The sequence below is a fragment of the Planococcus beigongshangi genome (genome assembly GCF_016820495.1).
Taxonomy (GTDB): Bacteria; Bacillota; Bacilli; order Bacillales_A; family Planococcaceae; genus Planococcus; species Planococcus beigongshangi.
In genome coordinates this window covers 1-112,056 of record NZ_JADHDU010000005.1, presented here as the reverse complement: position 1 = coordinate 112,056, position 112,056 = coordinate 1, and the positions used below count along the sequence as shown (strand labels likewise).

Sequence of the window (112,056 nt, the reverse complement as noted above, 5' to 3'; positions counted from 1 at the left end):
TGCCGTTTTAACGGAATTCGCCGTAGCTGCCTGCGTGGTGCTTGTGGATGTGACTGTATTATTCAACGTAACTGCCGCAGGAATCACCGGCTTATTCGACAAATCTGCATACGAACCACTAAAATCAGACTTCCCATTCCAGGCAGCCTTTTCAACATCCGTCACAAACCGATTCGTCGCATTCTGTGTAATCATACTCGCCGGATGACTGGCAGGATGTGCATAATTATTCGCGTTCGGCGCTACCCCGGCTAGTTTTTCTTTCTCGGCGGTCGTGTAATCATTTGCAGACAAGCCTTTTCCTGTTACTTTCAAAACTTTACCGTCCAGTTCCTCCTGCAGACCGTCTACATCAGCGATATGATGGCGGTGGTCGTCGAAATAGGGGTCAGCTGGGTAGGTTTCGAGTAAGGCTGTAACGTCCGCTCGCAGATGCTGTGGCACCCGTTCGATTGTCCAGTCCGTACCGTAATAAATAAAATCCGCATAGATTTTCACCAGCGGATTGGGTTTGGTTTCTTCTAATAATGGATTGACCAATTTGTTTCCTCCTCTCGGGAATAGAAAAAGAGCGCCCAAAAGGACACTCTTCAAACTTCTTCATATGTTCTTCCGTTATCTCTTGAAATCAGATGAAAACGTGGGCCAAGCTCCAAGAATATTCGTCCTTGTGGGTCAATGGCAAAATCGTAGCTCTTGTAATAATTCAACTGACGCTTGTCTTGTTCTGGCGTAAGAAATTTCCTTTTGCCGTACACCTTTGTAATCCCGCGATGATAACATTCGTTAATTGCCGTGCGCATGAGGGCTGAGCCGTAGCCTTTGCCGTATGGCGGTTTGCCTTTCGGAGCATACCCTTCGCCTTCCAGTACACCGACATCCCCGATCAGCAACGCGTCTTTTTCAAATACGCCTTTCAGGTAAGCATGATAAATGCCGGTGCCGTCCATGTAATACATTTTAATATGCAGTACATCGCCTTCTGTGCGTTTCTTGTCCACCAAAATCCATTCGGCAAACTTTGTGGAAGCCAACTCCAAGCTCGTTCCTTCTGCAAATTTCAGGAGCCGTTTTCTTTTAGTGTAAGCGGTCAAACGCGAATCAAATTTCGGTCGTCTCATTCCCATCCCCCTTTTTGGTCTAAATAATAATTCGACAGGTGGAAGGGAATTCCTCTTTTGGGAATGAAAAAAGCACCTCAATAGAGATGCTCTATTTCTTTTAGCGAGAATGGAATTCCTTCTCACAATTTGTGCATTTGTAAATACCGCTGATTGTGCTAACCCTCTTGATTAGTACCCCCAAACAGCCGCACTTCTTGCATTTTGCGTATTTTGCATGCATTGTAATCACCCCCTTATTTTCAGTCTTACTTTATATATACTGTTCAAAAGGAGTGATTTGATACATTGAATAGCAAAAAAATAAAATTAATCAGTTTTAGCGTTTTCCAGGATGGGTCTTAAATGTTCGGTAACCTTAGCTAATAAATCTATCGACTCGTTTATATTTTTATAAAACTCTTCTGTAGTCACATATTCATTTCTTTCTAGCTTTTTTACTTTGACTCCGTCAGACCTGATACTTTGAACATAGTTTAATTTACTCTGATTGACTCGATGGTTATGGGTGATAGCATTACGATAATTTTGAGCTACATTATACACTGGGTCCTTTTTAACTTTTATTAAAAAACTAAGAATATCCTTTTCAGGGATTCTAGAACTAACATTTTTAATAAAGTTAGGGCCTGGCTCCACGTCACAGTCATAAAATATATTGAGTAAATGAAAAATATTATCGACAAGCCCAAAAAAACGATGGTAATAACTCTCTGTATAAAAATTAAACATGTGTTGCATACTATGATGTTTCATTTCGAAATTTGGATAAAGTGATCTTAGACTAGTTACATTTCTTTCATTAGCCCATATATCATCCGCAAGTCCAAGATTATAATAATATTTTAGCAATGAATAAGTAAGAGCCAGATCTACCTTACGAGAGTTGAAATCCATTTGCCAAAAAAGATATTCTTGTTCTTTCATGTGAGACCTCTCAAGTATTTTAAAGCTTGTCGGTATATTGTCTATATAAATCTTCTGAAATTCAACAAGCTTACTTTCAATCAAATCATCAAACTCTTTTTCTGACGGATATTTTGCAATATCAAAAATATGCATAATCTCATCCCCTTTTACGAAAACACTACCAATAAATAAAAGGGGAGGCAACAATTACTCGTCTTCCACCTCCTCCGTAAACTCATCCTCAATCACCCGCTGAAACGCCTCCGAATCAATATCAAACGTCTCCACATTCGGATTTTTGTCAATATCCACGAGCGTCTGAGCGAATTTATCATGGCACATGGCTTTGGTTCCGTCTGTGGATGTGCGCCAGTATTCCGTGTCGAATCCGACGGCTTGCCAGAATGCGATTGTTGCGATGCAAAATCTCATAGGTTCCAGCGCTCCTTTTCCATTGCGTAATTGTGTGCGATTTCTTCAGGCGTTAGGGCTCGGTTGTAGACTTTGGCGCTATAGACGAAACCGTTGAAAAAGTCATATTTATTTCCATTTTGCCCTATTGACACCTTTCCGTTTACTATATTTATTGGTACATTAGCGGTTTGCTGTGTTTTCTTTCCATCTACATAGCAATGCATTACTCTTGATTCCCTTTTCACAAGTACGTGATGTATTTTGTCTATAACTAAAGCGTTAAGACCAATTAGAATACGTCCTCCATTATATATATAAAGAGAATTTTCGTTTTTAGCAATGTATAGCAGTGGAGTAAAATTCCCAAAAGCAACCAAACTTAAACCACTCGTATCTGTACTTTGAAAACTCTTAACTTTAAATAATATATCGCAAGTAAAATTATCCGCTCCTATTCCGTGATTAATAACATCTTTTTGAACATAGTCGTCGGCATGGTCAAACACTAATCCATTTTCATACCCACTACCCTCAGTATAAGCAAAATTCATCAATGTCCCATCATTCCCATTCCCACTCAAATCCTCCGCAACTGTACGCTGGGCATCGCTATTCTTCCTGCCCATAAAGTCATACCAAAGCACAAGGCCATCCATAACTGGCGACGGATGCACAATTTTATCCCCCGTATAAATCCGTGCCACTTTCTCTTCACCGATATATGCATCTCTCAACATGCCATCACTTCCTTACCATATAAACTACAGCTGGATTTTTCGTATCCAGCGCATTGTATTCAGCGAGCGTGCCTGTCCAAAGAGCCAGCTGATTTCCTGTGTTTTGGTCGCTCATGGCTTGACGGACGAACAGACCCGTTTCAGCTACCGATTCCGCAATCCCCGGCAGGAAATCATCCTGGACATATTCCAAAACACCAGCCACATCCGTCATTTGCTCCGCCTGCAAATCCCCTTGCAGTTTGGCGTATTTCCCTTGCTCCTGTGCAAATTCTCCGGCTGCATTAGATTCATCCCGCACCTTCACTGTGGACTGACGGATAGCATCCGTTTCCTGCCGTACTAATTCGGTATTCTCCCGGACTTCCGCAGTTGCTAATCGTTCCGCTTCCGTATTTTCCCGGACAAGCTCCGTCGCGTCCTGCACATCCTGTGTGGCATCTTTAACGTCCACAGTTGATAAACGGACGGCTTCGACTTCGGCAATCTTAGACGTTACATCCGTCGTCAATTGCTGACGTTCGTCGTCCGCATTATCCGCAGCCGTATTCGCTTTCAGGGTAGCGTCTGCCATTTCTTTGAGCGCTGCTGCTTTATCTGCCTGCAAGTTTTCCAGCGCTCCACTGACAGCACCGGTTAAATCATTCATCGCCTTGATCGCATCAGCCGTCGCTTTTTCGGCAGCCGCCATAATTTCAGGACCGCGGATGAGCACCGTTTCGATCAGCGAGCCTTCACGCTCGGATGGCACATATTCACCGGATAAATCTTTTTTGACGGTATAGCGAAACAGCGACGATGTTATGCGTCCTTCTGGGTTATCTGCATCTGGAGGACTGTAAAATTGAATAGATGCCTGCACATTCCCGGTCAGTGTAGTTTCATCGGTACCAAGATGAAATAAGATTTCATTTTCCTTACCTTCTACCGGCTTGCCTAAAATATAAAAACTTTTGCGGTCCGGCCGTTCGCTGGTCATCGTAATCGTTGAGAAATAATCGAGCAGTCCCGGAACCATACGCCCGTCATCCGTTATCCGGACAATAAAAAAAGTCGCCGTGTCCATTTGCGTGACAGACGGGACTTCGTATTGCGTATTCTTTTTTAAATCCACATCAATGTAAAACGGTTCTGGCTTTGCCATGGTATCCCTCCTTTATGCTGCTGGCGTTCCGAGCGCAGTGGTCTCGATGATGAAATCAAAATTCTGTGCCGGGATGATAACCGCTGATTCTGCGTCTCCAACTTTTATGAACTCCCGCTTGTGGTCATTGATACGTCCGACCACTTTGCTGACGGAATCATTTTCCTCTAACTTGACCAGGTATTCCGAGCCGTCGACCGTGTTTAATTTGTAAATGCCGGCTCCCGTTTTTGTAAATGGAACCTTTGGCGCGACAGCTATTATATTCCGTTTATTCATGCCAATATTTGAGAGGGAGACAGCCGTCAACTGCATGTTGTTAAACTGTTCTATAAATGCGTCAAGGTTTGCGTTTTCAGGACTGAGGGTAAAATCAATCCCCTGCTGCGTTTTGATTACATATTCCATTATTAATTCCTCCTAAAATTTTATGTTAGTACAACCGAACCTTTTCTAACTCCTTCGATATCAAAATAAATTCGATTGGATGATGGACTGTATGCGAGTTCGATTTTGGTTGCGACAGGTCCGACAGACTGTACAAGTTTCGGTGCGTTTACATAGCTAATTGACGGTGCTTCGAGTCGGAATCCAGCAAGTTTAAATTCATCCGCGTTAAAGTTAATGGCGGTGGCTGCCCCGTAGTTATAAGCGGTAATGTTTGCCGTATTGAAGAAATACAAGCTCTTCGCCTGTGTTGAAGCTTGATTCCCCAAATAAATACCGTTACCTACTCGGATATCATTCGAAATATTGATATTCCCGGCCCGGATAGTACCCAAGTCATCGGAAAGCTCCGACAGCACGGTGACAGCTCCCCGGAATTCAATGTTTTTCGCCTGAATTTTATAAAGCGACGACGTTTGACTGACGAGAGATATAATTTCACGGCCGTTGTAATCGGTTGAGCTGACTTTCGTGCTGACGACTCCTTCCACGGCATTCAAATCCCACTCGACATTATTGACGCGTGTGCCGAGGGCAGTGAATTGTGTGTAATCAGCTTTTGCGTTGATCCGACCAGCGAGCTGATTAAAATTCGAAGAGGCTTCTTCTCGCACTTTTCCGAGCTCCGCATCCGTGTAGGTGCGAATATGCGAAACCTCACCGCGAATGGCTGTGGCTTCCACCGACCATTCCGCGCGGGCTTGATCCACTTCACCGCCGATCTGTTCGGCGACCAGGCTGATTTTTTCGTTGGTCTGTTCGAAACGAGTGTTGTTCTGTTTGGCGTTTTCATCGATTTTCACATTTTGCTCAGTCAAGATATCTTGTAGTTTTTTGGGTTTCGAGTTTCCGAGCGTCACTGATTTTGTTATCCATTTGCCGTTACGAATAGTGGATTTTTTAGCGATTACACGCGTTTGAAATTTCATCTTCATAATCTCGTAAATTAACCACACGCGTTCGCCAAGTTCTTTGTCGCTTAATTCGATGGCGTCAAGCTCAAATGAAATATCGGGATAATCTTGCAGCTCTCGCATGATTCGCTTTGTTAGATTCTCAGGAATCGTAAATCTTTCATCACGAACAGGCTCTGCTTCTCTGTTCTTTGTTCCGTAAACATCAGCAAGAGGCGAAACATAAGTAACTTTCAATCCATTTGCGCCATATCCAGTGATCCACGTCCGGAGATTGCTGGCATCCACATTTTTTGATAGCGCTTTGACATTGTGGCCGTACCGGTACTGAGCATCATTGTCCCCACCAATTTGTTTGGAAAAATGCACACGATTACCCGGTAGTATTTTGAATTCGCATTCAAACGCAGCGCACAAATTCTGGACTAACTTAATTACATTGCCATCACCGTAATTTGGAATTAACACCGATTCATTAATATCGCTCGTGTATGTCCAATCAGTTCCGCTGAAAACGAAATTCGCAAACTGATCAAATCTTCGAGTGCCTCCGTAAATTTCTTCTTGCCGGTGGCCGATTAAATCGTAAAACGTGGACAAGGCAGTAACGCGTTTTTTCTTGGGCGACTCCGTAAGCTGCATCACCCGGAAATCATAACCATTGGCGGTAATGATGGCCTCTTCTTCTATTAAGTCGTGGCCCGGATTGTTTTCATGAAAAAAAGAAGTAAATGAAACTGTAAAAGTCCCGTTCACTTCTTCGTCCATTTCTAGGATATTATAAGTGTTTATTGCTTCTGTTTGGTTTTTATAAGTGACTGTTAACACATGTCTTCACCCTCTATCTCATGTGAAATAAAAACGGCTTGATATCAAAATTTCAAATCCCTCATCGGCTCCACTTATTTCGAATTCATTGTTTCCGGGAATGAAACTGATTAACTCCTTGTTCGTATTTCTGAATATTGATTGCTTATTTTTAAATGAACGTACGCCGATTAGCTTGATTTCATCTTTGGCCAATGTGGATCCGTTATATTTCCACACTTCACCAGTAGAAAGGTTGGTGATTGCCAGATTGTTGGACGTGCCGCGAAAGATGATTTCGGTTTCGGTTTGCGAGCGCATATTTATTTCTTCAGTGCCCAAATTATTGAATACGAATGATGCTGTATTGAATTTCCGCGAAACTTTAGTGACGGTTTCAGAATATGGGGAAAAAGCAACCAAATGAACTTCTGTTGTTCCAAACCGGGAAACTCGTTGAAGATCGAATGCCCCGTCACATTTCACCTTCCAACGCAAGCTTTCAGCATTTTTGTCCGTCAGATAAAAAGGTTCTTTACTCCGAAATATTCTAAAGATCAAGTCTCTTTTTTTTATCAATTCTGCAATGCTATCACCTTGAACCTTAATTAAACATTTCAGGATTCGAGGGAGTACAGTGGTTTCTAATACAAGCAAGCCGGATAGCCCATCCACTTGAGCTGTCTCATATACATATTCGGGTGATGAAATTGAAAAATCCGAAATTCTTAAACCCATACTTTCTAAATCATAGAATTCTCCATTCATCCTTTCTATCGTAAGCATGACTAAACCCCCTTTACGATGGACTGAATGGACATTTTCCCCGCTTGATCCAAACCAATAGCGTCACTTAATAAGCGTCCCAGCTCTTGACCGTCCATCATCAATATATTTTCGATCGTTATTTTATCAATAGCATTCGACGCAGCATTTGAGTTCTCTTTTGTTCGAGCGCCGTTGTCTCTTAAGGCTCCCGCCGATACGGCGTTTCTAACCATTCCGCCTGTTCCTAAAGCAACTTCAGGCGTTGATGTTAGAATCATTCCTGCAGAAAGCTGGTCTAAAGCATTGTAAACAGAATCTGCGTTGACCTTAATCCCTTCTGCGATACCTGCAGGAATCATTCTGCCGATATCATCTCTCATCAGTCGTGACGGCGAGTGGATCTGAAGAGCTGCCCGCATTGTGCTTGCCACGCTGTTAGCCAAAGCCCTCGCAGTGCTCATGACCTGCGACCGACCGGCATTGAGTCCGGAATTCAGGCCTGCCATAGCGTTCCGCCCAACTGAATTAAATTGCGATGTCGAGCTGTTGAACGGACTGACTAAATCTCTGGATAGATTTCGCATCACGTTAACCTGCTGGGACGCACCCTCTTTCAGCCTGCTTAACATATTACTCATCGCTTTCTGGGCAATGCCCGGCAGCCGGTTCAAAGATCTCTCTATGGCCCGGACCTCTGTATCATAGTCCTGCGCCAGTTTTTTCATATCGACAATTTGCGAACGAGCGCTTGACTTCAGCTGTTCAAGTGCGCTTCTCATGGCTTTTTGTGTAGCAACCGGCAATTTATCAAGCGTTCGTTCGATATCCTTGACTGCCGACTCATAATCTTTCGACATCGTTTTCATGGCATCGACTTGCGTCCGTGCGCTCTCTTTCAATTTGTCGATCGCGTTACGCATGGCTTTTTGTGTAGCAATTGGGAGTTTATCGAGCGCTCTCTCGATCTGTTTAATCGCATCCTCATAGCTCTGGGTTATATCGCCAAAGCTTTTCCGGGATTCGGCTTGAACAGCAGAAAACATTTTCTGAATAGCTTGGAGCACTTTTGCCGTACCGCCGTTGATGCCAAGTGCAAGCCCGTCTGTAACGTCTCCACCGATTCCTTTGAATACTCTGGACGGACTGTGACTGTCGAGCGCTGCCTTTGCAGCTTTTGTGGTATCGTCGGCCATTTTTATGGATGCGTTCGTTGCATCTTTGATGCCTGCATCGATGCCGCCCGCAAAGCCTTTGGTCACGTCTCCGCCGATGCCTGGGAAATCCGCTGCTGCCACATCTGATTTTAAGGAGGTTTCCATTCCAACTACTAAATGCCCGACAGCATCCAGTACGCCGGAGTTTTCAATACCGAGCGATTTGCTAAGGGCATCCGTAGCAACGTCACCGCCCTCAGAAAATGCAGTGCTGAGACGTTCCAATTCAGTATCTGATGCGTTTACAAGCGCATTGACGTGACCGGCAGATTCAGGACCCGCCGCCCGTAAGGTTTCAAGCAAACCTTCATCCACACCGCGTTCTGCAAGTGTGGCGATGTTTTCTGACCATTTCGTGATAATTCGTTGATTTTCTTCGAGGTTCTTCGCCATTTCTCCAACAGACATCTCAGATTTCTCGGTCATTCGATTAAACATATCGGTCGCCGCAGCCGCATAATCTTCCCAGGAAGATTTCATCGAATCTACGGTGGTTTTTTGCGTTTCTGACAATTCATCAAACATCAACTTTTGCCGTCCGACGTCTTGCTCGGCTGCCGCTGCAACCGCTGCAGAAGATTCGACGATTTGCTGATCAATTGCCAGACGCTCTTCGCCAGCCAATTTATTTGTTTCCTTGAGAGAATCTTCTTGCAGCTGCAGTTCTTCGAGGGCCGTCTTGTGCTCTTTGCTTTTCACGGTGCCGTCCGCTAACCTCTGGCCCCACTCTTCTCTTAGCAGATTGATTTCTTCGAGCTGTTTCTGGACTTCAATCTGTTCTTTCATGACCTCGGTCAGCCGTTCTTGTGCAGCGTGCAGTTTTTCTTCTTCTTTCATCAGGTTAATCCGGTTTAATATTTGATCAGAAGAAGCGCTCAATGCATTTGCCTCTTCGCCATAAGCCAGATTCAGCCCGTCAACATTTTGATTCAGTTGATCGATATAGCCGGTCAACTCTTTCTTTTCTTCACCTGACAGCTTTTCCTTCGCCGCTAATTCTTCCGCCTTCGCTGCGAGTTCTGCATAAGCTTCTGCGTTTGTTTCGATACTGGACTGGTTCTTTTCATAGACGGCGGCGTTATCCTCGACGGACGTTTTCAGGGTATCCGTGGATGCGGCCAGTTTTTCAGTTTCCGCACCTAATCGTTCGCCTTCTTCCGTCGCTGCGTTGAACCATTTGATAATGCCGACAACTCCAGCTACCAAAAGGCCGATTCCCGCAACGACCCAGCCGATCGGGCCCATTAAAAATTTAATGGCTGCACCCCAGGCATAAGTCACGGTTGTCGCAATGACAGTAGCTGCGGATTTTAATGAAATCGTTCCTGTCAGCACGCCGATGGCAAAGGTACTTAGCGTGATAGCGCTTGTCTGCGCAACCGTAGCAGCAGCACCAGCTCTGTCGACTGTTGTGGCCGTAATTTGTGCCGCAACTCGGGCATTTGTAGCAATCGTCAGCGCCATTGTTGTTGCTTGCGCCGCAGCAATAGCCGCATTGGCAGCGGTAATCGCTGCGCTAGCTTTGGATATAACGGTATATGCGGCATAGGCTGCCACCAGTCCGATAATTGCTGGAGCCAGCGCTTCGACAACCGGCAAAGCCATTTTTACAGCCGACACAAAAACAAGAACGACCGGTGCGGCAGCTTCAATTGCAGTTCCCATCATCTTAAAGGCGGATCTGACAATTCCTTTTAAAGCATCCAAGTTCTCCGCGATATTTTTTCCTGTTGTTTCTTTCGTCAACTTATCAAAGGAAGTAATGATATTCGCTACACCGACCGTAACCGCGTTTCTCAGGTTTCCGAATGATGTGGCAATCCCGGCACTACCGGACGCTGCCATGTCTGCAAAACCGCCGACGCCGCCGTTCAGTTCGATCAGTTTCGCGTTGAAATCACTGAAAACGATATCTCCATTTTTTAATGCATCATACAAATCATTCTGTGCCGATTGTCCGGTAAAACCGAACTGTGCTGCTGTCTCTTTAAGTGCATAGCCCATCGTCTCCTGCAGGGTGCGCCAAGACATGATATCGACTGTGCCTTTTGAAAGCATCTGGACATATTGCGTCAGACCGCGTTCGGCGTCTCCAGCACTTGCACCAGACGCCAGAAAAGCGTTATTCAACGCTAACGCGGTATCTGTAGCTAAATCCAGGTCACCGGTCAATACTGCTATTCTTTGCGTACTGGAAACGATGCCATCGAGCGTTGTCGGCAAGCCTTGAATGCCATCTGATAATTTATTGATGGATTTCTCTGCTGATTCACTGCTGAACCCCATCCGTTCCATCACAACAGGAAACGCGTTTAGCGTATCGAAACGTGAGATTGCGCCACCTATTGCCGATTTCAGCACGTCCATCGCCTTGGCCGCTATTGCCACCAGCCCAAGTGATGTCGCTAAATCTTTGAAACCTGACGACGTTCTTCCGGCGCCTTGACCTGCTTGAGTGGCCGAAGACTCCAGGCGATTTAAATCACTGCTGGCCCTCCCGACAGTCCGGGAATCCACTTCTACATCAATCCGTATTTGTCCATCTGAAGCCATTTACTCTTCCACCTCCTCTTCCAATGCGTAGGTTCTTTGCAGGTCACGAATCGCTTGTTTCATCTCCTCTGTATCGCCTTTGCTCGGCTCCCATAATCGGATCTGGATGATGCGCTGCATCACCGTGTCACTTGGCAAACCGTTCAGCAAAGCCTTGAACTCGTGCCAGTGGAGTTTGCCTTGCTCTTTATAAAGATTCATATTGTAAGCCTGCCGAAACGATGCAAAGATGTAATCTGCGTCCTTTTCAAAGTCAAGGACCTGCTTTTGTTCTTTTTGGACAGGCAGGGGGTTTCCTTTGCGGTCAAATTCAATCGATTGTTTTTCTTTGGTGTGGATAAACGCTTCATAAATATGATTCCAGAGGCTGAAAATCATTTCTTTGCCACAAGGCTCCTCAAGTAACAGAGAGAGGCAGATTTCTGCTCGCTCATATTCCCGTAGCGATTCGTCAGCCAAGACATCAAATACATCCAAAACGTTGTCGAAGGAAAGATCAACGGAATACATTGCGCCTTCATATTCAAAATCAGTAACTAGCGGGTCATTTAAACGCATGCCCACCACCTACTTCTTTTTAGCTTTTTTGCTTAGGTATTCCGTTTTCTTGGATTGGGCTAATTCGGAGCGTTCGGCTTCCAGTTCAACGATCTTCTCACTGATTGCCTGACCTGCTATTTCCAGTGCGTTTTCAAGAGCTAATACGTCTGGATATGCTTTGTAAAGCTTTTTGAACGTGCCATCCCCAAAAATGATGTCGAACTGAGCCGCAATGAATTCTTTGTTGACATCAAAGGCTGCGTCCACCGATTCCATGTCCACATCTTCCGGATCTATCACTTCAGGAAAATGGATATGCCGTGCTTTTTCCTGCGCTTCTTTTAATTTCTCCTGCGCAATGGCATCTAAGTCGAAAAAGCGGCGTAAATTCTCTAGGGAGCTGTCAAACCACAGTTCAATCGTGCCTATCTTTACCGGAAACCCTGTCCGTTTTATGTCAATGATCAAATCTTTTCCCATGTTCATCCTCCTCAATACAAATAAAAAGATGCCCTGAACGAATCCAAGACATCTTTTTTCATTAATTTATTTTGTGAAATCGTTCACCCTTCAGGTAAAACGGTTTCTTTCGGAATGGTATCGAAGCGGATATTGCAGCTGAATGTTTCGTATGCGCTCGCATCTCCTGCACCAGCCACAATAGCTGTTACCGTTGCGCGGCCGACCCACTCTTTTCTCCCGTCAGCAGAGACAATGCGGTGCCAAATCTTACGACCTTCACCGACTTTGTATTTCAATCCCGCAATCAGCTCCTGCGCCGGGTCTGCCGGGTCGTAATAACCTTCTGGAGTATAGGCGCCTGCAACCGACGTAACAGTTGTTTCCGGCGTTCCATCCCCATCATAGAAAGCCTCGTCTTCCGTCGCTTCCTGTGTATCGTCACCGATTGTTGAAATTTGGTGAGCCAGTTCCAACCATTCTTCTGTTGGCTCCGTTACTCCTGGGACATAAGCTTGCACAAAATGCCCCCGTAATGCGTTCTTTGATTTAGCCATTTATTTTTCCTCCTTGAATACTGTAATTTTTGCTTGCACGTCCAATAAAAAAACGTACCAGCCTTGATCGTCAGCTTGATTGATGAAAGGCATGTTCGTTATAATCAATTCCTCAAATTCAAAGCTGTTGTTCTGGCTTTCGATTTCAGCCAAGTTCGCCAATTCGTTTTGAATCATCCACAGCGTGCCGTTGATTTTGCTTTGCAGCTTCGACCTCATGGCGATTTCATAATTCAGCTGCTGATCTTTTGTGCCGTCCATGTATTCTGTTACTGTTTTGGATCCTGGCAATGGGTACAGCACAAGCGAGTCGCCGGCACCGAGGTAACCGAGCGCACAAGCAATGGGCAGCAGAGGAATTTCATTTATTTTGTCTTTCAGCCGTTCCATAAAATCCATTACCAGTCCGCCCCTCTCACAAATGCGTCAATCCAGTTACTCATAAACATATTCTTTGCCTTTAGGTCCCACCGCGGCCCAGTTCCTGGAGTCGTGTAGTTCCGCTTTGCCATATAAAAAAGATTAGAAGCGTACGGCGCAGTGTAATTGATGCCGGAGCCATCCGAATCAATGTGGGCTTCCATTCTCAGGATGCCCTCTTTCATCGGAACAAGTGGATTCATATCACCTATAGCCTGATTGGCAAGTGCATATCTGCCGCGCCTGATCCGCGCTTCGCTCAATTTCGCTTTTGCCGGCTCCAGATTTATCGTTACCCGAGTCATCAGACCACTTCCAATTCATAGGAATAGAGTACCGGTCGATAGGCTTCGTAAATCGGAATCACTTTCGTGACAGTGTGATCATTTCCGTCGAACCGGATGATGGACTGCGGCTTGAATTTAGGAAGCGGCGACGTAATCCCTTCATAACAGAAAAGCACAGCGTTATAGAGCAACTGCTTTCCCGATGTCGTAGAGGTATAGGAAGCACCGCGGTCTATGCGGCAGTGTTCAATGACAAACGGTCGTGCATATTCAGGTTCTGACCATTCATTTGTGCCGGTATATTCTTTGTATTCAAAGGAATCGACACAAAATTCAGCGGGTGGTTTAGGCATCATGACGGGTTCACCCCACTGTACAAAAGGCCAGTGCCTGATAAATGCATGTAAACTTCTTCGGCCGCAAGCGACTTGCTTTCATTTTTACCCCTCGGATTGAATCGGCTGGCATTTGATACACTGGTGCGACCTGCTTGGAAAGATTGCGGCGTTTTATTGATTTCTTCGAACGTCGTGGATCCTAACACTGCGAAATATTCCATTTGACTGCACAGGGCCTGTTTAAACTGGCGCACTCGCCACGAATTATCTTCTGTAATGTCATGGTGATGATAATAGTAATTGGTGATGTTATCCAGGATAGCCGATGCTTTTGTATACAATTTTTTAAATGAATATTTATCAATATCTAAATGCGTAGCCTCGATAAATTCTTCATACGTAAGATAAGGCATGATATCCCTCCCCCAAAAGGAAAGGCTATTCGCCTTCCCCCTGTTTTTCCTTCTTGCCTTTTACATCATCAATCGGAGGATCTTTCGGCGGATCTTTATCAAGACGCTCATAGCCAAAATCTTCGTATTCTTTATAAACGCCACTTTGGCTTCTGATATTTTTAACGACTTCATCAGCACGCTTGATGGTCATTTCCACTTCTTCACCAGCTTTAACCTCTTGCTTTAATTCTTTGTCCCGGTAGTTCCGGTTAAATTTGAATACTGCCATATTTATCAACCTCACCCTTCTGGCGTGTCATTAAGAACAACCTTAATGACCGCTTTTTTGTTAGCCGGCAAGATGAATTCTCCAGCTTTACCAGCGCCCTGGAACGCTACGCCGTCAAAGTCCTCAGATGGGATTGTACGAGCCGTATTGATACCAGTGAACTGTTTACCAACGCCAGCAATGGACGTGTACGCCACTTCACCTTCTTGGAATTTCGCATCAGGCACCTCTTTGATGCGGAAGCCTTTGAACGTGATGATATTGTTTGCATCAATGTTCGCACCAGAGTGTTTTGCAGACGTCGTGATCGGGTGGTCAACGATAGCGTTATAAAGTTCAGGCTTAACCCACGCCACTTTTTGACCGACAGCTTCCATGTTCACGTAAGCATTGGACAGGTCATTGAACAGCTTCAAGACTGCTGCGCTTGAAAGGTCAGCCAATGTTTCTGTACGATCCGCATTCGCAGAAATGAATGCTCCACCTTTGTTATCGAACATTTGAACTTTTGCTTGTGCATGCAGTTCTGAACGATCTGCGACAGTTGCATCAAAGTTATTGTTCACCGTGTGTCGGTCGATACCTTCATGGAAAGCCCATTCCCAGTCATAAGGAACGTCAGTGTCCGTGTAAATGATCTCAGTACGCGGACCGAAGCGAGTTGAATTTGCTGTGCCCGTGCCAAATGCCACGTTCGGATCTTTATTGTATTCCGTGCCGATAACAACCGGAATATCGCTCGTTTTGATGGAAAATGCCGTTTTATTATGCGTGACGCCGTCCAGTGCTTCGATTCCACCGCCGAAGAACTCCGAGAAATAAGCTTGCTTCTGATAAACAGCCTGCAAAAGCTCCTTGAATTGTTTTTGGTAGCTGCGAACTGCTAGATTGTTGTTTTCTCCTGCCATTTGTACATTACCTCTTTCTGATTTTTATTGGTTTTTTAATTGTATTTCGCCACTTTAGCAGCGAATGGATCTGTTTCAGCAGAACTGCTGCCGCCCTGCGGATTGCCGGGATTCACGAAACTTGGTGTATTCTGGTCCGGATCCGCTTCTTTTTCCGGCTCGAATAAATAAGCATCGCTTTCTTTCAGGTTTTTCAGCTGGTCGTCCAAGCCTTTCAGCGTGTCCCCGTCCAGTTTGATCGTGTCCATGTCCAACAGAGCTTTTAATGCTTTGCTGTTCTTGACCTTGGCACCGGACAACGTGTTTTCGAGCTTATGATCAAATGCCTGCTGCTGCAGTTTCTGCTCATAATCAGACTTTGTAGCTTCATTCTGTTGCTTCAGGTCATCGATTTGAGCAGTTAAGTCTTCATTTCCTTTGGCTTTTTCTCCAAGCTCCTGCAGCTGCGTGTCGCGATCAGCGAGCTGCTGCTTGTAGTCAGCGATTTGGCTTTCAAGGCTATCTGCTTTGTCCGCCTTTTCTTTCGTCTCGTTCAGTGTTTTGCCATGTTCCGCCATGACCTTATCGATTGCGGCATCATCAAGACCCAACCCTTTTAGAAATTCTCTGTTCATCTTTCATTCCTCCTACATTTGGTGACGCGGTATTGTCCGCGATGGATTAGCTATTTGACGCATAACTGCGATTTTATGCAAACAAAAAAAGACGACACCTCGCCGCCTTCATGATTGACCCCAATACGCTTTTGCAAGCGACAGCACCCATTGTCAATCTTCCCTTTGCTCGTAAGCCTGAGCTGGCAGATGATGGATCACGCTCCTATTCTCGAATTTGACATCCAGAATGCACGTTCCATCACCCCTTTCAATCGTAATATTTGAAGTTCTCCAGCAAGGATTTCAGCGGCGTATATACTTTTTCCCGCTTATAATTCCGGCCGAGGTACTTATCATTGGCAGCCAAATGTTCCCGCATGGCTCCCTGGCGCTTTCGGACCATCGACCGCCAGTAATCAGCGCGTGCTGCGGTGCCCAATTGCTCGGAAACCATCAAATTCTTTTTGTATTTCACAATCTCACGCTCGATTCGGCGCTGCTTATCCATCGCTTTGGCGACTTCTGCATTCGTCTCTGAATCAATCTGCGGCTGATTATTCGTATTGACTCCGGGAATGAAGGGAATATGCAAATGCCGGCAATTGACACCCCTATGCCCTCCTGGCGTCCCGTATTCAGCACGCCAATGAGCGTCGTATATAGAACGGTATTCACTGCCAGGTGGAATGTCTGCTGGCTCTCGCAGATCGACTACTTTACCCTGAATTTTAGAGCAAGCCTGACGGGCACCGACGTGACTGGTGACCAGCACCGTATAGATGCCGTATTCGCCCATGCGCTCTTTTCTGACAGCATCATAGGTATTGCCAAGCGTAGACTTTAGAACCGTCCGAGTATAGCGCTCAAGGCTCCAGGTGTGTCCACCTCTATCTGTCAGCACCGTCTGGATTCCTCTTTGTGCCAAGTCCATAACCGATTTCTCGACAGCTTCTTCAAACGTAAACAAGCCAGTATTGAACATGGCGGAGGTTTGATTGAGAACCGTTTGATAAGCCCGCTGAGCCGAGCCCATGCCGTACTGGGTCGTCAGCAAGGTCTGATTCACATAGTTATCAATCTCTGTCCATACCTGACGGTGATAGCCCCGCATAATCATGTCGAGGTTTTCTGGCTGCGGCTTCGTCGGGTAAGGCATCACTTTGTCAATATCATGAATGACGCCGCGTCCCATATCCTGAAACATCTGCAGCAATTCAGGTTCAGCCACCTCGGTCAATTCCGCAATCAATCTCGCCACTTCTTTATTGAACAGCCGCAGTTCACCCATCTTCTGCACTTGCCACTGGGTAATGTCTGAATGGCCATTATTCAGCCGCTTAATGATGATACGGATGATTTCGCCTTCAAGGGCGTTGTACAGATCGGACATGTTGCCGGACCATAAATCTAATTGGGTGGGCGTGATTCTTGGGCGATCCATTTAATCACTCCTCATCACCGAACAAGGACTTTGCCTTTCGCTCACTGATATTCACCGGATCCATATCATTCTGCTCAGACTGGATTTCCTTCAGCCATTCCTCTGCCGTCTCTTTCGGCACCTTGAACACCCGCTGAATAATCTCGGCAGTCGGGATCAGACCGAACATCTTGGCCTGTCCATAAAACTTCAGCAGCGCCGAACGATCTTGGAACACGCCGTCATCAAAATCAACGCCGATATGCTCAAACGTGGGGATTTCTCCATCAAATAGCTTTTTACCGTTCCATGAGATAGCCTTTGCAAGCTCCAGCACCGAGACGATCAAGCCCTTAATGAAATTCTCCACCTCGTAAACGTGGCTGTTCCGGGTCCGGTAGGTCATATCGTTTTCGCTGACAATCTCAGTAGCGGTTTTCATGGATTTCCCATCGAAAGAAAAAGTCCCGACAGAAAGCTTCAGCTCCATTTCTAATGTGCGAAGCGTATTATTGATGGCCGAGATGTATTGCTCTGTCCGAATATCGCTGGTAACATCCTTGACCATTTCTTCGTCCTGCGCCATCTTCATCGCCTTGTAAACGTTTGTGTCCGGGTCGAATACCTGGCGCGGCGGCTTTCCGTCCTCTGTCGGCAGCGTGTTCAACATGAAATCACTGACAAACACGGTACGCTGCCCCATCTTGACCTCCCACCAGAACTGATCGTAAGCGTCGTTAATCTTTCGGAGAGAATCCTTGGCATTATCCGCAATCCCTAAACCTAGAGGGCTGTGTGGATTGATGTTGTTGAAGCCGGCAGGCGTTACATAGTTGAAGATTGGCCGGGTCAAGCCTTTAATCTGTGTCCGTTCTTCCAAGTCTTCGTACAGCTCTTTCAGCGGCACCCGGCTGCCGACTTCTGCCCGGTCATCTGATTTGTACAGCTCATTGGTGATGGTGTAGAGTCCTTCTTCCCAGCCATGAAATTCCAAAAGTGTATAGAAGATTTCCTTACCCTTCTCCATCTTCATCGTGACCGACTTGATCACGCCCTCCGAAATGCCGTTTGGTTTACTTCTGAGGGGATAGAATGCGTTGGCCAGTGCCCAGGAGAATTCAATCTTACCTGTCGTCATATCGACATAAGGCCGAACAGCCAAGCCGCCTGTTGCGAACATTGGCTCTAAATAACGGGAAAGATTCTTGATGAAATCATTGTGTTCAAATACATGACGGATGAAGTCATCAGCTGATTTATAAGTATTTGGCTTTTTCTTTTTTTTATCAGCATCTGATACGACCGTTTTGCACTGCTCGTTGAACACAAGACCCGAAAGCAGATCAGCGCTCAGCTTCATCATGTTGATGCTGACGTAATCACGTTTCCGTATATCTCCTGCAGAGTTGACGTATTCGATTTGCGGATACTTGCCCTTGTAGATGTCGAAACTATTGTCAATCCGTTTTAATTCCGCTGGATCGATATTGATTTTCGGATGATCATTGATGGTTTTCAGTTTTTGCCCGGTCACTGCATATCCTCCCCTCTTGAATAGATTTTTGATGCTTTCGATAATGCCCACTGGCTCACCTCCTAGACTTTCAATCTGAAGTCTCTGGCATTGCTCACACATAGATAAATGAATTGGTCGACGGTATGATCGTCTTCCTTGACGACACGAGGATCATCGGAATCAATCGTTTTCGGGTCCCAGGAGAACTTCTTGTGCTCTTCGATGAAGATTTCATTGCTGTCAGCATGGGGCATCCCGATAGGATATGGATTTTTAAGATAATAAAAACGACCCTGCGCTAAAAGGTCGTGGACGTAATCGATCATATCGACTTTCTTTCCTTTGCTGACGCCGACCAGGTGCTGGCCATAGTCTTTGTAATACTGGTTCTTGATGGCTGCCTCTGCGCTGTCAATAGTTCGTTTTATGATGACCGCCCCCTTCCACATTGCCTGTGTCGCTGTTTTAGTGATGAAATCATTTAAGTCTTTCGACAGCTGGCTCGGCGCTTTCTTCACCGCTTTGCCGGCCGGGCTGTAGTAATAAGTGTTGAGCAGAATCACTTTGCCCTTTGCTGTCAGCCCGTAGCAGCCGAATGTCGTTGCAGAGACGGCATGCCCTCCGTCAATGGAATAAAAGAGGCCGATAACCCTGTCGTCACTCGGCAGCTCGTCTAGCGGCTTGAACAGGTTCATGTTGTAGACGTTCGTTCCAAGTCCGACCGGCTCGCCGAGATAGATATAGCGGTAATAATCAAAATCATTGGTCTTGATCCGATTAATATCCTTCAGCATCTGATCCGTCACAAAGCCAAGCTGATCATCTAAGTAACTCGATTCATGGACCAGGTAATCTTCCTCGCTCTTCATCGTGTCCGCCCATTCATTAATCCAGTGGTAAGGATTGCGAGGTGGGTTATATGACCAAAAGAACTGAACAAATGGGGCAAGTGCATGTTTCTGCCGCATAAACGTAACGTTCGTTTGGTCAAATTCCTCTTCGCTGGCAAACTCTGCAGATTCCTCATACCAGACGGCAATAATGTCCTCAATATCATTCGATTTCAGTTTCTGGAAGTCATCCTGTCCGTAGAAATAAAACGTGCTGCCTGTTTTCTTATGGACGATTTTAAACGGCGACACGGTGGCTTTAAATCGCCCGGACATGCCGAACAGCTTAATGGCCCACTGAATTTTGTTGAAGACGGAATCCCGAATGGTATTGCCTACCTTGCGGATTACGACAACATTCGCTTTTTGGTCCATCGTGATATAGAGAATCATCATGTAGACCAGCTTCAATGCGATGACCGATGATTTAAAAGAGTTCCGGCCGCCTTTCAGGATGTTGTAGGGCTTCCTGGAGCTCCAGACATCCTGAAAGTGCGGATTGACGTTCTTTTGTACATTGAAGACGACTTTCTTTTTCTTTTTAAGCATGGCCGTCACTCCAAGCATCGACGATAACGATTTCTTCTACATCTTCGTTATGATCCTTGCTGATGCGTTCGGCTTCTGCTTTAGCTTTGGCAGTATCAACCTTTATCTTCTCTTCTTGCAAGCGTTTCTTATCGTTATCAGATAAGAGGTCAGTATATTTAGCGAGCATTTCTAACGCTTTCATTTTGTCAGCAAGTTTCACTTTGAACATTCCATCCTTACCTCTTGCAATCTCAGAAATTAGCGTGCCATCAACTTTATCCGAGTGATGCATCGTAAACTTCGTATAGGTATAGGGTACAGTTTCTGTTTTCTCTGATTTCCTAGTACCGTCATCATGGAATTCGGTTGTTTTCTCTGTTACTTCTCCTGTTACCTGAGTGAAGTCAATAAAATCGGTTATATCTGCAAAAGCAATATCTTTATATTTCTGGAGCACATCGTACTTATCGAAATATGCTTCACTCAGTCGCTGTTCTTTCAGCCGTCGAATTTCCGATTTTACTCCATCATTCCCCATCAATCGATAAGCAATAGACTCAGCAGTATTGCGATCTACTTCGTAAGCCTTTTGGTAAGCCTTGGTCGCATTGAAATACTTAATGTAGTAAATGCAAAAAAGCCTCTGCTTGTCGTTTAATTTATCCGACTCCACAAAGACTTCTTTCTTCTTTTTCTCTTTCGGAGTACTCCGTATTTTTGATTGGAGTACTCCATTCGATTCTCCGTTCCATTTATCTTTGGATTTCCATCCGCCGATTGTTTTCTCAGGAACATCTAATTGCTCAGCGATTGCCCGATTAGTAACCTTGCCCTCATGTTGTTTCCAAATCTGAAAAGCTTCATCTCTGCGTGGGTCTCTTTTTCTGGCCATCTACATCAACTCCGCCCCCTAACATTACTCCCATAAATATCATCACTCTCGCGCTATTTGCTTAATCTGACATGTAAATCATTCATCTTTCCTGAATCCCTTCAACCAAAACTGCCTTCAACACCTCTAATTGACCAATCAATTCCGCATCATTGTCTCCAGAGAATCCGAAATCCAATCCACCGTCACGGGTTTTGCCGATGATGATGATCGTTTCGTAATCATCTGCTTTGCTGTTTAAATCAGCAACAGCTTGCTTAACGGAGAATCCGCGTTCCTTGCGTTGTTTGGCATCCACGAAGTTCATTCCATTGCCTCCTTTTTTAAGACATAATAAAAAAGCACCTTCAAAAGGCGCTCCTGGCAATTAATATTTACTTTCACCTGGTTTAAACCAATTGTCTCTTTCGGGCATTTTATTAGCCATATCACTAGCGTTATACCATTCTTCGAAAATAGCGCGACATTCATCATTCTCGCAGATGTATAGAGTTGAGAACCCTCCTGGCTCTGGATCAGTGCCCTCTTGTTTCATATGAGATTGACAGTATTTGCATTCCATAAATTCACCCCCTGCAATCATTCTACTACATAGGGCATTTTATTTTGTGAAAAAACGAGGCTCAATGAGGGATTTGCGTTCTCGAACGCATCCCCTCTCTTTCTCCCCTTCATTTATTAATAATTTGTACGTCAATTGTACGTCAGAACAAATTCATTGTTGAAAATGGACCAATTGTATACAAAGCAACAAACCCAAGTAATGCTCCAAAACGAGAAGCATCTCTACTCCTAAAAATTATATTAGATATAATTGCCGGAAGCCCAATCCATAATATTAGCGGTAGAGCCATCATTGCCACAGTGAAAAAGCCTTCAATAATGCCAGGAACTATCAATTCATTAAAATCAAGGTTCATACCAATTCATCCTCCTTTCCCTATTCTTATAAATTATTACGTTCTTTTAACCTACAAGTTTCATCCTACTTTAACTTTAATTTTCTCACGTGCCCTTTCAATATATTGTTGGACAGTACGCCTTTTTAGACCGATTTCATCTGCTATTTTCCCCATGCTCAACCCGCTGGCTTCATGCAGGATATAGCACTGTCTTTCCCTCAAAGATAATGCTGCAAAGATATCAGCCAGAATAATCTTTTCTTCAGCAGTCATGTAAAGCTGCTTTGGGCCTTCCTCCAATTGCTCGGTAATATCGGGGATAAAATCCATGCTGGCGAATGATTGATGCTGATAGATATTCTTTTTATCAATCCCCTTATAGATACCAGGCTGTCTCCCGGTCTCCATCCATTCCATGGCAAAAGCCATGCTCTCAATCATGCTGTTAATTTGAGTGAGATCCTGCTTATCGTGAAAGTCATTTCTGTTCAATCGGTCACGACGGCGTTCTAAATCCTTTTTTCCAATTTCATATTCATGCAATAATTCATCAGCCCAGATCTTCATGGAGTTGCTCCTCTCGAAATGAAATAAAAAAGAGGACACCAAAACAGCGGTTAAGCTGTAATGATGTCCTCCAGTTTGCTGGTGCGGACTTATTAGATATTATTTAATTCCATTTTCAAATTTTCTAGACCCTCTTCAAAACCTAATATAGAATCAAAAAACGATTCTTTTTCTGTAAAGTAAATATCTGTAGCGTCTTCTGCAACAAACCTTGCCATTAACTTGGTGGAGCTAAGTATAAAGTCTAATAAAGACTTTACTAAAGTAATTCTTAAAAATGGTTTTTCATAAACTTCAGTAAGCTCGATACTTTTTAAATAACTAATTTCTATTTCTAAATGTTCTTGAATTTCAAGAAGAATAGACGTGTCTTTTGAGCTTAAAAAATAATCCTCATTTTCTTCGAAAATTAGTTCCATATCATTCAAAAAAGCGCTCAAACCAGCGCATCGCGTTATAATTTCTTGCATTTTTTTCTTTAAAATTCTTTTTTCTTTTATAATCTCAGAATTTTTTTGATGATCAATTTGTTTTTCAACCGACTTCACTGCGTATTGACCCGCTGTTTTAGCGCCGAAATATGCACCGAAAATAGTACCTAAAACGGTCAAAATTGTTTTCAAGTCGATTATTTCTTTAAAGTTATATTGATATTGATACATATAGAAAATTAAAAGGAACAAACATCCTAAAAGAATCCATGATGACCAAAAATAAAAGTCATGCTTCAATTTCAAAACTCTTCCCCCTCATCAAAATTCACCCGTTTCACTTTCCCTTTGTACGTGACGATGCTGGTCTCCGCATGTACGGGCAGCTCAGCAACTTTCGCCTTGCCATCTGAAATGACGAGAACACAACTTCTAGGTAATTCCATTATATCCAATTCCAGCATACCTGTCTCCGAAATCTTCACTTCTTTCATACGCAAAAAAATGACCCCCACTCTCTCTTTAATGCCCAAAAGGATAGCGAATGCTACCCCTAAGTTAATATGTGATATGCACGACGATCCTCGGCGTCATGCTATAGAATTTCCGTATGTTCATACTGACAACCTGGCTATCATCTTGCCAGATCACTTTATTAAGTCCATCCTTTACACCCTTGATGTAATTATCGACATCCGGCTTTGTGGTTGGGAGCAACAGTCCTTTTTCAATAAGCTCGAGCTTTGGCTTGGTCTGGTATTTCTTCGGAATGGACCGATAAAAGTCAACGTTTAAATGAATTGGCCCTTCAATCAATTCTTTCGGCGCGTGCTGCGCTGCTACCAGTCGGACATAGTGCTTGAAGTTTCTGGATTTTGCTGGATCATAGAGAACCGTTTTGCCGGAAAAAGACTTTCCGGCTCTCGGTCTTCCCTGGGCGACTGGATCTCCCATAATTTCGAATAACAGTTGCATTAACGTTTCACCTTTTCCTGATAAGCTAATTCTTCGTCAATGGTAATCTGGATCCTTAGAAACTCGGCATCGGCTTCTTCCTGCTTTTTCTTACAGGTGGGACCATACCCGTTATCGATGCTCTTTTGAGTCTTCAGTTGCCGATTACATCGTTTGCACTCCATTGCCATCACTCCTTTATGTGCGAAATTTTTTATAGTTTCACACCTCTAAAAACCCTGTCTTTATTATCAAAGTGACACTTATAATATATCTCGCACGCCCGACATTTTAATCTGTCTGAAGGTATATGTTCCGAGCGAATAAACGGTCTATATGCACTTAACCTTCCATCTGTTTTTACATTTAAAATTGCAAATGGATTGCCGATAAATTGTAGGTTATTGCCGCAATCGCAAACAGGTTTTTTATAAGCCATTTTACTTCTCCTTTAATTTAAGGTTCTAAAGTATGGGCGTATTACTCTCTATCCCAACCACCGTCAAGCTGTTCGTCACGCCAATCTAAGTACATTTCCTGTACCTCTTCATCGGTTAAATTGTCCTCTAACTCAATGGTGTCTTCGATATGGCAACCGTTTAATCCAATTGCTACTGAGAAATTAAATTTAGCCATTATATTTTCACTCCTTAAAAGTTCCCCTCAACTGCCAAACATCCGCCATGTCCGATACACCCATACTCCTTCTACAATTCCTAAAGTGATAAATGCAGCTAAAAGGTACGTCATCAGGAATCCACCTCGTTGCCTCTATGGGCCGATACAACAAAATCTCTGAGCTCTGTGTAAGATACCCCCTGCTTTTCTTCCTCCGATGTCCACTGAACAAAAGCAGTACGGAATCCGCAGTGGTATTTCACTGCACGATGGGAAACGAGATGCGAAAGACTTTGCAAAAAAGCTGTTTCATTTTTTACTGGCATTATTTTTCCTCCTTCAATTGTTTTCCATTCGTTCAGGTTTCATTGAACAAGTTAAAAGAAAATATTGACAATGAGACTTTAAATTAAAACGGAAGCGTCGGATCTTCCGTCTCTCGGTAAAATTGATATCCGCAAACATCACCGTATTGAATCGCTTGCCTGGGTATTCTTTGAATTCAACGGTAGAGCTTGAACGCCCGACGTATATTTCTTTGACTGTTAGAACTTTATTTACCGGAATGATGCTCATAGCGTGCTCCAGTTCGGAGGGATATCCATTGTGAGCCAAGAAATAAACTAACCGGCCAGCTGGACTTTCCTCTGACTTGAATCTTTTGTTGAGCTGGTATTCATCGATGCCGCCGATTAATGACATGGGTTTCACGCCGCAACCTCCCCGGCAATATGCATCTGCAACGCCAGTAGCGCCGTTTCTCGTTTCGGATGAATCTCGCCAAGTAAATGAATGAACTTCGCTTCCAGTGCCTCGTCCTTGCATCCTGCTGCCTGCCAGCTTCCGGCTGTAACGACCAACATGTCCAAAATATATGTGCGGTAGTCTTGCGGTGTTTTGTTTAAGATGTATTCCATTGCCCTTCCTCCTAATCTTTCAGTAAGTGATCAAACTTGGATAAACGGTTCTTCGCTACCTCTCGCCGGTAACTGGACGCTTTATTCTCGATTGATTGCGAAATTTCTACGATGCGGTCATAAGAGCGCTTACCAATCTGCCCAGCTAATTCCTTTGGTTCCAAATTAGATGTGGCCATTACCGGTTTATTGCGACGGTAGCGATTGTCGATGATCAGAAAAATGATTTCCTGCACCCATTCGCTCGTCTTCTCTGCGCCGATATCATCGATGATTAACAGGTCGCAGATGTTCAAAGCCTTCAAGATTTTTTCTTCACTTTCCGTATTGCCTTTGCCAAATGTATTTTTAATTTTCTTTAACAGGTCCGGCATCGATACAAAAACCACGACTTTTCCTTCTCTGTGAAGTTGATTGTGGATAGCTGCGGCTAAGTGTGATTTCCCATTGCCGGGGATGCCCCAGAGTAAAATGGATTCAAGTCCGAATTCTTCAAAGTTATTTGCATAGTACCGCGAAATCTTCTCCGCATTTTCAGCGCCGGGACGAGAATCGAAATTTTCGAAATTGGCTTCCTCAAACCGTTTGCCCAAGTCGCTAATGGCGAACAACTCTCGAACTTCGCGTTCACGCTGCGCATTTTTCATCGTCTCAAGTTCGGCTTTCTGGATATCGGCTTCACATTTGCAGATTGGCTGCACCCAACGATTCTTTCCCAAGACTTCGATTTCAAGTGGTGGCACAACTTCTTTGCAATGCGGACATTCCAAGCCTTTAGATTGAGAGTCCGTCATATTCTTCGTCGTGAGGTCCTCCATGATTTTTCGGAGTGGTTCCATTCGAGTTCCCTCGCTTTCGTCTTTCGAATTCTTTGTCTGCAGCAGCGACATCGGCTAAGGTTTTGATTCGCTGGGCACCCCAATCTTTCAGGATCGTGTCAGCAAAATTCATTTTGTTCCGCGCATTTGCTTCCACAGAACGTTTCAATGCCTCATGAACCAACTCCTCAGATGATTCATCAATCATGATAGAAATTCGTTCTGAAATATGTGGGACCAGTGGACCCATGTTTTTTTCGTAGAATCGGAATGCTTTTCCAGCGCTATCATCTACAACAACATCTTTTTCTAGTTCTAGTTCTAAATCTAGTTCTAGTTCTGTTGCGTGATTCGGCGTGACTGTCACGTGACGGTCACGTGACGGGGCAGGGAGTTTCTTTTTTTCGCGTTCTTTTTGCTTACGGATACGGTTCTGTTCACGAATCTTATCGAGCCCGGCAACGTTCTGATGTTTCTCCCAATTCGATATGCTAATAAAATGATTTGAATCTACATCAATCATTCCAAAGTTGCGGAATACCTCTAAAGCCATTCGGACTGTAGATAGCGGACGGTTAAAGATGGTTGCCAGCATTTCATCCGTGTATGGAATATCTTCAGATAAATAAATGTAGCCATTATTGTTTGACCTGCCTGCTTGCGAAAGTAATTTGACCCACACAATAAGAATCGTGTCCGCTTCCGGCATACTTTCTATCAACCGTATTTTTTCATCCTCAAACATTTGTGTGCTTAGCTTGATCCACTTCACTTCGCTCATTGCCAATCCCTCAAATCTTTTTATATTTCTATAATTTTTAAGGGGAGCCCTCACTCCCCTTTTTTAACACTTAGACCAACGACCCTTGTTCGTGCACACTCGGTTTTTTATCCTTTGCAGCATCCGCTGTTTCTTCCACTACTTCTACTTGATCGTCCAGGACTGTGTAGTCTGTTACATCGATAATCTCGCTCATATCACGGCTGATTTCATTTTTGATAGTAGAGTCTGCCTCCACTGTCTTCTGCAGCTCAATCGACTTAGGAGCGTATTTCAGTACTTCTTTCAGGACCGTCTTCTTGGCCATTGCGTCGTAATTGGTTTTCCATGGGCTCGTCCAGCCTTTTTGAACGGCTTGCGAGAACTTGTGAGCGTGGTGATCAATGCGTTCTCTCGTCCAGTAAACGAAATCATAACCACCGTTTTGCAAGTGGTAGACAGCATAATAGCCGATTGGCTCGCCTTGCGGAATGGAAGCAGGTTTATGGACCAAGTCTTTCGTTAAGCCGTATGTGAATTCGAATTCGTCTTCGGCGTATACTTCATGGGCATAAATCGATTTGTACTGCCCACTACGGACTGCTAAGTCAATCAGGCCCTTGTAACCCAACTGGAACTGAACTTGCTTGCCGTAAGGAATTAGGTAAGCCTGACCAAGACCTGTATTCGGTTCAACACCTAGTTGTGCTGACTGCATGATAGCTGCAAGGAAAGAGGTTTGATCACATTCCAGTAATTTCGGTGTGGTACGAACAGCCGTCAGAGCGATCCGAGCAATCCGGTCGGCGTCCATGTGTTTCGGAAGGGCGCGTTGAATTTCTGGGCCCATGCGTTTCAAGAGCGCGTTCAGTGTCTGTTCCGGTGCCGGCGCTTTCTTTTGCACCTGCGTGTTTTTCTGTGCCAATTGGTTTTTGACTGCTTCATTTGTTGCCATGAATGAATTCCTCCTAGTTTTTAATGGATATTGTTGTATTGGAATTAGCCGCCGAGATTTGGCATGATGCAATCCCACTTGTAATTTTCAAATTGAATGACGTCCGATTTGACAAGCTCGCCTTTATGAATCTCGACGTCGTGGTTAAATTCCATGCCTTTCTCGAATACATAAATTTTTTTTTGTCTACTTTAAATTTTTTCGAAAGATGAATGAATGGTTCTGGATCAATGCCCCATGCTTGCTTGAAATCATCAATCACAAGTACAACGATTTCATCATCTTCATAGTCGAGATAGAACTCAATCTCACCATCAACAAACGCCCTTCTTGTGCCATTGACATGCAACCCATGCTTCGATTTAACGGTTATAGAATAATCATTCTCTTCAACTTCGACTTCTTCTTGTTGGGAAAAAAACGCCGACACTCCTCCGAACGCACCTTTTAGAAATGTAACGATTTCTTTTTGCGTACCTCTAACTTTCAAATTACCTTCAGCCCAGTTCGGCATATGTTTTCCTCCTATTTCACGGTGAACCGGCGCGCGGTTGTCGTGTTAATGTATTTTTTGTAAAGATCCGGCTGTTCAGCTTTCAAGCGCTTGGAATCAAGCCGGTTGGTTTCGTAGTTCTTCCAGGTAACCACTCGATTAAGCGTGAAGCCCTTTTCATTCTCGGCCATCAGCGCCTTGATCTGGTTTTCGTATTCCTTCTTTTTGGTTTCGAATTCTTTGATATCTGCAGCTAGCTGATCCATGGCATCCAGCATTTGCTCAACATCACTGCCGAGCTTAATTTCGCTGGTAGGCTCAGCTTCCGGATAAAGAGCTTTCAATAAATCCGTGGAAGCATCAGAGCCATCAAAGGCCGGGGGTACTTCTGCCTGAACGTGATTGACCCAGAAGTCAGTTTCGATATCGATTAAGTACTGAATCAATTCTTCATCCCGTTCAATGCGTTTATGGATGAATTTATTTCCGCCGATCAGTACAGCGATGTGCCAAGCTTGATAACCAGTTACAGCCATATAGTGCTGACACTGCAGCAGATACGATGCCGGAATTTCTTCGTCCTCCCAATCCCCTTTCAGGTATTCAGAAGCTGTCTTGCATTCGAGTCCTTCCTTCTTGCCGACAATCAACCGGTCCACGTTCGCCAGCATGAAATCGTGCTCTGGGTGCCGAAGAATCGCATTACGTTTCCGGACCCTAATGCCGGTTCTAATGGTGAATTCCTGCGCCACGATATCTTCCATGACGTTGCCCCAATAAGCAGCTTCACCAGCTTTATCTTCTTCAGGTGACTGACCTGTTTTGTCCAGGTAAACTCCGATTGGTGATTTCCATTTATTCAAGCCAGCGATGGCAGATACGTCACTGCCACCAATTCCTTTTCTGCGGGCTTCCAGCCAATCTTCACGGCTTAATTCATGAGTCGATACGAGTGATTCTGCACGCATTGCGTTCCCTCCATTTTTTATGCTAAGATAGCTTTAAGATTATTAATTTAGTCGCCCCACGCCACATGGGACGGTGAGTCACTGCCTTTGCAGTGGCTTTTTTTATTGCCATTCAACAAATTCCGGTTCCTTGTATTTGTGCTGGATCATCGTCCAGTCCGCGAACCGGATTCCGTCAGGGCAATACCCTTCTTCTGCCGCCCGGTGCAATTCATCTTCATGGCAGTCATAGCAGCGTTCTTCATATTTCGAAGGTTCAGCAGCAAGAAAAATGCCGCAGTCTTCACAGAATGTTCCTTCCACTTGTCCCACCCCCTCTCACCATTTAACGATGATGACGCCATCGTCCTTTTTGCCATAATTCACGGTATAGCCATGATTCCGCAACAACGTAATGATGAATATCGCTTCCCTCGAATTTCCGAGATTTTCAAAAGAGATGACGCTTGAAGAATTTCCTTCGTTTGCTGAAATCCGCAAAAAGCTCCGGATCTCCATCATTTTTTCGGACTTGTCGAAGGTGTCGAGGTCCGTAGCTGCTTGTCCTTGTGCTTGCATGTGTTCACTTCCTTTCTATAATGGTTGACCGCATATTTTGCATTCGGTACGATCCGGTTGCATGGCGTAATATTCACCTGGAATAAGCGAATAGACTTCTTCTTCAATTGGATGATGGCATTTGCCTAAAAATTCACTGAACCGATGCATATGGCGTTCAGATTGATATTTGCATTTCGGACAAACTAGATGTTCAAAAGCTTCGATACTGCTAAACGAACTAAACACAAAACGTCTTTTGTAATAGACATTTCCTTTTTTAAAATTACATTGGCAATAAACGCATTTTCTTTTCAGCTTCCGAGAAGCCACCAACCTTTTCATATTCTTCACTTCCTTTCTGATGGTTGAATCCCATCAATAAGCCCAGGCATTCTATGGCTAGTAGAGGCGAATACACTTAAGGAGGAGTGATTCATCCTGGGCTTATTGACGGGAGCCAAGGCTCCCAAATAACAGGTATATAATTCTCTTTTGTGGTATAATGAACTAGCTAACATATTTGATTTTCGGCCGACTGACTGGACCTCAGTTCGGTCTATTTTTTTGCGCTTTTTTCGGTTTGTGCAGCATGAGATAAAACAAGAATCCGATGAAGATGATGAAGCAGCAGGACAGATAAATGTGAAGCGGTTCGCCGTATTCGATCATCACTGGACATATCCTTTCGATTTAAGTTCTAAATAATGCCGGCTCCAGGCTTCGTTATAGCTAAGCCCAGCTTCATCGCATAACACAGCCAACGTGTGCTCAAGGGCGGTGATGGCTTCAACGATATGCTCGGCCAGTAAATCCACTTTCGGTCGTTCCCAGTCCGATATGTTCTGAAGCGGTTTAGCGAAGCTGAAATCTTCGAGGGTGCCGAGGACTTCCTTCACTTCTTCGATAGTCTTTTCACGGATCGCCGAGCGATGACCGTCGAAGTTCGGACCATTCAAGCGGATCGGACCGGTTTTGGTGTATTCGTTTCGTAAGGCGATGGCAAACCACGGGTTTTGCTTTTTCTCCATCATTTTCTGTGCAATGTCTGGCGGCAATTTAGCTCTCCCGTTTTCGTAAGCGGAGACAGATTCGCGGGTCACGTTCAGATTCATCGCTACTTGCTGCTGCGTTTCCCCCTCTCTCATTTCCTTCATGACTTGTTTCAGATTCGATTTCACATTAATTCATCCTTTCTCCATTTTTAGTACCGTTTCACCGGCGGGTTTACTTGGGTTTTGCCATCCGTTATGGATGTACGCTTTATACTTAACTTATGGAACGGAAGTATTGGGTATTCTCCTCCACCCAATCAGAGTTTTTACGGATCCATTCAAACAGAAACTCGGTTTCAATCAGCAGCTTCCCTCGGCGAAAGACTCTGAAATCGGGTCGGTCAAAAATCTTTGTGGCGGTTGTCGAACTGACGCGCATAACTTTCATGAACTCCTCACGCGTCAGCATCGGCGGCAACTGTTCAATTCTCCCCTGCAGCTCCAGCTGTTCCGCAATTGCTTTTTGCACTTCTTTGTTTACAACCTCGCTGACGACGTTCCGTAATTCTCCGACGGTTAATGTCACAAGCATGTTTTCGTCCACGGTTTTTCACTCCTCTCTGAGGGCGTCCCTCACGCCCTTTTTCTCTCGTTTTATGTGCGTACTACTCATTGATTGATGCTCTAATTCTTTCCTTTAAATCACTCATATCTCTAAGTTTTTCATAAGATATGTCGGCTTTGGGGTTGTTTAAATGCCCTTGAATAGCTTCAACAATTAGTTTCTTTTCTTTATTAGTTAATTCAAATTCCATTTTCATAACCTCCATTTATGGTTCGACTATTCTACTGCAACGCCAATTAGCTCCCTCTCACATTCATCGCAAAATACAGGATTTGTAGGAAGTCCATAACAGCCACATTCGTAGCCACTACAACAATATTCAGGTTTATAATCTTCGGTCACTTCGATTTCTTTGTGACAAGCATTGCAATTTTCTTCCCTCATCCTCTTCACTCCTGTTCTTTATTGTTCAACTCCTAGATAGCCTTACTTCCTGTTAGCAACTTGTTGATAAAGTAAAACTGGCCTTTGCCTGTCACTTTCGGCGTGTACTTCAAATATGTGCTGCCGTCGCTGGAAGTGTGCAGTCGGGTCGTAACCTCAAACAACTTCATTTCCATTGCTTTCTGCGAAGGCTTATTCCAGTAAGCATTGCTGCTAAGCAAGTAACCCTTCTCTCTTAAAACCTCGAACAATCGATTTTGACCTATATCTAATCCCCTTTGACAAAGGATGGTTGCCAGGTCCTTGATCAACACCGCGTTCTCGCTGACTTGAATGGCTTCTGCGAGGAAGACTTTCTTTTCGTCGGCTTTGACTTTCGCTTCCAATGAAATGATTTTCTGTTGCTGGAAGTCCATTGCTCTTTTAATGACCATTTCGGGACTGTTCCAGAGCTTTTCAATTTGCAGGAAATACTGACGCGCTTCTTTCCCTTTTTCAGAGCGTTGGATCATGGCAATTTCTTTAGCCATGTCGAGTTTGATTTGGTGGTCCATCATTTCGTGTTCTCGGCCATGTGATGTTGTTCTTTTTTGAACGACTTCAACAAAATCAATTTCTTTTTCGAAACCATATTCCGTCATGCGGTTAAACCAAATATCGTATCGAGTACCTACCTCTAAGAATTCATGAAGATCTCGACCGCTTAATGTAATTTCTCCAGTGGCACTTTGCGAAGTTGGAATAAGTTCATTCATTAAAATTCCTCCTTAGTTTTAAATAATTTACAGATGAAGAAATATTCTGATACTTTAAGTTGTTTAATATTTCCTTCCTGAGTCATGGAAGCTCATTAGTTGAGCTTGCCGGGTGGTTATTCGCCACCTTTCTCAGACTGCTGATCGCTTTTCGTTACGCGTTTCGTGTACTTTGTTGTCAAAAAAAATAGTCCACTTGAATTTTAGTGCTCCGGCGATTTTAGCAGCTACTGAAACGCTTGGATCTCTCTCGCCTTGTTCTATCATGGCGTATGTCGTCCGTGCGATGCCAGCTTTTTTAGCTGCTTCCTCTTGAGTAAGTCCAGCTTCTAAACGCTTGGTTTTCAACCATTCTCTCATTCTTACACCTCCTAATTACACGTTTCGTGTACTTCTTATACATAGAATACTACACGTTATGTGACAAGTCAACTATTAATTACGCATTTTGCGTAAACAATTTCATTACACGCTTTGTGTAGGTATAATTTAACTAATTAGGAGGGATTCTATGCTATCCGACCGTCTGAAAAATTTAAGAACCCGTAGAAATATTACTCAATCTGATTTAGCGAAACGGATTGGAGTGGCTAGAACTACATACGCTATGTACGAACAGGGACAACGTGAACCCGATTACGAAACGTTGCAGAGGCTAGCTGACTTTTATGAAGTGAGTGTCGATTATCTTCTAGGCCGTACAGAAACACCGAATGCAACTAATGTTGATGATCAAGCAGATAAGTCTCATTTCATTTCTAAAATTGCTTCAGAATTTCCGGACATTGATTTAATGTTCAAGGACATGGAATCTTTATCTGCAGAGGATATGAAAGAAGTATATGATTATATTAAGTTTAAGAAGAGTCAGAAAAAGGAGGAATGAGATGAGAAAGATATTTATCGTATTTTACATGTTCTTATTGTTGGTTTTAACAGCGTGTACTAATGAAACTGATCAGGTAGTTGAATCAGCTGTAACACAAGAGGAAATGTCTAAAGAAGATGCATTGAAGTACCTTGAAGATATGACTTTTAGACTTGTGGAAGCTACCTTTGAAGAAGACGGATCCTTTGAACAAAAGAGCGTGCTTCATGCAACCACGGCGAAAGTCGAAAGCACAACTGCAGAAATTAAAGAAAAACATGAAACATCTCCCTTGGCAGAAGAAATCATCGAAATCGGATGGAGTGTTGAGTTGGGTGTAGAAAAAGGTTTAGCTGGAGATTTTGGGCTTATGGAGATACATTTGTCGCAAGTTACTGAAGAGGTTAAGGAAATTTCCGCTAAATATCTTGATGAAGAATTGCCGATTTCCATAGGAGTTCTTGAAAATAATAATTAGGTGCACCTATAGCGTGCGCCTAAATTTATACCCATAAACAGAACATATGTTCCAAAAAAGGAGGTCAATTCTTGTACACGCACCTGGAGGACTACATAAGCGAACTGTATAAATCGATTGGCATCACAAAACCCGAAGACTTGAACATGCTACAAATAGCGAAAAAGCTTGGCGTTGAGGTTACATACAGTAACAGAGTGTTTAGGTTCGATAATGAAATCGTTATCCAGAGAGGTACCATCAGTGAAGAATGGATGATGTTCGGCCATGAGCTCTGCCATTACCTCCGGCACAGCGGAAATCAATTAAAGATGGGTAAATGGTTTGTCGAGCTTCAGGAATGGCAAGCGGATAATTTTATGTACCAGTTCTGCGTCCCCTCTTTCATACTGCAGGCTTTGAAGTTGCCGGCACACGAACGAGAAGCCGTCTGGCTGATCATGGAGACGTTTCATGTTGGGCAGGAATTCGCAGAAAAGCGCCTGCAGCATTACATGCAGAATCAAATTTACCGCAGAGGACTGGAGGACTTTAAAACCCTACCGCCAGAAAGTCAGCGCAACAAAAAAATTACCGGCACACCTATCCGCCGGATGCTACGGTGAACCGGAGGAGTGTATGCCATGAAATGCAGAAAATTAAAGAACGGTAAATGGGAATGTTACGCCGAAGGTCCACGGGATCCAGTAACGAATAAGCGCAACCCGGTTCGCCGACAGTCCGAGAAAAAGAACGTGGCCCAACAGAGAGTCAAAGATGCGATGAAGGAATTGGAATCCGGTGTCGACAACAAGGCCGGCATGAATATCGCATTTGAGGAAGTCGCCTGGCAATGGTATGAGATATACAGTGTATCCGGCGTGAAGAACAGCACGATCCGCAGCCGGCGCTCTTCCATCCGGACGCTTTGCAAATACATCGGTGGTGTGGCCATCGGACGGATCACCCACGGAGTTACGCAAAACATACTGGTGGATTTGGATAAACGAGGCCTGTCTCGGTCCTTGTTGGACGGTGTGAAGGTCACAGCCAACTTCATCTTTAAGCACGCCATACGGCACAAGCTGCGGAGCGATAACCCAGCGGCTGAAATTGTAATTCCAAAAAGAAGGTTGACGGTGGAGGAAATCGAGCAGACCGAGATCAATGAGAAGTATTTCGAAGAGGACGAGCTGCAAGCATTTCTGCATGCATCGGTTGCCCGAGGTCTGGAGAACGATATGGAGTGGTTTTATTTAATGGCCTTTACTGGCATGCGTGTCGGCGAAGTTTGTGCCCTGAAGTGGACGGACATAAGTTTCGAGGAGAAAACCATCCGGGTCACGAAGACGATGGACATGCCGAATCATAACATGCGGGAATATGAACTGACGCCGCCGAAGACAAGGAAGGCCATTCGGACTTTTGATGTGGATGATGAGCTTTTGAACATGCTCAAACGACTCAGACTCCGCCAGGCGAAAATCCGGCTGAAGTTCCGGAAGGCTATAACGGACTATCACGATGAAAACTTTGTCTTCTGCCGCGAAAACGGATACCCGTACGCCAGCCGCTTTGTCTATGACCGGACCATCCGGCTGTGCAAGAAATCTGGCGTCTCCAAGGTTGAAGGTCCGCACATTCTCCGGCACACCTATATCACGATGGCGACCGTTGCTGGAATGGATCTCGACACCATCATGAACCGGGTCGGTCATGAGGATTCCAAGACCACCAAAAACATCTACACCCATGTCACGAAGAAAAAGAAAAAAGAGGCCACCGAGCGAGTGCATACTCACTTCGGCGACCTCTATCAGATGACTTTCGAGAAATAATGTGCGAGTTCTGTGCGAGTGGGGTAAAATTCCTCCCTCTTTCCTCGCGTAAACCCTGTCATATCAACGTTTCTGTCGGTTTTTAACCATTATGCCATTTATACATCCACAGCACGCCGGATTTCATCAGGCGGGCAATTCGTCCGGTCACTGTCCGGTCTGCCAGATAAGCGAAGCCTTGCTTTTTACCGAGTGATCCGAGGAAGCCTTTCAGCTTGATCTCGGGCATCGTTTCAGGCAATTCTTCACCTTTCCAGTTCATCTTCAACACTTTGACGATCTGTTCAGCCTGTTCTTCGGCAAGCTGGGCAGAAGGCGCCATCGGTAAAGCCGCGCAGTCCCCAACAACATAGACGTTCGTGTATTCCGGAAGCTGGTGGTATTTATTGATGACCACCCGTCCGCTCGAATCACTTTCAAGACCCAGGTCGCGCACCGGTTTCACAGGCTGGATGCCTGCTGTCCAAACTACAGCATCGACCGGAATCGTTTCTTCGTGATTATATAGAAGACTCGGCTCCACTTTAGTGATATTGGAATTCGAAACCACTTCAACATTATGCGTGTCGAACCACTTCTTCACAAAATTACTTAAACGTTCCGGAAAATCGCGTAAAATACGCGGGCTGCGGTCAAACAGCTTGATCTGCAGATCGTCGCGGCTTTCACGCAATTCACTCGCAAGTTCGATACCGCTGAGCCCCGCTCCGACGATGCCGACCACCGCATTTGACGGCAAGCCGAGCAAAGTCTGATAGGTCTGACGTGATTGTCCGATTGTCTGGATGCTGTAGGTATACTGATCAGCACCCGGAACGTTATGGTATTTATCCTCACAGCCAAGGCCGATCACCAATTCATCGAATGCGATGCGCTGGCCGTTATCCATGAAGATGCATTTTTCTTCCAAGCCAATTTCCAGAATTTCGCCATTAACGACTTTCAGGCGTTCATGCACAGGAAAATCCACTCTGACATCCTGATCCGATTCGGTACCGGCTGCAAGTGCATAGAATTCCGTTTTCATACTATGGAATGGAGTTCGGTCGATCAATGTAATTTCAACATCCTGAGGTAAACTGTTAGGCAATAAACGGAGCAATATCCTCATATTGCCGTAACCGCCGCCCAATAAGACTAATTTTCGCATAAAAATCTCCTTTAACTATCATCTGTCTGCTTCTATCCCATGTAAAGTATATCGGATTGTGATAAGTTTCACAATATGGAAATGCGGCGTTGCCCGCTTAGTCCTGGTTGGCCTAAGATGGATTAATGGAACAATCCCCCATACACACAGGGCTGAATCGGCTTATTACCGAAGAGCCCCGCCCCAGGATTCCGATACCCAGGAAGAGAGCCAAATAATTGACTTTGACACTGAAAAAAGGTAGGATTTCCAAGTAGCGAGGTGACCTTAATGAATCCAATTGTTGAATTTTGCGTCAGCAATATCGTAAATGGAGCTCAGGAATCGTTTGAAAAACTGGAACGGGACCCGAATCTGGATGTATTGGAATATGGCTGTTTAAGTTATTGCACATTGTGCTCCCAAACACTTTTTGCCCTGGTCAATGGGGAAATCGTGGAAGCGGACACCCCTGAAGAACTGACACGCAAGGTGTATGAGTTTATAGAAGAAAATCCGTTATTCTGAGCCATCTTTTTGATGGCTTTTTATAATTCCCAAAAACTGAGGTTTTCAATCGCATGGGTGGGCTGGATGTCTTTTGAAGCCACTTCTTCTGTCGGCGTCACTCCCGTATTTACATGGACCGTATCAATGCCAAAGCGGATACCGGCCAGAATATCCGTATCGTAATTATCGCCGATCATCACCATATCCTCTAATCCAAAGCCAAATTCATATTGGATCGCTTCCAGCATATGCCCTTCCGGTTTGCCGATAAACACCGGCTCTATGCCAGTCGATTCAGACACCACTTTTGTAAATGCCCCGTTGCCGGGTATGAGGCCTCTCTCCGAAGGAAAAGCCAAGTCGCCGTTTGTCGACAAGAAAGCTGCGCCTTTTCTGACTTCCAGACAAGCTGTCGCCAGTTTCTCGAAATTGATATTGCGGTCGATCCCCATCACTACCACATCTGCATTTTCACTGACTCTCTCGATTCCTTCATCATGCAAAGCCTGTTCCACGCCTTCGGAACCGATCATGAAAACCGTCTTTCCCGGATACCAGCGTTTGATGTATTTTGCTGCCGCTATAGAAGAAGCCATGATCCTGCCGTCTGATGCAGCTATTCCGAAAGCCTTCAGTTTTTCCTTAAACTGTATGGCCGTCATGGAGGCATTATTGGTCACATAAAAAGGTTCAATGCCTTTGCCTTGAAGTCTCTTGATGAAATCAGCAGCTTCAGGGATCAATTCGCTGCCTCTGAACACTGTTCCGTCCAGATCCAGACAATACGCTTTATAGGCCTTCATTTTTTACCTCAGGGATAAAAGCGGAGACCGGCCCCAGTTCGTGGACAAGATAATGTTCGACTTTAGGTCCGAAAGCCTTCAGTTCTTCCAGTGCACCATCCAAGACTGTCAAAATATTTTCATGATCCGTTTTCATGAAGTCCCGCACCAATGCTTTACGCAGTCCGATGACACGTTTCAATGGTGCATCCATTTCCGGGGTGATCACTTTTTCGTCCGTCATGATATCAATGATGTCATCATAACTTCCCGGGTCCCGCATGATGAATCCATCGATCATGCTGTTGCCGACATCGATGATCGATTCTACGATATTATGGCTCAGCCGTTCCAGCGCCAATTGATCTTCCAGTGTAACCCAGCTCGTTTTTCCCTCGTATAGATCCAATAAGGAATTCATATAATTGATTGTTTCAGTAATCTTGCTGCGGTCAATAAAATACATGTATAACCCTCCAACAGGTATAGTTTAAACTTTATATATCACTAACTATAATAGCATATCGCCATGAAAAAACCCCGCTGCATCATGATTCTGCAACCGGGGCATCGCCTGTATTTTCCTGTATCGCCATTTCAGCTGGTGCTTCTGCAACCTCTTTTTCGGCAACTGGCGCTTTGCCGACTTTCTTAATGACAAAATATGCACAGCCGAAATTACAGTATTCGTATAAATAATCCTGCAAGGTGCTGATTTTGGTATCATAGCTTGCCTTATGGTTGGTATCTTCGAAGAAACCCTTTAATCTCAGCTGGCCATAGCCCCAGTCTCCAAGGATATAATCATACTTGCCCAGAATTTCACTGTACCGGTTATTCAACGCCTCTTCTTGAAATCCATCACGATAATCCGTTACGATCTCGTAATTCCACTGGTCTATTGTAATCAATACTTTCACCATCCATTTACTGTAACCTGCATTATTCATATTGATCTTACTGTCAGATTCTCTTTTCCAAATGTACCATAAAGACAACCAGCTCACAAGGCGCCGGCATCTCTAAACAGAAGCCAAAATAAAAAATCCGGGAGCATCCGCCCCCGGATTTTTCTGTTACGCCGCTTTTCGTTCTTTGCCTTTTTTTACAGCATGCAGAATACTGGCAGCCAAGCCGCCCCAAATGATCACCATACCGATGATCATAACGATGATTGCTTCGATTGACATAGTATGTCCCCCTTATTTATCTTCCTCGAAAGTGGCGTGATCTTTGTGCCATTTGCCGAGGGAGAGCAGAATTCCAAGAATCAGTGCGGCAGCAGCTACAGCTACACCGCCTGTAAGTGTGAACATATCCGAATATCCTTCGTAGTTCCCTATGATATTGCCTTCACTATCCGTGTGCTCTTTAAGAATATTCAGCTTCAATAATCCGAACATCATATAACCGAGTACGATCGGTGTGATGACGCCAAGGCTGAGTTTCCACCAGCCGCCAAGTTGAATATCGGAAATGTCGTTTGCATGGCCTTTAAGATTATCCGCTTTACGAAGAACCCAAACGACCATAACCACTTCGACAAGGCCAAGAGCCGCAACACCGAATTGGTTGATGTAATAATCTGCAAGATCCAGGAAGAACAAACCGCCCTGAGTCGCAAAAAGAATTGAAACTAAAGCCGCTAAGCCTCCACCGAACGCGACAGCCTTATTGCGTGTAATACCGAATTTCTCAGAAATACCCGCAACATATGTTTCAACAATCGACATCAATGATGTTAATCCGGCCAATGTCAATGACAGGAAGAACAGGACTCCGAATAAGCCATTCATCCCCGGGAACTGATTGATGATCTGCGGGAAGACTACGAATGCCAGCCCTACCCCTGCTGAAGCAACGTTAGCTACAGGCTCACCCACTTGAGTTGCCATGAAACCTAACGCCGCAAAAACACCGATGCCTGCCAGCAACTCGAAACCGGAGTTTGCAAATCCGGTGATAAATGCATTATTTGTAATATCCGATTTTTTCGGCAGATAACTGGAATACGTTATCATGATGGCGAATGCGACCGATAAACTAAAGAATATGTGTCCATATGCCGCTACCCAAACCTGAGGATTCATAATGGCATCAAAATCCGGTTTGAAAAATGCATCAAGACCAAGCATTGCCCCGTCCAAAGTCACAGCACGTATTACAATAATAAGGAAAATGACAACTAGTGCAGGGATGAAAATGCGGTTTGCCATTTCAATACCGCGTTTGACACCGGCGAATAGAATCCCTAAAGTAATGATCCATACGAGCGCCAGCGGGATAAATACACCCCAGACTATACTTCCTGTCTGCCCCGGTTCTACTGTCAGCTGGAGAAAATCATTAAACAGGAAACCTTCCGTGTCTTCTCCCCAAGCCTGATTGAATGAAAAGATTGTGTAGCGCATCGCCCAGGCGATAATCACTGCATAATAGACCGATATGACAAAGGACACTAATACTGCCCACCATCCGATCCATTCTGCCTTTTTTCCTGCCATCCTGAAGAATGACAGTGGAGCTGATCCGCGGTATTTGTGCCCAATGGTGAATTCCAAAATAAGAATTGGTATCCCTGCGGTTAACAGAGCGAATAAGTACGGTATAAAGAATGCTCCTCCACCATTTTCATAGGCTACATACGGAAAGCGCCATATGTTCCCCAAACCTACGGCTGACCCGACAGCGGCCATGATAAAACCGGCTCTTGTCCCCCATGTCGAACGTTCCATAATTTCTCCCCCTCTTTACATCCTTTCCATTCTATTACAGAAAAATGGGAAGAATGTATATTTTCAGATTATTATCTAATCTAAAATCAGTATACCGAGCGGGCAGTTTAATGTAAAGATGATTTCTAAGATTTTTTCGAAAAACTATTCAAACGATAATAAAAAAGCGGAGAATCGAATTCTCCGCTTACGCATTTTCAAGCTTTATTAGTTTTTTCAAGGATAGTTGTCCGTTGAGACCAAACTATGAATAATATTGCCAGAATAGCAATTACAGCCAATAAGGACCATAAGAGCGACCCCGTAAACCCTATGACCAAATACCCGACAGATGCAATACCGGCCGCAGTAAATGCATATGGCAACTGTGTTACGACATGATCCATATGATTACTCCCTGCTCCGGTTGAAGACAGGATCGTCGTATCGGATATCGGTGAACAATGATCCCCAAAAACCGCACCTGCAAGAACAGCTGACAAAGCAGGAAGCAATAATTCAGGAGCCGCTTCTATCATGATCGTTCCGGCAATCGGCAGGAGTATACCGAATGACCCCCACGAGGTTCCCGTTGAAAACGCCATGATTCCGGCAAGAAGGAAAAGCAGTACTGGAAGAACCGTAACCGGCACATTCCCTTCAGTCACTACTGTCGATAAATAAGTACCCGTTCCAAGTCCATCTATTAAGTATGTCAATGACCAGGCGAAGATCAAAATAAGTACAGCACCGATCATCGATTTGAATCCAGCCCAGATCCCTTTTCCGACCCAGCCGGCATTTGCTGTTTTATTTGTCTTCATCTGCATCATATAGAGAACGATCGAAGCCCCTGCACCCAATAATCCACCTGCGAGAAGTGATGCCGGAACATCGGTGTTTTCGAAAATCAGCCAGATATCAAAAACCTGTTCGGCGTTTTGGTAACCTGTCCAAATCATGGTCAACACTGTACCAATCACCAATAGCAGGATCGGCAGCAGTAAATCGATCACGCGTCCATGTGAATGGGCAGGAAATTCCTCTTTCATTTCACCTGGAATCGGCTTTTCCGGATCGAACAATTGCCCATCTTTGATCGCCAGCGTTTCATGTTTTTTCATCTCGCCGAAATCCACATCACGTATCGCCACAAAAAATACGATCGCCAGCGCAGCAAGAACATAGAAGTTCATCGGTGCCATCCAGAGGAAAGCTTCCAGAGCTGAATACTCAACAAAAGTCTGCCCTGCCAGAATCGTCCCGATAATTCCAATGATGGCTGCCCCCCAGCTTGATACCGGTGACACTACACACACCGGTGCAGCAGTAGAATCGATGAAATAAGCCAATTTCGCACGGGAAACCCTATAGCGGTCAGTGATCGGACGCGCCACCTGACCAACAGCCAGTGCATTGAAATAATCATCGATGAAAATGACGATACCCAGTATGACAGTAAGCACTTTCGCCCCTCTTCTGGATTTCACCCGTGTTGAAGCCCAGTCGGCAAAAGCACGGCTGCCTCCAGACAAGCTGACAAACGCTGTTATGACACCCAGCAATAGTAAAAACAGAAGTATGAAGACGTTATATGCGTTAAACCCTTCGTCCCAAAAAATGACAGCAAATGACGTAAATAATTGCTCGAGCGACTCAAGCGGAGCAAAAGATGCCACCAGCAAAGCGGCGGAAATGATTCCGGCTCCAAGTGACAATAGCACTCTGCGCGTCAATAAAACCATGACAATGGCAATAATCGGCGGCAGGATTGAAAAAAGTGTATTTTCCATTGATGATACCCTCCTGTTTTTGATGGGATAGATCAATATGAAGAAAAAAAGCCGGCTCAATCCATAGGGGACGAGCCGGCTTTCTACAATGCTTCTGCATGATGAAACATCAAACAAAACTGTAGCCCTCCATTTATGCTTGCATAAATGACAGTGACATTCTTATTCAGAATGCCCCCAGCCCCATTTTCCGGTGACAACGGAAAATGGACTTCGGCAAAACCACCTTTCACTTATGCTCATCGCTGTCACGCTCACATAGGTTACTGATTAGTTTCGCAGCCTCTACCCATCAATATTTAATTCTTAGTAAGCTTATCCTAAAATTGTTCGAAAATCAAGTACAATTTAATCAGTCTGTACAGAAACATCATCACTTCACAGCATAGCGTGAAAAATATCCGCTGAATACATCACGGATAAACTCAGGCATGAAGTAAGTTTTGGGGGAGCGTTTAAATTCGGGGAAGAAATAACCGAAAGTAAACATGTCGAGGGTGATCAGTTTATAAGTCGTCCCGCTGTCTGCCAATTTCCCATTGATATACAATTGATGATTCTCCATATCCATTCCGGTGCGGATCATTTTACCGAATACCGCTCCTCGGAACCCCAAACCTTTCAATTCCAATTGTGGCCAATCGGAATTCATCGACTGCAGATAAATTTCCTTCAGTTCGGCGCCTGTAAGTTCGATCATGCACGGATTGATCGGATGCGGGAGCATCTGATGAAAATCAAATCGGGTGATTTCACCGAGCGGCAGGTCTTTCATGAACAATCCCGCATTAAAAAGGGCGCAATCCGCATTGGAAAATTCGATCATCGCACGGCCGAACAACTGAGCCATGTCGGATTCCTTGAACCATTCCGCTGTCAGCAGCTTTTCGTTACGGAATACGACCTCGTGCAGTAAACCCTTCCCTTGCTGCCTCAAACTGTCATCGTACCGTTCATCCGGATTGCCAAGTTTTTCAGCCTCGATCAAGTACGCCGACTTCTTTTTCAAATCGTCTTCAATCATGACATGGCCAAGATAGGCTCCGAATTTACCGGCGGCACCGAGCAGTACATCACCAATCAGTTTACCCTCGTGAAAAATATGGTGTGTATGTGCCCCCAGGATGATATCAATATCCGGACAGGTTTCGGCCAGCAATTCATCTTCCCTGACACCAAGGTGCGATAGGCAGATTATCAGATCCGTTTGTCCTTTGATCGATTCCACTGCTTGCAGAATGGATTCCCTTGCTCCGGTCACTTTCCAGCCAAGCCTTTCATAAAAAGGTGTGAATTCTGCCGTAGCGCCGACAAGACCTATCCGCACCCCTTTTCGCGTCTGTATAATGCTGTAAGGTTTCGCCCAATGCGGCCTTGTTCCAGCTTGATCTACAAGATTGGACACAATCACTTCGAAATCCGCTTCCTCATAGAGCGAATCCAGCTCCTCTTTCGACAATGTGATTCCTTCGTTATTGCCGATCGTCACAGCATCATAGGCCGCCCTGTTCAAGAGCTCCACATTACCTTTACCTGCAGTTCCTTCTGTATAGGGATGGGATCTGTCGACATGATCTCCGATGTCCAGAATGAGACAAAAATCCCCTTCTTCTTCATGCCAGCGTTTCCGTTCAGTCAGAAAAGCCTGGATCGCCGACCAATTTTCAAAATGGCTGTGCAGATCGTTAGTATGATAGATATGAATGGTTTCAGCCATTTAAAACACCTCTTTACTGCTTTCCGTTAAAATTCTCCGTCAAATAAATCCATTTGTTTTGGTGCGAGGTCTTCATAGGTCAATTCGTTCATCTTCTGGAACTGCTTGGCATCCCCCGCAGCATGGCCGCCGGAGTTATTATTGAAAATGACGTAGACTTGATCTGCCTGTTCAGCCAGTTTATTCGCGGCACCGCTGATTTCTTTCAGCTCCGCGTCATTGTAATCATATAGATAACGCACTTCCCGCCATTTTTTCGCATTGCCGATATTGACCCAACCGTGGACATTGCGCCCATGCAGGCGGAACAGCACCTTGTCTTTCCGTGTCGAAATCGGCACAAGCGGAATGGAGCCGTCGCCTGCCTGCGGTTCATCGCAGACGGAATGGATCAGATTATTCTCACGCAGAAATTCAATCGTTTTCTCCCGGAATCCTTCGGCATACCAGGATTGGTGGCGAAACTCGATCGCCAAATCGAATTCGCTGAGTTTCGAAGTAATGCGCCTGATTTCATCTACGTTTTCTTTTACACAATCAAACCAAGGAGGAAACTGCAGCAGCACCATCGCTAATTTCCCTGCCTCTTTCAACGGGCGGACCGACTTGATATAAGCCTCGTACATCTCCTCTTCCGTCTCAAATGGATTTTCACCGCGAAGATGCCCGGTCATTGCCTGATACGCTTTGACGATGAATTGAAAAGAATCCGGTGTTTCAGCAATCCATTTACGGATATTTCTTTCCGGCTGCACAGCATAAAAAGAAGAATCCAATTCCACAATCGGGAAATGTCCCGTGTAATCGGTGAGCCTGTCTTTTTGCTTTGAGCCCGGACCATAAACATCGGGGTGGTCTCCCCATCCTGTCAATCCTGCTAAAATCATCGTTCCACCTCCGAAATACTGTTAGTTAAATGATAGCATAGAAAAAATTGAACGTCCTACCTCAACATTACCCAAAAAGTGCATTAAAAAATCTCCGCTGCAAAAAATGCAGCGGAGATTTCCAGTGGGGATCGATTAACCGATCGACCCCTCCATTTCGAATTTGATCAAACGGTTCATTTCAACCGCATATTCCATCGGAAGTTCTTTAGTGAATGGCTCGATGAAGCCCATAACGATCATTTCTGTCGCTTCCTGCTCAGAAACACCACGGCTCATCAAGTAGAACAATTGCTCTTCAGATACTTTCGAAACTTTCGCTTCGTGCTCCAAAGATACGTTGTCATTCAGAATTTCGTTGTATGGAATCGTGTCTGAAGTAGACTCGTTATCCATGATCAACGTATCGCACTCGATGTTTGAACGTGCGCCGTCTGCTTTACGGCCGAAACGGACGATTCCGCGATACGATACTTTACCGCCTTGTTTCGAAATTGATTTCGAAACGATTGAAGATGAAGTATTTGGTGCCAGGTGAATCATTTTAGCCCCAGCATCCTGGTGCTGTCCTTTACCAGCAATCGCGATTGACAAAGTCATGCCGCGAGCGCCTTCACCGCGCAGGTAGACTGCAGGGTATTTCATCGTCAATTTAGAACCGATGTTGCCGTCGATCCATTCCATTGTTCCGTTAGCGTCAACGAATGCACGCTTCGTTACAAGGTTGTAGACGTTGTTTGCCCAGTTCTGGATTGTAGTATAACGGCAATATGCGTCTTTCTTAACGATGATTTCAACTACTGCAGAGTGCAGTGAGTTTGTTGTATATACCGGAGCTGTACAGCCCTCAACATAGTGGACGCTTGCGCCTTCATCGACAATGATCAATGTGCGTTCAAACTGCCCCATGTTTTCCGAGTTGATACGGAAATATGCCTGCAGCGGCGATTCCACTTTAATGCCAGGCGGCACATAGATGAAAGATCCACCTGACCATACAGCCGTATTGAGTGCAGCAAATTTATTGTCAGCTGCCGGAATGACTGTCTGGAAGTATTCTTTGAACAGGTCTTCGTTTTCGCGAAGCGCAGCATCCGTATCTTTAAAGATGATGCCCATGTCCTCAAGTTCCACTTTCATGTTGTGGTAAACAACTTCGGATTCATACTGTGCAGAAACACCCGCAAGGTATTTTTGTTCCGCTTCAGGAATACCAAGTTTATCAAACGTGCGTTTGATCTCTTCCGGTACTTCGTCCCATGAAGTCTGGCTTGCTTCCGAAGGCTTGACGTAATACGTGATTTCGTCAAAGTTCAGCGGTGCAAGATCGCCACCCCATTGCGGCATTGGCATAGAGTAGAACATTTTAAGAGCTTTTAAGCGGGATTCAAGCATCCACTCAGGCTCACTTTTGATATTGGAAATTTCTCTGACGATATCTTCCGTCAATCCGCGTTTCGAGCGGAAAATCGAGACGTCCTTGTCAGAGAACCCATATTTATAATCATCGATTTCGGGCATTTTTTTCGCCATCATCGTTCCTCCATTCTTGTGTTACGATTTTTGTTGCTCGTGCACACCTTTTTCCATGGCTTTCCAGGCGAGTGTCGCACATTTGATGCGCGCCGGGAATTGTGAAACTCCCTGCAGCGCTTCAATATCGCCCAGATCCAGTGAATCATCATAATCTTTGCCAAGCATCATGTCAGAGAAAGTCTGAGAAAGCCCAAGAGCCGTTTCTACCTCTTTCCCTTTGACCGCCTGGGTCATCATGGATGCTGAAGCCATTGAAATGGAGCAGCCTTCCCCGTCGAACTTGGCATCTTTGACAATGCCGTCTTCTACTTGAAGAGTCAAATGAATGCGGTCTCCGCAAGTCGGGTTGTTCATCTCGATATTGATGCTGTCATTTTCAATGGTCCCTTTATTCCGCGGCGTTTTATAATGGTCCATGATCACGGACCGATACAATTGATCTAAGTTTTTAAAAGACATCGTTGAAATACTCCTTTGCAGAGCGCAATCCTTCTACAAGACGGTCGATATCCGATTCGTCATTATAAAGATAGAAGCTCGCCCGGGCTGTTGCCGATACTTCCAGCCATTTCATCAACGGTTGTGCGCAGTGATGTCCTGCTCGGACAGCAATGCCGCTCATATCTAGCACTGTTGCTACGTCATGCGGATGGACATCATTCAGGTTGAATGTGACGATGCCCGCCCGCTTCGAAGGATCTTTCGGCCCGTAAATTTGAAGGCCGTCAATACCATTCATCTTTTCCATGGCGATTGCCGCCATTTCATGTTCATGCTTCTCAATTTCATCCAAGCCGATTTCACTTAAGAAGTCTATAGCAGCGCCAAGACCAACAGCACCGGCGATAATAGGTGTGCCGCCTTCGAATTTCCATGGAAGTTCTTTCCATGTCGAATCGTAAAGTCCGACGAAATCGATCATTTCGCCGCCGAATTCAACCGGCTCCATGTCATTTAAAAGTGCTTTCTTTCCATATAATACACCGATTCCGGTCGGACCGGCCATTTTATGGCCTGAAAACGCAAAGAAATCACAATCCAATTGCTGGACATCAATCTTCAGATGAGGTGCAGCCTGTGCACCATCAACTACCATCACTGCGCCATGGTCATGTGCGATGCGGGCAACTTCCTTCACAGGGTTCATCGTTCCGAGGACGTTTGATACATAGACCATCGAAACGATTTTTGTCCGTTCAGTAATTGCCGCTTTCACTTGCTCCAGTGAAATGGTGCCGTCTTCTTCAAGTTCGATATATTTCAAAATCGCTCCACGCTCTTTGGCCAATTGCTGCCAAGGAATGATATTCGAATGATGCTCCATATAAGTGATGACAATCTCATCGCCTTCACCCACATTAGCCCGCCCGTAGCTTTGCGCTACGAGGTTGATGGCCGTTGTGGTGCCGCGAAGGAAAATGACTTCCTCCGTGGAATTCGCATTGATGAATTTCTGCACTTTTTCACGGGCGCCTTCGTATTTTTCCGTTGCGCGGTTGCCGAGTGTGTGAACGCCGCGGTGCACATTCGAATTATCGAATTTATAATAATTCTCCAATGCCTCAATCACCTGTACCGGTTTTTGAGAAGTCGCCGCGCTGTCCAGGTAGACTAGCGGATGTCCATTGATCTCTTGATCCAATATAGGAAAATAACTTTTTATCTCTTTATTGATCATTAGCGGACTTTCCTTTCGATAACCTCCGTCAATTGCTTTTTAACGCCTTCAATTGGCAGCACATTTACAACTGGTGCCAAGAAACCGTGAATAACAAGACGTTCAGCTTCCTGTTTTGTAATCCCCCGGCTCATCAGATAATACAATTGAAGAGGATCTACACGGCCGACGGATGCTGCGTGACCTGCAGTAACATCATCTTCATCGATCAATAGAATCGGGTTCGCATCACCACGGGCTGTCGGGCTGAGCATCAATACACGCGATTCCTGCTCAGCATTCGATTTAGTCGCACCGTGTTCGATTTTACCGATGCCGTTGAAGATAGATGAAGCGGAATCTTTCATTACTCCGTGCTTCAAGATCTGGCCATCGGAATTCTTGCCCCAGTGGACAACTTTCGTTGTGAAGTTCTGTTTTTGGCTGCCTCGTCCGACTACCACAGTTTTCGTGTCACCGATCGAGTTGTCGCCAACCAGATGTGTCACGTTTTCCGAGATGGTATCGCCGTCATTCATCAGGCCAAGTGCCCATTCGATTTTCGCATCTCTTCCGGCAACGCCGCGGCGGTTGACGTAAGTCGTAAAGCCTTCAGCCAGAACATCCACTGCGCCGTAGATGACCTGTGCATTGTCTTCTGCGAAGACTTCAGAAACGATATTCGCCAAACCATTCGATTTCGCGACAGTCGAGTAATAGTTTTCCACATAAGTTACTTTACTGCTTGTTTCAGCCACAACGATTACGTGGTTGAATAGCGATGCATCTGCATCATCATGATAGAACACGACTTGAACCGGTTCTTCGATCACGACGTTTCTAGGAACGTAAAGGAAAGCTCCTCCGTTCATCAATGCCGCATGAAGTGCAGTCAATTTATGTTCATCCGCTTTTACACCGTTCGTCATGAAATATTTTTTCACCAGGTCGCCGTGTTCACGAAGCGCTGTAAAGATGTCAGTCAAGATGACGCCTTTAGCAGCAAGATCTTCCGAAACGCGTGAGAATGCTGGTGTATTATTGTGCTGAATATAAAGGTTCTTCTGTTCAAGGTCGACAATCGTACGGATATCCTCTGTCAGATCCTCAATCGAATTAAAAGCGGAACTTGTCACTGTGTGGACCGGATAGTCCGTAAAGTTCCAGTTCAGAATTTTTGTTTTATCTGGTTTAGGAAGCGGCAAAGTTTCCGCTTCTGCAAACGAGCGAAGACGCAGCTCAGTAAACCATGAAGGTTCACCATTCATTTCCGAAAAGGAGCGCAGCTCTTGCTCGGTCATTTTTAAATTTGTTTCAACCGTCATGCCAGTCTCTCCCTTCAATTATGCTTGTCCTACTGTCTCGTCTTCGATGCCCAGTTCCTGTTTGATCCAGTCATAGCCTTCCGCTTCCAGTTTGTGCGCAAGTTCAGCACCACCGGATTTAACAACGCGGCCCTGCATCATAACGTGAACGTGGTCTGGTGTGATGTAGTTCAGCAAACGCTGATAGTGAGTGATGATCAGGCAGCCGAATTCTTCGCCCTTCATCTGGTTGATGCCTTCAGAAACGACTTTCAATGCATCGATATCAAGACCGGAGTCGATTTCGTCCAATACAGCGATTGTCGGTTTGATCATCATCATCTGAAGAATCTCGTTGCGTTTCTTTTCCCCGCCCGAGAATCCTTCGTTCAGGTAACGTTGAGCCATGTCCTGATCCATATCAAGGACTTCCATTTTGCTGTCCAGTTCACGGATGAATTTCATCAATGAAATTTCATCGCCTTCTTCACGGCGTGCATTCATCGCGGAGCGCATGAAGTCAGCATTTGTTACGCCTGAGATTTCACTCGGGTACTGCATTGCAAGGAATAGGCCGGCACGAGCGCGCTCGTCCACTTCCATAGCAAGAACATCTTCGCCGTCCAATGTGATGGAACCGGAAGTCACTTCATATTTAGGGTGGCCCATGATGGCTGATGCCAATGTGGATTTACCCGTACCGTTCGGACCCATGATTGCATGGATCTCGCTTGTATTAATAGTTAAGTTTACACCTTTTAAAATCTCTTTACCTTCGATTTCAACGTGTAAATCCTTGATGACCAAAGTTGACATGTAAATACCTCCATATAGTTAATGTTGAATGGTTAACCATTCTAAATTAGTATCATTCTAATCTTAACCGATATCGACTGCTCTGGCAAATCATAAAACCGCTTCTAAATTAAGTCGGAAAACAATTAAAAAGTCTGGATTTCCTAAGTGGTGAGCTTAACATTCAGCTAAAATCCAGCAAAAAATTCATTTTCAATGAAAAGCATATAAATGAGAATAGATTTCATTGAGTAAAGTGCCTATGCCTGTTCTGCCTTGAATACTATAAGGCAGAACAGCGAACCGATCAATACCAGGAACCATAGATCCCCCTTGCCCTTCATCCACCATAAAAAGCCGGTGCACCAGGCACCGGCTTTCAGCATTTCATATTCATCGATTTTATTAATCACGATGTACTTGGCGCTCCATATGAGACACGATCCGTTGACTATTGTTGTAATCACGTTCTCTGCGCTGTTCCACTTCTACAATCTTTTCCGGGTCATTCTGATACTCGTCAATTCCGTATCCATGTGCACTCCTGAATGCCTGTTCCATCTTTTCAGTATGCTCGATACCGTGTGAATCGATAATAAATCATCCCTTTCAGATTTCGTTTCATTATCAATTATACCCCACTCATACCGGCATAAACGTTGATCGGCACATTCTTTCTAAAATGGACCTATTGTCCCAGTTAATGGAAAATATAAGAAAAAGCCCGGCAATTGCATGCCGGGCTTCCTAATCTATTAATTCACTTCATTCTGGAGGCTGGAAGGAATCAATTCATTTTCAACCAAAAGCGCATTGAAAATTTCATCAGCTTCGCTGAACTTCTCATTGGCAGGTTCAAAAGATGTTTCCTCTTCTGCAAGAGCCCCTGCTTTCAGCTTGTATGATTCCGCGATCAAATCCAAAGCGGATTGAATCTTTTCTTCATTGCCGCTGAGCGATTCCGGAATTTCAATTGTTTCTACAACTGCCACAGTTTCTTCAGCAGAAATCCCTGCCGATTCTTTCAGCTCCGCCAGTTCACTGCCTTCAGGAAGCAAATCTTTTTCCTGTTGCTGCTCGAACATATTCAGCTCGCCGTCCACTTCGTTGATCGCGTTCGGCACAGCCATATAGAATCTCATTAACTCTCTTTTCGCTTCAGTTTTATCTGCAGCCGAAGATTCTCCACCATTGCCGGCGTCTTCCGGTGCCTTTGTTTCATCCGACCCGCAGGCGCTCAAGAATAGTAAGGATGATAAGCCGATGGCCAATAATTTCTTCATGGTATTTCCCCCTCTGTCTAAAGTACTTCGATATATTACCATAGCATTAACGAAGCGTATAGAGAGTTGGAAATAACCGGAATGCAATGAATTCAATCAGTATTCTAAACTTTCCGTCCGTTCGTAAAGCGGTCGACAATGTTAGCCAAAGCTCCGTCGCCGGTTACGTTTGCGGCTGTGCCGAAACTGTCCTGAGCCATATAAAGGGCGATCATCAAAGCAACCATCGTCGGATCGAAATCAAGCATTGAAGTCAGCAATCCAATCGCTGCGACTACAGCCCCTCCCGGTACGCCAGGGGCTGCGATCATCGTAACTCCGAGCATCAGGATGAACGGGAAGAAAGATCCGAAGTCAGGAGTCTGGCCTGTCAAAAGCAAGACACCGATGGAGCATGAAACGAGCGTGATTGTACTTCCTGACAGATGAATCGTTGCGAACAATGGTATGGAAAAATCGGTTATCCGTTCGTCCGCCCCTGTCTTTCGTGCCTGGCGAAGTGTGACAGGAATTGTGGCGGCTGAAGATTGGGTCCCAAGTGCCGTGAAATAAGCCGGCAACATCGTTTTAATCATCTGGAATGGGTTCCGTTTCATCAGAGAACCTGCTGCGCTGTATTGCAGCAGCAGCATCAGCCAGTGGAGGACGATGATCAGAACGAACACCACTCCGAATAGTGAAAGGATTTCCATTACTGCGCCGCCATATGCCATATTCGCAAAGATGCCGAATATATAGAAAGGCAATAACGGAATAATCACCACTGAAATCGTCTTTTCAATGATCGCCTGGAATTCATCGAAGAACGAAGCCATCACTTTACTGCCGGTAGCCGCCATGCCGATTCCCAGCAAGAAAGCAAGGATCAATGCTGACATGACGCCAAATAAGGGAGCCATCTCCAGTTCAATGAAGGTTTTGGCCAAAGCATGCTCCGGATCATCCAGGTTCGCAAGCGTGCGCCCTTCCATGAATCCTGGAAGTATGATCATCGCTGCTGCAAAAGCAAAGACACCAGCCAATACAGTAGAACCATAAGCCACCATTGTTGAAACGCCCAGAAGCCTGCCTGAACCTTTTCCAAGTTTCGCTATTCCGGGTGCGATAAAACCCAGGATGATCAGAGGTACGACAAAATTCAGGAAGTTTCCGAATATCGCCGTGAATGTAGCAAAAACCCTCACCAGATTTTCTGGTGCAAACGAACCGATAAGAACTCCCAATGCAATCGCCACTATGATTCTTGGCAATAAACCAAATTTGATTTTCATGTCCTGTCCTCCCTGGATGTACATATGTTTTTCGTAATAGCTATTAAATTACCACAGATAGGACAATAAGATAAGCCTTTCATCAATACACGAAATATTCCGTTTTTTATATTATTGCAGAAAACCTTTTCCTTCCATAACTAAATATGGCTTATCTTTAAAAATAAAAAAGGCACCCCGGAGGATGCCTTTCAGAGCTGAACGGGTGCCGTCGCTTTTCTTTATTCTCCAGACTCCGGCGACCCAGCTCTTCGGGTCAGAAGTCATTCCAGCTGCTCGGCTGTTGCCGCTCCGCCGTTCCGCCTTATGCCTTTCAGAGCTGAACGGGTGCCGTCGCTTTTCTTTATTGTCCAGACTCCGGCGACCCAGCTCCTCGGGTCATAAATCATTCCAGCTGCTCGGCTGTTGCCGCTCCGCTGTTCCGCCTTATGCCTTTCAGAGCTGAACGGGTGCCGTCGCTTTTCTTTATTCCACAGGAACGACAGAGCCGCCCCATTCTTCCATGATGAAATCTTGAATTTCCTGGGAAGTCAATGCTTCCACTAGTGCTTGAACCGCTTCGCTGTCTTCATCGCCAGAACGGACAGCGATGATGTTGACATACGGTGAATCTGAATCTTCAAGTGCGATTGAATCTTCCTGCGGGCTGATGCCGGCATCAATTGCGTAGTTGGAGTTGATCAGAACTGCATCACCTTCACCTTGCTCGTACATTTGCACCAATAGAGCCGCTTCGTAATCTGTTTCAAATTGCAGGTTTTTCGGGTTATCCGTAATATCACTTACTTCAGCTTTTGTTTTGTCGATGCCTTCTGCCAGTGTGATCAAGCCTTGCGCTTCCAGCATGGACAAGATGCGGCCATGATCTGCTACTGAACTGCTCATCAGGATCGTGCCGTTTTCCGGAAGTTCATCCAATGAATCATATTCCTGTGAATAAACCCCGATCGGCTCGATGTGGATCCCTCCAGCATTTGCGAAATCATAGCCGTTTTCCTCAATTTGTGATTCGAAATACGGGATATGCTGGAAGTAGTTTGCATCTATTTCGCCGGATTCAAGATCCTGGTTCGGGAAAATATAATCCTGGTACGTTTCAATTTCAAGTTCGATGCCCTGCTCTTCAAGAATCGGTTGAACCTGTTCCAAAATTTCTGCGTGCGGCACGTTTGATGCACCCACTTTAATGGACGTCGATTCCGTTTCCCCTGAACTGCCCGAAGTCGTATCAGTTCCTGTTTCGTTGCTGTCGGTACCGCATCCTGCCAATGCCAATACTGCGAATAATGTTCCTGCTGCTAATTTCTTCATGTGTGTAATCTCCTTTTTCTCTAGTGATATTTTTTTATGTTAACGGAAGTTCCGTTATCAGCGTTTGTCAGCTTTTCTTGTTACTGCGTCCCCGATGAATTGGATGATGAATACGATGATCAGGATTAATATGGTGGCCATCAATACAACGTCCGGACGGCTGCGCTGGAAACCGTCCAGAAAGGCCAGTGTTCCGAGACCGCCCGCTCCGATTACACCCGCCATCGCCGTATAGCCAACAAGTGCGATTGAGGTCACAGTGATGCCGGAGATCAATGCGGGTTTTGATTCAGGCAACAGAACTTTCCAAATGATCGTCCATGTCGTTGCCCCCATTGAACGGGCTGCTTCAATCACGCCTTTATCGATTTCCTGGAATGCGATCAATACCAAGCGCGCGTAAAATGGAGCCGCTCCGATGATCAATGCCGGCAATGCCGCATTCGGTCCGCGGATCGTTCCGATCAGGAAGCTCGTAAATGGAATCAGCAAAATGATCAGAATGATGAACGGGATGGACCGGAACACGTTGACGAAAACGCCCGTCAGCCAGTTGACGATTCTATTGGCCCATAATTGCTTCGGCGCTGTCAAAAATAGAATGATGCCGAGGACGATGCCGATCACAAAAGTGAAGAGAGTCGACATCGCTGTCATATACAAAGTTTCTACTGTGGCTTCCCACATTTTTTCCCAGTCGACGTTCGGAAATAATGACTCAATCATTTGCCATCACCTCCGTCTGTACTTTCTCTTGTTCCAGGAACAGGAGGGCATCCGAGATTTCCTGTTTCGAACCTTTCAACTGAAGAACGAGCGTGCCGTATGCACCGCGCTGCGTGTGGGAAATATCGCCCTGCACGATGTTGACTTCAACCGGATAGTGACGGATCAATTTCGTCAGGATCGGCTGTTCCGCCTGCTCTCCGACAAAAATCAGTTTCACCAGTTCACCACTCGGGTAAAGTTCACGCAGATTCTTGATCGTTGCCGCGGAATCTTCAGTTTCCGTGACCTGTGCCACAAAACGTTTCGTGATCTGCTCTTTGGGTGCCTGGAAAATGCTGAGTACATCATCAAGTTCCACAACCCGGCCGCCTTCCATGACAGCGACCCGGTGACAGATTTTCCGGATGACATGCATTTCATGCGTAATCAGGACAATCGTCAATCCCAAGCGTTTATTGATATCAACCAATAGATCCAGGATGGCATCTGTCGTTTCCGGATCGAGTGCCGAAGTCGCTTCATCACAAAGCAGTACTTCAGGGTCATTGGCAAGCGCCCGGGCAATTCCTACGCGCTGCTTCTGTCCTCCGGAGAGCTGCGAAGGATACGCATTCTCCCTGCCGTCAAGGCCGACCAGTTCAACAAGCTCCTTCACTTTTGCCGTCCTTTTCTCTTTGGGCACGCCGGCAATTTCAAGCGGAAATTCAATATTCTCCCGCACTGTACGGGACCAGAGCAGATTGAAATGCTGAAAAATCATGCTCACTTTTTGTCTGGCTTTTCGCAGCTCAGCCCCTTTGATCGCAGTGATCACCTGTCCGTTAATATCCACGCTGCCTGAACTTGGTTTTTCAAGTCCATTCAATAGACGGATCAATGTACTTTTTCCGGCCCCGCTATACCCGATGATGCCGAAGATCTCTCCGTCAGCAATTGATAAATTCACATCATCCACTGCCGTTAAGCTGGCTTTACCGGTATCGAATATTTTCGTTAATTGCTTCAACTCAATCATGGATACACACTCCTGTTTCAAAATAAAAAACCCTTCTGCTCAAAAATGAGCAGAAGGGCATGCGTAAAAATATATACGGAAACCGTTCTCTCATCTTCCAAAGCATTTGCTTTGTGTGACTTGGCACCATTTCACTCGCGTGACGGTTGCCGGGCTTCATCGGGTACTCCCCTCCACCTCTCTGCATAAGAGTTACGTTATTAAGTTCGCTGTTCAGGAATTAAATTTAACACGCCTTCTTTTATTCGTCAACTGTTTTCAACTTTTCATATAAATAAGGCACAGAATGGAAAGCGTAAATCTTTTCTTTCAATTTGCCGTCCTCCGTTATCAATAGGCACGGGACACTTTCCACTTCATACAACGAAGCGATTTCCTGCACATAATTCAAATTGGCTTTCCCGATCTTCAAGCCGGGCATTGCCGCCATCACGACATCGAGCATTTTCGATGCCAGCTGGCACGTTCCGCACATGGGAGTATATAAATAATAGGCGGATACCTTATTTGTATTTTTGGCTTTGGTCCAGTCTTTGTGATTCCATTCTTCCATTATTGTTCATCCTTCGGTTAACAGGTTATTGACCCGGACATTGGCTGCAATCAGAACATCCACAAGAATACGGAGAGGTGTAGTCGCTACTTCCTTATAAGTCCGGTCTATATAATAATGCCGTGCTTCAGGAAACTCGCGTTTAACCAGTTTCCTGAGTTTTTCCCCGGATTTATCCGCATCCACCAGGATGATGATGTCCTGCCCTTCGAACGGCAGCAGCAATTCTTCGAGCCTGGTTGCACTTACTGTACCATTTGTGCAGATAATCGTCACGGATTCTGCAATGAGCGGCGCAATTCTATTCTTATCTGAAATCCCTTCCACCACAATCACTTTTCCCATAAACCAACACCCCGCTGATTCTATAGAATGATATAAGCAGGCAAGATCCCAAATGATCCCAGCCAACTTTCAGGAATGAAAAAAGCGCCGAATTGCAGGCGCTTTCCAGGTATTATTCGTTCGTCATTTCTTTATATTGGTCAGCGTCCATCAATTCATTGATCTCATCTTCAGAAGGTGCTTCGATCACAACCATCCAAGCTTGTTCGTATGGAGATTCATTGACGAATTCAGGGCTGTCTTCCAGTTCAGAGTTGACTTCGACAACTTTACCGCTGATAGGCGCATAAAGTTCTGACACTGTTTTAACTGATTCTACACTGCCGAATGGTTCATTTTTTTTCAGTTCATCACCGACCTGCGGCAATTCAACGAAAACGATATCCCCAAGTTCAGCCTGCGCAAAATGCGTGATGCCGATACGTGCTTTACCGTCTTCAACTTTAACCCATTCATGTTCTTTTGAATAACGAAGTTCTTGTGGTGTGCTCATCCAAACGCCTCCAAAATATGTAGTAGCTTCAACTTCAGTTTGACATAATAGTGGCGCAATTACAAGATTCCAAATCCATTAGGACCAAGTGTTTTTATAATCCTCTTCCTTGAATCCGAGTGTCGCCTTTTTCCCGTCCCATGCAAGCGGCCTTTTGATCAGCATGCCGTTCGAAGAGAGCAATTCCAGCTTTTCATCTTCCGACATTTCGGGCAGCTTGTCTTTCAGCTGCAGCTCACGGTACTGCTGGCCGCTGGTATTGAAGAATTTCTTAATATCAATGCCGCTGCCCTCCACAATCTCCTTCAGTTCATCTTTGGACGGTGGGGTATCGACGATATGAATCGCCTCGAAGTCCACTTCGTTCGCTGTCAGCCATTTCTTCGCCTTCTGGCATGTGCTGCATTTCGGGTACCAATAAAAATCAATCATCATCATAGCCTCCTTCATGTCTCCATCTTATCAAAGCCGGTGATTATGGTCGAAGAAAAAGCGCAGCCTTATTGGCTGCGCTCCATATTGTCCATTTATCAAACGACATATTTTTCAGCTTCGACCAACTTCACAGCTGCTTCGCGTTTTTTCGCGATCACATTGTAAGGCGTTGAACGGGTCAATTTGCGTAATGCTGAAAGCATCATGCGCTGATTGTCTCCCTCGATTGCTGCAATCAATGTTTCTTTCGCATCTTTTTCGATTTTGTCGAAAGCTTCCTGGCAATAAATTTGCGTATAAAGAAGTTTTTGTTTCGCTTTTTCCTCACCTGAAGCGGCAATCGCTTTTTCAGTGCGGAGAACTGCAGATTCCATTGCGAACACATTGCTCACGATATCAGCAATATTCACAAGAACTTCCTGCTCCTGCTCCAATTTCGTGCCGTAAGTTTGCGCCGCAAGGCCAGCCGCCAGAATCGCGATTTTCTTCGCGTTAGTGACCAGGTATTTTTCCTGAGCCAAAGCTTCTGTACCGATTTCTTCAGGCATCATCATCAATAATTCTTCCTGAAGTTTCATTGCGTGCTGCAATAGCGGCAATTCGCCTTTCATCGCTTTTCGCAATAGCGTTCCAGGAACAAGCAGACGGTTGATTTCGTTAGTTCCTTCGAAAATACGGTTGATGCGCGAGTCGCGGTAGATGCGCTCGATTTCGTATTCCTGCATGAAGCCGTAACCACCGTGCAATTGAACGCCTTCATCGACGATATAATCCAATGTTTCAGTTCCGAAGAATTTATTCATCGAGCATTCGATTGCGAATTCAGCGATTGAATCAGCTACCAGCTTCCCGTTTGCATGCTCTTCGTCCGTGAATCCGCTCATACGGTCTTCGAACAAACCGACAGTACGGTAAACAGAGCTTTCAAGTGCATACAATTGAGATGCCATCGTCGCCAGTTTTTCACGTGTCAAGTTGAAAGATGAAATTGGCGTCTTGAACTGCTGGCGCTGGTTTGTGTAAGGAATCGTGATCTCCATCGCGCGTTTTGAAGCTCCGATTGTGCCAACTCCCAATTTATAGCGGCCGATATTCAGGATGTTGAAGGCGATGATGTGTCCGCGTCCCGCTTCACCCAACAGGTTTTCAACAGGCACTTCTGCATCTTCAAGGATCAATGTGCGAGTCGAAGATGATTTGATCCCCATTTTCTTCTCTTCCGGTCCAACGGAAACGCCAGCGAATTCGCGCTCAACGATGAATGCAGAGAACTGCTCTCCGTCGATTTTCGCGTAAACAACGAATACGTCAGCGAAACCAGCGTTTGTAATCCATTGTTTTTCACCGTTCAGGATGTAATGAGTTCCTGCTTCGTTCAATTTAGCAGTTGTTTTTGCTCCAAGTGCATCAGAACCGGAACTTGGCTCAGTCAATGCGTAGGCAGCGATCATTTCACCCGTTGCAAGGCGCGGCAGGTAACTTTGTTTCTGCTCTTCGTTACCGAAAAGGACGATCGGCAATGAACCGATACCGACATGTGCTCCGTGAGTGATCGAGAATCCGCCCGCTTTGGACATTTTTTCCGCAATCAAAGCGGAAGCGATTTTATCAAGCCCCAAACCGCCGTATTGTTCAGGAACATCAGCGCCTAATAATCCAAGGTCGCCTGCTGTTTTCAAAAGGCGTACGGAGTGTTCGAATTCGTGGTTTTCAAGGTTTTCGACAACCGGCATCACTTCTGTGTTTACGTAATCCTCAGTTGTCTTAGCAATCATCTTATGTTCTTCCGTGAAATCCTCCGGTGTAAATACGCGTGACAAATCTGCGTCTCCTAGTAAAAAGCTTCCGCCTTTGATCAATGTTTTTGATTCTGACATTTTATATTCCTCCTATTTTTAATCTGCTCGGAAGATTTCGCTGCAGGCGGACGCTTTCCGCGGGGAGCTGCCTGAGCCTCCTCAGTCGCGTTGCTCCTTGCGGGGTCTCAGGACTCGCTCTTGCTCCCGCAGGAGTCGCCGTCTTTCGCTTCATCTTCTTGCAAATCTGCGTTCTGTTATTCAGGTATTGTTATTTGAAAATGTCCTACAGCATTTCAAAGACGCCTGCCGCGCCCATTCCTCCGCCGATACACATTGTGACTACGCCGAATTGTTTGCCCTGGCGCTTCAGTTCACTCATCATGCGGATTGTCAGGATTGAACCGGTTGCACCCAGTGGATGGCCAAGCGCGATCGCTCCGCCGTTCAGGTTCACTTTATCGATATCGAGGTTCAGTTTTCTGATGACCGCAAGTGACTGGGAAGCAAATGCTTCATTCAATTCCCATACATCGATGTCTTCAATTGTGAGTCCCGCAAGCTTCAACGCTTTTGGAATCGCTTCGATCGGCCCGATCCCCATTACTTCCGGCGGTACGCCGCCAGTAGCGAATGAACGGAATTTTGCAATCGGTTTTAATCCCAATGCTTCCGCTTTTTCACGGTCCATGACAAGCAGCGCGCCTGCGCCGTCGGATGTCTGGGAGGAGTTGCCCGCTGTAACAGACCCGCGGGCTGAGAATGCTGAACGTAATTTGTTCAAAGTCTGGATGGAGGTGCCATGACGGACGCCTTCGTCCATTTCGAACATTGTAGTTTTTTCCTGATATTTATTGTTCTCATCGACAAAACGCTTTGTCACTTCAACTGGCACAATCTCGTCCACGAAATGGCCTTTTTCAATGGCCGCTGCCGCTTTCTCATGTGAGCGGACAGAAAAAGCATCCTGGTCTTCACGGCTGACGCCGTATTGGGTCGCGACCTGTTCCGCTGTATGTCCCATGCTCATATAGTATTGAGGAGCCGTTTCCGCCAATTTCGCGTTCGGGCGGATGACATTCCCCATCATCGGCACCATGCTCATCGATTCCACACCGCCGGCGATGATCGCTTCCGCATGGCCCACCATGATGCGTTCCGCTGCGTAGGCGATTGTCTGAAGGCCTGAGGAACAGAAACGGTTGACTGTGACAGCCGGCGTCGTATCTGGCAAGCCTGCCAACGCTCCGATGTTGCGGGCGATATTCATGCCCTGTTCCGCTTCCGGCATGGCACAGCCCATGATCAAATCATCTATCGGGCCGTCGTATCCGCCTGCCCGTTTTAATGTTTCCCGTACAGCGAGTGCACCGAAATCATCCGGCCGCACTGATGCAAGAGAACCTTTTTTCGCTTTTCCGACCGGTGTTCTGGCACTGGCCACGATTACTGCTTCGCGCATATTATTTCCTCCTTTAATATCTTTCCATCAATTGCGCAGCGGTTTGCCTTTTACGAGCATATGCTGCATGCGCTGCTGCGTTTTCGGCTGAGCCACTAAGCTCAGGAATGCCTGGCGCTCAAGGTCCAGCAAATATTGCTCATCCACTTTCGTGCCATAAGGGACCTTTCCTCCTGCCAGTACAAATGCCAGTTTCTGCGCAATTTTCAGATCATATTCGCTGATGTAGCCCGACAGGAACATCCCTTCGGCCCCCAGCAATAAAGTCGCGTATCCCGGTTCACCGGTAACAGGCACTTTTTCACGTTTCGGCGCCTGGTAGCCGTTTTCATATAATGATAAGGCAGCCTGTTTTGCATCATAGATCAGATGGTCGCTGTTGACGCTGATGCCATCCACAAAGTTCAGGAAGTTGTTTTCACGCGCTTCTTCCGCAGAAGTCGAAACTTTTGCCATGGCAATCGATTCGAAAACTTTGCTTGCGACATTCTGCAAATCGAAGTCGATGCCATTCGGCATGCCTTTCAAATGCTTCATATAGAGTTCCTTGTTTCCGCCGCCGCCCGGGATCAGCCCGACGCCTGCTTCCACTAAGCCCATATAAGTTTCCATCGAAGCCTGGATGTGTGCTGCCGGCAACGCCACTTCCGCTCCTCCGCCGAGAGACATGCCGAATGGTGCTGCCACTACCGGCTTAGAGCTGTATTTGATTTTCATCATCGCGTTCTGGAACGTTTTGATCGTGAAGTCGAGTTCAAAAATATTATCATCCTGAGCTTCCATCAGAATCATGCCGAGGTTTGCGCCGACACAGAAATTCTTGCCTTGGTTGCCGATGACAAGCCCTTTATAATTCGCTTCCACTTCATCAATCGCGAAGTTGATCATCTGCATGATATCCAGGCCAATCGCATTTGACTGCGAGTGGAATTCCAGTAATGCGATGCCGTCTCCAAGGTCGATCAGGCTTGCACCTGCATTCGATTTGATGACGCCGTGTTTTTTCTTATAGCGCTTCAGGTCAATCACTTTTTCATTGACCGGCACAGCTGTGTACGCTGAACCGTTGAAGAAATGAAGATCGCCGTCCACTTCTTTATAGAAGGTTTCGTTTCCGCTGTCGATCAAACTCTGGGCGAACGCCGGAATTTCAAGTCCTTCTTCCTTCATTTTTTCAATGGATTTCTTCACTCCGATTGCGTCCCAGATTTCAAAAGGTCCCTGGTTCCAGCCGAAGCCCCATTTCATTGCGTTGTCGATCGCGACGATATCGTCTGCGATTTCACCGTTTAATTGTGCAGAATAACGAAGAACCGGTGCGAGGATATTCCACAATAATTCACCCGTGCGGTCATCAGCATAAACAAGTGTTTTCATCTTCGCTGAAAAGCCTTTTTGGGCTTTCGCCATTTCCTGTGAAGGCGTTTTCAATTTACCGGCAGCGCGGTACTCCAGAGTTGCCGGATCCAGTTCAAGGATTTCCTTATCTTTCTTCAGGAAGAATCCTTGTCCTGACTTAGCTCCCAGCCAGCCATTCTCGACCATCTTCTTCATGAATTCAGGAGCTTCGAAGACCTTTTGCTCTTCGCCTTCCGTTTGGTCGTAGACGTTTTTCGCCACATGCATGAACGTGTCCAGGCCTACCACATCAAGTGTACGGAAAGTCGCTGATTTCGGACGCCCAATCAATGGTCCGGTTACGGAATCCACTTCACCGATCGAATAGCCCCGGTTCTGCATTTCACGTAAAGTCACAAGCAAACCATATGTTCCGATGCGGTTGGCAATGAAGTTCGGCGTGTCTTTTGCGATAACTACACCTTTCCCCAGTACATCTTCGCCGAAAGCCGTCATGAACTCGACCACTTCAGGAGCTGTCGTTGCCGCAGGAATCACTTCCAGAAGCTTCAAATAGCGTGGCGGATTGAAGAAATGAGTGCCGAGGAAATGTCTGCTGAAATCATCTGAACGGCCTTCTGCCATCGCGTCGATCGAAATGCCCGATGTGTTGGAAGATACGATCGTTCCCGGCTTTCTTACAGCATCTATCTTTTCATATAATGATTTTTTCACATCAAGATTTTCGACAACCACTTCAACAATCCAGTCGACATCTGCCAGTTTTTCCATGTCGTCTTCAAGGTTGCCCGCTGTGATAAGATCTAAATTCTTTTTGGCTGTCAGAGGAGCCGGTTTCTGTTTCAGTAATTTTTGGATGGATGTTGAAGCAATTCGGTTGCGAACCGCACGGTCTTCCAATGTCAGACCTTTAGCTTGTTCCGCTTCTGTCATTTCACGTGGAATAATATCCAGTAATAATACCGGAATCCCTATATTTGCAAGATGCGCTGCAATGCCTGAACCCATGACACCGGACCCGATTACAGCTGCTTTTCTAATTTGGTATGCCACTAGCAAACCCTCCTCATATTTTTTGAATGAATCCTCATTCATTTTTATGATAAAAAAAATAGAACGTTCTCTATATCCTTTAGTGTAAGTTATTTTCCTTTTTTTCGCAATATTTAATCGTTATATTTTTTGCCCGCCAGGATTCTTTTCTTTGCGAAATAAGCGATGACAGGTACACTATATATGTTGAGCCTGGTCGCTCATTCACTACTATTATAGAAACAGCAGGGGGAAAATTTATGAAACCGATCCATACAACTGAAGATTTCCAGACAATCATTTCCGGAGATAAACCGGTTATCGTCAAGTTCCAAGCTGGCTGGTGCCCGGATTGCACCCGCATGGATATGTTCATCGATCCGATCATCGAAGAATATAATAATTATCAATGGTTCGATGTGAACCGCGACGAACTTCCTGAAATTGCAGACCAATATGAAGTTATTGGCATCCCGAGCTTGCTGATCTTCAAAAACGGCGAAAAAACGGCGCATCTCCACAGCGCAAATGCAAAATCTCCTGAAGATGTAACGGGCTTTTTAGCAGCACAACCGGAATAGGCTTCTGCCTATTCTTTTTTTATTGTCTAAACCAGGTACCTGTCCGAAACCTCTGATGCTCTTATTCCTCTTCTCTTTTACTTCCCCTGCACGGGCACTTCCGCTCCTCTTATTGTATAATAAAAATATTAAATAGAATGAGGTGTCACCATGGACCATCAGAAAGAAATCAGTGAATTGAAAGACCTTGTAAAATATTATGAGATGGTTATAAAAAATATGTCCGCTCCTATCATTCCTTCGATCGTGCCGAAGACGATCCTGATGCCGATTGCCGGAATCATTTCATCCGAGCGTTTTGAACTGATCCGCAATAAAGCACTTCAGCATGCCGGGGAACACCGGGAAACGGAATGTGTCGTTTTTGACTTTACCGGCGTCCAGTCCGAAGATGTTCAGACTTTCGATTACAATGAGCTGGCGAACGAATTGACAGCGCTGAACAATTCCCTGAAGCTGATGGGCCTTCGCCCGATCTATGTCGGATTCAATCCGCGCTTCGTCCGTGAAATCGTTCACGCCGGCATCCAGGTGGACCTGGAAGTCTATCAGTCCTTCCGTGCCGCTTTGAAAGAATTATTGAATGAAAAAGACGAAAGCCTGTCTTCAAAATAACGCTGACCATGAACGGAGGCGAACGCGTTGAAAGTCCTGCTGCCATTTGAAGGCATGTCCCAGTATGACCTTGCGATTGATGATAAATTACAAGGTTCCGCATGCGGGCCGGTGACGGCGGCAGCCATTCACCGCTTCCATGAAAAGTCCGAACTCGCGGTCAACGCCGTATATAAATTGCTTGGTGCAACTTCGATCGGCCTGTTCACCTGGAGGCTGATGCGTAATTTCCGGAAGCTCGCCGGCAACGATTACCGGCTGGAAAAAACCCGTTCGATTTCCGAAGTGAAACAGGAACTGGTGGAAGGCCGGCCACTGGCAATGAAATTCGACCGCTATTTCACATTCCGCTGGTTTTCCAAACCAATGTTCAACTACCACTGGGTTCCGGTCATCGGCTTTGAAGAAAAGGACGGGGACGTCATCCTGTACTTCCATGACAACGGAAAAAGAAACCGCCCGAGTGAAATCCGGACAGTTTCCTATATGTCTCACCGCTCTTATCTGAGCTTCGTCAAAATCATTCCGGTAAATCCGGATTGATTTTTTTATATGCTTTTTTCCAGCTGGCGTGCCAGCAGATTCAATTGCAGGTCTTCGCACAGGCGGATATGGTCCGGCGTGTATTTTGGAACGGCAATTTGATCCAACGGAATATCAAGTTCGATATCACATTTGATCTCTGCCAATTCTTTGGACAGGAGAAGCATCTGTTTATTCTCTTCGATTTTTTTCCTTTGCGCCGGCTTGAGTTCTTCGATAGCCACAAGCACACCCTCCGTCGAACCGTATTTCTGGATCAGCTGCAATGCCGTCTTCGGCCCGATCCCTTTGACACCCGGGTATCCGTCACTTGCGTCCCCCATAAATGCTTTGACATCTGCAAACTGGGCAGGTGCTATGCCGTATTCTTCGCGGAAACGCGCTTCGGTATACTCATCGTATATATGGAATCCTTTTTTCATGAACGCGATTTTGACGGAAGGCTTCAGCAATTGCAGCATATCCTTATCACCTGTGATGATGGTGAAGTCGACTTCATCTTCCCACTGCTTCGTGAACGAGCCGATGAAATCATCCGCTTCGATCCCTTTCTCCCCGAAGTTTTGCCACCCCAATTGTTCAGATACTGTTTTCGCCAGATCGAATTGGTGGAGCATATCTTCAGGCGGCGCCGGCCGGTTCGCTTTATAGCCATCGAACATATCCGTCCGGAACGTATGCGCACCCATATCCCAGCACACGGCCATATGCGTCGGCTTCATCATGGTTTTCGCAGCGAGCACGTGGCGTGTAAATCCCTGTACCCCATTTGTCGCGAGCCCTTCGCTTGTTCTGAAATACTGGCCGACAGCTGAAGTCGCAAAAAATGACCGGAACAATAAAGCCATGCCATCCACCAATAGTACATGCGGTCTTTCATTCATCTAAATCCTCACCCTTCAATAGACACTCTCTCCATTATACCTCTTTGGAAGCAAAAAAACCGCCGAAGCGGCGGTTTTAGCGTTTGCGTTTTATGGTTTTATATTCCTGATTCAAGGCTTTATAGAACGATCCCATCATCATCAGCATTATGAATGAAAACGGAAACGCAGCAATTATCAGCGCAGTTTGAAGGGCATCGAGTCCGCCGACTGACAGCAGGATCACTGCAATAGTGGACTGTGAAATCCCCCAGACCAGTTTGATCGAGTTGGACGGATGCAGAGAGCCGTTTGTCGACTGCATCCCCAGCACAAATGTTGCTGAGTCGGCTGAAGTGATAAAGAAAATAGCGACCAGCAGGATAGCGATCACCGACAGTATGATACCAAATGGCAACGTTTCAAAGACACCAAATAATGTCTCTGAAGTGAGCAGCCCTGTCAGGTCGACTCCACTGTTTTGTGTATCCATCGCCGTTGTGCCGAAAGCTGAAAACCAGATAAACGAAATGATGGTCGGAATCAACAATACACCAAAAAGGAATTGGCGGATAGTTCTCCCTCTTGAGATACGCGCGATGAAAATACCGACAAATGGTGCCCAGGAAATCCACCATGCCCAGTAGAAAATCGTCCAGCCATCGATCCATGCACGGTTTTCTCCATTAATCGGAGCCGAACGGAAACTCATTCCAACCAGGTTCTGGAAATAACTGCCGAGTGTTTCCGTAAACATATTCAAGATTAGCAATGTCGGCCCAAGGATGAGAACGAGGAAGAACAGGATAACGGCCAACACCATATTCGTATTCGAAAGATACTTTATCCCTTTGCTGAGTCCACTCCATGCAGAAATCAGGAACAGGACGGTTACCACAATGACAATGATGATCTGTACTGTGAAATTGTCACTCGGCACACCAGGGATTAAAAAAGCCAGTCCTTCGTTAATTTGAATGGTACCAAAGCCGAGTGTTGTTGCGACTCCGACTGCTGTGGCGAACACAGCGATCACGTCCACAAGTATCCCCCACGGACCTTTCATGCTGTCGCCGAAAAGCGGTTTTAATGTAGCTGATATCAAGCCGGGTTCACCTTTTCGGAACTGGAAATAAGCGAGAGGCAAGGCCACAACTGCGTATATCGCCCAAGCGTGTATCCCCCAGTGGAAAAATGTATACCGGAGAGATTCTTTAAAAGCTTCTGCAGAGCCCGGTTCTGCAGTGGCAGGATCAATCGCAAAATGGGACAGCGGTTCGGCAGCTCCCCAGAATACAAGGCCGATCCCCATCCCTGCGGAGAATAGCATGGCAACCCATGAGCCGAAAGAAAATTCCGGTTTATCGCTGTCTTTCCCCAATTTCACTTGCCCCATCGGACTGACAAGGAAAAATATACAAAACAATACCATGATGGAAACGATCAATAAATAATACCAGCCGAAGGAAGATGTCAGAGTTTCCACGATATTGCCTGTGACTTTTTCAAAATTGGTCGGTGCCAGCGCACCATAGGCTGACGCCAAAAGGACGAGAACCAGCGCAATCCAAAATACATTGGTAACTTTCTTCATCAAGTTGTCCCCCTTTCGTTTATGTATAAGAACAGTTTACCTCTATCAATACCCTAACCAAATTTCATCAAAACAAAATTTATCACCTGCCGAAGGTGCCCAAGTTTCTTATTAAAACAAAAAAACACAGCAGCGTCAAAGTTCTGAGGCTGCTGTGCTCTTTTTCGGGAAATTCAGTCATCGATCCCCATCGATTTCCTGTATTTTTTCAAGTAATTAATTTCAGATGGGGTCCCCATCTCCGGTGAATTCATCGCACGGTGCCAGTTTGGATAAAGAGGGGCAGGACGCGCAACGGATTCGATCCGGTCATGCTCTTCTTGAGTGAGCTGAATATCGAAAGAGGCGATATTTTCTTTCAGCTGCCCCTCATTTCTTGCAGCAATGACGACCGGGCCGACGTTCGGACGGTCCCGGACCCAGGCGTAAGCAATTTGAGGAACGGAGGCATCATGATTCGCCGCGACTTCTTCCAGCGCCTCGATCACATCATAGAGGCGCTCCTGATCCTGCACCCACGGTTCGCCCCAGCCCGCACCCTGGCGTGTATTTTCCGGCGCCTCTTTTCCTCTGCCGATCTTGCCGTTCAGCAGACCTTCGCCGAGCGGACTCCAGATCATCGAACTGACGCCAAGCTCTGTGCCGGCAGGAAGTAGCTCATATTCCGCTTCCCGCGCTTCCGGCGTATAGTAGATCTGTTGGGTGATGGGCGGAATAAAACCGGCCATCTTCGCGTACGTGTGCGTTTTCGCCAGCGCCCATCCACTGTAATTGGAGACACCCCAATGGCGTATTTTCCCTGATTTGATGAGATTGTCCATCGTTTCCACCGTTTCTTCAACCGGCGTCTGACCGTCCCATAAATGCACAAAATACAGATCCAGGTAATCCGTACCCAGCCGCTCCAGCGATTCATCGATCGACCTCAGGATATTATTGCGCGAAGCTCCCCGGGCGTTCGGGTTGTCACCGATCGGAAACCCAGTCTTCGACGTCAACAGCACCTGATCGCGGCGCCCTTTGATCGCCGCTCCGAGGACTTTTTCCGCATCCCCTTCCGAATAAAGATTTGCGGTATCGAACATATTGATGCCTGCATCAAGCGCCATATCCACCATTCGGCGTGCTTCGTCTTCCTTCACATCACCGGCAGCTTCAAAACCGTTTGTCCCGCTGAACGGGATCGTTCCCAGAATATATTTCGGCACACGCAGGCCTGAATTTCCCAGATAAATAGTATCCATGGAATCCTCCTCAAAAAAATTTTGAAAGTTAGTGTCAACAATGGCTATTTACCCGTCCCGCCCTTCAGTAAAACGAAATAGTTTTTTAGCGGTTCCATGGCTGAATAATGCCTTCAGTGAAAAACTTTGTACCAGATTTCCACTTGTTTCGCAGTTTCGATTGCGCGTATTTTCTCCAATTCGATTTCCAGTTCTTCGAGATGGTCAAAAAAGCGCAGACCCTGCCCCAAAATAACCGGGGCAATCCCAATTTGCAATTCATCCACAAGCCCGGCTTTTACGGCTTGCTGCCCTGTGCCGGCACCCAACACTACCACATTCTTTTCTCCGGCAGCCGCTTTCGCCTGGCGGATGGCGTTTTCGATGCCGTCCGTAATGAAAGTGATTGTAAGATTTTCATTTTCCTTCGGATGCCTGGACGGAGGCACGTGCGTCAGGATAAACAGCGGCACCTGAATTCATAATCGTCAGCATAGCTATCTGTGTCTTCCGCCATCTCAAAGCTATTACGTCCCATGACAACTGCCCCGGTCTTGGCCATCTCTGCATTGATTTCATCGTTCGGTTCAAAACTGGGATAGAGTTTCGAGAGACTTCCTTCCCGGTCACTGATGAATCCATCGACAGACATGACCATGCCCCATACGGTTTTCGCCATCCATTCCACTCCTCTTCACTTTGGTTACGGCCAGCCGATCAAAGCACTCGCAGGAGGCTGCCGCCGCAATCCGCCACCACCGACATTGAATTGCATATTATTTGTAACCAGGCGCATTTCAGCCCGGAGAACATCATTGAAGTCGGCCAGCATGCGCCTGAATTGATCCGGCATCTGTCTCTCCACATCACTTGAAGCGAATAAGGCGACCTGGTCAGCACGGTCACTGACGTATGCTCCGTAATCCTGCAAAGCACGGCCAAGCATCATGCCTTCCGGACTCAGGCCCATCTTATTCAAGTCGATTTCCGGCGGGATGGCGAACAGCGATCCCATTGCAATCGATCCTGTATAATCATCATTCTCCCCGTCCTCGGCAGCTGCTGGCCAGACCCAGCCTTTTTTCAGAGCTGACCCCGGCAGCGCCATGGCCAGAACATGAGGAATGTGCAAGTTCTCCACTTCATATTGGCGGATCAATCCGGCATTCGTACTGAATCGTGCCGCTCGTATCCCGCCTCCAATCCCTGAGCCCAGCAAATCTGTGCGCTCTCCGAAACGGGCACTGTAATTGCCGTCGCCCATTCTTTTCACCACCCAATATTCATAGACATATCTTCCGTCTATGACATTCAGATTTGCATCAGTTCCTTCTGCAATCATGGCGTTTTCTGGGATCCGGTGAACATATAGCCCTTTCCCCTCCGAATGGCTGACTCTGCGAAGAGGATCAGAAGGCTGCGCCACGTTCATCTCTATACCGTATCCGTTGGCACTGTTGATATATGAAGGTCCGGTGCGGAAATCAATATTTCGCCTGCCGGAATATTCCTCAAAACTCGCTCCCGTTCCAAGTGCAGTGTTCCAGACCGAATCCGCACTGAAAGGATGCAAATGAGCCGAGCGTATATTCACTGTTGAGCTTGAAGCATTCCATTGTCCATTAGATACATACGCCTGTATAGGCGAATAAAATAATTTATCCCAGTCAGTATAGGAAATAATGTTGGAATCTCCTTTGTTAAAGAACGCCATATGTAACCCGCCCATCAAGATCAATGATATTGCAGTAAGCCAGAAGAGTTTTATCAAAAGGTCCTGTTTGGAATCTATGGGCGGCATTTATGGCAGCTCCTTTCCTGAATCAATCGGCTTTAATTATCTTAATATTCAGTATAAATTAAGCAGCTCTATTTCACAAAAAAAATTGCATAAAAAAACGCCAAAACCTCCGAAAAGGTCTTGGCGTTCCTATGTAGCTCCATAAAATCTATGGAGACGGCGGGAGTCGAACCCGCGTCCAGAAATTCAGCTACTTGAGCATCTACGCGTGTAGCTTATCCATTTGAATTTCGCGCAGCACTATGCCGATAAGCAGGCGTCATGTGCGCTAACTTGAAAATCTCCTGCCGACAGCTCAAGTTGCACTGCCGACCGTATCCCACTAAAGTTGAGCTCTACACAGCCACATGGGCGATGGATACATAGAGCAGATCCGAGCTTACGCTGCGAATGCTAGGTTTTGGTTTGTTTTGCCTGTTGTTATAAGTGCGTTTATGACGGAGCCGACCCTCCGACGCGCAACCCAAGCCCTGGCCATCCCTGTCGAATCCGTAACGTCCCCTCATTATAAGAAGACACGGAGAGAGTGTGACTCAATCGTGCTTTGGTTCTAAACCTATTATAAGACAAAGATAGTCAGACTTCAAGCTTAACGGCTGCGTTCTTTCATCGCACGGTCAATTTCCCGTTTGGCGTCTTTCCGTTTCAGATCTTCCCGCTTGTCATAGTTTTTCTTCCCTTTACCCACACCGATCAGAATTTTTGCGAAACCGTCCTTCAAGTACATTCTGAGCGGAACGATTGTGACCCCCTGTTCTTTCGAATGGGATTCGAGTTCACGAATCTGTTTTTTATGCAGCAGCAATTTCCGTGATCGGGTCGGGTCGTGGTTAAAGATATTCCCTTGTTCATACGGACTGATGTGCATATTTGAAATCCACGCTTCTCCGCCGCGTATGCGGACGAAAGCATCCTTCAACTGCACTTTGCCGTTTCGTGCAGATTTTATCTCCGTGCCTTGCAGCACAATACCGGCTTCCATCGTTTCTTCGATAAAATAATCAAAGCCGGCTTTTTTGTTCTGGGCAATTACATTGCCTGATCCTTTTGCCATTGCTTCCACCTCAAATTAGTCCAAAAGAGCGGCCCGTGAGCCGCTCCCTGCTCATTTCTTTTTGCGCTTATTCTTCTTCGCTGCGCCTTCATAGAATTTCTTTTTCGGATTCTTGCCCTTGCGGGTCGGTCCTCCGTCTGTTTTCTTGCCGTCACGCCCGACTTTCCCAGCGCCTTCTTTTTTCGATGCGCGGATCACTTTCGGCGCGTCTTTTCTTGTACGGCGGACATTTTGCACCATACCGACAATTTCAAAGTCAATGGCTGATTCTTCCGGTTTGACGCCGATCACTTTGATCTCCACTTCGTCACCGATGCGGAACTGGCGGTTGCTGCGCTCGCCGATCATCATCATCTGGCGGTCGTCGAAACGGTAGAAGTCATCCGTCATATTGGAAACATGGACCAGCCCTTCGATTGTATTCGGCAACTCAATGAATAGGCCGAAGTTCGTCACAGAAGAAACGATCCCTGTAAATTCCTCACCGATCTTATCGGCCATGAACTGGGTTTTCTTGAGAGCATCCGTATCGCGCTCAGCTTCCACCGCACGTCTTTCACGTTCAGAAGTATGCGTCGCGATATCATCCATATTCGCTTCCCAGTGCATAATTGTCGATTTCGAAAGGTCTTTCTCTATCAGATACGTGCGGATCAGCCTATGGATGATCAAATCCGGATAACGGCGGATCGGCGATGTGAAGTGCGTATAGAATTCAGTCGAAAGACCGAAATGCCCCAGGCTTTCCGCTGAATACTTCGCCTGTTGCATGGAACGGAGCATCATCGTTGAAACAACCGGTTCTTCCGGCTTCCCAGCGACAGATTCCACGATTTCCTGTAATGCACGCGGATGGACCTGGTTACCAGTACCTTTTACAACGATACCAAAATTAGTGACGAATTCAAAGAAACGCTGCAGTTTTTCAGGCTTCGGATCTTCGTGGATGCGGTAAAGTGCCGGCACTTCCATACGATGGAAATGTTCAGCCACAGTTTCATTGGCCGCAAGCATGAATTCTTCGATGAGGCGTTCAGAAACTGTACGTTCCCGGACGACCACATCAATCGGATTGCCGTCTTCGTCCACCAGTACTTTCGATTCTTTAAAGTCAAAATCGATGGCACCGCGGCGCATACGTTTCGTACGGAGAATTTCCGCCAATTCCTTCATCTTTTCAAACATCGGCACCAGTGCACTGTATTTCTCTTTCAGCTCCTGATTATCCTGTTCAAGAATTTCATAAACGTCCGTATATGTCATTCTTGCCGAAGTACGGATCACACTCTGGAAAATTTCATGGGACAGGACTTCTCCCTGGTCATTGAAAATCATTTCACAAGATAATGTCAGGCGGTCAACGTTCGGATTCAGTGAACAGATGCCGTTCGACAGGCGGTGAGGAATCATCGGAATAACACGGTCCGTCAAATACACGCTTGTCGCACGGTCATATGCTTCCCGGTCCATTTCCGACCCTTCCTTGATGTAATGGCTGACATCTGCAATATGGACGCCGAGTTTATATGTGCCATCTTCCAGTTTAAGCACCTGCACGGCATCATCCAGGTCTTTCGCGTCGGCACCGTCAATCGTGACGATCGCTTCTTCGCGAAGATCTCTTCTGCCTTCGACGTCCTGCGGATCGATTTCATCCGGCACGGCATTTGCTTCATCAAGCACCGTCTGTGGAAATTCAATTTCAATTCCGTGTTTATGGATGATGGAAAGGATATCCACACCCGGATCATTTTTATGGCCGAGAATCTGTTTGACCATTCCGGTGGCTGATTTTCTGCCTTCTGGCCAGCCTGTGATTTCCACGACCACTTTATGGCCGTCTATCGCGCCGAGCGTATCATCTTTGGCAATAAAAATATCCATATTCATTTTTTTATCATCTGAAACGACAAAACCAAAGCCGCGGTTGTCCTGGAAAGTTCCGACCACCTGCGTCGTGCCGCGTTCCAAAATACGGATGATTGCACCTTCACGGCGGTCACCGCCCGAAGATTCCGCAATTCTTACCATAACCCGGTCACCGTTGATGGCGCCGTTCACTTCTGTCGGCGGAATAAAGATATCATCCTGGCCAGCTTCATCATATGCGACAAAACCGAAGCCGCGTGGATGTCCGATGAACTTGCCGCTCATCAGGTTCATCCGTTCTGGAACCCCATATCGATTCGCACGTGAACGCACCAATAGTCCTTTTTCTTCCAATTTAACCAGTGTTTTTACCAATTCCTTAAATTCGTCTGCATCTTCAAATCCGAACTGTTCTTCAATTTCCTGAACAGTCAGCGGTTTATATGCATCTTCCCGCATAAATGACAGCAGGCGCTGATCCAGCGATATTTCATTGTTTCCCATATCAATTCCTCCTTCTGGCAATCTCACACGCTCCAATCGAGCGATTCGAGAAATTCCAATACATCTTCATGCAATTGTTCTTTTTCCTTATCCAAGGTAATAACATGCCCCGATTTCTCGTACCATTTAATCTTCTTATCGAATGATTCCACTGTATCGTAAATAATATTGGCGGAATCAGTATCAATCACATTATCCAAAGACCCCTGCACTACAAACACCGGTGCATATACGTGGTCGGCATGTGTCCGGACATCCTGCACCAATTCCCGCAGATCCGCCAGTGAAGCCATGCCGTGTTCACGAAGGGCGTTTATCTCTTCTTCGATAACAGCGTCGTCTTTTCCTTCAAGCTTTTTGTAATTCCGGGCGTATTGGATGACTCCTTCAAACAATAAATCCGTCGTTTTCATAATCATCGGAGAGCACATCGTAAACACACCCTTTACAGGGAATGTATACCCGGCTTTCAATGATAATACGCCGCCAAGCGACAATCCGCCGACAGCAATTTCCGAATAGCCTTCGTCTTTCAATGTCTGATAAGCCTTTTCAACTTCGCGCCACCAGCCTTCAGGTCCGCTTTTCACTAATTGTTCCGGTTCCACTCCATGCCCTTCCAGATGAGGGGCAAGCGATGTATAACCTTTTTTTTCCAGAAAACGCCCTAGCATCCGCACATCAGCGGAATTGCCGGTAAAGCCATGCAATAAAAGAACCGCACGTGGTCCCGCTTTGAAGAAAAATGGTTTCGGCGGTGTAATCCTCATACAAATCCCTCCAGTTGTTATTATCCATGTATTGATTTCCGTTTCAGGCGGACGCTTTCTGCGGGAGTCGCCGCCTTCCACTACAATCAATAATCAATATATTTATCCTAACTAGAAATATATATTTTTTATATAGCTGAGATATGGAGCAAAATAGCGAAGACTCCCAAGGGAAAAGAAACGGAGTTGGCTTTCCAACTCTGTTTCGAGCGAAGTGCTGAGATCCACTTGGGTGAAGTGGAACGAGCCCGAGTTAGCTCAGTGCAAGCCCCTAGGAAAGCGAAGCTGTTTTGCGGAATATCGATTATAAAAGAAAACGCCCAACCAGTTTATTGGTCAGGCGATTTAGTCATCTACATTATACTTTCGTTACGGCGATAGCCAAAATAAAGAATAAGGCAGCAAGTACAATCGTTACACGGTGGAGGACAAGATCAAGTCCACGTGCTTTTTGCTTGCCGAAAAGTTGCTCAGCTCCACCGGAGATGGCTCCTGAAAGACCTGCACTTTTCCCTGATTGCAATAGTACGACAACGATTAATGCGAGCGATACGATGACGAGTAACGTCATTAACAACGTATGCATAAATTCCACCTCCTGATTAAAACCTTCACAACAAGAATAAGTTTACCAAAAATTGCGACCTATGACAATAGCAATAGAAAAAAGAGGAAAAATCCTCTTTTCTCTATTATTTATTCAAGTTGTAGAAAGTTTTGACGCCGAGGTATTTAGCCGTGTCATGTAATTGATCTTCGATGCGAAGCAATTGGTTGTATTTCGCAACACGGTCCGTACGCGAAGGAGCCCCTGTTTTGATCTGTCCAGCATTTGTCGCAACTGCGATGTCCGCAATCGTTACATCTTCCGATTCGCCTGAACGGTGGCTGATGACAGCTGTGTAGCCGGCACGTTTCGCCATTTCGATGGCATCGAATGTTTCTGTCAATGTACCGATTTGGTTCACTTTTATCAGGATTGAGTTGCTGATGCCCTGCTCAATTCCCTGTGCCAATTTCTTCGTATTCGTTACGAACAGATCGTCTCCGACTAATTGTACACGGTCGCCGATGCGCTCTGTCAGCAATTTATGGCCGTCCCAGTCGTTTTCATCCAAGCCGTCCTCAATTGAAATGATCGGGTATTTGTTTACAAGCTCTTCGTACCAGTCGACCATCTCGGCAGAAGTTTTCACAAGGTTATCTCCTGCAAGATTGTAAACGCCTTTTTCTTTATCGTAGATTTCAGATGAAGCGACGTCCATTGCAAGCAATACATCTTCCCCTGCTTTGAAACCGGCTTTTTCGATTGCTGTCATGATGGTTTCAAGCGCTTCTTCGTTAGAACCGAGGTTTGGCGCAAAACCGCCTTCGTCACCGACAGAAGTGTTATAGCCTTTTTCTTTCAGAACGCTTTTCAGCTGATGGAAGATTTCAGCGCCCATGCGAAGTGCATGGCGGAAAGTTTCTGCACCAACCGGCATAACCATGAATTCCTGGATATCAACGTTGTTATCGGCATGTTCGCCGCCGTTCAGGATATTCATCATCGGAACAGGCAATTGCTTGGCATTGAAACCGCCCAGGTATTGATAAAGCGGAACGTCCAAATAATCCGCCGCAGCATGAGCTGCTGCCATTGAAACGCCAAGAATCGCATTTGCACCAAGACGGCCTTTGTTTTCCGTGCCGTCAAGTTCGATCAACGCCTGATCGATTGACACCTGATCCAAAACGGAATAGTTTTCTTCAAGTTCTTCAGCGATTTCATTGTTTACAAAATCAACTGCTTTCAAAACGCCTTTGCCCATGTAACGGCCTTTGTCGCCGTCACGCAGCTCGACTGCTTCGTGTTCCCCCGTGGATGCACCAGACGGTACGATTGCGCGGCCGAATGCGCCGCTGTCCGTGAATACTTCCACTTCTACTGTCGGGTTCCCCCGTGAATCAAGAACTTCGCGTGCTAAAATTTGAGTGATAATTGGCAATCTAAACAGCTCCCTTTAATATAGTGGTTTTCCGGTCATTTCTGCCGGTTGTTCGATATCCATCAATTTCAATAGCGTCGGGGCCAAATCTGCAAGAATTCCACCCGGTCTCAGAACGGCGCCTGATTTCGTAACGATCACCGGTACCTGGTTTGTCGTATGCGCCGTCATCGGCAAGCCTTCGGGCGTCAGCACTTCATCCGAATTTCCGTGATCCGCAGTGATGATGGCTGTACCGCCTTTAGCATGCAGAGCATCGACAATTCTGCCGAGGCATTCATCGACTGTCTCAATCGCTTTGATCGTCGGCTCCAGCATGCCGCTGTGGCCGACCATATCCGGATTTGCGAAATTCAGGATGATGGCGTCATGCGCTTCCGCTTCAATCTTTTCAATCAGCCGGTCAGTGACTTCGTAAGCACTCATTTCCGGCTGCAGATCGTAAGTCGCCACTTTCGGTGAATTGACGAGGATCCGTTCTTCACCCTGGAAGACATTTTCACGTCCGCCGCTCATAAAGAAAGTGACATGCGGATATTTTTCTGTCTCTGCAATTCTTAATTGGGTTAAACCATTCGAAGAAATCACTTCACCGACTGTATTTTCGAGATTTAATGTCTCAAAAGCGATACGTGTCGGCAACACATCACTATATGCTGTGAAAGATACAAAAGTGAGTCGGAACGGATGATTCGGGCTTAACGGAAAACTGTCGAAATCCGTCGTCAATAAAGCCGAAGTCAGCTGAATCGCCCGGTCCGGCCGGAAGTTGAAGAAGATGAGTGAATCCTCGGACTTGATCGTCGCCACCGGCTCCCCGTTTTCTTCGATATAAAACGGAACAACGAACTCATCCATGATCCCCTGGTCGTAGGACCTGATGACGCCCTCACTTGGATCTGATGCATGAAGGCCGGTGCCATCAACCAGAACGCGGTAAGCCGTTTCAGCACGGTCCCAGCGTTTATCTCGGTCCATGGCATAATAGCGGCCTGAAATCGAAGCAAATTTACCGATACCGATTTCCGCCATTTTCGCTTCTGTTTCTTCTATATACTGTAAAGCAGTTTGCGGTCCAACATCCCGGCCATCCAAAAAGCCGTGGACATAAACCTGTTCAAGGTCATGCTGTTTCGCCAATTCCAATAGAGCGAATAAATGCTCATAATGGCTGTGCACTCCGCCATCTGATAATAACCCCATCAAATGAAGAGCCGAGTTATTAGCTTTCGCTTTTGAAATTGCTTCCAAAAAAGCTGGATTCTGAAAGAATTCGCGTTCACGGATCGCTTTGTTGATGCGCGTTAAATTCTGATAGACAATCCGGCCCGCACCGATATTCAAATGGCCGACTTCCGAATTCCCCATTTGGCCATCCGGCAGCCCGACAGCTTCTCCTGATGCCGTCAGGAGTTCATGGGGATAATGGTTCCATAAGCGGTCAAAATTCGGTTTGTTGGCCTGGGCAACGGCATTGCCGAATGTTTCTTCGCGGCAGCCGAAACCATCCAAAATGATCAAAGCCACCGGATTTTGCGTATTACGCATTTGCACCAGCCTCCAATAGTTTAAGGAACGACTCCGCTTCCAGACTTGCGCCGCCCACTAGAGCGCCGTCAATGTGCTCCATGCCCAGAAGTTCTTCAATATTGGCCGGTTTGACACTGCCGCCGTATTGGATGCGTACTGCCTGAGCTGTTTCACCAGAAAACAGGGATGCGACTTTGTTACGGATGATGCCGCATACTTCGTTGGCATCTTCTGCCGTCGCCGTTTTACCCGTACCGATAGCCCAGATCGGCTCATAGGCGATGACAAGAGATGCCGCCTGATCCGCTGATAGATTTGCCATTCCTTTTTCAATCTGTGCTTCGACCACTTGACCGGTTTCGCCGCTTTCACGCTGTTCCAAAGATTCACCCACACAAAGAATGGGTGCCAGGCCGTGCTCAAATGCAGACTGGACTTTTCTATTTGCAGACTCGTCTGTTTCATTGAAATACTGACGGCGTTCGGAATGGCCGATAATGACATATTCCACACCCAGATCTTTTAATTGGACTGGACTGGTTTCACCCGTAAAGGCCCCTTCTTTTTCCTCGTGCATCGTCTGCGCCCCGATCTTCAAACCGGTTTGCTCAACGGATGCCGACAGGTTTTGAAGGAATACGGCTGGAGCACAAATAACTGCATCCACTTTTCCCGTGTCAGGCAAAGCCGTCTTCACTTCTTCGATAAAAGCCGATGCCTCCGAAGCGGTTTTATACATTTTCCAGTTTCCGGCAATAATCGGTTTTCTCAAGAAAACACTCCCTTTCCATGATTTGGACAACTCGTTTATTTCTTATCAGTCAGTGCGCTTACACCAGGTAAATCCTTGCCTTCCATGAACTCAAGTGAAGCACCGCCGCCTGTTGAAATATGATCCATCTTGTCCGCTACTTCGAATTTTTCGACCGCAGCTGCAGAATCTCCGCCACCGATGATCGTATATCCTTCAGTTTCAGCCATCGCCTTGGCTATGGAACGCGTGCCGTTCGCAAACGGCTCCATTTCGAAGACGCCCATCGGCCCATTCCAGATGATCAACTTCGAATTTTTGATGACGTCTCTGTATATATCAGCCGTTTCAGGTCCGATGTCAAGACCCATCCAGTCGGAAGGGATTTCTTCGATTTTCACGCTCTTCGTTTCTGCATCAGCTGAAAACTCACTCGCTACTACAGCATCGATCGGCAGGAAGAATTTAACCCCTTTTTCTTCGGCTTTTTCAAGGAAGGTTTTCGCCAGATCCAATTTATCTTCCTCTAACAGAGATTGGCCGATTTCGTGGCCTTGCGCCTTGATAAAGGTATAGGACAAACCGCCGCCGATGATCAGGTTATCGACTTTATCAAGCAAATGATCGATTACGCCGATTTTATCCTTCACTTTCGCACCGCCGATGATGGCTGTAAACGGACGTTCCGGTTCAGACAGCGCTTTACCTAGAACATCCAGCTCTTTTTCAAGAAGCAGTCCGGATACAGCCGGAAGATATGCCGCAATACCGGCTGTCGAAGCGTGTGCACGGTGTGCCGCCCCGAACGCATCATTGACGAAGACATCAGCAAGGCCCGCAAAAGCTTTTGCCAATTCTTCATCATTCTTTTCTTCTCCAGCGTGGAAGCGGACGTTCTCGAGCAGCACGATGCCGCCTTCCTGCATCTCCGCGATTTCATTTTCAACCGTTTCACCGATTGATTCTTTTAGACTTTTTACGTCTTTATGTAACAATTCACTTAAACGGGCTCCTGCCGCAGCAAGCCTCATCTCTTCGTTGACCTCACCCTTAGGGCGGCCCAAATGGCTTGCCAAAATCACTTTTGCGCCTTCGCCGATTAAATACTCAATAGTCGGAACAGCTGCGCGGATCCGTGTATCATCCGTCACTTCCCCGTCTTTCATCGGTACGTTGAAATCGACTCGGCAAAATACGCGCTTTCCTTTCAAATCCAAATCTTTCATGGTCATTTTCTGCAGCATGAAAATACCTCCTATTTGTATTCAAAAAAATAAGGGGTGGGGTAAATCCCCACCCCTTTTACCCTCTTTTATTATAGAGGTTCATCGGTAATTAAGCTATGATTTTGGGATTAAAGCCCCTTGTTGTACATGTAGACAGCCAAGTCTACGCAGCGTGCAGAATAGCCTGATTCGTTGTCGTACCATGCAAGGACTTTGACCATATTTCCGCCAAGAGCCATTGTAGACAATGCGTCAACTGTCGCTGAAGCTGTGTTGCCGTTATAATCGCGTGAAACAAGTGGAAGCTCGCTGTAAGCCAAGTAGCCTTTCAGCTCGTTTTCAGTCGCTTCTTTAAGCGCTTGGTTCACTTCTTCAACAGACGCATCCGTCTCAAGTTCTGCAACCAGGTCGATCAATGAAACGTTCGGTGTTGGCACGCGGATTGCCATGCCATCGATTTTGCCTTCAAGTTCCGGCAATACTTTTGCGACTGATTTCGCTGCGCCAGTAGTTGTCGGGATCATCGACTCTGCTGCTGCACGTGCGCGCCGGTAGTCGGAGTGAGGAGCGTCAAGCAGAGCCTGGTCATTTGTATAAGAGTGGATCGTCGTCATCATCGCTTTCTTGATGCCGAATTTATTGTTCAGGACTTTAGAGATTCCAGACAAGCCGTTTGTTGTGCATGATGCGTTCGACACGACATGGTGTTGTGCAGGATCATAAGATTCTTCGTTAACGCCCATGACAAGCATTTTCATGCCATTTTTGCCGGGTGCTGAAAGGATGACTTTCTTAGCGCCTGCTTCAATGTGCTTCGAAGCTTTTTCTTCAGTTGTGAAAATACCAGTCGACTCAAGGACGATATCGATTCCAAGTTCTTTCCAAGGCAATTGCGCCGGATCTTTTTCAGAGCATACTTTGATCTCTTTGCCGTTCACGACAATATTTTCGCCGTTCGCTGAAACTTCTGCGTCAAGAGTGCCGTGGATTGAATCGAATTTCAAAAGGTGTGCAAGCATTGCTGCATCTGTCAGATCGTTTACTGCCACTACTTCCACTTCAGGATTTGCCAACGCTTCACGGAATACTACACGTCCAATACGGCCAAAGCCGTTAATCGCCATTTTTAAAGTCATATCAATTTCCTCCTAAGTTTTCGTTAAGTTTTAGAATTTCTTTTGCTGCAGCTTCATCTGTGACCAGCACCGTTCGTTCGGGTGCATTTTTGAAATAGGACCGGATAGCATCCGCTTTCGACCTTCCCCCTGCTACTGCAAGGATGGCCGGAGCTTTCTGGACCTGTTCCAATTGGATTCCCGCAGATCTGATGCGATAAACAACATTGCCTTCTTCGTCGAAATAATAACCGAACGCTTCACTGACGGCGCCGCCAGCTGTGATCCGCTCAAGTTCTTCAACTGTCGAACGGCGGCGTATCGCCATTTCCTGTGCATTGCCGATGCCATGCACAACCAGATCCGTTTGATCGTAAAGAGACATCATTTCCTTGATGAGCGGTTCCTTCATCATCATGGTATATGCTTCTTCACTAAGATGATCGGGCAGGTAAAGCGTTTTGAAAGTGCCGCCGGTCTTTTCCGCAAAATCGGAAGCGATGGTATTGGCCTGGTGCAGAACATCTTCCCCGAGACCCCCGCGCGCTGCGATAAACTGCAGAGGCGGATAGGATTTCTCACTCTTCAATTCTTTGGCGATCGCCGCCAGCGAACTGCCGCCGGTTACAGCGATTTTCGTCTCACCCACGAAATGCTTTTCAAGGATGCGGGCCGCTTCTTCCCCGATTTGATTTTTTACAGCAATCGCCTTATCGGAATCCGAAGGAACCACAACCACTTGCGCAATCCCCAAGTGCTTCTTTAATTTATCGGCGAGATCTGTTACTCCCGTCAATTCCTGCATGAATTTTTTCAATGAAGAGAGGACTTCTTCGCCCTGCTCAGTAATGACCATCCCCACGGTTTTCATCTCGATCAATTGCTGATTGCGCAAAAGATCCGTTTCTTTCCGAATATCGCGTTCGGTCATGCCGGAAAATTCACTCAGGGTTCTTCTGCCGATCGGCTGTTCCTGATGAATCGCCTGCAGGATCTGATATCTTTTTTTCAGGAGGTCGGACATTTCCGGCAACAGTTTATTCTGTGCTGAAGATAAAGCATCCATAAATTCACTCCTTCTCTTCAGGACACTTTTTATCCCACTAGTTAAATTTCTGTCCCACTAGTTTCATTCTAACCAATTCACGAATTGATTGCAATAAAAAAGAAGCGTTAAAGTTTCAACGCTTCCAAAAGTTCGGCATAACCGATATTGCCGTATATGAGTATTTCATTTTCCTGCTCCAGTACCGGGATCATGATCATGTATTTTTCATGCAGTACATCGTCTTCTTCTATATTGACTTCGGTGAAGCCGATCGGAAAATCCTCTTGGACAAGCTGCAGCATCAATTTTGCTTCTTCGCATAGGGGGCAATTCGGTCGTGTATAGAGGGTTAGCATGGGTTCGCCTGCTTTCTTTTCGATTTTTTTAATTAATTTGATTATGATATGCCGCTACGTCGCTTTGGACTAAGCTCCCGCAATAAGCCGAGAAGGGCACTCGTCTTATTGCTCCGCTCCGTCCTGGCGCGCTCCTTCGCTGGGGTGCACTTCTGTAAATGAGAGCATTTAAGTGAATTCTTGAATAAGTGTAACAGTCAAATGTACTCGGGCGAATGCCCGAGTGAGCAAGAACTTTCACATTTGCATAAAATAAACTGATTATCTCTACAAAGAACTTCCTTAAGATATGCAGCAGAACAGCGAAAAAAAACCGTACTGCTCCACCAGCGCTTTGCGCTTCGTCGCAAAAGTTCGACCGAATGTTGTTCGGTCGATCTCTTCCTGCGGCTTAGCGACACGACCGATTCACCGCAGGGAGCGCAGCGGACGAGGAGGATTTAGCGGGAGCCAAGACATTGGCCGAAGCTTGCGAAGACAAGTCTTTGCGACGAAGCTAGCGCAGCGATGCCGGAGCATGGGTTCTGGAAAGCGAAGCTGTTATGCGGAATATCAGTTTAACAATTGATTAGATTATAAAGTAACAAAAAACCCGCTCCGCCATCAATTGGCAAAGCGGGTTGGAAATAATATGCCCTCGGAGGGGATCGAACCCCCATTACAAGAATCGGAATCTTGGGTGTTATCCATTACACTACGAGGGCGTTTCTAACTTAGCGACTTTACCAGTATACTAAATAAGGAGACTGAGTTCAAGCTGATTTTTCAAAACGTTAGATTTGACCTTCATTGACCAAAATGTGTATGATATTAATACAGCTGAAATGTATTTCAGTCTTGAATTCAATCACTTACACAAGGAGGATTTTCTATGAATTTAATTCCAACAGTAATTGAACAGACGAGCCGGGGAGAACGCGCTTACGATATTTACTCGCGTCTTTTGAAAGACCGTGTCATCATGCTCGGCAGCGGCATTGATGATAACGTGGCAAACTCCATTGTTGCACAGCTTCTGTTCCTAGAAGCGGAAGATCCTGAAAAAGATATTTCCATCTACATCAACTCACCTGGCGGCAGCATTACAGCCGGTATGGCAATTTATGATACGATGCAGTTCATCCGTCCGGATGTTCAAACAATCTGTATCGGTATGGCAGCATCCATGGGTGCTTTCCTGCTTGCGGCAGGAACAAAAGGAAAACGCTATGCGCTTCCGAACGCTGAAGTCATGATCCACCAGCCACTTGGCGGTGCACAAGGCCAGGCAACGGAGATTGAAATTGCAGCCAAGCGCATTCTTCACCTTCGTGAGAAATTGAACCAGATCTTGGCTGAACGCACAGGCCAGCCGCTGGATGTCATTGCGAAAGATACAGACCGTGATAACTTCATGACAGCTGAACGTGCGATGGAATACGGATTGGTCGACCAGATCATCACGCGCAGCAAAATGCCGGCTGATCACAAGAAAGAAGACATCTAAAGAAAAGTGACGGCACCCGCTAAGCTCTGCCTTGAAGAGCTGGGGCGCCTGATTCTGGACAATGAATGGCATAGACGAACCCCCGCAGCGATCGCTGCGGGGGTTTTCTTATGCCTCTTTTTCAATTAATGCTGATAATGCGCCGACTGCTGACTCTTCGTCAGATCCGTCTGCGGAAATGATAACTTCTGTGCCTTTGCTGATAGCCAGGCTCATAATACCCATGATGCTTTTCGCGTTAACTTTCTTTCCCTCTTTTTCAAGGTAGACATCCGAATTATATCTGTTCGCTTCCTGAACGAATAAAGCAGCCTGTCTCGCCTGTAAACCTGATTTCAATTGAACATTCACTTGTTTTTCAACCATATATATCCTCCTCCGAAAATTGACTGTAATGCAATATATGAAAGAACAGCGGCTACCCGCTGATCGTTTCGCCTTTTCTCAATGATTCAGCGATTTCGTCAATCTTCCGAAGGCGGTGATTGACACCCGATTTGCTGACTTTCCCGGTTGATACCATTTCACCCAGCTCCTTCAGTGTAACATCTTGATACTCAACACGCAGTCTTGCAATTTCCTTTAATCGTTCAGGAAGCTGTTCAACTCCGATGACACTGTCGATGAAGCGGATGTTTTCCACTTGCCGGAGTGCGGCATCAATCGTTTTATTGAGGTTAGCGGTTTCGCAGTTGACGAGCCTGTTTACGCTGTTGCGCATATCCCTGATGATGCGGACATCCTCGAATTTCAGCAGCGCCGAATGTGCACCGGCGACGCTCAGGAAGTCAGAAATCTTTTCCGCTTCCTTTAAATAAGTGATAAAGCCTTTTTTCCGTTCAATCGTCTTGCTGTTCAACTCGAAGAAATTCATCAGCTCTGTCAGGGAATCTGCATGGTCCCGGTCAGAAGAGTAGATTTCGAGATGATAGGAAGAAGTTTCCGGGTTATTAACGGAACCGCCTGCTAAAAATGCACCGCGAAGATAAGCGCGTTTGCAGCAATTCTTTTCGATCAATGCTTTATCGATCTCCTGCTGTGATTGAAAACCTTCCGTAATGATCAGCAAATCTTCCAATATATGCTTCGAACCATCCCGCACCCGGCAGATATAGACGTTATTCTTTTTCAGCCTCATCTTTTTCCGCACCAATAATTCCACCGGATAAGGGAGGTAAAACCGTTTTAATAATGTATAGATTCTGCGTGCAATCGCCGCATTCTCTGTCTGTATATCCACACTCAGCTGTCTGCTGGAAAATGACAGTGTGCCATTCATCCTGATCAAAGCTGAAAGTTCCGCCTTGCCACAGCAATCATCGACTTCGAGCTGGGTCATTTCCTTTTTTGTTTCAGAAGCGAAAGACATTCGATCCTCCCCCTTTCAAGCTTTTAGAAATACCAAAGCTTTCTATCTTCTTTCATTTTTCCGCCTGCATATTCAAAAAGCCATTCAGCAACTTTTCTCGGCTCATGGCGGACAGAGTTCTCAAAAATATTCGCAATATCCGCCTGATGGATTTCGAGGCCGAATTCGGCCATGCGCTCCACGTCGTATGCGACGGGTCTTGCCTTTTCCTGTTTATAAAGTTCAACCACATCCGGCGGCATTTCAGCCTTATCCATCAGCACAGCATCCAGGAACGGCTCGCCGACATGGTCATACAGCGCCTGGATATGGTCTGCCGCCGTGTATTTATAGGTTTCCCCCGCCTGCGTCATGAGGTTGCATATATAGATCTTTTTGGCTTTTGCGGCCAGTAATTCCTTTTTGATATCTTTGACCAATAAATTCGGGAGAATGCTCGTATAAAGAGATCCCGGTCCGATGACGATAATATCCGCCTGTCGTATGGCCGTCACGGTATCCGGTAATGTTTTGACATCCACCGGTTCAATGAAGACGCGTTTGATCGGCTGGCGATATGCTGGAATCTTGGACTCGCCGCTGACGATGGTCCCGTCTTCAAATTCCGCTTTCAGCGTCACCAATTGGTTGGCCGCCGGAATGACCGTGCCATTGACACTCAGCACCCGGCTCATTTCTCTGACGGCATGCGAAAAGTCGCCTGTCAGATCCGTTAAGGCCGCAAGCATCAGATTACCGAGTGAATGGCCGCCCAGATCGATTGATTTGCTGAAACGATATTGGAACATTTCGGCAACCAGCGGTTCAGCATCGGACAACGCTGCCATGACGTTGCGGATATCGCCGGGTGGCGGAATATCCAGATCGTTCCGCAGCCTGCCGGAACTTCCACCGTCATCTGCCACAGTAACAATGGCAGTCAGATCCATCGGCAGTTTTTTCAATCCGCGCAGCAAGGTGGATAACCCGGTGCCGCCACCAATGATCACAAGCTTTTTTCTCTGGCTCAGAGTTTCCATTCACTCAGCCCTTTCTGATTTTGACGTCGCGATGAGTAATAATCGTCTTATTATTTTCAGCGAACAATTTCCCGTAATACTCAGCTAAAGTGACTGATCGATGCTGGCCGCCCGTACAGCCGAAGGCAATGACCAATTGGGCTTTGCCTTCGTTCTTATAGCGGGGGATCATGAACTGCAGAAGATCAGTCAGTTTTTCCATGAGCATCTGGGTTTCATTCCATTGCAGGACATAACTCGACACTTCTTCATCGAGTCCGGAAAGTGGTTTTAACTCTTCAATATAATAGGGGTTTGGCAGGAAGCGGACGTCAAAGACCAGATCGGCGTCAATCGGCATACCATGTTTGAAACCGAACGACAGGACATTGACGGTGAAGACATTGCTTGTGTTCGAAGAGAAGTCTGCGATGATTCGTTCTTTCAGTTCCCGCGGGCTCATGCTGGACGTATTGTAAATATACTTTGCACGTCCCTGCAGGTCATTCAGCATATCCCGCTCTTTTTTGATGCCGCCGAGTACAAGGCCGCCCGGTGATAATGGATGTGACCTCCGGGTTTCTTTATAGCGGCTGACAAGCGTTTGATTGTCTGCATCCAAAAACAGGATGGTGACGGAAACTTTCGGCTCTTTGGCCAAATTATCAATGGCATCGACCAAACTGTCGAAAAAGTCGCCTCCCCGCAAATCCATTACAGCTGCAACACGCTTCATTGATTTCCCCGAATCGCGCATCAACTTGATGAATGTCAAAAGTAACGCCGGCGGCAAATTATCGATAGTGAAAAACCCAAGATCTTCAAAGCTTTGGATCGCCACCGTCTTCCCGGCGCCTGACATTCCGGTGATTACGATCAACTCTGTTTCTTCTGTCTTATTGTCCATGTTGATGCTTCACCTCTTCTGTTGAAGTTTGGATCGTTTCTTTCAGCAATTCGAATTCCTTCGTATAATGGAAAGTTCCGTACTGGATGCCCGGCTGGCTGACTGCATACAGTAAATTCGTACGGTCCCCTTCCGCCATCGGCAATGTCGCAAGGCTTTCAACGGGATGCCATTCCAATACGCCTTCCGGTGTTTCAACAAAAGGGGTTCCGATTAAATCGTCGGCGATAAAAGTGAAGAGCATCCATTCATCGACCGTCTCCCCTTTGTCTTCGATCATCATCGTATAAATGCCTTTGACACGCGTGCCCAAAGGTTTAGCATTCGTTTCTTCCGTAAATTCACGGACCGCCGCTTCATAAATCGATTCGCCGGCTTCCATTTTTCCGCCGGGGGCAACGTACCAACCGCGTCGGGGTTTCTTCAATAATAAGACTTGATCATTTTTCATAACTAATAAATTCGCGATTCGCTGCACTCTCGACACTCCGCATCTATTATAAACTTCTTCTATTATACACATATCCTGGCGTGTCATGCAAAATAAAGAAAAGCGAATGACTATATAGCCAATATTCCGCATAACAGCTTCGCTTTCCAAAACCCATGCTCCTGCATCGCTGCGGTGTATCGGTCGTGTCGCTAAGCCGCAGGAAGAGTTCGACCGAACCACATTCGGTCGAACTTTTACGACGAAGCGCAAAGCGCTGGTGGAGCAGTACGGTTTTCTGCGGTTTTCTGCGGTTTTCTGCGCTGTTCTGCTCCATATCTTTAGAAACTTCTCTCAGAAACGGATTGATAAATAAACTACAATTCAGAGAGACTGTACTTACTCGGGCATTCGCCCGAGTGGTTCACAGCAGGGAGCCTATTCCTGAACTCACTTAGTTTTCTCTCATTTATAGAAGTGTACACCAGCGAAGGAGCGCGCCAGGACGGAGCGGAGCAATAAGACGAGTGCTCTTCTCGGCTTATTGTGTGAGCTTAGTCCAAAGCGACGAAGCGCGTTATAAAACGAATTTCTTTTATGATTCATTTTAAACAGACACAAAAAAAGAGGCTGCCTCCCGAATGATTCGGAAAACAGCCTGTCAAAACTTCTATAAAAAAGGGGGTCAATTTACTATCCTTACTATACCCCCTGTACATGTCAAAAAGATTACAGCTACATTAAGAAAGGATTAAATTAAGCGTTCTGACCGATTTTTTCAACCAGTTCCTCAATATAATGTTGTGCTGCCTGTGCTGCAATGCTTCCATCGCCTGTCGCTGTTACGACCTGACGCAGCGTTTTTTCGCGCAAGTCCCCTGCAGCATAGATGCCAGGAACTGAAGTTTCCATTTTTTCATTGGTTACCACATAGCCTTCATCATTCAGGATACCCAAGTTTTCAAATGGTTTCGTCAACGGCAGCATACCGATATAGATGAATACGCCATCAATCTCTTTTTCCGTTTCCGTGCCGTCTTCAGTGGACACTAACGTCACTCCTGAAACTTTGCCATTGTCGCCTTTGATCTCTTTCACCGTGTGGCTCCAGATAAAGTCGACTTTCTCATTGGCAAAAGCACGGTCCTGAAGGATTTTCTGAGCGCGCAATTCGTCGCGTCTGTGGACGATCGTCACTTTATCCGCGAAACGTGTCAAATAGACCCCTTCTTCAACAGCGGAATCTCCGCCTCCGACAACGATCAGGTTTTTCTGTTTAAAGAAAGCCCCATCACAAACGGCACAATAGCTGACGCCGCGTCCGCCAAGTTCAGATTCACCAGGAATGCCCATTTTTTTATATTCCGCACCAGTAGTCAGGATGACCGCACGCGCTTTATATTCTTTCGTGCCCGCCGTGATCGTTTTGTATTCGTCGCCGTCGACAATGCCTTTGACATCGCCGTAAGCATATTCGGCACCGAATTTCTTCGCGTGTTCGAACATTTTTGTGGAAAGATCCGGTCCGAGAATATGATCGAATCCAGGATAGTTTTCGATTTCTTCCGTATTGGCCATCTGGCCGCCCGGGATCCCCCGCTCGATCATCAATGTGGACAGGTTCGCTCTTGATGTGTAAACAGCAGCCGTCATACCTGCAGGCCCTGCCCCAATAATTATTACATCATAAATCTTTTCAGTTTCAGTCATCGTCGAATCCTCCTAACTTTCAATAGCTAAATCGTATAAGATTCCAGCGCTGGCATCAACTATTATGCCTATGATTCAAATAACGGAAGGAACTCGATCAGCTCATTTATATACTTCGTCAGGGTAGCGGATGAAATGCCGTAAGCTTCTGCTACCGACTTTTTCGTAATGCTGCGGTCCCTCGAAGATCTGACCATATAATCGACCGATGCAGCGAGGGCATTCGGGTTTTTAAATGGATAATTCTTCTGGAAAGCATTGTCGAGCAGCATGAACCACATCTGGAAAGCGTATGAACTTTGCTGGGTCACCATCCCTTCTTTTTCATAGAGGATCTCCGTCGCCTTCATGGCATTGATGAATGCCCGCTCTGCGGGGATATCTTGCTTATAGGGATGACCAAGTGCATAACCCAGCATGAATGTCTCAATTAGCGTAGGCTGGTCGCTCTGGAGCCATTTCGGATGAGAAATGATTTCCTGTTTATGGGAGGATTTGCCGAGAAGAAAAAGGCCGAATAGCCTTTCGCTTCTATGCGCATGATCCAATTTTTCGACAAGAAAGTCCCGATGATGCTCCAATGCATCAGAATGGGGCATTTCGGCGTTATCATGCCACGGTTCGTAGCCTTCCTTGCCGGGATCCATTGCTGTCAGCTGCTTCCAGGCTTGCCGTGCGATATCTTCGTGATTGGAATGGTACGCAGCATGCGACAGCCAGAAGTAAAACGCGGGATCCCCGTCAAATCCACGTTTCTGCAGGCTTCTTAACCAGCGGAATGCTTCTTTGTATTTTCCGACAAGGGCAAACGTCGCACCCAATTTATAACGATGTTCAAAAACATAGGGCTGGATTTTTTTCAGCAGATCCAGCATGTCTTCCAGTTCATCATTTTTCTCATAATAATGGAATACGGCCAAATTGCATAATGCATGCAGATTCCCGGTATTTCTTTTCAGGACGTCATGAAGCAATGCTTTCGCCTTTTCCGTTTCCCCGATATAGAAATAAGCCAGTGCCAGATTATTGTGGGCACCCCAGAAGTCAGGCTTCTCGATAATCAAATCTTCGAGCATGCTGATGGCATCCTTAAAATTTCCCTGTTCCATCAAACGCCGCGCTTTTTCCTGAAGATAGAAATATTCACTGTCCTGCGCTTCTCCTTCATCATCAAGGAGCTGCCAGTCTTCCTGTTCCGCAAAGTCGATGATTTCCATTGCTTCTTCTGCGTATTTTCCATGCACATCGGTTTCCACATATTTTTTTGCATATTTTCTGGCATCAAGAAATAAACCCATATGGGCATGTACTTCTGAAAGGAAAAACAGGATGTCCGTCTCTTCCGGGTCCAGTTTCTGAGCTGTCCGGAGTACGTCCATAGCCTGTTCGAATTCCTGCATTTCCATCAGTACGATGCCAAACTGCATCATGATCAGCGGATCTTCCGGATTCAGCTCGGTTGCACGCTGCAGATACTTATGGGCTTTCGGATAGTTGTCGCGCTTTAATTCTTTGAGCGCTTTTTTATAATAATATTCACCTGTCGGGATGAATGACAGAACATTCTCGTGGTTGATTTTTTTTTTATTCTCCAAAATTAGCCTCCGCAAAAGTAAAAGGGTCGACCGCAATCGCCCTTTGCTTCATTATCATATAATTATATCATATGCGCGGCTTATTTACTCGGTGATTTTGTCTGGTGGCGCTCTTTCAGAACATCCATTACCTGGTCCAAATCGACGCCCTGTTCCTGCAGCAGCACCATTACATGATAAAACAGGTCGGCCGTTTCCATCGACAGTTCTTCAGCGTCCCGGTTTTTCGCAGCAATGATCACTTCTGCCGCTTCTTCGCCGACTTTCTTGCAGATTTTATCCACTCCTTCTTCGAAAAGATAGGTGGTATAAGCGCCTTCCGGCATTTCTTTTTGGCGGTCGCGGATCAAACCTTTCAGTTCATCGAGCATATCCCCTGCCGATTTCCTGTTGTCTCCGTAAATCGTTTCATTGAAGCATGATTGTTCACCCGTATGGCAGGCTGGCCCGTTCGGAACCACTTCATAAATGACCGCATCGCCGTCACAGTCCACACGTACGGAAATCACTTTTTGGGTATTACCGCTCGTCGCCCCTTTATTCCATAATTCCTGGCGGCTTCTGGAAAAGAGCCATGTTTCTCCGTCAGCCATCGTTTTTTCAAGCGCTTCTGCACTGGCGTACGCCAGAGTGAGCACCAGTTTTGTTTCACTGTCCTGGATAATAACCGGAACCAGCCCGTCTTTATCATATTTCAATTCTGTCATCTGACATTCACTCCTTCTGTGCGCAGGTAATCCTTCACTTCTGCAATACTCGTTTCTTTATAATGGAAGATGGAAGCGGCGAGCGCCGCGTCTGCATCCACTTGATCAAAGACTTCCTTGAAATGTTCACGGTTTCCTGCTCCGCCACTGGCGATGACCGGAACTTCCACTGCTTCTCTGACAGCCTTGGTCAATGCCAGGTCAAAACCATCCTTTGAACCGTCTTTATCCATGCTCGTCAGCAGCAATTCGCCGGCACCGAGCTCTACGCACCGTTTCGCCCACTCTACTGCTCCCCAAGCGGTTTTATTGCGGCCGCCGTGCGTATAGACGTCCCAGCCCTCTCCGTTCCATTTGGCATCAATCGCCACGACGATGCACTGGGAGCCGAAAAATTCTGCACCTTCTTTGATCAGTTCCGGACGGTCGAGCGCTGCCGTATTCAATGAAACCTTGTCCGCTCCGGCCCGCAGCATCCGCTTCATGTCGTCGAGTGTGCGAATGCCACCGCCTACTGTAAATGGAATCGACAATTCACTCGCGACGATCTTCACCACTTCGACCATCGTTTCCTTGCCTTCATGCGAAGCGGATATATCAAGGAACACCAGTTCATCGGCCCCTTGCCTGTCATAAAAACGCGCCAGTTCCACCGGGTCTCCGGCGTCTTTCAGGGAAACGAAACTGACGCCTTTGACCACGCGCCCTTCTTTTACATCCAGGCAGGGGATAATGCGTTTTGTCAGCATGACAGCGCCTCCTCTAATGTAAACCGCTCCTCGTAAAGCGCTTTGCCGATGATGACGCCCGCTACCGGACTGTCGACCGCTGCCGCTTTGACGTTCCGCACATCTTCAAGCGTGCCGATGCCGCCGGAGACGATCACTTCCGCAGATCCGCTGTCCACCAATTTACGGTTGGCTTCGATATTCGGCCCTGCCAGCGTGCCGTCTGTCGCAATATCGGTATAGATGAAGTGCTTCGCTCCATTTGCCGTGAAGAATTTCGCGGTTTCTGCAGCTGATTGGCCGGAAGTTTCAATCCATCCTTCAGTCGCGGCCATGCCCTCTTTTGCGTCAATGCCGATGACGATCCGATCACTTCCGAATTCTTCGATGAATGAAATGACCAGCTCCGGCTTCCGTATGGCCATGCTGCCGATGATGACACGCGCCACCCCGTTCTCCAGGTAATATGCGATATCTTCCCGCGTTCGAATGCCGCCGCCAACCTGAACTTTCAAGCCTAATTTCGCCGCTTCGATGACCCATTCACTATTGATGCGCTGTCCATCTTTTGCGCCGTCAAGATCCACCATATGCAGCCATTCGGCTCCGGCGTCCGCAAATTTCTGTGCCATCGCCACCGGTGAATCCCCGTATACCGTTTCCTTGCCGTAATCTCCCTGGAAAAGGCGGACACATTTGCCGCCTCTTAAGTCAATTGCCGGATAGATTTGAAACTTGCTCATTTTTATTCCCCCTGACGTTCGCGATCCATTGTTCCAATAAATAACGGCCGAAATCCCCGGATTTTTCGGGGTGGAATTGCATGCCTGTGATGAGGCCGTCCCCGACAACTCCCGGAACTTCAACATTGCCATACGATGCGGAGGCAAAAACTTCTTCCGCTTTCGTCTCCGTTATATAAAATGAATGCACAAAATAGACATGGGTATCGACTTGAAGATTTTCCAGCCAAAATGGCATTGTACTAAACTCCAGGCGATTCCAGCCCATATGCGGGATCCTGTAGGTGCCTTTTTCAAAGCGTCGCACTTTTCCGGTCAGCAGACCAAGGCCTGCCGTCTGTCTGATTTCCGCACTTTCTTCATATAACAGCTGCATGCCGAGGCAGATGCCGAGCAGTGGAATCCCCTGCCCCGGCAGTGAACGGATAAAATCCGACAAGCCTTTTTCATCCAGCAGTTTCATGGCATCCGGAAATGCTCCGACACCGGGTAGGAGAATCGCTTCCGCTTCCAGCAGCGTCTGCGGATCGTCCGATAAGATGACGGTGCATCCCAGTTTTTTCAGCGCCTGTTCCACACTGAACAGATTTCCCATGCCGTAATCGATGATGCCGACGATCATGTGAGCAACCCCTTTGTCGAAGGAACTCCTTTGACACGCGCATCGATTCCGGTCGCCTCATCCAGCGCACGTGCCAGCGCCTTGAAAACAGCTTCAATGATGTGATGCGTATTTTTGCCGTAATGGATGATGACATGGACATTCATACGGGATTCAAGTGCGAATTTCCACAAGAACTCATAGACCAGCTCCGTATCGAAATCACCGACTTTCGCATTCGGGATTTCTCCCCGGAATTCCAGGTGCGGGCGGTTCGAGCAGTCAATGACAACCTGTGCCAGCGCGTCATCCATCGGAACAAACGCATTGCCATAGCGGCGGATCCCCTTTTTATCACCTAATGCTTCGCGCACGGCCTGACCCAGCACAATACCGATATCCTCTGTCGTGTGGTGGTCATCGATATGTGTATCCCCGTCCGCTTTAATGGTTCCATCAAATAGGCCGTGTTTGATGAATAGGTCGAGCATGTGGTCCATGAAGGGCACACCTGTCTCGATTTCCGCTTTCCCTTCACCATCCAGCGAGAAGGTTACGTCCACTTTCGTTTCATTTGTATTGCGTATCAATTCCGCTCGTCTCATCATTTTTTCTCCTTTTCCCATTGCCGTGATTCCACTGCACGCGCATGCGCTTCAAGTCCTTCAAGCCTGGCCAGGCGGGCAATCTTGTCTTTATTTTCCTGCCATGCCTGTTCACTGTAGTGGATGATGCTCGTTCGTTTCACAAAGTCGTATACGGATAAGGCGCTCGAAAAACGTGCCGTGCTGTTCGTCGGAAGAACGTGATTGGTGCCGGCAAAATAATCACCGACAGGCTCAGATGAATAGCGTCCGATAAAAATGGCGCCTGCATGTTTGATCTGGTCCGCCACACTTTCGGCGTCAGCTGTCATTATTTCAAGATGCTCCGGTGCCAGCTGATTTGCCGCTGTGACCAGTTGTTCCATGGTTTCCCCCAGATAAATTGCGCCAAACCCATCGATTGCCGCTCTTGCAATGGATTGCCTCGGCAATTCCGCGAGCTGTTTTTCAATTTCACGGGTGACATTCTCCGCTAACTTTTCATCATCCGTCAATAACACAGCGCTCGCCATCGGATCATGTTCAGCCTGGGACAATAAGTCCGCAGCTATTTCATCCGGATAAGCGGTGCCGTCAGCAATTATCGCAATTTCGCTTGGCCCTGCAATCATATCGATTGCAACATCCCCGTTCACTTCACTTTTTGCCAGCGCCACATAAATATTGCCGGGACCGGTTATTTTATCCACCGGTGCGATGGATTCCGTACCGTATGCCAATGCCGCAATCGCCTGCGCCCCTCCGGATTTATAAATCTCATCGATGCCCAGGATATGTGCCGCTGCCAGAACGCCGTCCGTTAAACTGCCGTCTTCTGAAGGTGGTGACATCAGAACAATGCGTCCGACACCCGCCGCTTGGGCTGGAATCACATTCATCAGAACAGATGAAGGGTAAGCCGCCGTGCCGCCCGGAACATACAAGCCGGCAGATTCAATGGCAGTCACGCGCTGTCCGACATAGGATCCATTTTCGTGAACGACTCGATAGCCTTCCTGCTTTTGTTCCTCATGATAGCGTCTGATATTATATGCCGCTTCTGTCAGGTCGCTCAATAATTGCGGGTCAAAACGTTCAACCGCCTGCTTTATTTCCTCCTGGCTGACGCGTAAATCGGTAAACTCAGCCTTGTCCCATTTCCTGGCGAAACGGAATAATGCGGCATCCCCATCCTCCCGCACTTCCCGGATGATATCTTTTACTGCCTGCAGCTGTTCATCCGTTGCTGCCGCGGAGCTCCTTCTGATTGATACGTCAGAGGATAATCGTTTAATTCTCATGCCATCACCTACTTTCTCAAACGCTTTACAAGTTCATCGATCCGCTGCTGCTTCAAGCGGTAACTGACAGGATTCGCAATGAGGCGAGAAGTGATATCCGCAATTTTATCGTACTCGACCAGTCCATTTTCCTTCAGGGTTTTACCGGTCGATACGATATCCACAATGCGTTCTGCCAGGCCGATCATCGGCGCAAGTTCAATCGAACCGTTCAATTCAATAATTTCCACCTGTTCTCCGCGGCTCCGGAAAAACTGGGACGCGATTTCGGGATATTTCGTCGCAATGCGCGGCGTCATTTCATCCATTTCCGTATTCGGCAATCCCGCCGTCGCTATATAACAGCGGCTGATCTCCAAATCCAGCAATTCATGGACGTCACGTGCCTGCTCAAGCAGCACATCTTTACCGGCAATCCCGATATCGGCTACGCCATGTTCCACATAAACCGGCACATCCATCGGTTTCGACAGGATGAACCGAAATCCTTCCTGAGGAGCTTCCACGATCAATTTACGGGAATCATCCAGTTCTGCTGGCAGATCGAATCCTGCCTGCAGCAATAATTCATATGCTTCTTCAAAAATCCGCCCTTTCGGCATCGCAATCGTTAATTTATCCATTTTGTCCACCATCCAGTCGGATCACCTGGCTGAAAAGAGAGCTGAATTCATCCAGCGCATTTACCGCCGAAGCGAATTGAAGCGTCGCATTCACGCCACTCTTTCGCAATTCCTTAGCTTTTTCATGTGCCAGGTCTTCGTTGTTTTCATTGAATAAAATGAGGGCATTTTCCGCCTGCTGAACTTCAGCCGGCATCGCTTCCAGCAGGCGATCGACCCGGAGGCCGAAACCGGTGGCGCCGACATGCAGCCCGAATTGTTTCATCAGACCGTCGTAACGTCCTCCGTTGCCAAGCGGAAAGCCGCTGCCTTCCCCGTAGACTTCGAATACCATGCCAGTGTAATACGTCATATGGCTTGTGAAAGACAGGTCGTACGTTACAAATGGCTCCAGTCCGTTGCGGTCAAGGATGGATTTTAAGCGCCGCATCCCTTCATACAACGAAAGTTGAACAGCATCTTTCCGGTCGATCCAAGGTTCCCATTCATCCAGTTTCGTAGCATTCAGAATCGATTTCAGAGATGCTTTTTCTTCTGCCCCGACCGTTAATGCATCAACAAGGTTTTCATAAGCCACTTTGTTTTTGGCGACCATCTCAGCGCGTAATTTTTCAACCATTGCTTCTTCGAGCCCATAGCCCCGGAGCACCTGCTGCAGAAGCTGTGTGTGGCCAATGACAATCTTGCCAGAGCCGATGGAGAGGTCCCGGAGGATTTGAGTTGCGAGCAGGATGACTTCCGCATCGGCGTAAATTGATTCATCCCCGATCAATTCGACACCCATTTGTTCGAACTCCGCAGGGCGCCCGCCTTCACGCAGCTGGGCGCGGAAGACATTCGAATAATAGCCCAGTCGTACGGGCATCTTCTCTTTCAATAATTTCGATGCGGCAACCCGTGCGATCGGTGACGTCATATCCGGGCGCAGCACGAGAGTCTGCCCCTGATTGTCCAGCAGTTTGAAGAGCTGGTTATCAGCGATGGCAGAAATCTTGCCGATGGTTTCGTAATATTCAAGGCTCGGTGTCTGAAGCATTTCGTAGCCGTATTGCTCCATTCTCTTTATACCCGCTGCGCTGAGTTTAGATTTCCTCTTTACTATAGAAGGAAAATCGTCACGCATGCCCAGTGGCTTTTCGAACATTTCTATTAACATAACAGCACTTCCTATTTATGGATATTTTACTTTAGTTCACTAATACAATAAAGTAATTATTATTTTAGCGCAATTGTGGTCCGATGGTCAAGAATAAGGCAAAAAAAATCCCAAGAGCCTATTGCTCTTGGGATTCCTGCTGGCGCTCGGCCATTTGTTCTGCTGTATAAATGAGCTGCATCGGATTGCCGCCGACAAAAGCGCCGGCTGGTACATCTTTGTGCACGAGTGTCGCCGCTGATACGATTGCGCCGTCGCCGATGGTGATGCCGGGCAGTATGGTGCTGTTTGCTCCGATCAATACACGGTCACCGATGATGACATCGCCCAGACGATATTCTTCGATCAGATACTCATGTGCCAGGATCGTCGTGTTATAGCCGATCACTGAATTTTTTCCGACCGAGATACGTTCCGGGAACATGACATCCGGCATGACCATCAAGGCAAAAGAAGACTGCTCCCCCACTTTCATGCCAAGAAAAGTTTTATAAAGCCAGTTTTTCATCGGCAGAAATGGCGTGTAACGGGCCATCTGGATGACGATGAAATTCCTTGCCACTTTCCAGAAAGGGACGGTCTTATAAATATGCCATAACGAGTTCGCTCCAGTAACAAAATGCCGCTCGGTCTTCCTCATGCCGTTTCCTCTTTCACGATTTCCAGTAAATCAGTTATATGCTTCAGCATATAATCCGGATTCAGTGAAGCCAGGTATTCTTCGCCCTTCACCGACCAGGCAACGCCTGCTGTCCGGACGCCGGCATTTTTACCACCTTCGATATCATGGGAATTATCACCGATCATCAGCGATTCGGATGGGCTGGCCGCCAATTCGTTCAACGCTTTCAAAATCGGTTCCGGATTCGGCTTCGGATGTTCAACGTCATCCAGGCTGATGACTGCATCGAATAATTCAGATACACCCATCAGCCGCAAGCCATGAAGAATGGTTTCTTTCCTCTTAGTAGACACGATGGCCATCTTCATGCCCATCTTTTTCAGCAGTTGAAGCGTTTCTCCGACACCTTCATACTCCGTCACCATCTCATCATGCAGCAGAAGATTGAGCTGCCGGTATTCCTTGACCAGCTCTTCTGCCTGCGCGGGCGCAATCAGTTCAAATGTCTGATTCAATGAAGGGCCGATAAATTCCAGTATGTCTTCACGTCCATAGCTGTCCGGGAAATGTTTATCCAGTACAGTTGAAAAAGTATGGATGATCAGTTCATTCGTATTCAATAACGTTCCGTCAAAATCGAATAATAAAGTCGTAATACTCTTGGTCATGCAGAAAACACTTCCTTCCGGTTTTCTTCAGCTCTGCGCCAAAGATAAGAAATGAAGATGGTCAATACCAGTGCCGTAACGACCCGAATTGCCAGAAGCGGCCAGATCGGGATGCCGAGCGGGATGAAAATCAGCGTATCTTCCACGATTGCGTGGCAGGCCACCAGGAATATGAAGACCAGTGTCGCATCTTTTTTGCTGACTCCGTCTTCCTGTACAGCCTGAATCATCACGCCTGCTCCCATCGCAAGGCCGAACACCAGACCTGAAGCCAATGTCAGCGAAGCGTTTTTCTGAACGCCCAGGATGCGTGTCAACGGGCCCATCTTATCGGAAATGCGATACAGATATTTCGTATCTTTTAAAATCTGGATGGCCAGCATCAATGGAATTACAATCATCGCCAATTGGAGAACACCGAAACCTGCTTTTTCCAGACCGAGCAGGAAGATCGCCAGCCACCCTTCCGGTGCAGCTGCTGCTTCAGGAGTGAATCCGTATTGGGCGATTTCACCGCCGCCTGACCACACGAGATTGATGATGATAGCTGACAGGGCCGCGAGTCCGAAACGGACAACCAGCACCACCCATAACTTCACCCCAACTTTGAGTGCGACACCCGTTTCGATGAAGATATTATGGGAAAACGACAGCATGACGGCCAAAATGAACACTTCTTTGACAGTCAACTCCAGCGAGAGAATACCGGCAATCCCGGCATACAGATTCAGCATATTTCCCAATACCAAAGGAATCGCTGCGTCTCCGCTTAATCCGAAAATCCCCATAAAAGGCGCTATCATTTCAATGATGAATGGCAGCACCGGAGTGAATTGAAGTATAGTGACGAGCAAGGTGATCGGGAAAATGATTTTCCCGAGCGACCATGTAGTTTTAAGGCCCGCCTTCAGGCCATTCTTAAGCGTTGACATTCTTACATCGCTACTTTCTATTTAACCTTTTAATGATTTTCCTACTTCTTTTTCTTGTTTTTTTTATTTTTATTCTGATTTACATGACCCTGCTTCTTTTTCGGTTCAGTCGGTGCGTCCAGGTATCTTGCCGGATCCGGCAATGTGATCCTGCGGTAGACGATCAGCACCGCTGCGATGATGATCGCAAGGATTGAAACAAGCTGAGCCGTACGCAGACCTTCTATGCCAAATACGTACAAGCTGTCTGTCCGCATTCCTTCGATGAAGTAGCGGCCGACAGAATACCATATCATATAGAAGAAGAACATTTCGCCGCGCACCAGATTGACCCGGCGCAGCCAAAGCAGGATGATGATGCCAGCAAGACTCCATAGAGACTCATATAAAAACGTCGGATGATAATAAGCTCCATCTATGTACATATGATTGATGATCCAATCTGGGATGAAGAGGCTTTCCAAAAATGATCTCGATACTTCTCCGCCGTGCGCTTCCTGATTCATGAAATTACCCCATCGGCCGACCGCCTGGCCGATCAAAATGCTCGGCGCCAAAATATCCGCCACTTTTAAAAATGGAGTGTTTCGTTTTGATGTAAAAATATAGGCGACGATGATTGACATGATCAAAGCTCCGTGAATGGCGAGCCCCCCGTTCCAGACCGCGATGATCTCGCCCGGATTGTCTTTATACTTGTCCCATTCAAATATTACATAGTAGATTCTTGCCCCCACGATTGCGAGAGGCACTGCCCAAATCAGAAGATCCGTCAAGAAATCAGGATGCATTCCCCTTTTGACCATTTCGCGCTGCCCGACCAAGAATGCGATGACGATCCCGGTAGCGATAATTACGCCATACCAATGGACATCGATTGGCCCTAAGCTGAAGGCAATCGGATCAATCGACCCTAAAACTGATAACATTTACTGCACCTGCCTATTCCTTTAGTTTGTATCCTGCGATATTACATCGTCCAGACGTTTTGAAAATTCTTCCGCTGCATTGACTCCCATCAGCTTCAAGCGGTAATTCATTGCCGCAACTTCAATTATAACTGATAAATTTCGCCCTGGACGGACAGGAATGGTCAGTTTAGTAAGATCCGTGTCGATGATACGCATCTTCTCCTCTTCCAGGCCCAAGCGGTCATATGTTTTTTCAGGATCCCAGATCTCCAGGTCGATGACCAATGAAATCCGTTTAAACGTGCGGACGGCACTTGCTCCGAACAAAGTCATGATGTCGATGATGCCGACACCACGTATTTCAAGCAGATGCTCGATCAGTTTGGGCGGATGCCCGACCAGCGTATTTTCACCTTCCTGATGAATCTCCACACAATCGTCCGCGACCAACCGGTGCCCTTTTTTGACTAATTCAAGCGCAGTCTCGCTTTTCCCGACACCGCTTTTACCAGTGATCAGTACACCTACTCCATATATATCCACTAAGACGCCATGGAGTGCAGTAGTAGGCGCCAGTTTGCTTTCCAGGAAATTCGTCAGTAAACTGGAAAACCTTGTCGTCGACATTTTAGTGCTCAATACAGGCACATGTTTCTTTGAAGACGCATCGATCAATTCCTGCGGCACTTTCTCGTCGTGCGCGATGATAATGGCTGGTGTATCATCCGTGCATAGCTTCAGCATCCGGTCTTTTCGTTCAGCTTCTTCCAGCATGGCGAAAAATGACAATTCAGTTTTGCCGAGCAACTGTACACGGTTTGCCGGATAATGAGTAAAGTACCCCGCCATTTCCAGACCGGGACGTGATATATCACTGATTGGAATATGACGGCCGATTCCTTCTTCACCGCTGATCAATTTTAAATCGAACATTTCCATAACTTGTTTGGTACTTACCTGACCCATCTTCTTCCCTCATCCCTCTTCTGCAAAAGTTCCGAAGCCTTTTGCATTTCTGTTTATTTTACGCATTAATGTAATTATTCTAACATGGATACCTGTAAATAAAAGCAAAGCCGACTCTTTTTGATTCGCCTGCAGTTTGGTGGATCTTAAATTTTTCTTTACCGCAGCCCCTCATCTGGTAAAATGGATTCAAGAATGGATATCGAAATTTTCAAATAAATCAAAAGAGATGAGGGGTCAATTTGTACGAACAGAAAACGACGCAAAACGACGCAGATGTCATCGAATTCATCGAGCAGGTGGAAAATCCGAAGAAGCGTCAGGACGCCTACCGGCTATTGGAGATTTTTGAAGAGCTTTCCGGCCATCCCGCGAAGATGTGGGGACCAAGCATCATCGGTTTCGGCTCTTATCATTATGTCTATGCCACTGGCCATGAAGGCGATGCACCACTCGTCGGATTTTCACCGCGCAAAGCGAAAATAAGCTTGTATATCGGAACAAGCGAGGGTGAGAACGAACCTCTATTGAAGGATCTTGGCAAACACACTTCCGGTAAATCCTGTGTATATGTCAATAAGCTTGCTGACATCGATGAAGAGGCACTGAAAAAAATGATCGTCAAATCCATTGCCGACATCCAAATGCTATATCCTTCATGACTGAAAGCCTGCTGGGCATAATAGGCTAATTATTCATAGCCGGGTCCGATTTTACGAACAGAAAAGAGATACGATAGAGCAATCTAAGCATACGGGGGAATTTTTCTATGGAATTAAATCCATTACTATCGATTTGGACGCAGCCGAAAGAAACGGTGCGTCAACTTATCAACCACAATAAGCTTGGTTTATCCATTATACTGGCATGCATTGCAGGAATCGGCGCCGTCTTGGTCGCCCTGCAGGATTCCGGATGGTTTCAGGACATGTCAACGGCCGGACTCGCTGTCGGCATCATCATCATGGCAATGGTGAGCGGCCTCATAAATGTCGGCGTCAGCACATTGCTCTATACAGTTATCGGAAAATTATACGGCGGGCACGGGAAGATGCGTGAAATGGCGATTGCAGTCGGCCCCATGATGATTCCACAGATTTTCATCTTACCTGTCTACATGATTTATGTATGGATATATGGCCGTCAATTTTTTGCAGCACCCGCTGATTTCAATCTGACTTCCATACCGCTCGGTGCATATCTTATCTTATTGTTGTTCACCCTGACTGCTTCCATGTGGACGATCGTCATTTCTTCTAAAGCGATTGGCGTCGTCCATGGATTCTCAAGCTGGCGCGGTTTCGGTGTCGTCATGACACTAGTCGGCATTTTTATCTTGCTGGGTATGCTGATCGCTATCGGCTTCATCCTGTTTCTGATCTGAAAATAGTCACAATGAAAAAAGAGGCCACAGGATATGTGGCCTCTTATTATATTTTATTCAACTGTCAAATACCGCACCAAGACAGATCCTGTTTTTGTTTCTCCGTATACGAGCATCGGTGCCGCTGCCGGTTCCGTTCCATTTTCTTTTGAAAAACGGGTTGTTTTCTGCATGAATTGTCCCTGTTCATGCGTATGATCCACGTCAGACAGCAAGACATCCATTTTCCCGAGGTTGGAAGAGACCTGGCCTTTTAGCGGCAAATGGGAAGGAATGTATAATTCCACATTGCCGGCCAGCGTTTTCGCTTCGACTTTCCGTGCTTCTTTACAGCGGGAAGTCACGACTACGTTGCCGTTCAGTGATTTCGTTTCAATCGTCTGAACATCCCCGTCCACATAAATGCGGCCATTCAGCGTCTCTGTTTCAAGCACTTTCCCTTTAACATCCTGCACATGGATTGCACCATTTGCAGTTTCCAGTTCAGCATCATCGAATTCGCCATTCTTCAATTCGATTTTGCCGTTTGCCGTCTTCACTTTCAATAAAGCGGCGTCGATGCGTTTCATCGTGAAGCCACCATTGAATAGGCGGACAGTGATCTGATTGAATTCTTCAGCGGGAACGTATAGAACGATATTCACCTGCGTCGTCTTCAATTCGCTGATGATGCGGAGTTTATGATCATCGGCAATAAAGATGAACTTATCATTGAAATCACGTTTCGCATGATCTTCCGATTCAGCGCGGTAGGCTTTCACACTGCATTCAGCACGCAGCGTCCCATCCTGTGAAGGATAGATTTCCAATTGGCCGTTTGCAATATCAGCAATGACTGTGCTGATATCCGCATTTTCTTCAGAAAATGTTTGGTTGAATTGATAAGCTTCACCGAACGGCGAGTCAAATTCCATCGTCTTCAATTTGCCCACAGAAGTCTGCATGAATTGCATCATCCGGTCACCTAATTGATTGATATCACTCGAAGCTTTTCTTGAAAAATCTTTTGAGAAATCTTTTGAGATTTTCTTGACCATATCTTCCGGTCTGAAGAATCCGCGTTTTCCACGTTTATCTCGGCGTCCATAATCTTCACGGCCATATGATGAATCCCGGCCTGAACCGCCTCCACCGTCAATCGCCTTCAGCAATTCAACTGCTTCCCTTGGCGTTATCGTGCCTTTTTCAACCATGTCCAATATGCGTTCTTTTTCGCTCTGCATGTATTGCGGCCTCCTCATCGTTCATTTATAAAGAATTTCTTATTCAATAAATACGTCCGGTGCCTGAAAAGGTTTCATTTTGCCGCTTTTTTTCTGCGGCTGGCCTTGCTGACTTTCGCTTCCATTCTCGCACGGTCACGTTCAAGAATCGGCTTCAGGTATTTTCCGGTATACGATTCTTCCACCGCCGAGATTTCTTCCGGTGTCCCTGTCGCAACAATCGTACCGCCTTTATCGCCACCTTCAGGACCCAGGTCGATCAGGTAATCGGCCGTTTTGATGACATCAAGATTATGTTCGATCGTCAGGACCGTATCGCCGTTATCCACCAGGCGCTGCAACACTTCCAGCAGTCTCGAAATATCGTCTGCATGAAGGCCGGTGGTCGGCTCATCAAGGATATAGAAGGATTTTCCGTTGGAACGCTTGTGAAGTTCCGAAGCCAGTTTCACCCGCTGCGCTTCACCGCCCGACAAGGTTGTAGCCGGCTGACCCATCGTCACATAACCGAGTCCGACATCTACGATTGTCTTCAGTTTGCGGTTGATCTTGGGAACATTTTCGAAAAATGTATAGGCATCTTCCACAGTCATCGCCAATACATCCGCAATGCTTTTATCTTTATATTTCACTTCCAGCGTCTCCCGGTTATAGCGTTTGCCATGGCAAACTTCACATGGCACGTAGACGTCCGGCAGGAAATGCATTTCTATTTTTATAATACCATCTCCGCGGCATGCTTCACAGCGGCCGCCCTTGACGTTAAAACTGAATCTTCCTTTTTGATAGCCGCGCACTTTCGCTTCGTTCGTTTTTGCATAGACGTCGCGGATATCGTCGAACACCCCTGTATAAGTTGCCGGATTCGACCTTGGTGTGCGCCCGATCGGCGATTGGTCGATATCGATGACCTTCTCAAGATCTTCATAGCCTTTGACCGATTCAGTTTTGCCCGGCTTTATCTTCGCGCGGTTCAGCTTGCTTGCCAATGTCTTATAAAGGATTTCATTGACCAGTGTACTTTTGCCGGAACCCGATACGCCGGTTACAGCTGTAAAGACGCCGATCGGGATATCTATATCCACTTTCTTCAAATTATTTTCGCTTGCTCCCCGGATCGAAATCATCCGTCCGTCCGAAACTCTGCGCTCAGCCGGCAGCGGAATGAATTTTTTCCCGCTTAAGTATTGGCCCGTCAATGACTTCCTGTTTTTCATCACTTTTTCAGGAGTCCCGGCGGCAATGATTTCTCCGCCGTGTACGCCGGCGCCTGGCCCGATATCAATCAGATAATCCGCAGCAAGCATCGTATCTTCATCATGTTCGACGACAATCAGCGTATTTCCGATATCCCGCATATTTTTCAATGTCGCGATAAGCCGGTCGTTATCCCGCTGATGCAGCCCGATCGACGGTTCATCCAGTATATAGAGGACTCCGGAAAGCCGTGATCCGATTTGCGTTGCCAGGCGGATCCGCTGCGCTTCACCACCGGACATGGTGCCTGAAGCCCGGTTCAGCGTCAGATAATCAAGTCCGACATTGATCAGGAAGCCAAGCCGCTCTTTGATCTCACGCAGGATCAATAATGAAATCTGCATATCCTTTTCCGAGAGCTCCAGGTTTTTGAAAAATTCATCCGCTTCGGTGATCGAGAATTCCGAAACCTTCCCGATATGCAGACCGTTCACTTTGACTGCCAGCGATTCGGGTTTGAGGCGATGCCCTTCACAAGTTGGACAAGCCTGCTCCGCCATGTATTTCTCCATTTGCTCACGGGTATAATCCGATGAGGTTTCGCGGTAGCGGCGGTCGACGTTCGACAGCACACCTTCGAAATAAATATGGTTGTCCCTTGTTTGGCCATATTCATTCGTGTAGCGGAAACGGATTTTTTGGTCCTTGGAACCTCTTAATACCAGATTGATATGTTCTTCCGGCAATTCGCTGACCGGTGCATCCATATCAATTTTGAAATGTTTGCACATCGCTTTCAGCAATTGCGGGTAATATTGTGAACTTGTCGGTTTCCAAGGCGCAATGGCGTGCTCGTTCAAAGACAGGCTCCACTCCGGAATGACGAGATCCGGATCCACTTCCAGCTTGTGTCCAAGTCCATCACATTCCGGACATGCACCAAAAGGTGAGTTGAATGAAAACATCCGCGGTTCCAGCTCACCGATTGAAAAGCCGCAGATCGGACAGGCATGATGTTCACTGAACAGCAATTCCTCCTGTTCCATGACATCGACAAGAACTCGGCCGTCGCTGAGGCGGAGCGCAGATTCCAGCGAGTCGCTGAGCCGCGGCGCAATTCCCTCTTTCATGACGATGCGGTCGATGACAACTTCGATGGAATGTTTTTTATTTTTATCCAATTCGATGTTGTCATCAAGGTCGATCAGGTCTCCGTTGACCCGGACACGGACATATCCCTGTTTCTTGATGTCTTCAAATAACTTGGCATGCGTGCCTTTTCTGCCTTCGACGAGAGGAGCGAGAATCTGCATTTTCGTGCGCTCCGGGTACACGAGCAGACGGTCGACCATCTGCTCGATGGTCTGCGAAGAAATTTCAATGCCATGGTTCGGACATATCGCTTTTCCGACACGCGCATACATCAACCGCATATAATCATAGATTTCCGTTACGGTCGCAACCGTCGAACGCGGATTTTTACTGGTTGTTTTTTGATCGATGGAAATGGCGGGGGACAATCCCTCGATGAGGTCGACATCCGGCTTGTCCATCTGCCCCAGAAACTGCCGTGCATAAGAGGACAGCGATTCTACATACCGGCGCTGCCCTTCTGCATAGATTGTATCGAAGGCAAGCGACGATTTGCCCGATCCGGATAAGCCGGTCATGACCACCAATTTATCTCGAGGGATTGTTATATCAATATTTTTTAAGTTATGCGCTCGCGCACCTTGTATTTTAATTTCCTGGTTTTTCAATCTGCTCACCCTTCCGCTTTCAGTTCAAGCACTGTATCTCGCAGTTCGGCCGCCTTTTCGAAATCGAGCGCTTTCGCTGCTGCTTTCATTTCCGATTCCAATAAAGCGATCAGCTTCATGCGGTCTTCTTTTTTGAGTTTTTTGCCTGATGTCGCTTTTGATACGTATTCTTCCGCTTCTTCCGAATCCACAGTGGCACGGATGACGTCGCGGATTTTCTTCTGTATGGTAATCGGTGTGATGCCGTGCTCTTCATTATATGCAGCCTGGATCGTCCGCCGGCGCGTCGTTTCATCGATCGCTTTTTGCATTGAATCCGTTATTTTGTCAGCGTACATGATAACTTGGCCATTTGCATTCCTTGCGGCCCGGCCCATCGTCTGGATGAGTGATCGTTCGGACCGCAGGAAGCCTTCTTTGTCGGCATCCAGGATCGTCACCAATGACACTTCCGGAATATCGAGGCCCTCACGCAGCAGGTTGATGCCGACAAGCACATCGTAGACACCCATCCGCAGTTCGCGGATGATTTCGATGCGCTCAAGTGTCTTGATCTCGGAATGGAGATAATTCACTTTGACTCCCGCTTCCTTCAGATAGGCTGTCAGGTCTTCAGACATTTTCTTAGTCAGAGTTGTTACCAATACACGTTCATTCCGCTCCGAGCGGATCCGGATTTCATCCATCAGATCATCAATCTGTCCCTCAATCGGACGGATTTCGATGGTAGGATCCAGGAGTCCTGTCGGCCGGATGATCTGTTCGACCATTTCCGGTGTGTGTTCGAGTTCATAAGGACCTGGGGTTGCTGAAACAAATACGGCTTGTTTGATATGCTTTTCGAATTCCTCGAATGTCAGCGGGCGGTTGTCCATTGCTGAAGGCAGACGGAAACCATGGTCCACCAGCACTTTTTTGCGCGCCTGGTCACCATTGAACATGCCGCGCACCTGCGGCAGGGTCACATGGCTTTCATCGACGACCAGCAGGAAATCATCCGGAAAATAATCGATCAGCGTATAAGGCTGCGCACCCGGAGGTCTCAAGGTCAGGTGGCGCGAATAGTTTTCGATGCCTGAGCAAAAGCCCATTTCCCGCATCATTTCCAGGTCGTAGCGTGTACGCTGTTCTAACCGCTGCGCTTCCAGCAGCTTGTCTTCTGCACGCATTTCCTTCAGCCGTTCTTCAAGTTCCGCTTCAATATTTTCAATCGCCTTGACCATTTTCTCTTCACGCGTAACGAAGTGGGATGCCGGGAAAATCGCGACATGTTCACGTTCGCCGATGATTTCACCTGTCAGCGCGTCCACTTCTCGGATACGGTCAATTTCATCGCCGAAAAATTCGACACGAAGGCATCGTTCATCGCGAGATGCCGGGAAAATCTCTACGACATCCCCGCGCACCCGAAATGTTCCGCGGATAAAATTGATATCGTTCCGCTCGTATTGAACATCCACCAGTTTCCTCAATAATTGATTGCGTTCAATTTCCATCCCTTTGCGCAATGAAACCACCAGTTCCCGGTATTCTTTCGGGGAACCGAGCCCGTAAATGCAAGACACGGAGGCAATGACAATCACATCATCGCGTTCAAACAGCGATGACGTGGCAGAATGGCGAAGCTTATCGATTTCATCATTGATGCTTGCGTCTTTTTCTATATAAGTATCCGATTGCGGCACATACGCTTCCGGCTGATAATAATCATAATAACTGACAAAGTATTCTACAGCATTGTCCGGGAAAAATTCCTTGAATTCGCTGTAAAGCTGTCCCGCCAATGTTTTATTGTGAGCCATGACAAGTGTCGGCTTTTTCACTTGCTGGATAACATTCGACATCGTATACGTCTTTCCTGTCCCGGTTGCACCGAGCAGCGTCTGGTAACGCTTGCCGTTGATGATGCCTTGGGTCAGTTCAGTAATTGCCGCCGGCTGATCGCCGGCTGGTTCATAAGGTGCCTGCAGATTAAATTCCTGTTTCATATTTAAAGTCCTCCCGTTTTTCATACCTTTATTTTATCATATGCCCTAAAATTACCCTAACAAAAAGCGAACGTATGTTTTTCGTTGGTTTTTCTGCATAAAAAAAGAACCGCTCCGGAAGAGCGGTTCTCTTATCATTAGGAATCTTCACATTTCAAAGCCTGCAATTGCCGGCTGTATTCATAGAATGAATCGCGGTCGTTTGAGTCCAGGGCGTCGTCGATCAGTTTCATGAGCTGTTCTTCCTGCTGGGAGCGGTGAACGTGTTTAAGGAAAAGATCCAGATAAATCTCGTTCAATAATTTCTCCGCTTCGGAAACTTTCTTGGTTTGTGCCATCGCCTTCATGAAATCAGCATAAGAATAATAGTTTTCCATTCTACCTCACCCCGAATGCTTTTCATTAGTATACATGATTCATAAAAAAAGAACAACGATTTTTTAGAAAATTCCAACGATAAGGAAACACTTTGGAATTTAAAAATTAAAAAGATTGTATATTTTCCAATTATTATTATAATAGGGAGAACAAAGTAAATTTTGGGGGTGTTTTAGCATGGGTCGTAAGATATATAATCCCTTCTCATATACTATTTCAAACAGTACGTACGCGCTGATTCCACATATTGATGGTACGCGTTTACTGACACGTGTCATTGAAGACCGAAGTGAATTCCTGATAGAACAGACTGCCTATAAAACCATTACCGGCTCCTGTTCGTTTTACCGGGGGTCTCTTGTCAGTGCTACACTTTACGCGCAAAAGGCTATAGGCGTAAAACACAAACCCCCGATTATCGTCGGTGAATATTACGGGAATCCGTTGATCTTTTTCCCAACCCATTCACCGAAGAACAAAGAATCCGTCTGGTTCAATTACGATGCAATCGACCTGATCGAAAGTGATGAGCGCGGCGGCTGCGTCGTCTATCTCAGCAATGGCCAGACTGTGGCCCTGGATGTCTCCGCCATTGCACTTCGCAACCAGCATTCTTTTGCCGGTTCACTGCGGCGCTATTTCAAAAAAGCGCAGAACCAGCATAAACAGCAGCTGACTTATATCACAAAACGGCCGATGCCGGTCCGTCCCAGGCATCCATCCGACTAAGCTTTCAACTCTGCCTGGGAGAAATAAGTGCGGACCAGTTCTTCGACCCGGTTTCGCAGTCGCACATTCAAGTAGCGCCGATGATCTTCAAAACCTTTATGATGTAATACATATTCGGTGAAGGTATCATCAGCGACTCCTTTTTTCAGATTCATCTGATGCGTCCGCATATGTATTTTTGTTTTGTCCAATTCCTTCTGCACTTGTTTGATCGCGCCTTCCAGAATCCCCAGATAAGGGCGCTTCAGTTTAAATGGGCCGTTTTGGATCAGCTCTCTGTCCCGTTCCAGGACGATCAGAACCATCGGAAGGTAAATCATGTTTTCAAAATGCAGCATCTCTTCCTGCGGAATCAAAGGCATCACCTTACCCCCTTCATGAATTGACCATCGATAAATATTCTGTCATCCGAAAAACAAGAACTCTTGTTCTTGTTTTAATTGTACTTCCTATTTCCATAATTGCAATACTTGAAAATCGAGTAGGAGGGAGCGATTAACTCCCGACCTCTCACACCACCGTCCGTACCGTTCGGTATACGGCGGTTCAATTAAGATACGTAACACAAAGTTTCATAACGTGCTACCAGACTTTTGAGCTCTTGGGAACTCCAGTAGGAGTTTCCGAGGGCTCTATGCAATACCGGACTCTTGGAAATCCGCCAATAGCTTTTGCGTGAGTTGCCCCATTCGTACGCCTTTCCTTTCGAAATGCCTAGTCCAGTGAGCTTTCGCACTTTTGTGCTCGACTTCTTCCAATCCTTCCACATGCACATGCGGAGTCTTCTTCGAATCCACGATTCGAGGTCTTTGAATATACTCGGTGTATCTGCCAACGCAAAATAACCGCACCAGCCCGTCAGGTATTGGTTCAGCTTCTCGATTCGAACTTCCACCGAGTACGGTTTCTTTCGTGAGGTAATCTCTCGGACTCTGTCTTTCATCCGGTTGATACTCACTTTGGCAATCCGCACCTTCGGCTCTTTGTGAGGCGTAAAGCTGAATCCAAGGAATTTCCGCTTCCATGGTCGGTCTACAGCTGATTTGCTGGTATTCACTTTCAACTTCAGCTTTCCTTCTATTGATATGCCTCTTTCCGTGAACAACGGTTCTT

133 protein-coding genes, 1 tRNA gene, 1 other RNA gene, 1 pseudogene and 2 riboswitches (1 of these 138 only partly in view) are annotated in these 112,056 nt (G+C 46.4%); of the genes and pseudogenes, 12 read left to right on the top strand and 124 right to left on the bottom strand.

All coding sequences use genetic code 11. The features are described from left to right. From IQ294_RS16335 to IQ294_RS12175, 51 genes are all read right to left on the bottom strand, one after another. A protein-coding gene (locus tag IQ294_RS16335) for a tail fiber protein (protein ID WP_238942820.1) crosses the window boundary here: on the bottom strand, positions 1–540 show its 5' portion. 411 nt of this gene lie to the left of the window's left edge; 540 of the gene's 951 nt are visible here — the first part of the coding sequence; it begins with the start codon at positions 538–540; the stop codon falls past the left edge of the window. A gap of 50 nt (positions 541–590) precedes the next feature. After that, positions 591–1,121, bottom strand: a complete 531-nt coding sequence (locus IQ294_RS12415; RefSeq protein WP_203334370.1) for a GNAT family N-acetyltransferase — start codon at positions 1,119–1,121, stop codon at positions 591–593. A gap of 309 nt (positions 1,122–1,430) precedes the next feature. Continuing rightward, entirely contained in the window at positions 1,431–2,183 is a 753-nt protein-coding gene (locus IQ294_RS12410; protein WP_203334369.1) for a Cthe_2314 family HEPN domain-containing protein, read from the bottom strand. Between the two features lie 54 nt (positions 2,184–2,237). Further along, entirely contained in the window at positions 2,238–2,462 is a 225-nt protein-coding gene (locus IQ294_RS12405) for a hypothetical protein (RefSeq protein WP_203334368.1), read from the bottom strand. Further along, entirely contained in the window at positions 2,459–3,181 is a 723-nt protein-coding gene (locus IQ294_RS12400) for a LamG domain-containing protein (RefSeq protein ID WP_203334367.1), read from the bottom strand. Before IQ294_RS12400 ends, IQ294_RS12405 begins: the two co-directional genes overlap by 4 nt. A 4-nt stretch (positions 3,182–3,185) precedes the next feature. Continuing rightward, positions 3,186–4,325 carry a phage upper tail fiber protein gene (locus IQ294_RS12395; RefSeq protein WP_203334366.1) on the bottom strand — a complete coding sequence of 380 codons (1,140 nt, stop codon included), beginning with the start codon at positions 4,323–4,325 and terminating at the stop codon, positions 3,186–3,188. A 12-nt stretch (positions 4,326–4,337) separates the two neighbouring features. Beyond that, positions 4,338–4,733: a hypothetical protein gene (locus tag IQ294_RS12390; protein WP_203334365.1), complete on the bottom strand. Its 396-nt coding sequence runs from the start codon at positions 4,731–4,733 to the stop codon at positions 4,338–4,340. Positions 4,734–4,753: 20 nt separating this feature from the next. Then, on the bottom strand, positions 4,754–6,514 hold the full coding sequence (locus IQ294_RS12385) for a phage tail protein (protein ID WP_203334364.1): 1,761 nt from the start codon (positions 6,512–6,514) through the stop codon (positions 4,754–4,756). 18 nt (positions 6,515–6,532) lie between these two features. Continuing rightward, a complete protein-coding gene (locus IQ294_RS12380) occupies positions 6,533–7,279 on the bottom strand; it encodes a phage tail domain-containing protein (RefSeq protein ID WP_203334363.1) in 747 nt (248 codons plus the stop codon). 2 nt (positions 7,280–7,281) lie between these two features. Beyond that, entirely contained in the window at positions 7,282–11,028 is a 3,747-nt protein-coding gene (locus IQ294_RS12375; RefSeq protein WP_203334362.1) for a tape measure protein, read from the bottom strand. Further along, positions 11,029–11,586 carry a Gp15 family bacteriophage protein gene (locus IQ294_RS12370; protein ID WP_203334361.1) on the bottom strand — a complete coding sequence of 186 codons (558 nt, stop codon included), beginning with the start codon at positions 11,584–11,586 and terminating at the stop codon, positions 11,029–11,031. Between the two features lie 9 nt (positions 11,587–11,595). Then, complete coding sequence (locus IQ294_RS12365) at positions 11,596–12,048, bottom strand: hypothetical protein (protein WP_203334360.1); 453 nt, start codon at positions 12,046–12,048, stop codon at positions 11,596–11,598. An 83-nt stretch (positions 12,049–12,131) separates the two neighbouring features. Then, entirely contained in the window at positions 12,132–12,584 is a 453-nt protein-coding gene (locus IQ294_RS12360) for a phage tail tube protein (RefSeq protein WP_203334359.1), read from the bottom strand. Further along, complete coding sequence (locus IQ294_RS12355) at positions 12,585–12,983, bottom strand: phage tail terminator protein (protein ID WP_203334358.1); 399 nt, start codon at positions 12,981–12,983, stop codon at positions 12,585–12,587. After that, complete coding sequence (locus tag IQ294_RS12350; RefSeq protein WP_203334357.1) at positions 12,983–13,309, bottom strand: minor capsid protein; 327 nt, start codon at positions 13,307–13,309, stop codon at positions 12,983–12,985. Before IQ294_RS12350 ends, IQ294_RS12355 begins: the two co-directional genes overlap by 1 nt. Then, positions 13,309–13,647 carry a putative minor capsid protein gene (locus IQ294_RS12345; RefSeq protein ID WP_203334356.1) on the bottom strand — a complete coding sequence of 113 codons (339 nt, stop codon included), beginning with the start codon at positions 13,645–13,647 and terminating at the stop codon, positions 13,309–13,311. The genes IQ294_RS12350 and IQ294_RS12345 overlap by 1 nt, the downstream gene beginning before the upstream one ends. After that, positions 13,644–14,042: a head-tail connector protein gene (locus tag IQ294_RS12340; protein WP_203334355.1), complete on the bottom strand. Its 399-nt coding sequence runs from the start codon at positions 14,040–14,042 to the stop codon at positions 13,644–13,646. Before IQ294_RS12340 ends, IQ294_RS12345 begins: the two co-directional genes overlap by 4 nt. 25 nt (positions 14,043–14,067) lie before the next feature. Next, positions 14,068–14,313 (bottom strand): hypothetical protein, encoded by a 246-nt coding sequence (locus IQ294_RS12335; RefSeq protein WP_203334354.1) that lies wholly within the window; start codon positions 14,311–14,313, stop codon positions 14,068–14,070. 11 nt (positions 14,314–14,324) lie between these two features. Beyond that, entirely contained in the window at positions 14,325–15,221 is an 897-nt protein-coding gene (locus IQ294_RS12330) for a phage capsid protein (RefSeq protein ID WP_203334353.1), read from the bottom strand. 35 nt (positions 15,222–15,256) lie between these two features. Continuing rightward, positions 15,257–15,835 (bottom strand): phage scaffolding protein, encoded by a 579-nt coding sequence (locus IQ294_RS12325; protein ID WP_203334352.1) that lies wholly within the window; start codon positions 15,833–15,835, stop codon positions 15,257–15,259. A gap of 250 nt (positions 15,836–16,085) precedes the next feature. Further along, on the bottom strand, positions 16,086–17,258 hold the full coding sequence (locus IQ294_RS12320) for a phage minor capsid protein (RefSeq protein ID WP_203334351.1): 1,173 nt from the start codon (positions 17,256–17,258) through the stop codon (positions 16,086–16,088). A 4-nt stretch (positions 17,259–17,262) separates the two neighbouring features. Next, a complete protein-coding gene (locus tag IQ294_RS12315; RefSeq protein ID WP_203334350.1) occupies positions 17,263–18,822 on the bottom strand; it encodes a phage portal protein in 1,560 nt (519 codons plus the stop codon). A gap of 11 nt (positions 18,823–18,833) precedes the next feature. Then, positions 18,834–20,192 carry a PBSX family phage terminase large subunit gene (locus tag IQ294_RS12310; RefSeq protein WP_203334349.1) on the bottom strand — a complete coding sequence of 453 codons (1,359 nt, stop codon included), beginning with the start codon at positions 20,190–20,192 and terminating at the stop codon, positions 18,834–18,836. Beyond that, entirely contained in the window at positions 20,185–21,066 is an 882-nt protein-coding gene (locus IQ294_RS12305; RefSeq protein ID WP_203334348.1) for a terminase small subunit, read from the bottom strand. Before IQ294_RS12305 ends, IQ294_RS12310 begins: the two co-directional genes overlap by 8 nt. An 82-nt stretch (positions 21,067–21,148) precedes the next feature. After that, a complete protein-coding gene (locus IQ294_RS12300) occupies positions 21,149–21,373 on the bottom strand; it encodes a hypothetical protein (protein ID WP_203334347.1) in 225 nt (74 codons plus the stop codon). Between the two features lie 60 nt (positions 21,374–21,433). Then, on the bottom strand, positions 21,434–21,628 hold the full coding sequence (locus tag IQ294_RS12295; protein ID WP_203334346.1) for a hypothetical protein: 195 nt from the start codon (positions 21,626–21,628) through the stop codon (positions 21,434–21,436). A 142-nt stretch (positions 21,629–21,770) separates the two neighbouring features. Then, positions 21,771–21,986 (bottom strand): hypothetical protein, encoded by a 216-nt coding sequence (locus IQ294_RS12290; protein ID WP_203334345.1) that lies wholly within the window; start codon positions 21,984–21,986, stop codon positions 21,771–21,773. Between the two features lie 60 nt (positions 21,987–22,046). Continuing rightward, positions 22,047–22,535 carry a sigma-70 family RNA polymerase sigma factor gene (locus tag IQ294_RS12285; RefSeq protein WP_203334344.1) on the bottom strand — a complete coding sequence of 163 codons (489 nt, stop codon included), beginning with the start codon at positions 22,533–22,535 and terminating at the stop codon, positions 22,047–22,049. Between the two features lie 92 nt (positions 22,536–22,627). Beyond that, on the bottom strand, positions 22,628–23,272 hold the full coding sequence (locus IQ294_RS12280) for a hypothetical protein (RefSeq protein ID WP_203334343.1): 645 nt from the start codon (positions 23,270–23,272) through the stop codon (positions 22,628–22,630). Then, positions 23,269–23,460, bottom strand: coding sequence for an XtrA/YqaO family protein (locus IQ294_RS12275; protein ID WP_432419959.1), 192 nt, complete (start codon positions 23,458–23,460; stop codon positions 23,269–23,271). Before IQ294_RS12275 ends, IQ294_RS12280 begins: the two co-directional genes overlap by 4 nt. Positions 23,461–23,524: 64 nt before the next feature. Next, positions 23,525–23,941, bottom strand: a complete 417-nt coding sequence (locus tag IQ294_RS12270; protein WP_203334341.1) for a RusA family crossover junction endodeoxyribonuclease — start codon at positions 23,939–23,941, stop codon at positions 23,525–23,527. After that, positions 23,941–24,105: a DUF6011 domain-containing protein gene (locus tag IQ294_RS12265; RefSeq protein ID WP_203334428.1), complete on the bottom strand. Its 165-nt coding sequence runs from the start codon at positions 24,103–24,105 to the stop codon at positions 23,941–23,943. The genes IQ294_RS12270 and IQ294_RS12265 overlap by 1 nt, the downstream gene beginning before the upstream one ends. 295 nt (positions 24,106–24,400) lie before the next feature. Beyond that, on the bottom strand, positions 24,401–24,556 hold the full coding sequence (locus IQ294_RS12260; RefSeq protein WP_203334340.1) for a DUF7167 family protein: 156 nt from the start codon (positions 24,554–24,556) through the stop codon (positions 24,401–24,403). A gap of 113 nt (positions 24,557–24,669) precedes the next feature. Further along, positions 24,670–24,864, bottom strand: coding sequence for a hypothetical protein (locus IQ294_RS12255; protein ID WP_203334339.1), 195 nt, complete (start codon positions 24,862–24,864; stop codon positions 24,670–24,672). A gap of 13 nt (positions 24,865–24,877) precedes the next feature. Continuing rightward, positions 24,878–25,240 carry a hypothetical protein gene (locus IQ294_RS12250; protein WP_489884382.1) on the bottom strand — a complete coding sequence of 121 codons (363 nt, stop codon included), beginning with the start codon at positions 25,238–25,240 and terminating at the stop codon, positions 24,878–24,880. Positions 25,241–25,245: 5 nt separating this feature from the next. Then, entirely contained in the window at positions 25,246–25,455 is a 210-nt protein-coding gene (locus IQ294_RS12245; protein ID WP_203334337.1) for a hypothetical protein, read from the bottom strand. Between the two features lie 11 nt (positions 25,456–25,466). Further along, positions 25,467–26,294: an ATP-binding protein gene (locus tag IQ294_RS12240; RefSeq protein WP_238942818.1), complete on the bottom strand. Its 828-nt coding sequence runs from the start codon at positions 26,292–26,294 to the stop codon at positions 25,467–25,469. Then, a complete protein-coding gene (locus IQ294_RS12235) occupies positions 26,230–27,054 on the bottom strand; it encodes a phage replisome organizer N-terminal domain-containing protein (protein ID WP_203334336.1) in 825 nt (274 codons plus the stop codon). The genes IQ294_RS12240 and IQ294_RS12235 overlap by 65 nt, the downstream gene beginning before the upstream one ends. Positions 27,055–27,124: 70 nt before the next feature. Continuing rightward, positions 27,125–27,988, bottom strand: coding sequence for a recombinase RecT (locus IQ294_RS12230; protein WP_203334335.1), 864 nt, complete (start codon positions 27,986–27,988; stop codon positions 27,125–27,127). A gap of 13 nt (positions 27,989–28,001) precedes the next feature. Beyond that, a complete protein-coding gene (locus IQ294_RS12225; RefSeq protein WP_238942817.1) occupies positions 28,002–28,502 on the bottom strand; it encodes a hypothetical protein in 501 nt (166 codons plus the stop codon). Between the two features lie 11 nt (positions 28,503–28,513). Continuing rightward, complete coding sequence (locus IQ294_RS12220; protein ID WP_203334334.1) at positions 28,514–29,449, bottom strand: YqaJ viral recombinase family nuclease; 936 nt, start codon at positions 29,447–29,449, stop codon at positions 28,514–28,516. A 102-nt stretch (positions 29,450–29,551) separates the two neighbouring features. Then, positions 29,552–29,752, bottom strand: coding sequence for a hypothetical protein (locus tag IQ294_RS12215; protein WP_203334333.1), 201 nt, complete (start codon positions 29,750–29,752; stop codon positions 29,552–29,554). A 15-nt stretch (positions 29,753–29,767) separates the two neighbouring features. Then, positions 29,768–30,007 (bottom strand): hypothetical protein, encoded by a 240-nt coding sequence (locus IQ294_RS12210; RefSeq protein WP_203334332.1) that lies wholly within the window; start codon positions 30,005–30,007, stop codon positions 29,768–29,770. 15 nt (positions 30,008–30,022) lie between these two features. Then, on the bottom strand, positions 30,023–30,331 hold the full coding sequence (locus IQ294_RS12205; protein ID WP_203334331.1) for a hypothetical protein: 309 nt from the start codon (positions 30,329–30,331) through the stop codon (positions 30,023–30,025). Positions 30,332–30,535: 204 nt separating this feature from the next. Further along, positions 30,536–30,661: a hypothetical protein gene (locus IQ294_RS16420; protein ID WP_255536288.1), complete on the bottom strand. Its 126-nt coding sequence runs from the start codon at positions 30,659–30,661 to the stop codon at positions 30,536–30,538. After that, positions 30,658–31,167, bottom strand: a complete 510-nt coding sequence (locus IQ294_RS12200; RefSeq protein ID WP_349291355.1) for a helix-turn-helix transcriptional regulator — start codon at positions 31,165–31,167, stop codon at positions 30,658–30,660. The genes IQ294_RS16420 and IQ294_RS12200 overlap by 4 nt, the downstream gene beginning before the upstream one ends. A gap of 88 nt (positions 31,168–31,255) precedes the next feature. Then, positions 31,256–31,585 (bottom strand): DNA-binding protein, encoded by a 330-nt coding sequence (locus IQ294_RS12195; protein WP_203334330.1) that lies wholly within the window; start codon positions 31,583–31,585, stop codon positions 31,256–31,258. Positions 31,586–31,646: 61 nt separating this feature from the next. Beyond that, positions 31,647–31,796 (bottom strand): hypothetical protein, encoded by a 150-nt coding sequence (locus IQ294_RS12190; protein WP_203334329.1) that lies wholly within the window; start codon positions 31,794–31,796, stop codon positions 31,647–31,649. Between the two features lie 26 nt (positions 31,797–31,822). Then, entirely contained in the window at positions 31,823–31,990 is a 168-nt protein-coding gene (locus IQ294_RS12185) for a hypothetical protein (protein ID WP_203334328.1), read from the bottom strand. Between the two features lie 32 nt (positions 31,991–32,022). After that, positions 32,023–32,745 carry a phage antirepressor KilAC domain-containing protein gene (locus IQ294_RS12180; RefSeq protein WP_203334327.1) on the bottom strand — a complete coding sequence of 241 codons (723 nt, stop codon included), beginning with the start codon at positions 32,743–32,745 and terminating at the stop codon, positions 32,023–32,025. A gap of 132 nt (positions 32,746–32,877) precedes the next feature. Then, positions 32,878–33,105 (bottom strand): helix-turn-helix transcriptional regulator, encoded by a 228-nt coding sequence (locus IQ294_RS12175; RefSeq protein WP_203334326.1) that lies wholly within the window; start codon positions 33,103–33,105, stop codon positions 32,878–32,880. 151 nt (positions 33,106–33,256) lie between these two features. Between IQ294_RS12175 and IQ294_RS12170 the strand changes: the two genes are divergently transcribed. The 4 genes from IQ294_RS12170 to IQ294_RS12155 all read left to right on the top strand — a co-directional run bounded on the left by IQ294_RS12170 (position 33,257) and on the right by IQ294_RS12155 (position 35,908). Beyond that, on the top strand, positions 33,257–33,631 hold the full coding sequence (locus IQ294_RS12170) for a helix-turn-helix domain-containing protein (protein ID WP_203334325.1): 375 nt from the start codon (positions 33,257–33,259) through the stop codon (positions 33,629–33,631). A gap of 1 nt (position 33,632) precedes the next feature. After that, positions 33,633–34,091 carry a hypothetical protein gene (locus IQ294_RS12165; protein ID WP_203334324.1) on the top strand — a complete coding sequence of 153 codons (459 nt, stop codon included), beginning with the start codon at positions 33,633–33,635 and terminating at the stop codon, positions 34,089–34,091. A gap of 71 nt (positions 34,092–34,162) precedes the next feature. Continuing rightward, entirely contained in the window at positions 34,163–34,696 is a 534-nt protein-coding gene (locus IQ294_RS12160; RefSeq protein WP_238942816.1) for an ImmA/IrrE family metallo-endopeptidase, read from the top strand. A 129-nt stretch (positions 34,697–34,825) separates the two neighbouring features. Continuing rightward, complete coding sequence (locus tag IQ294_RS12155) at positions 34,826–35,908, top strand: tyrosine-type recombinase/integrase (protein ID WP_349291354.1); 1,083 nt, start codon at positions 34,826–34,828, stop codon at positions 35,906–35,908. A gap of 82 nt (positions 35,909–35,990) precedes the next feature. Here IQ294_RS12155 and IQ294_RS12150 read toward each other — a convergent pair whose 3' ends face one another. Continuing rightward, positions 35,991–37,058 carry an NAD(P)/FAD-dependent oxidoreductase gene (locus IQ294_RS12150; protein WP_203334322.1) on the bottom strand — a complete coding sequence of 356 codons (1,068 nt, stop codon included), beginning with the start codon at positions 37,056–37,058 and terminating at the stop codon, positions 35,991–35,993. Positions 37,059–37,328: 270 nt separating this feature from the next. Between IQ294_RS12150 and IQ294_RS12145 the strand changes: the two genes are divergently transcribed. Further along, positions 37,329–37,565: a YuzB family protein gene (locus tag IQ294_RS12145; RefSeq protein WP_203334321.1), complete on the top strand. Its 237-nt coding sequence runs from the start codon at positions 37,329–37,331 to the stop codon at positions 37,563–37,565. Between the two features lie 20 nt (positions 37,566–37,585). On the opposite strand, the gene IQ294_RS12140 is transcribed toward IQ294_RS12145, so the two are convergent. The 27 genes and pseudogenes from IQ294_RS12140 to IQ294_RS12010 all read right to left on the bottom strand — a co-directional run bounded on the left by IQ294_RS12140 (position 37,586) and on the right by IQ294_RS12010 (position 63,837). Next, complete coding sequence (locus IQ294_RS12140; protein ID WP_203334320.1) at positions 37,586–38,350, bottom strand: TIGR01457 family HAD-type hydrolase; 765 nt, start codon at positions 38,348–38,350, stop codon at positions 37,586–37,588. Then, positions 38,337–38,795: a DUF86 domain-containing protein gene (locus tag IQ294_RS12135; RefSeq protein ID WP_203334319.1), complete on the bottom strand. Its 459-nt coding sequence runs from the start codon at positions 38,793–38,795 to the stop codon at positions 38,337–38,339. The genes IQ294_RS12140 and IQ294_RS12135 overlap by 14 nt, the downstream gene beginning before the upstream one ends. A gap of 178 nt (positions 38,796–38,973) precedes the next feature. After that, a pseudogene (locus tag IQ294_RS12130) lies at positions 38,974–39,252 on the bottom strand (YutD family protein); the annotation flags it as partial. 153 nt (positions 39,253–39,405) lie between these two features. Next, a complete protein-coding gene (locus IQ294_RS12125; RefSeq protein WP_203334318.1) occupies positions 39,406–39,519 on the bottom strand; it encodes a methionine/alanine import family NSS transporter small subunit in 114 nt (37 codons plus the stop codon). Between the two features lie 12 nt (positions 39,520–39,531). After that, positions 39,532–41,064: a sodium-dependent transporter gene (locus IQ294_RS12120; protein WP_203334317.1), complete on the bottom strand. Its 1,533-nt coding sequence runs from the start codon at positions 41,062–41,064 to the stop codon at positions 39,532–39,534. 197 nt (positions 41,065–41,261) lie between these two features. Further along, on the bottom strand, positions 41,262–42,836 hold the full coding sequence (locus tag IQ294_RS12115; protein WP_203334316.1) for a Na+/H+ antiporter NhaC family protein: 1,575 nt from the start codon (positions 42,834–42,836) through the stop codon (positions 41,262–41,264). Between the two features lie 114 nt (positions 42,837–42,950). Then, positions 42,951–43,132, bottom strand: a riboswitch (Lysine riboswitch). A gap of 77 nt (positions 43,133–43,209) precedes the next feature. Beyond that, positions 43,210–44,553, bottom strand: a complete 1,344-nt coding sequence (locus IQ294_RS12110) for a bifunctional metallophosphatase/5'-nucleotidase (protein ID WP_203334315.1) — start codon at positions 44,551–44,553, stop codon at positions 43,210–43,212. A gap of 26 nt (positions 44,554–44,579) precedes the next feature. After that, the gene (locus IQ294_RS12105) at positions 44,580–45,440 is read right to left on the bottom strand and encodes a DUF72 domain-containing protein (RefSeq protein ID WP_203334314.1); all 861 of its coding nucleotides are present in this window, start codon (positions 45,438–45,440) and stop codon (positions 44,580–44,582) included. A 135-nt stretch (positions 45,441–45,575) separates the two neighbouring features. Then, the gene (gene sufB / locus IQ294_RS12100; RefSeq protein ID WP_203334313.1) at positions 45,576–46,973 is read right to left on the bottom strand and encodes a Fe-S cluster assembly protein SufB; all 1,398 of its coding nucleotides are present in this window, start codon (positions 46,971–46,973) and stop codon (positions 45,576–45,578) included. A 21-nt stretch (positions 46,974–46,994) separates the two neighbouring features. Continuing rightward, positions 46,995–47,435: a Fe-S cluster assembly sulfur transfer protein SufU gene (gene sufU, locus IQ294_RS12095; protein ID WP_203334312.1), complete on the bottom strand. Its 441-nt coding sequence runs from the start codon at positions 47,433–47,435 to the stop codon at positions 46,995–46,997. Beyond that, the gene (locus tag IQ294_RS12090; protein WP_203334311.1) at positions 47,425–48,654 is read right to left on the bottom strand and encodes a cysteine desulfurase; all 1,230 of its coding nucleotides are present in this window, start codon (positions 48,652–48,654) and stop codon (positions 47,425–47,427) included. The genes sufU and IQ294_RS12090 overlap by 11 nt, the downstream gene beginning before the upstream one ends. Continuing rightward, positions 48,654–49,958 carry a Fe-S cluster assembly protein SufD gene (gene sufD, locus IQ294_RS12085; RefSeq protein WP_203334310.1) on the bottom strand — a complete coding sequence of 435 codons (1,305 nt, stop codon included), beginning with the start codon at positions 49,956–49,958 and terminating at the stop codon, positions 48,654–48,656. The genes IQ294_RS12090 and sufD overlap by 1 nt, the downstream gene beginning before the upstream one ends. An 18-nt stretch (positions 49,959–49,976) precedes the next feature. Continuing rightward, the gene (gene sufC, locus IQ294_RS12080) at positions 49,977–50,759 is read right to left on the bottom strand and encodes a Fe-S cluster assembly ATPase SufC (RefSeq protein WP_349291358.1); all 783 of its coding nucleotides are present in this window, start codon (positions 50,757–50,759) and stop codon (positions 49,977–49,979) included. A gap of 233 nt (positions 50,760–50,992) precedes the next feature. Next, entirely contained in the window at positions 50,993–51,145 is a 153-nt protein-coding gene (locus IQ294_RS12075; RefSeq protein ID WP_203334308.1) for a hypothetical protein, read from the bottom strand. Further along, entirely contained in the window at positions 51,138–51,293 is a 156-nt protein-coding gene (locus IQ294_RS16535; RefSeq protein ID WP_489884381.1) for a YuzK family famiily protein, read from the bottom strand. The genes IQ294_RS12075 and IQ294_RS16535 overlap by 8 nt, the downstream gene beginning before the upstream one ends. 194 nt (positions 51,294–51,487) lie before the next feature. Beyond that, complete coding sequence (locus IQ294_RS12065; protein WP_203334306.1) at positions 51,488–52,015, bottom strand: hypothetical protein; 528 nt, start codon at positions 52,013–52,015, stop codon at positions 51,488–51,490. Between the two features lie 104 nt (positions 52,016–52,119). Continuing rightward, positions 52,120–53,286, bottom strand: a complete 1,167-nt coding sequence (locus tag IQ294_RS12060) for a dicarboxylate/amino acid:cation symporter (RefSeq protein ID WP_203334305.1) — start codon at positions 53,284–53,286, stop codon at positions 52,120–52,122. 465 nt (positions 53,287–53,751) lie between these two features. Next, complete coding sequence (locus IQ294_RS12055) at positions 53,752–54,597, bottom strand: MetQ/NlpA family ABC transporter substrate-binding protein (RefSeq protein ID WP_203334304.1); 846 nt, start codon at positions 54,595–54,597, stop codon at positions 53,752–53,754. Between the two features lie 57 nt (positions 54,598–54,654). After that, positions 54,655–55,323, bottom strand: coding sequence for a methionine ABC transporter permease (locus tag IQ294_RS12050; protein ID WP_203334303.1), 669 nt, complete (start codon positions 55,321–55,323; stop codon positions 54,655–54,657). Beyond that, complete coding sequence (locus IQ294_RS12045) at positions 55,316–56,341, bottom strand: methionine ABC transporter ATP-binding protein (RefSeq protein ID WP_203334302.1); 1,026 nt, start codon at positions 56,339–56,341, stop codon at positions 55,316–55,318. The genes IQ294_RS12050 and IQ294_RS12045 overlap by 8 nt, the downstream gene beginning before the upstream one ends. An 87-nt stretch (positions 56,342–56,428) precedes the next feature. Beyond that, a riboswitch (SAM riboswitch) is annotated at positions 56,429–56,533 on the bottom strand. 49 nt (positions 56,534–56,582) lie between these two features. Beyond that, positions 56,583–56,894, bottom strand: coding sequence for a thioredoxin family protein (locus IQ294_RS12040; RefSeq protein ID WP_203334301.1), 312 nt, complete (start codon positions 56,892–56,894; stop codon positions 56,583–56,585). Between the two features lie 6 nt (positions 56,895–56,900). Continuing rightward, positions 56,901–57,239, bottom strand: a complete 339-nt coding sequence (locus tag IQ294_RS12035) for a toprim domain-containing protein (protein ID WP_203334300.1) — start codon at positions 57,237–57,239, stop codon at positions 56,901–56,903. Between the two features lie 112 nt (positions 57,240–57,351). Beyond that, positions 57,352–57,732 carry a glycine cleavage system protein GcvH gene (gene gcvH, locus IQ294_RS12030; RefSeq protein ID WP_203334299.1) on the bottom strand — a complete coding sequence of 127 codons (381 nt, stop codon included), beginning with the start codon at positions 57,730–57,732 and terminating at the stop codon, positions 57,352–57,354. Positions 57,733–57,810: 78 nt separating this feature from the next. Next, positions 57,811–58,167, bottom strand: coding sequence for an arsenate reductase family protein (locus IQ294_RS12025; protein WP_203334298.1), 357 nt, complete (start codon positions 58,165–58,167; stop codon positions 57,811–57,813). Between the two features lie 95 nt (positions 58,168–58,262). Further along, on the bottom strand, positions 58,263–60,044 hold the full coding sequence (locus tag IQ294_RS12020) for an acyl-CoA dehydrogenase FadE (protein ID WP_203334297.1): 1,782 nt from the start codon (positions 60,042–60,044) through the stop codon (positions 58,263–58,265). Between the two features lie 205 nt (positions 60,045–60,249). Next, the gene (locus IQ294_RS12015; RefSeq protein ID WP_203334296.1) at positions 60,250–61,425 is read right to left on the bottom strand and encodes an acetyl-CoA C-acetyltransferase; all 1,176 of its coding nucleotides are present in this window, start codon (positions 61,423–61,425) and stop codon (positions 60,250–60,252) included. A 27-nt stretch (positions 61,426–61,452) separates the two neighbouring features. Next, complete coding sequence (locus IQ294_RS12010; RefSeq protein WP_203334295.1) at positions 61,453–63,837, bottom strand: 3-hydroxyacyl-CoA dehydrogenase NAD-binding domain-containing protein; 2,385 nt, start codon at positions 63,835–63,837, stop codon at positions 61,453–61,455. Between the two features lie 239 nt (positions 63,838–64,076). Here IQ294_RS12010 and IQ294_RS12005 point away from each other — a divergent pair, with 239 nt between their 5' ends. The 3 genes from IQ294_RS12005 (at position 64,077) to IQ294_RS11995 (ending at position 65,555) form a co-directional block, all read left to right on the top strand. Continuing rightward, positions 64,077–64,397, top strand: a complete 321-nt coding sequence (locus IQ294_RS12005; RefSeq protein WP_203334294.1) for a thioredoxin family protein — start codon at positions 64,077–64,079, stop codon at positions 64,395–64,397. A 150-nt stretch (positions 64,398–64,547) separates the two neighbouring features. Further along, positions 64,548–65,012 (top strand): STAS domain-containing protein, encoded by a 465-nt coding sequence (locus IQ294_RS12000; protein WP_203334293.1) that lies wholly within the window; start codon positions 64,548–64,550, stop codon positions 65,010–65,012. Between the two features lie 27 nt (positions 65,013–65,039). Beyond that, complete coding sequence (locus IQ294_RS11995) at positions 65,040–65,555, top strand: cysteine peptidase family C39 domain-containing protein (protein ID WP_203334292.1); 516 nt, start codon at positions 65,040–65,042, stop codon at positions 65,553–65,555. A 5-nt stretch (positions 65,556–65,560) separates the two neighbouring features. On the opposite strand, the gene IQ294_RS11990 is transcribed toward IQ294_RS11995, so the two are convergent. From IQ294_RS11990 to IQ294_RS11900, 19 genes are all read right to left on the bottom strand, one after another. Then, positions 65,561–66,439, bottom strand: a complete 879-nt coding sequence (locus IQ294_RS11990; protein WP_203334291.1) for a 5'-3' exonuclease — start codon at positions 66,437–66,439, stop codon at positions 65,561–65,563. A gap of 76 nt (positions 66,440–66,515) precedes the next feature. After that, positions 66,516–68,012, bottom strand: coding sequence for a glycine betaine uptake BCCT transporter (locus tag IQ294_RS11985; protein WP_203334290.1), 1,497 nt, complete (start codon positions 68,010–68,012; stop codon positions 66,516–66,518). A 173-nt stretch (positions 68,013–68,185) separates the two neighbouring features. Next, on the bottom strand, positions 68,186–69,256 hold the full coding sequence (locus tag IQ294_RS11980) for an aldo/keto reductase (protein WP_203334289.1): 1,071 nt from the start codon (positions 69,254–69,256) through the stop codon (positions 68,186–68,188). Between the two features lie 113 nt (positions 69,257–69,369). Then, positions 69,370–69,708 (bottom strand): dihydrofolate reductase family protein, encoded by a 339-nt coding sequence (locus tag IQ294_RS11975; protein ID WP_203334288.1) that lies wholly within the window; start codon positions 69,706–69,708, stop codon positions 69,370–69,372. Beyond that, positions 69,690–69,914, bottom strand: coding sequence for a dihydrofolate reductase family protein (locus IQ294_RS11970; RefSeq protein WP_203334287.1), 225 nt, complete (start codon positions 69,912–69,914; stop codon positions 69,690–69,692). Before IQ294_RS11970 ends, IQ294_RS11975 begins: the two co-directional genes overlap by 19 nt. 24 nt (positions 69,915–69,938) lie before the next feature. After that, positions 69,939–71,036, bottom strand: a complete 1,098-nt coding sequence (locus IQ294_RS11965; RefSeq protein ID WP_203334286.1) for a hypothetical protein — start codon at positions 71,034–71,036, stop codon at positions 69,939–69,941. A gap of 148 nt (positions 71,037–71,184) precedes the next feature. After that, positions 71,185–71,538, bottom strand: a transfer-messenger RNA (tmRNA) gene (gene ssrA / locus IQ294_RS11960). Between the two features lie 87 nt (positions 71,539–71,625). After that, positions 71,626–72,090 (bottom strand): SsrA-binding protein SmpB, encoded by a 465-nt coding sequence (gene smpB, locus IQ294_RS11955; protein ID WP_203334285.1) that lies wholly within the window; start codon positions 72,088–72,090, stop codon positions 71,626–71,628. Positions 72,091–72,141: 51 nt separating this feature from the next. Continuing rightward, positions 72,142–74,463 (bottom strand): ribonuclease R, encoded by a 2,322-nt coding sequence (rnr, locus tag IQ294_RS11950; RefSeq protein WP_203334284.1) that lies wholly within the window; start codon positions 74,461–74,463, stop codon positions 72,142–72,144. Positions 74,464–74,486: 23 nt separating this feature from the next. Then, a complete protein-coding gene (locus tag IQ294_RS11945; protein WP_203334283.1) occupies positions 74,487–75,233 on the bottom strand; it encodes an alpha/beta hydrolase in 747 nt (248 codons plus the stop codon). Between the two features lie 358 nt (positions 75,234–75,591). After that, on the bottom strand, positions 75,592–75,819 hold the full coding sequence (secG, locus tag IQ294_RS11940; protein WP_008429540.1) for a preprotein translocase subunit SecG: 228 nt from the start codon (positions 75,817–75,819) through the stop codon (positions 75,592–75,594). A gap of 106 nt (positions 75,820–75,925) precedes the next feature. Then, positions 75,926–77,221: a phosphopyruvate hydratase gene (gene eno, locus IQ294_RS11935; RefSeq protein WP_203334282.1), complete on the bottom strand. Its 1,296-nt coding sequence runs from the start codon at positions 77,219–77,221 to the stop codon at positions 75,926–75,928. 15 nt (positions 77,222–77,236) lie between these two features. After that, the gene (gene gpmI, locus IQ294_RS11930) at positions 77,237–78,769 is read right to left on the bottom strand and encodes a 2,3-bisphosphoglycerate-independent phosphoglycerate mutase (RefSeq protein ID WP_203334281.1); all 1,533 of its coding nucleotides are present in this window, start codon (positions 78,767–78,769) and stop codon (positions 77,237–77,239) included. Further along, the gene (tpiA, locus tag IQ294_RS11925) at positions 78,762–79,523 is read right to left on the bottom strand and encodes a triose-phosphate isomerase (RefSeq protein ID WP_203334280.1); all 762 of its coding nucleotides are present in this window, start codon (positions 79,521–79,523) and stop codon (positions 78,762–78,764) included. Before tpiA ends, gpmI begins: the two co-directional genes overlap by 8 nt. Positions 79,524–79,558: 35 nt before the next feature. Beyond that, positions 79,559–80,746 (bottom strand): phosphoglycerate kinase, encoded by a 1,188-nt coding sequence (locus tag IQ294_RS11920; protein WP_284699731.1) that lies wholly within the window; start codon positions 80,744–80,746, stop codon positions 79,559–79,561. Positions 80,747–80,856: 110 nt separating this feature from the next. After that, positions 80,857–81,864, bottom strand: coding sequence for a type I glyceraldehyde-3-phosphate dehydrogenase (gene gap, locus IQ294_RS11915; RefSeq protein ID WP_203334279.1), 1,008 nt, complete (start codon positions 81,862–81,864; stop codon positions 80,857–80,859). Position 81,865: 1 nt separating this feature from the next. Continuing rightward, the gene (locus tag IQ294_RS11910; protein ID WP_203334278.1) at positions 81,866–82,909 is read right to left on the bottom strand and encodes a sugar-binding transcriptional regulator; all 1,044 of its coding nucleotides are present in this window, start codon (positions 82,907–82,909) and stop codon (positions 81,866–81,868) included. A gap of 107 nt (positions 82,910–83,016) precedes the next feature. Further along, the gene (locus tag IQ294_RS11905) at positions 83,017–83,247 is read right to left on the bottom strand and encodes a glutaredoxin family protein (protein WP_203334277.1); all 231 of its coding nucleotides are present in this window, start codon (positions 83,245–83,247) and stop codon (positions 83,017–83,019) included. Positions 83,248–83,879: 632 nt separating this feature from the next. Further along, positions 83,880–83,951 (bottom strand) — tRNA-Arg (locus IQ294_RS11900). A gap of 167 nt (positions 83,952–84,118) precedes the next feature. Here IQ294_RS11900 and clpP point away from each other — a divergent pair. Further along, positions 84,119–84,733, top strand: a complete 615-nt coding sequence (gene clpP, locus IQ294_RS11895; protein ID WP_203334276.1) for an ATP-dependent Clp endopeptidase proteolytic subunit ClpP — start codon at positions 84,119–84,121, stop codon at positions 84,731–84,733. A gap of 108 nt (positions 84,734–84,841) precedes the next feature. Here the strand turns inward: clpP and IQ294_RS11890 are convergent, their stop codons facing one another. The 20 genes from IQ294_RS11890 to hprK form a co-directional block, all read right to left on the bottom strand. Continuing rightward, positions 84,842–85,099 (bottom strand): HPr family phosphocarrier protein, encoded by a 258-nt coding sequence (locus IQ294_RS11890; RefSeq protein ID WP_203334275.1) that lies wholly within the window; start codon positions 85,097–85,099, stop codon positions 84,842–84,844. A gap of 52 nt (positions 85,100–85,151) precedes the next feature. Beyond that, positions 85,152–86,102, bottom strand: coding sequence for a DNA-binding protein WhiA (gene whiA / locus IQ294_RS11885; protein ID WP_203334274.1), 951 nt, complete (start codon positions 86,100–86,102; stop codon positions 85,152–85,154). Positions 86,103–86,125: 23 nt separating this feature from the next. Further along, positions 86,126–87,121 carry a gluconeogenesis factor YvcK family protein gene (locus IQ294_RS11880; RefSeq protein ID WP_284699730.1) on the bottom strand — a complete coding sequence of 332 codons (996 nt, stop codon included), beginning with the start codon at positions 87,119–87,121 and terminating at the stop codon, positions 86,126–86,128. 4 nt (positions 87,122–87,125) lie between these two features. Further along, the gene (rapZ, locus tag IQ294_RS11875) at positions 87,126–88,007 is read right to left on the bottom strand and encodes an RNase adapter RapZ (RefSeq protein ID WP_203334273.1); all 882 of its coding nucleotides are present in this window, start codon (positions 88,005–88,007) and stop codon (positions 87,126–87,128) included. Continuing rightward, positions 87,997–88,485, bottom strand: a complete 489-nt coding sequence (locus IQ294_RS11870; RefSeq protein WP_203334272.1) for an NUDIX domain-containing protein — start codon at positions 88,483–88,485, stop codon at positions 87,997–87,999. Before IQ294_RS11870 ends, rapZ begins: the two co-directional genes overlap by 11 nt. Positions 88,486–89,193: 708 nt before the next feature. Continuing rightward, on the bottom strand, positions 89,194–90,147 hold the full coding sequence (trxB, locus tag IQ294_RS11865) for a thioredoxin-disulfide reductase (protein WP_203334271.1): 954 nt from the start codon (positions 90,145–90,147) through the stop codon (positions 89,194–89,196). 68 nt (positions 90,148–90,215) lie between these two features. Then, positions 90,216–91,742, bottom strand: coding sequence for a tetratricopeptide repeat protein (locus tag IQ294_RS11860; protein WP_203334270.1), 1,527 nt, complete (start codon positions 91,740–91,742; stop codon positions 90,216–90,218). A gap of 80 nt (positions 91,743–91,822) precedes the next feature. Then, the gene (gene hisIE, locus IQ294_RS11855; protein ID WP_203334269.1) at positions 91,823–92,449 is read right to left on the bottom strand and encodes a bifunctional phosphoribosyl-AMP cyclohydrolase/phosphoribosyl-ATP diphosphatase HisIE; all 627 of its coding nucleotides are present in this window, start codon (positions 92,447–92,449) and stop codon (positions 91,823–91,825) included. Next, the gene (gene hisF, locus IQ294_RS11850) at positions 92,446–93,198 is read right to left on the bottom strand and encodes an imidazole glycerol phosphate synthase subunit HisF (protein ID WP_203334268.1); all 753 of its coding nucleotides are present in this window, start codon (positions 93,196–93,198) and stop codon (positions 92,446–92,448) included. The genes hisIE and hisF overlap by 4 nt, the downstream gene beginning before the upstream one ends. Then, positions 93,192–93,920: a 1-(5-phosphoribosyl)-5-[(5-phosphoribosylamino)methylideneamino]imidazole-4-carboxamide isomerase gene (gene hisA, locus IQ294_RS11845; protein ID WP_203334267.1), complete on the bottom strand. Its 729-nt coding sequence runs from the start codon at positions 93,918–93,920 to the stop codon at positions 93,192–93,194. The genes hisF and hisA overlap by 7 nt, the downstream gene beginning before the upstream one ends. Next, entirely contained in the window at positions 93,889–94,542 is a 654-nt protein-coding gene (gene hisH, locus IQ294_RS11840; protein ID WP_203334266.1) for an imidazole glycerol phosphate synthase subunit HisH, read from the bottom strand. The genes hisA and hisH overlap by 32 nt, the downstream gene beginning before the upstream one ends. Next, the gene (gene hisB / locus IQ294_RS11835; protein WP_432419958.1) at positions 94,539–95,126 is read right to left on the bottom strand and encodes an imidazoleglycerol-phosphate dehydratase HisB; all 588 of its coding nucleotides are present in this window, start codon (positions 95,124–95,126) and stop codon (positions 94,539–94,541) included. Before hisB ends, hisH begins: the two co-directional genes overlap by 4 nt. Then, positions 95,126–96,406: a histidinol dehydrogenase gene (gene hisD, locus IQ294_RS11830; RefSeq protein ID WP_203334264.1), complete on the bottom strand. Its 1,281-nt coding sequence runs from the start codon at positions 96,404–96,406 to the stop codon at positions 95,126–95,128. Before hisD ends, hisB begins: the two co-directional genes overlap by 1 nt. Positions 96,407–96,414: 8 nt before the next feature. Further along, positions 96,415–97,029, bottom strand: a complete 615-nt coding sequence (gene hisG, locus IQ294_RS11825; protein WP_203334263.1) for an ATP phosphoribosyltransferase — start codon at positions 97,027–97,029, stop codon at positions 96,415–96,417. After that, positions 97,022–98,185: an ATP phosphoribosyltransferase regulatory subunit gene (locus IQ294_RS11820; RefSeq protein ID WP_203334262.1), complete on the bottom strand. Its 1,164-nt coding sequence runs from the start codon at positions 98,183–98,185 to the stop codon at positions 97,022–97,024. Before IQ294_RS11820 ends, hisG begins: the two co-directional genes overlap by 8 nt. A gap of 118 nt (positions 98,186–98,303) precedes the next feature. Continuing rightward, complete coding sequence (locus IQ294_RS11815; RefSeq protein WP_203334261.1) at positions 98,304–98,825, bottom strand: acyltransferase; 522 nt, start codon at positions 98,823–98,825, stop codon at positions 98,304–98,306. Continuing rightward, on the bottom strand, positions 98,822–99,475 hold the full coding sequence (gene ppaX, locus IQ294_RS11810; RefSeq protein ID WP_203334260.1) for a pyrophosphatase PpaX: 654 nt from the start codon (positions 99,473–99,475) through the stop codon (positions 98,822–98,824). The genes IQ294_RS11815 and ppaX overlap by 4 nt, the downstream gene beginning before the upstream one ends. Continuing rightward, positions 99,472–100,407: a nucleoside recognition domain-containing protein gene (locus tag IQ294_RS11805; RefSeq protein ID WP_203334259.1), complete on the bottom strand. Its 936-nt coding sequence runs from the start codon at positions 100,405–100,407 to the stop codon at positions 99,472–99,474. Before IQ294_RS11805 ends, ppaX begins: the two co-directional genes overlap by 4 nt. Before the next feature lie 41 nt (positions 100,408–100,448). Further along, positions 100,449–101,336, bottom strand: a complete 888-nt coding sequence (gene lgt / locus IQ294_RS11800; RefSeq protein WP_203334258.1) for a prolipoprotein diacylglyceryl transferase — start codon at positions 101,334–101,336, stop codon at positions 100,449–100,451. 21 nt (positions 101,337–101,357) lie between these two features. Continuing rightward, positions 101,358–102,284, bottom strand: coding sequence for an HPr(Ser) kinase/phosphatase (hprK, locus tag IQ294_RS11795; RefSeq protein WP_203334257.1), 927 nt, complete (start codon positions 102,282–102,284; stop codon positions 101,358–101,360). A 242-nt stretch (positions 102,285–102,526) separates the two neighbouring features. On the opposite strand from hprK, the gene IQ294_RS11790 reads away from it, so the two are divergent. Together IQ294_RS11790 and IQ294_RS11785 are read left to right on the top strand one after the other, a co-directional pair. Then, the gene (locus IQ294_RS11790) at positions 102,527–102,946 is read left to right on the top strand and encodes a DUF1801 domain-containing protein (RefSeq protein WP_203334256.1); all 420 of its coding nucleotides are present in this window, start codon (positions 102,527–102,529) and stop codon (positions 102,944–102,946) included. A 107-nt stretch (positions 102,947–103,053) separates the two neighbouring features. Continuing rightward, a complete protein-coding gene (locus IQ294_RS11785; RefSeq protein ID WP_203334255.1) occupies positions 103,054–103,668 on the top strand; it encodes a YIP1 family protein in 615 nt (204 codons plus the stop codon). A gap of 53 nt (positions 103,669–103,721) precedes the next feature. Here the strand turns inward: IQ294_RS11785 and IQ294_RS11780 are convergent, their stop codons facing one another. The 4 genes from IQ294_RS11780 to IQ294_RS11765 form a co-directional block, all read right to left on the bottom strand. Further along, positions 103,722–104,891: a DUF4097 family beta strand repeat-containing protein gene (locus tag IQ294_RS11780; protein WP_203334254.1), complete on the bottom strand. Its 1,170-nt coding sequence runs from the start codon at positions 104,889–104,891 to the stop codon at positions 103,722–103,724. A gap of 74 nt (positions 104,892–104,965) precedes the next feature. Then, complete coding sequence (gene uvrA / locus IQ294_RS11775; protein WP_203334253.1) at positions 104,966–107,848, bottom strand: excinuclease ABC subunit UvrA; 2,883 nt, start codon at positions 107,846–107,848, stop codon at positions 104,966–104,968. 5 nt (positions 107,849–107,853) lie between these two features. Then, positions 107,854–109,836 (bottom strand): excinuclease ABC subunit UvrB, encoded by a 1,983-nt coding sequence (gene uvrB / locus IQ294_RS11770; protein ID WP_203334252.1) that lies wholly within the window; start codon positions 109,834–109,836, stop codon positions 107,854–107,856. 137 nt (positions 109,837–109,973) lie between these two features. After that, entirely contained in the window at positions 109,974–110,213 is a 240-nt protein-coding gene (locus tag IQ294_RS11765; RefSeq protein WP_203334251.1) for an IDEAL domain-containing protein, read from the bottom strand. Positions 110,214–110,391: 178 nt separating this feature from the next. Here IQ294_RS11765 and IQ294_RS11760 point away from each other — a divergent pair, with 178 nt between their 5' ends. Then, positions 110,392–110,943, top strand: coding sequence for a competence protein ComK (locus IQ294_RS11760; RefSeq protein ID WP_203334250.1), 552 nt, complete (start codon positions 110,392–110,394; stop codon positions 110,941–110,943). On the opposite strand, the gene IQ294_RS11755 is transcribed toward IQ294_RS11760, so the two are convergent. Together IQ294_RS11755 and IQ294_RS11750 are read right to left on the bottom strand one after the other, a co-directional pair. Further along, entirely contained in the window at positions 110,940–111,305 is a 366-nt protein-coding gene (locus IQ294_RS11755) for a YhjD family protein (RefSeq protein WP_203334249.1), read from the bottom strand. The genes IQ294_RS11760 and IQ294_RS11755 overlap by 4 nt on opposite strands. A gap of 188 nt (positions 111,306–111,493) precedes the next feature. Beyond that, positions 111,494–112,056, bottom strand: a 563-nt coding sequence (locus IQ294_RS11750; RefSeq protein ID WP_284699729.1) for a group II intron maturase-specific domain-containing protein, incomplete at its 5' end; no start/stop codon positions are given.

Excerpts from the sequence above, each read along its gene's own strand:
- IQ294_RS16535 (WP_489884381.1), bottom strand. The coding sequence starts at position 51,293 with ATGGAACAGGCATTCAGGAGTGCACATGGATACGGAATTGACGAGTAT.
- IQ294_RS12020 (WP_203334297.1), bottom strand. The coding sequence starts at position 60,044 with ATGTCAGAATCAAAAACATTGATCAAAGGCGGAAGCTTTTTACTAGGA.
- IQ294_RS12000 (WP_203334293.1), top strand. The coding sequence starts at position 64,548 with ATGGACCATCAGAAAGAAATCAGTGAATTGAAAGACCTTGTAAAATAT.
- IQ294_RS12135 (WP_203334319.1), bottom strand. The coding sequence starts at position 38,795 with ATGTATTTTATTGACCGCAGCAAGATTACTGAAACAATCAATTATATG.
- hisB (WP_432419958.1), bottom strand. The coding sequence starts at position 95,126 with ATGAGACGAGCGGAATTGATACGCAATACAAATGAAACGAAAGTGGAC.
- IQ294_RS12205 (WP_203334331.1), bottom strand. The coding sequence starts at position 30,331 with ATGAAAAGGTTGGTGGCTTCTCGGAAGCTGAAAAGAAAATGCGTTTAT.
- IQ294_RS12060 (WP_203334305.1), bottom strand. The coding sequence starts at position 53,286 with ATGAAAATCAAATTTGGTTTATTGCCAAGAATCATAGTGGCGATTGCA.
- whiA (WP_203334274.1), bottom strand. The coding sequence starts at position 86,102 with ATGTCTTTCGCTTCTGAAACAAAAAAGGAAATGACCCAGCTCGAAGTC.
- IQ294_RS12125 (WP_203334318.1), bottom strand. The coding sequence starts at position 39,519 with ATGTCAATCGAAGCAATCATCGTTATGATCATCGGTATGGTGATCATT.
- IQ294_RS12190 (WP_203334329.1), bottom strand. The coding sequence starts at position 31,796 with ATGGAATTTGAATTAACTAATAAAGAAAAGAAACTAATTGTTGAAGCT.
- IQ294_RS12320 (WP_203334351.1), bottom strand. The coding sequence starts at position 17,258 with ATGGATCGCCCAAGAATCACGCCCACCCAATTAGATTTATGGTCCGGC.
- IQ294_RS12225 (WP_238942817.1), bottom strand. The coding sequence starts at position 28,502 with ATGCCGAACTGGGCTGAAGGTAATTTGAAAGTTAGAGGTACGCAAAAA.
- IQ294_RS11990 (WP_203334291.1), bottom strand. The coding sequence starts at position 66,439 with ATGAATGAAAGACCGCATGTACTATTGGTGGATGGCATGGCTTTATTG.
- IQ294_RS11780 (WP_203334254.1), bottom strand. The coding sequence starts at position 104,891 with ATGCAGAGCGAAAAAGAACGCATATTGGACATGGTTGAAAAAGGCACG.
- IQ294_RS11755 (WP_203334249.1), bottom strand. The coding sequence starts at position 111,305 with ATGCCTTTGATTCCGCAGGAAGAGATGCTGCATTTTGAAAACATGATT.
- hisA (WP_203334267.1), bottom strand. The coding sequence starts at position 93,920 with ATGAGCAAGTTTCAAATCTATCCGGCAATTGACTTAAGAGGCGGCAAA.
- IQ294_RS12055 (WP_203334304.1), bottom strand. The coding sequence starts at position 54,597 with ATGAAGAAATTAGCAGCAGGAACATTATTCGCAGTATTGGCATTGGCA.
- IQ294_RS12005 (WP_203334294.1), top strand. The coding sequence starts at position 64,077 with ATGAAACCGATCCATACAACTGAAGATTTCCAGACAATCATTTCCGGA.
- IQ294_RS12370 (WP_203334361.1), bottom strand. The coding sequence starts at position 11,586 with ATGCGTTTAAATGACCCGCTAGTTACTGATTTTGAATATGAAGGCGCA.
- sufD (WP_203334310.1), bottom strand. The coding sequence starts at position 49,958 with ATGACGGTTGAAACAAATTTAAAAATGACCGAGCAAGAGCTGCGCTCC.
- IQ294_RS11815 (WP_203334261.1), bottom strand. The coding sequence starts at position 98,825 with ATGAGGAAGACCGAGCGGCATTTTGTTACTGGAGCGAACTCGTTATGG.
- IQ294_RS12115 (WP_203334316.1), bottom strand. The coding sequence starts at position 42,836 with ATGGAAAATACACTTTTTTCAATCCTGCCGCCGATTATTGCCATTGTC.
- IQ294_RS11880 (WP_284699730.1), bottom strand. The coding sequence starts at position 87,121 with ATGGAAACTCTGAGCCAGAGAAAAAAGCTTGTGATCATTGGTGGCGGC.
- IQ294_RS12415 (WP_203334370.1), bottom strand. The coding sequence starts at position 1,121 with ATGAGACGACCGAAATTTGATTCGCGTTTGACCGCTTACACTAAAAGA.
- IQ294_RS12360 (WP_203334359.1), bottom strand. The coding sequence starts at position 12,584 with ATGGCTAAATCAAAGAACGCATTACGGGGGCATTTTGTGCAAGCTTAT.
- hprK (WP_203334257.1), bottom strand. The coding sequence starts at position 102,284 with ATGGGTCAGGTAAGTACCAAACAAGTTATGGAAATGTTCGATTTAAAA.
- IQ294_RS11985 (WP_203334290.1), bottom strand. The coding sequence starts at position 68,012 with ATGAAGAAAGTTACCAATGTATTTTGGATTGCGCTGGTTCTCGTCCTT.
- IQ294_RS12170 (WP_203334325.1), top strand. The coding sequence starts at position 33,257 with ATGCTATCCGACCGTCTGAAAAATTTAAGAACCCGTAGAAATATTACT.
- IQ294_RS12120 (WP_203334317.1), bottom strand. The coding sequence starts at position 41,064 with ATGGAACGTTCGACATGGGGGACAAGAGCCGGTTTTATCATGGCCGCT.
- trxB (WP_203334271.1), bottom strand. The coding sequence starts at position 90,147 with ATGACTGAAACTGAAAAGATTTATGATGTAATAATTATTGGGGCAGGG.
- IQ294_RS12270 (WP_203334341.1), bottom strand. The coding sequence starts at position 23,941 with ATGCAACTGTTATTCGAAATTATGGGAGATCCAGTCGCCCAGGGAAGA.
- IQ294_RS12180 (WP_203334327.1), bottom strand. The coding sequence starts at position 32,745 with ATGAATGAACTTATTCCAACTTCGCAAAGTGCCACTGGAGAAATTACA.
- IQ294_RS12390 (WP_203334365.1), bottom strand. The coding sequence starts at position 4,733 with ATGGAATATGTAATCAAAACGCAGCAGGGGATTGATTTTACCCTCAGT.
- IQ294_RS11820 (WP_203334262.1), bottom strand. The coding sequence starts at position 98,185 with ATGTTAATAGAAATGTTCGAAAAGCCACTGGGCATGCGTGACGATTTT.
- sufB (WP_203334313.1), bottom strand. The coding sequence starts at position 46,973 with ATGGCGAAAAAAATGCCCGAAATCGATGATTATAAATATGGGTTCTCT.
- IQ294_RS12145 (WP_203334321.1), top strand. The coding sequence starts at position 37,329 with ATGAATCCAATTGTTGAATTTTGCGTCAGCAATATCGTAAATGGAGCT.
- IQ294_RS12300 (WP_203334347.1), bottom strand. The coding sequence starts at position 21,373 with ATGAACTTCGTGGATGCCAAACAACGCAAGGAACGCGGATTCTCCGTT.
- IQ294_RS12255 (WP_203334339.1), bottom strand. The coding sequence starts at position 24,864 with ATGCCAGTAAAAAATGAAACAGCTTTTTTGCAAAGTCTTTCGCATCTC.
- IQ294_RS12175 (WP_203334326.1), bottom strand. The coding sequence starts at position 33,105 with ATGAGAGAATGGTTGAAAACCAAGCGTTTAGAAGCTGGACTTACTCAA.
- ppaX (WP_203334260.1), bottom strand. The coding sequence starts at position 99,475 with ATGACCAAGAGTATTACGACTTTATTATTCGATTTTGACGGAACGTTA.
- IQ294_RS11980 (WP_203334289.1), bottom strand. The coding sequence starts at position 69,256 with ATGGATACTATTTATCTGGGAAATTCAGGCCTGCGTGTGCCGAAATAT.
- IQ294_RS12210 (WP_203334332.1), bottom strand. The coding sequence starts at position 30,007 with ATGCAAGCACAAGGACAAGCAGCTACGGACCTCGACACCTTCGACAAG.
- hisD (WP_203334264.1), bottom strand. The coding sequence starts at position 96,406 with ATGAGAATTAAACGATTATCCTCTGACGTATCAATCAGAAGGAGCTCC.
- smpB (WP_203334285.1), bottom strand. The coding sequence starts at position 72,090 with ATGGCAAAAGGATCAGGCAATGTAATTGCCCAGAACAAAAAAGCCGGC.
- rnr (WP_203334284.1), bottom strand. The coding sequence starts at position 74,463 with ATGGGAAACAATGAAATATCGCTGGATCAGCGCCTGCTGTCATTTATG.
- IQ294_RS12365 (WP_203334360.1), bottom strand. The coding sequence starts at position 12,048 with ATGGGAAAAGATTTGATCATTGACATAAAACGGACAGGGTTTCCGGTA.
- IQ294_RS12310 (WP_203334349.1), bottom strand. The coding sequence starts at position 20,192 with ATGCTTAAAAAGAAAAAGAAAGTCGTCTTCAATGTACAAAAGAACGTC.
- IQ294_RS12025 (WP_203334298.1), bottom strand. The coding sequence starts at position 58,167 with ATGATGATTGATTTTTATTGGTACCCGAAATGCAGCACATGCCAGAAG.
- IQ294_RS12065 (WP_203334306.1), bottom strand. The coding sequence starts at position 52,015 with ATGAAGAAATTATTGGCCATCGGCTTATCATCCTTACTATTCTTGAGC.
- IQ294_RS12230 (WP_203334335.1), bottom strand. The coding sequence starts at position 27,988 with ATGGCAACAAATGAAGCAGTCAAAAACCAATTGGCACAGAAAAACACG.
- IQ294_RS12295 (WP_203334346.1), bottom strand. The coding sequence starts at position 21,628 with ATGGAATGCAAATACTGTCAATCTCATATGAAACAAGAGGGCACTGAT.
- IQ294_RS11890 (WP_203334275.1), bottom strand. The coding sequence starts at position 85,099 with ATGGTTGAAAAACAAGTGAATGTTCAATTGAAATCAGGTTTACAGGCG.
- IQ294_RS12090 (WP_203334311.1), bottom strand. The coding sequence starts at position 48,654 with ATGATCAATAAAGAGATAAAAAGTTATTTTCCTATATTGGATCAAGAG.
- IQ294_RS12165 (WP_203334324.1), top strand. The coding sequence starts at position 33,633 with ATGAGAAAGATATTTATCGTATTTTACATGTTCTTATTGTTGGTTTTA.
- hisIE (WP_203334269.1), bottom strand. The coding sequence starts at position 92,449 with ATGACAGAATTGAAATATGATAAAGACGGGCTGGTTCCGGTTATTATC.
- hisG (WP_203334263.1), bottom strand. The coding sequence starts at position 97,029 with ATGGATAAATTAACGATTGCGATGCCGAAAGGGCGGATTTTTGAAGAA.
- IQ294_RS12305 (WP_203334348.1), bottom strand. The coding sequence starts at position 21,066 with ATGGCCAGAAAAAGAGACCCACGCAGAGATGAAGCTTTTCAGATTTGG.
- IQ294_RS11910 (WP_203334278.1), bottom strand. The coding sequence starts at position 82,909 with ATGGATGCTTTATCTTCAGCACAGAATAAACTGTTGCCGGAAATGTCC.
- IQ294_RS12290 (WP_203334345.1), bottom strand. The coding sequence starts at position 21,986 with ATGAACCTTGATTTTAATGAATTGATAGTTCCTGGCATTATTGAAGGC.
- IQ294_RS12405 (WP_203334368.1), bottom strand. The coding sequence starts at position 2,462 with ATGAGATTTTGCATCGCAACAATCGCATTCTGGCAAGCCGTCGGATTC.
- IQ294_RS12035 (WP_203334300.1), bottom strand. The coding sequence starts at position 57,239 with ATGGGAAAAGTGATTGTGGTGGAAGGGATTTCAGATAAGAATAGAATT.
- IQ294_RS11765 (WP_203334251.1), bottom strand. The coding sequence starts at position 110,213 with ATGGAAAACTATTATTCTTATGCTGATTTCATGAAGGCGATGGCACAA.
- IQ294_RS12395 (WP_203334366.1), bottom strand. The coding sequence starts at position 4,325 with ATGGCAAAGCCAGAACCGTTTTACATTGATGTGGATTTAAAAAAGAAT.
- gcvH (WP_203334299.1), bottom strand. The coding sequence starts at position 57,732 with ATGAGCACACCACAAGAACTTCGTTATTCAAAAGAACATGAATGGGTT.
- IQ294_RS12325 (WP_203334352.1), bottom strand. The coding sequence starts at position 15,835 with ATGAACAGAGAATTTCTAAAAGGGTTGGGTCTTGATGATGCCGCAATC.
- IQ294_RS11760 (WP_203334250.1), top strand. The coding sequence starts at position 110,392 with ATGGGTCGTAAGATATATAATCCCTTCTCATATACTATTTCAAACAGT.
- hisF (WP_203334268.1), bottom strand. The coding sequence starts at position 93,198 with ATGCTGACAAAACGCATTATCCCCTGCCTGGATGTAAAAGAAGGGCGC.
- IQ294_RS12015 (WP_203334296.1), bottom strand. The coding sequence starts at position 61,425 with ATGCGCGAAGCAGTAATCGTGGCCAGTGCCAGAACACCGGTCGGAAAA.
- gpmI (WP_203334281.1), bottom strand. The coding sequence starts at position 78,769 with ATGCGTAATACGCAAAATCCGGTGGCTTTGATCATTTTGGATGGTTTC.
- IQ294_RS12105 (WP_203334314.1), bottom strand. The coding sequence starts at position 45,440 with ATGATTTTAGCAGGATTGACAGGATGGGGAGACCACCCCGATGTTTAT.
- IQ294_RS12375 (WP_203334362.1), bottom strand. The coding sequence starts at position 11,028 with ATGGCTTCAGATGGACAAATACGGATTGATGTAGAAGTGGATTCCCGG.
- IQ294_RS12040 (WP_203334301.1), bottom strand. The coding sequence starts at position 56,894 with ATGGAAGAATGGAATCACAAAGACTGGACCAAAGCCAAAAATACAAAT.
- IQ294_RS11945 (WP_203334283.1), bottom strand. The coding sequence starts at position 75,233 with ATGAGGATTACACCGCCGAAACCATTTTTCTTCAAAGCGGGACCACGT.
- IQ294_RS12185 (WP_203334328.1), bottom strand. The coding sequence starts at position 31,990 with ATGAGGGAAGAAAATTGCAATGCTTGTCACAAAGAAATCGAAGTGACC.
- IQ294_RS12110 (WP_203334315.1), bottom strand. The coding sequence starts at position 44,553 with ATGGCTGAAACCATTCATATCTATCATACTAACGATCTGCACAGCCAT.
- IQ294_RS11920 (WP_284699731.1), bottom strand. The coding sequence starts at position 80,746 with ATGCTGCAGAAAATGACCATGAAAGATTTGGATTTGAAAGGAAAGCGC.
- IQ294_RS11965 (WP_203334286.1), bottom strand. The coding sequence starts at position 71,036 with ATGCCGCCCATAGATTCCAAACAGGACCTTTTGATAAAACTCTTCTGG.
- uvrB (WP_203334252.1), bottom strand. The coding sequence starts at position 109,836 with ATGAAACAGGAATTTAATCTGCAGGCACCTTATGAACCAGCCGGCGAT.
- IQ294_RS12275 (WP_432419959.1), bottom strand. The coding sequence starts at position 23,460 with ATGAAAGAAGTGAAGATTTCGGAGACAGGTATGCTGGAATTGGATATA.
- IQ294_RS12340 (WP_203334355.1), bottom strand. The coding sequence starts at position 14,042 with ATGCCTTATCTTACGTATGAAGAATTTATCGAGGCTACGCATTTAGAT.
- IQ294_RS12250 (WP_489884382.1), bottom strand. The coding sequence starts at position 25,240 with ATGTCATTAATCGGCGGCATCGATGAATACCAGCTCAACAAAAGATTC.
- IQ294_RS12050 (WP_203334303.1), bottom strand. The coding sequence starts at position 55,323 with ATGATTGAGTCATTATTTCCGAACGTCGACTGGGAAAAAATGTGGGAA.
- IQ294_RS12350 (WP_203334357.1), bottom strand. The coding sequence starts at position 13,309 with ATGACTCGGGTAACGATAAATCTGGAGCCGGCAAAAGCGAAATTGAGC.
- IQ294_RS12140 (WP_203334320.1), bottom strand. The coding sequence starts at position 38,350 with ATGAAGGCCTATAAAGCGTATTGTCTGGATCTGGACGGAACAGTGTTC.
- IQ294_RS12380 (WP_203334363.1), bottom strand. The coding sequence starts at position 7,279 with ATGCTTACGATAGAAAGGATGAATGGAGAATTCTATGATTTAGAAAGT.
- IQ294_RS12240 (WP_238942818.1), bottom strand. The coding sequence starts at position 26,294 with ATGGAACCACTCCGAAAAATCATGGAGGACCTCACGACGAAGAATATG.
- IQ294_RS12335 (WP_203334354.1), bottom strand. The coding sequence starts at position 14,313 with ATGGCAGTATTCAAATTTAACCGGAACTACCGGGACAAAGAATTAAAG.
- IQ294_RS12235 (WP_203334336.1), bottom strand. The coding sequence starts at position 27,054 with ATGAGCGAAGTGAAGTGGATCAAGCTAAGCACACAAATGTTTGAGGAT.
- IQ294_RS12265 (WP_203334428.1), bottom strand. The coding sequence starts at position 24,105 with ATGGAGTGCAAACGATGTAATCGGCAACTGAAGACTCAAAAGAGCATC.
- IQ294_RS12345 (WP_203334356.1), bottom strand. The coding sequence starts at position 13,647 with ATGATGCCTAAACCACCCGCTGAATTTTGTGTCGATTCCTTTGAATAC.
- IQ294_RS12045 (WP_203334302.1), bottom strand. The coding sequence starts at position 56,341 with ATGATTGAGTTGAAGCAATTAACGAAAATATTCGATACCGGTAAAGCC.
- sufU (WP_203334312.1), bottom strand. The coding sequence starts at position 47,435 with ATGTCTTTTAAAAACTTAGATCAATTGTATCGGTCCGTGATCATGGAC.
- IQ294_RS12260 (WP_203334340.1), bottom strand. The coding sequence starts at position 24,556 with ATGGCTAAATTTAATTTCTCAGTAGCAATTGGATTAAACGGTTGCCAT.
- IQ294_RS11805 (WP_203334259.1), bottom strand. The coding sequence starts at position 100,407 with ATGTCAACGCTTAAGAATGGCCTGAAGGCGGGCCTTAAAACTACATGG.
- IQ294_RS11970 (WP_203334287.1), bottom strand. The coding sequence starts at position 69,914 with ATGGCGAAAACCGTATGGGGCATGGTCATGTCTGTCGATGGATTCATC.
- secG (WP_008429540.1), bottom strand. The coding sequence starts at position 75,819 with ATGCATACGTTGTTAATGACGTTACTCGTCATCGTATCGCTCGCATTA.
- IQ294_RS12245 (WP_203334337.1), bottom strand. The coding sequence starts at position 25,455 with ATGGAATACATCTTAAACAAAACACCGCAAGACTACCGCACATATATT.
- IQ294_RS12355 (WP_203334358.1), bottom strand. The coding sequence starts at position 12,983 with ATGGATTTTATGGAACGGCTGAAAGACAAAATAAATGAAATTCCTCTG.
- gap (WP_203334279.1), bottom strand. The coding sequence starts at position 81,864 with ATGACTTTAAAAATGGCGATTAACGGCTTTGGCCGTATTGGACGTGTA.
- IQ294_RS12220 (WP_203334334.1), bottom strand. The coding sequence starts at position 29,449 with ATGCGTGCAGAATCACTCGTATCGACTCATGAATTAAGCCGTGAAGAT.
- hisH (WP_203334266.1), bottom strand. The coding sequence starts at position 94,542 with ATGATCGTCGGCATCATCGATTACGGCATGGGAAATCTGTTCAGTGTG.
- IQ294_RS12285 (WP_203334344.1), bottom strand. The coding sequence starts at position 22,535 with ATGAAGATCTGGGCTGATGAATTATTGCATGAATATGAAATTGGAAAA.
- IQ294_RS12150 (WP_203334322.1), bottom strand. The coding sequence starts at position 37,058 with ATGCGAAAATTAGTCTTATTGGGCGGCGGTTACGGCAATATGAGGATA.
- IQ294_RS11785 (WP_203334255.1), top strand. The coding sequence starts at position 103,054 with ATGGAATTAAATCCATTACTATCGATTTGGACGCAGCCGAAAGAAACG.
- IQ294_RS12330 (WP_203334353.1), bottom strand. The coding sequence starts at position 15,221 with ATGGCAGGAGAAAACAACAATCTAGCAGTTCGCAGCTACCAAAAACAA.
- clpP (WP_203334276.1), top strand. The coding sequence starts at position 84,119 with ATGAATTTAATTCCAACAGTAATTGAACAGACGAGCCGGGGAGAACGC.
- IQ294_RS12400 (WP_203334367.1), bottom strand. The coding sequence starts at position 3,181 with ATGTTGAGAGATGCATATATCGGTGAAGAGAAAGTGGCACGGATTTAT.
- IQ294_RS12410 (WP_203334369.1), bottom strand. The coding sequence starts at position 2,183 with ATGCATATTTTTGATATTGCAAAATATCCGTCAGAAAAAGAGTTTGAT.
- lgt (WP_203334258.1), bottom strand. The coding sequence starts at position 101,336 with ATGTTATCAGTTTTAGGGTCGATTGATCCGATTGCCTTCAGCTTAGGG.
- IQ294_RS11905 (WP_203334277.1), bottom strand. The coding sequence starts at position 83,247 with ATGCTAACCCTCTATACACGACCGAATTGCCCCCTATGCGAAGAAGCA.
- rapZ (WP_203334273.1), bottom strand. The coding sequence starts at position 88,007 with ATGGACAATAAGACAGAAGAAACAGAGTTGATCGTAATCACCGGAATG.